General features: G+C 55.6%; 65 protein-coding genes, 1 pseudogene and 1 riboswitch (1 of these 67 cut by a window edge). Of the genes and pseudogenes, 24 read left to right on the top strand and 42 right to left on the bottom strand.

The genetic code is table 11. The annotated features are described in order from the left end of the window. The 20 genes from lpxC to leuO form a co-directional block, all read right to left on the bottom strand. Positions 1 to 553, bottom strand: partial view of a UDP-3-O-acyl-N-acetylglucosamine deacetylase gene (gene lpxC / locus ACOTZD_RS07415; protein WP_003856337.1) — the 5' portion only. 365 nt of this gene lie to the left of the window's left edge; only the first 553 of its 918 coding nucleotides appear in the window; it begins with the start codon at positions 551 to 553; its stop codon lies beyond the left edge, outside the window. Positions 554 to 654: 101 nt separating this feature from the next. Continuing rightward, the gene (ftsZ, locus tag ACOTZD_RS07420; protein WP_003856338.1) at positions 655 to 1806 is read right to left on the bottom strand and encodes a cell division protein FtsZ; all 1152 of its coding nucleotides are present in this window, start codon (positions 1804 to 1806) and stop codon (positions 655 to 657) included. A gap of 63 nt (positions 1807 to 1869) precedes the next feature. Then, positions 1870 to 3126 (bottom strand): cell division protein FtsA, encoded by a 1257-nt coding sequence (gene ftsA, locus ACOTZD_RS07425; RefSeq protein WP_003856340.1) that lies wholly within the window; start codon positions 3124 to 3126, stop codon positions 1870 to 1872. Then, entirely contained in the window at positions 3123 to 3965 is an 843-nt protein-coding gene (gene ftsQ, locus ACOTZD_RS07430; RefSeq protein ID WP_003856342.1) for a cell division protein FtsQ, read from the bottom strand. Before ftsQ ends, ftsA begins: the two co-directional genes overlap by 4 nt. Position 3966: 1 nt before the next feature. Then, complete coding sequence (locus ACOTZD_RS07435; RefSeq protein ID WP_003856344.1) at positions 3967 to 4887, bottom strand: D-alanine--D-alanine ligase; 921 nt, start codon at positions 4885 to 4887, stop codon at positions 3967 to 3969. Further along, entirely contained in the window at positions 4880 to 6355 is a 1476-nt protein-coding gene (murC, locus tag ACOTZD_RS07440) for a UDP-N-acetylmuramate--L-alanine ligase (protein WP_003856345.1), read from the bottom strand. The genes ACOTZD_RS07435 and murC overlap by 8 nt, the downstream gene beginning before the upstream one ends. Positions 6356 to 6414: 59 nt before the next feature. Continuing rightward, the gene (gene murG, locus ACOTZD_RS07445; protein ID WP_003856347.1) at positions 6415 to 7479 is read right to left on the bottom strand and encodes an undecaprenyldiphospho-muramoylpentapeptide beta-N-acetylglucosaminyltransferase; all 1065 of its coding nucleotides are present in this window, start codon (positions 7477 to 7479) and stop codon (positions 6415 to 6417) included. Continuing rightward, a complete protein-coding gene (gene ftsW / locus ACOTZD_RS07450; RefSeq protein WP_003856348.1) occupies positions 7476 to 8720 on the bottom strand; it encodes a cell division protein FtsW in 1245 nt (414 codons plus the stop codon). Before ftsW ends, murG begins: the two co-directional genes overlap by 4 nt. Continuing rightward, on the bottom strand, positions 8720 to 10036 hold the full coding sequence (gene murD / locus ACOTZD_RS07455) for a UDP-N-acetylmuramoyl-L-alanine--D-glutamate ligase (RefSeq protein WP_023315390.1): 1317 nt from the start codon (positions 10034 to 10036) through the stop codon (positions 8720 to 8722). The genes ftsW and murD overlap by 1 nt, the downstream gene beginning before the upstream one ends. A gap of 2 nt (positions 10037 to 10038) precedes the next feature. After that, positions 10039 to 11121, bottom strand: a complete 1083-nt coding sequence (mraY, locus tag ACOTZD_RS07460; protein ID WP_003856353.1) for a phospho-N-acetylmuramoyl-pentapeptide-transferase — start codon at positions 11119 to 11121, stop codon at positions 10039 to 10041. Beyond that, on the bottom strand, positions 11115 to 12473 hold the full coding sequence (gene murF, locus ACOTZD_RS07465) for a UDP-N-acetylmuramoyl-tripeptide--D-alanyl-D-alanine ligase (protein ID WP_022650393.1): 1359 nt from the start codon (positions 12471 to 12473) through the stop codon (positions 11115 to 11117). Before murF ends, mraY begins: the two co-directional genes overlap by 7 nt. Next, positions 12470 to 13957, bottom strand: coding sequence for a UDP-N-acetylmuramoyl-L-alanyl-D-glutamate--2,6-diaminopimelate ligase (gene murE / locus ACOTZD_RS07470; protein WP_022650392.1), 1488 nt, complete (start codon positions 13955 to 13957; stop codon positions 12470 to 12472). The genes murF and murE overlap by 4 nt, the downstream gene beginning before the upstream one ends. Further along, positions 13944 to 15710, bottom strand: a complete 1767-nt coding sequence (ftsI, locus tag ACOTZD_RS07475; RefSeq protein ID WP_003856361.1) for a peptidoglycan glycosyltransferase FtsI — start codon at positions 15708 to 15710, stop codon at positions 13944 to 13946. The genes murE and ftsI overlap by 14 nt, the downstream gene beginning before the upstream one ends. A gap of 15 nt (positions 15711 to 15725) precedes the next feature. After that, entirely contained in the window at positions 15726 to 16091 is a 366-nt protein-coding gene (ftsL, locus tag ACOTZD_RS07480) for a cell division protein FtsL (RefSeq protein ID WP_003856363.1), read from the bottom strand. After that, positions 16088 to 17029 carry a 16S rRNA (cytosine(1402)-N(4))-methyltransferase RsmH gene (rsmH, locus tag ACOTZD_RS07485; RefSeq protein WP_174402121.1) on the bottom strand — a complete coding sequence of 314 codons (942 nt, stop codon included), beginning with the start codon at positions 17027 to 17029 and terminating at the stop codon, positions 16088 to 16090. The genes ftsL and rsmH overlap by 4 nt, the downstream gene beginning before the upstream one ends. A 2-nt stretch (positions 17030 to 17031) precedes the next feature. Then, the gene (mraZ, locus tag ACOTZD_RS07490) at positions 17032 to 17490 is read right to left on the bottom strand and encodes a division/cell wall cluster transcriptional repressor MraZ (protein ID WP_003856368.1); all 459 of its coding nucleotides are present in this window, start codon (positions 17488 to 17490) and stop codon (positions 17032 to 17034) included. A gap of 591 nt (positions 17491 to 18081) precedes the next feature. Further along, positions 18082 to 19086: a catabolite repressor/activator gene (cra, locus tag ACOTZD_RS07495; protein ID WP_003856369.1), complete on the bottom strand. Its 1005-nt coding sequence runs from the start codon at positions 19084 to 19086 to the stop codon at positions 18082 to 18084. Positions 19087 to 19265: 179 nt separating this feature from the next. Next, the gene (ilvN, locus tag ACOTZD_RS07500) at positions 19266 to 19757 is read right to left on the bottom strand and encodes an acetolactate synthase small subunit (protein ID WP_003856371.1); all 492 of its coding nucleotides are present in this window, start codon (positions 19755 to 19757) and stop codon (positions 19266 to 19268) included. Position 19758: 1 nt separating this feature from the next. Beyond that, entirely contained in the window at positions 19759 to 21483 is a 1725-nt protein-coding gene (ilvI, locus tag ACOTZD_RS07505) for an acetolactate synthase 3 large subunit (RefSeq protein WP_003856373.1), read from the bottom strand. A gap of 376 nt (positions 21484 to 21859) precedes the next feature. Beyond that, complete coding sequence (gene leuO / locus ACOTZD_RS07510; protein WP_022650390.1) at positions 21860 to 22804, bottom strand: transcriptional regulator LeuO; 945 nt, start codon at positions 22802 to 22804, stop codon at positions 21860 to 21862. A gap of 628 nt (positions 22805 to 23432) precedes the next feature. On the opposite strand from leuO, the gene leuL reads away from it, so the two are divergent. The 5 genes from leuL (at position 23433) to leuD (ending at position 28292) form a co-directional block, all read left to right on the top strand. Beyond that, the gene (gene leuL / locus ACOTZD_RS07515) at positions 23433 to 23519 is read left to right on the top strand and encodes a leu operon leader peptide (RefSeq protein ID WP_057979999.1); all 87 of its coding nucleotides are present in this window, start codon (positions 23433 to 23435) and stop codon (positions 23517 to 23519) included. 91 nt (positions 23520 to 23610) lie between these two features. After that, complete coding sequence (gene leuA, locus ACOTZD_RS07520; protein ID WP_050871267.1) at positions 23611 to 25182, top strand: 2-isopropylmalate synthase; 1572 nt, start codon at positions 23611 to 23613, stop codon at positions 25180 to 25182. Then, entirely contained in the window at positions 25182 to 26273 is a 1092-nt protein-coding gene (gene leuB / locus ACOTZD_RS07525) for a 3-isopropylmalate dehydrogenase (protein WP_003856380.1), read from the top strand. Before leuA ends, leuB begins: the two co-directional genes overlap by 1 nt. A 2-nt stretch (positions 26274 to 26275) precedes the next feature. Then, on the top strand, positions 26276 to 27676 hold the full coding sequence (leuC, locus tag ACOTZD_RS07530) for a 3-isopropylmalate dehydratase large subunit (RefSeq protein ID WP_003856382.1): 1401 nt from the start codon (positions 26276 to 26278) through the stop codon (positions 27674 to 27676). A 10-nt stretch (positions 27677 to 27686) separates the two neighbouring features. Continuing rightward, positions 27687 to 28292: a 3-isopropylmalate dehydratase small subunit gene (leuD, locus tag ACOTZD_RS07535; protein WP_023315383.1), complete on the top strand. Its 606-nt coding sequence runs from the start codon at positions 27687 to 27689 to the stop codon at positions 28290 to 28292. A 58-nt stretch (positions 28293 to 28350) separates the two neighbouring features. On the opposite strand, the gene ACOTZD_RS07540 is transcribed toward leuD, so the two are convergent. Then, complete coding sequence (locus ACOTZD_RS07540) at positions 28351 to 29529, bottom strand: sugar efflux transporter (RefSeq protein WP_174402122.1); 1179 nt, start codon at positions 29527 to 29529, stop codon at positions 28351 to 28353. A 121-nt stretch (positions 29530 to 29650) separates the two neighbouring features. Beyond that, entirely contained in the window at positions 29651 to 29803 is a 153-nt protein-coding gene (sgrT, locus tag ACOTZD_RS07545; protein ID WP_003856388.1) for a glucose uptake inhibitor SgrT, read from the bottom strand. Between the two features lie 88 nt (positions 29804 to 29891). On the opposite strand from sgrT, the gene sgrR reads away from it, so the two are divergent. The 4 genes from sgrR (at position 29892) to thiQ (ending at position 34970) form a co-directional block, all read left to right on the top strand. Next, positions 29892 to 31547: an HTH-type transcriptional regulator SgrR gene (sgrR, locus tag ACOTZD_RS07550; protein WP_045335533.1), complete on the top strand. Its 1656-nt coding sequence runs from the start codon at positions 29892 to 29894 to the stop codon at positions 31545 to 31547. Between the two features lie 36 nt (positions 31548 to 31583). Continuing rightward, positions 31584 to 31684, top strand: a riboswitch (TPP riboswitch). Positions 31685 to 31715: 31 nt separating this feature from the next. Then, entirely contained in the window at positions 31716 to 32699 is a 984-nt protein-coding gene (gene thiB, locus ACOTZD_RS07555; RefSeq protein ID WP_003856391.1) for a thiamine ABC transporter substrate binding subunit, read from the top strand. Next, the gene (gene thiP / locus ACOTZD_RS07560; RefSeq protein ID WP_003856395.1) at positions 32675 to 34285 is read left to right on the top strand and encodes a thiamine/thiamine pyrophosphate ABC transporter permease ThiP; all 1611 of its coding nucleotides are present in this window, start codon (positions 32675 to 32677) and stop codon (positions 34283 to 34285) included. Before thiB ends, thiP begins: the two co-directional genes overlap by 25 nt. Continuing rightward, positions 34269 to 34970, top strand: coding sequence for a thiamine ABC transporter ATP-binding protein ThiQ (gene thiQ, locus ACOTZD_RS07565; RefSeq protein WP_032608486.1), 702 nt, complete (start codon positions 34269 to 34271; stop codon positions 34968 to 34970). Before thiP ends, thiQ begins: the two co-directional genes overlap by 17 nt. Positions 34971 to 35448: 478 nt before the next feature. Here thiQ and ACOTZD_RS07570 read toward each other — a convergent pair whose 3' ends face one another. Beyond that, a complete protein-coding gene (locus ACOTZD_RS07570) occupies positions 35449 to 36216 on the bottom strand; it encodes a DedA family protein (RefSeq protein WP_023324146.1) in 768 nt (255 codons plus the stop codon). Positions 36217 to 36334: 118 nt separating this feature from the next. Further along, positions 36335 to 37180 carry an arabinose operon transcriptional regulator AraC gene (araC, locus tag ACOTZD_RS07575; RefSeq protein ID WP_003856402.1) on the bottom strand — a complete coding sequence of 282 codons (846 nt, stop codon included), beginning with the start codon at positions 37178 to 37180 and terminating at the stop codon, positions 36335 to 36337. 337 nt (positions 37181 to 37517) lie between these two features. Here araC and araB point away from each other — a divergent pair, with 337 nt between their 5' ends. The 6 genes from araB to rluA all read left to right on the top strand — a co-directional run bounded on the left by araB (position 37518) and on the right by rluA (position 47742). Then, positions 37518 to 39227 (top strand): ribulokinase, encoded by a 1710-nt coding sequence (araB, locus tag ACOTZD_RS07580; RefSeq protein WP_099544128.1) that lies wholly within the window; start codon positions 37518 to 37520, stop codon positions 39225 to 39227. Between the two features lie 10 nt (positions 39228 to 39237). Beyond that, positions 39238 to 40740: an L-arabinose isomerase gene (araA, locus tag ACOTZD_RS07585; RefSeq protein WP_003856405.1), complete on the top strand. Its 1503-nt coding sequence runs from the start codon at positions 39238 to 39240 to the stop codon at positions 40738 to 40740. An 86-nt stretch (positions 40741 to 40826) separates the two neighbouring features. Further along, positions 40827 to 41522: an L-ribulose-5-phosphate 4-epimerase gene (gene araD, locus ACOTZD_RS07590; RefSeq protein WP_023324144.1), complete on the top strand. Its 696-nt coding sequence runs from the start codon at positions 40827 to 40829 to the stop codon at positions 41520 to 41522. A gap of 156 nt (positions 41523 to 41678) precedes the next feature. Then, complete coding sequence (gene polB / locus ACOTZD_RS07595) at positions 41679 to 44036, top strand: DNA polymerase II (RefSeq protein ID WP_023324143.1); 2358 nt, start codon at positions 41679 to 41681, stop codon at positions 44034 to 44036. Between the two features lie 127 nt (positions 44037 to 44163). Then, positions 44164 to 47070, top strand: a complete 2907-nt coding sequence (gene rapA, locus ACOTZD_RS07600; protein ID WP_174402123.1) for an RNA polymerase-associated protein RapA — start codon at positions 44164 to 44166, stop codon at positions 47068 to 47070. Positions 47071 to 47082: 12 nt separating this feature from the next. Further along, positions 47083 to 47742, top strand: coding sequence for a bifunctional tRNA pseudouridine(32) synthase/23S rRNA pseudouridine(746) synthase RluA (rluA, locus tag ACOTZD_RS07605; protein WP_003856412.1), 660 nt, complete (start codon positions 47083 to 47085; stop codon positions 47740 to 47742). 30 nt (positions 47743 to 47772) lie between these two features. Here rluA and djlA read toward each other — a convergent pair whose 3' ends face one another. Further along, positions 47773 to 48588 (bottom strand): co-chaperone DjlA, encoded by an 816-nt coding sequence (djlA, locus tag ACOTZD_RS07610; protein WP_023315375.1) that lies wholly within the window; start codon positions 48586 to 48588, stop codon positions 47773 to 47775. Between the two features lie 239 nt (positions 48589 to 48827). Between djlA and lptD the strand changes: the two genes are divergently transcribed. From lptD to apaH, 6 genes are read left to right on the top strand one after another with little or no spacing between them, the layout of a single operon-like run. Beyond that, the gene (gene lptD, locus ACOTZD_RS07615) at positions 48828 to 51179 is read left to right on the top strand and encodes an LPS assembly protein LptD (protein ID WP_174402124.1); all 2352 of its coding nucleotides are present in this window, start codon (positions 48828 to 48830) and stop codon (positions 51177 to 51179) included. A 53-nt stretch (positions 51180 to 51232) separates the two neighbouring features. Further along, positions 51233 to 52519, top strand: coding sequence for a peptidylprolyl isomerase SurA (gene surA, locus ACOTZD_RS07620; RefSeq protein ID WP_023324141.1), 1287 nt, complete (start codon positions 51233 to 51235; stop codon positions 52517 to 52519). Next, the gene (gene pdxA, locus ACOTZD_RS07625) at positions 52519 to 53505 is read left to right on the top strand and encodes a 4-hydroxythreonine-4-phosphate dehydrogenase PdxA (protein WP_023324140.1); all 987 of its coding nucleotides are present in this window, start codon (positions 52519 to 52521) and stop codon (positions 53503 to 53505) included. Before surA ends, pdxA begins: the two co-directional genes overlap by 1 nt. Further along, complete coding sequence (gene rsmA / locus ACOTZD_RS07630) at positions 53502 to 54323, top strand: 16S rRNA (adenine(1518)-N(6)/adenine(1519)-N(6))-dimethyltransferase RsmA (RefSeq protein ID WP_003856423.1); 822 nt, start codon at positions 53502 to 53504, stop codon at positions 54321 to 54323. Before pdxA ends, rsmA begins: the two co-directional genes overlap by 4 nt. Positions 54324 to 54326: 3 nt before the next feature. Beyond that, positions 54327 to 54704, top strand: a complete 378-nt coding sequence (gene apaG, locus ACOTZD_RS07635) for a Co2+/Mg2+ efflux protein ApaG (RefSeq protein ID WP_003856425.1) — start codon at positions 54327 to 54329, stop codon at positions 54702 to 54704. Between the two features lie 4 nt (positions 54705 to 54708). Then, positions 54709 to 55557 (top strand): bis(5'-nucleosyl)-tetraphosphatase (symmetrical) ApaH, encoded by an 849-nt coding sequence (gene apaH, locus ACOTZD_RS07640; protein ID WP_023324139.1) that lies wholly within the window; start codon positions 54709 to 54711, stop codon positions 55555 to 55557. Between the two features lie 39 nt (positions 55558 to 55596). On the opposite strand, the gene folA is transcribed toward apaH, so the two are convergent. From folA to kefF, 3 genes are all read right to left on the bottom strand, one after another. After that, positions 55597 to 56076, bottom strand: a complete 480-nt coding sequence (gene folA, locus ACOTZD_RS07645) for a type 3 dihydrofolate reductase (protein WP_003856431.1) — start codon at positions 56074 to 56076, stop codon at positions 55597 to 55599. Positions 56077 to 56190: 114 nt separating this feature from the next. Next, positions 56191 to 58056: a glutathione-regulated potassium-efflux system protein KefC gene (kefC, locus tag ACOTZD_RS07650; protein ID WP_003856433.1), complete on the bottom strand. Its 1866-nt coding sequence runs from the start codon at positions 58054 to 58056 to the stop codon at positions 56191 to 56193. Then, entirely contained in the window at positions 58049 to 58579 is a 531-nt protein-coding gene (gene kefF / locus ACOTZD_RS07655) for a glutathione-regulated potassium-efflux system oxidoreductase KefF (protein WP_003856435.1), read from the bottom strand. Before kefF ends, kefC begins: the two co-directional genes overlap by 8 nt. Before the next feature lie 373 nt (positions 58580 to 58952). On the opposite strand from kefF, the gene ACOTZD_RS07660 reads away from it, so the two are divergent. Continuing rightward, on the top strand, positions 58953 to 61928 hold the full coding sequence (locus ACOTZD_RS07660; protein ID WP_080361027.1) for an autotransporter outer membrane beta-barrel domain-containing protein: 2976 nt from the start codon (positions 58953 to 58955) through the stop codon (positions 61926 to 61928). A 47-nt stretch (positions 61929 to 61975) separates the two neighbouring features. Here ACOTZD_RS07660 and ACOTZD_RS07665 read toward each other — a convergent pair whose 3' ends face one another. The 10 genes and pseudogenes from ACOTZD_RS07665 to ACOTZD_RS07710 form a co-directional block, all read right to left on the bottom strand. Next, positions 61976 to 62209: a YgdI/YgdR family lipoprotein gene (locus tag ACOTZD_RS07665; RefSeq protein ID WP_003856439.1), complete on the bottom strand. Its 234-nt coding sequence runs from the start codon at positions 62207 to 62209 to the stop codon at positions 61976 to 61978. 140 nt (positions 62210 to 62349) lie between these two features. Further along, positions 62350 to 65574: a carbamoyl-phosphate synthase large subunit gene (gene carB, locus ACOTZD_RS07670; protein ID WP_023315370.1), complete on the bottom strand. Its 3225-nt coding sequence runs from the start codon at positions 65572 to 65574 to the stop codon at positions 62350 to 62352. Between the two features lie 18 nt (positions 65575 to 65592). Further along, entirely contained in the window at positions 65593 to 66741 is a 1149-nt protein-coding gene (carA, locus tag ACOTZD_RS07675; RefSeq protein ID WP_032608475.1) for a glutamine-hydrolyzing carbamoyl-phosphate synthase small subunit, read from the bottom strand. Between the two features lie 454 nt (positions 66742 to 67195). Continuing rightward, a complete protein-coding gene (dapB, locus tag ACOTZD_RS07680; protein ID WP_421636264.1) occupies positions 67196 to 68017 on the bottom strand; it encodes a 4-hydroxy-tetrahydrodipicolinate reductase in 822 nt (273 codons plus the stop codon). A 205-nt stretch (positions 68018 to 68222) separates the two neighbouring features. Beyond that, positions 68223 to 69173: a 4-hydroxy-3-methylbut-2-enyl diphosphate reductase gene (ispH, locus tag ACOTZD_RS07685; protein WP_003856448.1), complete on the bottom strand. Its 951-nt coding sequence runs from the start codon at positions 69171 to 69173 to the stop codon at positions 68223 to 68225. A gap of 1 nt (position 69174) precedes the next feature. Further along, a complete protein-coding gene (gene fkpB / locus ACOTZD_RS07690; protein WP_003856450.1) occupies positions 69175 to 69624 on the bottom strand; it encodes an FKBP-type peptidyl-prolyl cis-trans isomerase in 450 nt (149 codons plus the stop codon). A 116-nt stretch (positions 69625 to 69740) separates the two neighbouring features. After that, a complete protein-coding gene (lspA, locus tag ACOTZD_RS07695) occupies positions 69741 to 70241 on the bottom strand; it encodes a signal peptidase II (protein ID WP_003856452.1) in 501 nt (166 codons plus the stop codon). After that, on the bottom strand, positions 70241 to 73057 hold the full coding sequence (gene ileS, locus ACOTZD_RS07700; protein WP_032608473.1) for an isoleucine--tRNA ligase: 2817 nt from the start codon (positions 73055 to 73057) through the stop codon (positions 70241 to 70243). Before ileS ends, lspA begins: the two co-directional genes overlap by 1 nt. Before the next feature lie 45 nt (positions 73058 to 73102). After that, on the bottom strand, positions 73103 to 74029 hold the full coding sequence (gene ribF / locus ACOTZD_RS07705; RefSeq protein WP_003856456.1) for a bifunctional riboflavin kinase/FAD synthetase: 927 nt from the start codon (positions 74027 to 74029) through the stop codon (positions 73103 to 73105). Positions 74030 to 74036: 7 nt separating this feature from the next. Further along, positions 74037 to 74242: pseudogene (locus ACOTZD_RS07710) on the bottom strand (DUF2575 domain-containing protein); the annotation flags it as partial. Positions 74243 to 74357: 115 nt separating this feature from the next. Here ACOTZD_RS07710 and rpsT point away from each other — a divergent pair. Beyond that, entirely contained in the window at positions 74358 to 74621 is a 264-nt protein-coding gene (gene rpsT, locus ACOTZD_RS07715; protein ID WP_003856458.1) for a 30S ribosomal protein S20, read from the top strand. 58 nt (positions 74622 to 74679) lie between these two features. Here rpsT and nhaR read toward each other — a convergent pair whose 3' ends face one another. From nhaR to dnaK, 4 genes are all read right to left on the bottom strand, one after another. Further along, entirely contained in the window at positions 74680 to 75579 is a 900-nt protein-coding gene (nhaR, locus tag ACOTZD_RS07720) for a transcriptional activator NhaR (RefSeq protein WP_003856462.1), read from the bottom strand. A gap of 58 nt (positions 75580 to 75637) precedes the next feature. Next, the gene (nhaA, locus tag ACOTZD_RS07725; RefSeq protein ID WP_022650383.1) at positions 75638 to 76813 is read right to left on the bottom strand and encodes a Na+/H+ antiporter NhaA; all 1176 of its coding nucleotides are present in this window, start codon (positions 76811 to 76813) and stop codon (positions 75638 to 75640) included. Positions 76814 to 76986: 173 nt separating this feature from the next. Beyond that, entirely contained in the window at positions 76987 to 78132 is a 1146-nt protein-coding gene (dnaJ, locus tag ACOTZD_RS07730; protein WP_008502040.1) for a molecular chaperone DnaJ, read from the bottom strand. 87 nt (positions 78133 to 78219) lie between these two features. After that, on the bottom strand, positions 78220 to 80133 hold the full coding sequence (gene dnaK, locus ACOTZD_RS07735) for a molecular chaperone DnaK (protein ID WP_003856470.1): 1914 nt from the start codon (positions 80131 to 80133) through the stop codon (positions 78220 to 78222). A 295-nt stretch (positions 80134 to 80428) separates the two neighbouring features. Here dnaK and satP point away from each other — a divergent pair, with 295 nt between their 5' ends. Next, positions 80429 to 80995 (top strand): acetate uptake transporter, encoded by a 567-nt coding sequence (gene satP, locus ACOTZD_RS07740; protein WP_003856474.1) that lies wholly within the window; start codon positions 80429 to 80431, stop codon positions 80993 to 80995. Positions 80996 to 81021 lie beyond the last annotated feature (26 nt).

Below are 81021 nucleotides of genomic sequence, written 5' to 3' on the forward strand. Positions count from 1 at the left end.
GGCGCATGAACGCATCCGCAGAGAAGTTCATCGCATAGCGCTGGGTGCTGGAGTCAATCGCCGGATGGTTAAAATCGATGGTGAAGTCCAACGAAAAACCATTGTACGGTTTGAATTCAGCCCATTTGTCGCCATCTTCGACGCGAACGGTCTCTTTAATGCGAACAAATTTCTTCGCGCAGTTCAGTTCTTCGATGCCGGCATCCAGCAACAAATAAACGAACGGAGCAGCACTCCCGTCCATGATCGGGATTTCTGGCGCATCGACTTCAACCATAATGTTGTCGATACCCAGACCCGCCAGGGCGGCGTTCAGGTGCTCTACGGTAGAAATCCGCACGTCATGCTCGTTCACCAGACAAGTACAGAGCATAGTATCACGCACAGATTTGGCATCGGCCGGAAAATCTACCGGTGGATTCAAGTCGGTGCGACGATAGATGACCCCGGTATTGGCCGGCGCAGGGCGTAACGTCAGTGTGACTTTCTTGCCGGTATGTAAACCGACACCCGTCGCCTGAACGATACGTTTAAGTGTCCTTTGTTTGATCATCGTATAATCTCGCCAAATTAACTATCCAACCGAGAGTGTATATCACTAACGGTGGGCCAGTTTAGCACAAAGAGCGCAAATCCCCAAATTCCAGCCAATTCTTAGTCAGCTTGCTTACGCAGGAACGCCGGGATATCCAGATAATCTGGCTCTTTTGCCGTTTGTGGAGTCGGGTCGTTCACCACTTTCGCAGCGGGTTTTTGCTCCTGAGTCAGAGGCGCCATACCGTGCTGCTGGTAACGATCCATAACCGGCTGCTGAGTCTGTTTGTTAGTCACCAAGGTGATCTCAGGACGCTTGTCCATACCGATACCGGTGGCCACAACGGTCACACGCAGTTCGTCGTTCATTTCCGGATCAAGGGAGGTACCGATAACGACGGTCGCGTTGTCAGAGGCGAATGCACGGATGGTGTTACCCACGGTTTCGAACTCATCCAGACGCAGGTCAAAGCCAGCGGTAATGTTGACCAGCACGCCGCGCGCGCCAGACAGATCGATATCTTCCAGCAGTGGAGAGGAGATCGCCATTTCAGCAGCTTCTTCCGCACGGTCTTCGCCGCTCGCCACGCCAGAGCCCATCATCGCGTAGCCCATCTCGGACATCACGGTACGAACGTCTGCAAAGTCGACGTTCATCAGGCCAGGACGGGTAATCAGTTCAGCAATACCCTGAACCGCGCCTTTCAGCACGTCGTTTGCCGCGCCAAAGGCGTCCAGCAGAGAGATACCGCGACCCAGCACTTTCAGCAGCTTGTCGTTCGGAATGGTAATCAGAGAGTCCACGTGCTTGGACAGCTCGGTGATACCCTGCTCCGCGAAAGCCATACGCTTCTTACCTTCAAAGTTGAAAGGCTTGGTCACGACAGCAACGGTCAGAATACCTAAATCTTTAGCGACTTCCGCCACAACGGGTGCTGCACCGGTACCTGTACCGCCGCCCATACCCGCTGCGATGAAGACCATGTCTGCACCGTCCAGTGCAGCGCGCAGCGCTTCACGATCTTCTTCAGCCGCGTTGCGGCCCACTTCCGGGTTAGCCCCTGCTCCCAGACCTTTGGTGATGCCACCACCGATCTGAATCGTCTGGCCAACAGCCGTTTTACGCAGCGCCTGCGCATCGGTGTTCACCGCGAAGAATTCAACACCTTCGATGCGCTCGCGCACCATGTGCTCTACGGCGTTACCGCCGCCGCCACCGACGCCGATGACTTTAATCACCGCGTCGTTGGTTAATTCCATAGGTTCAAACATAATCTCTCTCTCCGTTGTGCCTGTCGCCCGAGACCGCTAATTCTCTCCGGTCTCTTAAAAAAATTAAAATTCTTTTCGCAGCCAGGTGTTAAGTCGTTTGACCCACGACCCCACCGAGACGCGTTTTTCCACCTCTGCCTCACCACTTAAATGGGACTCTTTCCCGTAGTGCAGCAGGCCCACCGCCGTTGAATAGTACGGCTCCTGGGCATAATCCGTTAAACCGGTGATATTCAGCGGCGCACCGATACGCACCTGCGTATGGAACACGCGCTGAGCGCAGGCCGCAAGACCTTCAATTTGCGCTGCCCCGCCGGTTAATACAATCCCCGCCGCGAGATGATGTTTCACACCCTGCTGGCGAAGCTGTTCCTGTAACTGCAAAATCTCTTCGTTGACCAGGTTGAGCAGCTCGGTATAACGCGGCTCAATTACCTCTGCCAGCGTCTGGCGTTGCAGGCTGCGCGGCGGTCGACCGCCTACGCTCGGCACTTCAACGCTCTCGTCTTTGCCGACGATAGAGCCCAGCGCGCAACCATGGCGCACTTTAATCGCCTCTGCATCGCTCGGTGGCGTACCAAAAGCGTAAGCAATATCGCTGGTCACGACGTTCCCTGCGTACGGGATCACTTTGGTGTGGCGTAACGCACCGCCGGTATAGACAGCCATGTCCATTGTACCACCACCAATATCGACCACACAGACGCCCAGTTCACGTTCGTCTTCGGTCAGCACGGAATAGCTCGCGGCAAGTCCGGCGAAAATGAGTTGGTCAACTTTCAGGCCACAACGTTCAACGGCTTTTACAATGTTCTTCGCCATATCGTTGTGACATGTGATCAGGTGCACTTTTGCCTGCATACGCACGCCCGACAGACCGACCGGATTCTTGATGCCTTCCTGGTAGTCGATCGCGTATTCCTGCGGGATCACATGCAGCACACGGTGCTCGTCGCGAACACGCACGGATTTCGCCGTGTGGACAACGTTCTCAACGTCTTCCTGCGTCACTTCTTCTTCGGAAATCGGCACCATACCGATTTCATTCTGGCAGCTGATATGCTTACCAGAAAGGGCCAGATAGACAGAGGAAATTTGGCAATCTGCCATCAATTCAGCCTGGTCGATGGCGCGCTGAACGCATTTCACCACCGACTCAAGGTCGTTTACCCCACCTTTATCCATACCACGGGAGGGGCAGCTGCCCACGCCAATGATATTGACCATACCGTCGGGCAGAACTTCCCCTACCAAAGCGGCAACCTTCGCGGTGCCAATCTCCAGTCCTACTACCAATTTTCTGTCCGTCGACTTGATCATTGTTGTTCTGCCTGTACCTGTGCCTGATTTTGTTGCTGATTAGGTTCCTCGACCGGAGCCGGCTCCCAACCGACTGCTGCGCCTGAGTCATAGCGCAAATCAACGTAGCTTATCCGTTTGCCATCCGTCTGCGCCTGCTGCTGTAAAACCGGGTAAAGTTCGACAAAACGCGCCAGACGTTTCATTGTATCGCCGCGGCCAAGGTTGAGCTTGATGCCATTCGTTAAGGTCAACTGCCAGGAACGGCGCGCCGTCATCGCAGCATCTTTTAACGTAAAGCGATCCTTAGCCAGCACCTGCCCCATCTCACGAAAACCCTGCAATACTTCGTTTTCGCTGCCTTCCGGCCCATACAACATCGGTAAATTCTGCTTGTTGACACGATCGCTCGGGACGCTGAACGAATTTCCGTCTACATCAACCATATGCTGATCATTCCAACGCGCAATCGGCACATATTCAACCAGATGAATCTTCAATTCATCAGGCCATTGCTTTCTGACACTTGCCTGTTTTATCCACGGCAGACGTTCAATCTGACTCTGAATAATGTTGACGTCCTGCGTCATAAAGGTGCCAGGCGACCCAAGCGCCAGAATCGACTGGCGAATATCATCGTTACGCGTGTAGTGTCGCTCCCCGGTCACCACCAGCTTTGAAAGCGGCAACCGCTGCGCATCTTCCATCCAGCCCAGCACCATCCAGCCGCTGATAAACACGGTGCACAGCACCCCGAGCAGGAAGATGATCCCTGCAAGACGCGTTCCATTACTCCGGCGCGAAGAGGAATATTCTTCTTCGTCATCGCGGTTGCGCGTGTTCAATGCAGCCTGAGACATATCAGCCCGCCTGGTCCAAAATACGTACAACTAATTGCGAGAAGCTCATTCCCGCCTGACGCGCCGCCATCGGCACAAGGCTATGGCTGGTCATACCCGGAGACGTGTTTGCTTCCAGCAGATAAAATTGCCCGTCACCGTCAAGCATGACGTCAATGCGTCCCCAGCCACGACATCCCAGAACATTCCACGCTTTAAGCACCAGAGACTGTAATTCGGCTTCACGCTCTGCTTCAAGACCCGCTGGGCAGAAATATTGCGTCTCATCAGAGAGATACTTCGCCTCATAATCATAGAAGACTCCGGCGGGTTGGATGCGAATTGACGGTAAAATTTCTTCGCCAAGCATCGCGACGGTAAATTCCGGCCCGCTAAGCCATTTTTCAATCAGAACTTCTTCATCATGTTGAAATGCCAGTGCTAAAGCGTCAGCCAAATCTACAGCTTTATCAACTTTGGACATTCCCACGCTCGACCCTTCACGGCTCGGCTTAACAATAACCGGTAAGCCCAGTGCCGCAATGCGTGTATTAACGCTGTCCGACAGACCCAATTCATATTCACGACGCGTCAGTGCAACCCATGGCGCAACGGGCAGGCCCGCGCCCTGCCACAGCAGTTTGCTGCGCAGTTTATCCATGGAGATGGCGGATGCCATCACGCCGCTGCCGGTGTACGGTATACCGATCAGCTCCAGCAGCCCCTGCAACGTGCCGTCTTCACCACCGCGGCCGTGCAACGCGATGAAGGCTTTATCGAAGCCCATCGCTTTCAGCTGCGTGACGTCCACCTCTTTCGGATCAACCGGATGCGCGTCCACGCCACCTTCACGCAGGCCCGCCAGCACGGCAGCGCCCGAATTCAGAGAAACCTCGCGTTCGGCGGAAGTGCCGCCAAACAGGACAGCAATCTTATCAGCCATGACGCTCGTCCTCCTGAGTTTGCGGCTTCAGTTTGATTTCAGCTAAGGTACGGGCGATTTTGCCGATATTTCCCGCGCCCTGAATCAGGATCAGATCGTTACCCGTCAGGACCGGGGCAAGCATTTCAGCCACCTGCGCCGGGTCGGGAACCAGAATAGGATCCACTTTACCGCGTCCACGGATGGTACGACATAAAGAACGACTGTCCGCACCCGGAATCGGCGTTTCACCCGCAGCATAAACATCCAGCATCAGCAGGGTATCAACCTGAGAAAGGACGTTGGCAAAATCGTCATACAGATCGCGGGTACGCGTGTAACGGTGCGGCTGGAAGATCATGACCAGATTCTTTTCCGGCCAACCCGCACGTGCCGCTTTGATGGTTGCGTCCACTTCCGTCGGATGGTGACCGTAGTCATCCACCAGCATCGCAGACCCTGGCTTACCGTTTACCGGCTCCAGTGGGAATTCACCGAGGAAGTCGAAACGACGGCCCGTCCCCTGGAAGCTCTCCAGTGCACGCAGGATCGCTTCATCGTCAATGCCTTCTTCTGTCGCAACAGCCACCGCCGCCGCCGCATTCAGGGCGTTGTGACGTCCCGGCGCGTTCAGGGTGACATGCAGCAGGTCTTTATCCTGACGCGCGAGGGTGAAATGCCCCTGCGCACCGATCTGTTTGTAATCTTCTACGCGTACATCCGCGTCTTCGCTGAAGCCGTAGGTCGTAATTTGACGCCCGACGCGCGGCAGCAGTTCGCGAATAACCGGATCGTCCACGCACATCACCGCACGGCCATAGAACGGCAGGTTGTGCAGGAAGTTAATAAAGGTCTGCTTTAAGTTCTCGAAGTCACCCTGGTAAGTGTCCATATGGTCAGCTTCGATGTTGGTGACGATCGCCACCATCGGCTGTAGATGCAGGAACGACGCGTCGCTCTCATCCGCTTCCGCAATCAGATAACGGCTATGGCCCAGACGCGCATGCACGCCAGCGGCTTTCACCAGACCACCGTTAACGAACGTCGGGTCGAGACCCGCTTCCGCATAAATGCTGGAGACCATCGCTGTTGTGGTGGTTTTACCGTGCGTGCCGGCCACCGCAATGCCGTGACGGAAACGCATCAGTTCCGCCAGCATTTCCGCGCGACGGATCACCGGAATGCGCGCCTCATGCGCCGCAACGATTTCCGGGTTATCCGCGGAGATAGCGCTGGACACCACAACCACGCTCGCATCGCTCACGTTTTCCGGGCGATGATTGAAATAGATAGTCGCCCCCAGCGACGCCAGCTGCTGCGTAACAGGGTTTGGCGCCAGGTCAGACCCGCTGATCTGATAGCCTTCGTTAGCTAACACTTCGGCAATACCGCCCATGCCAGCACCACCGATGCCGACAAAGTGAATGTGCCGGACGCGACGCATCTCGGGCACGATAGAACGCAGTTTTGCCAGTTGTTGTGTATTCATTCTCTAAACGCCATCGACTACTTCAAAAAAATCGTGCAGCGCAACACGCGCTGCGAGAATTATGCCTGGGCTGCCAGGCTCACTTCTTTTGCCACCCGTTCCGTTGCATCCGGGATAGCGGTCGCGCGTGCGCGTTGCGCCATCTCCAGTAATACATCCCGGTTCCAGCCCGCCAGGGTAGTGGCGACCGCATCAGCGGTAAATTGTGGCTGCTCAAAAATCTTCGCGGCACCCGCTTTTTCAAGCGGCAGCGCATTCCAGTACTGCTGTCGATCTTTGTGCTGGAACGGCACAAACAGCGCCGGTAAACCGGCGGCGGCGATTTCGCTCACCGTCAGCGCGCCCGAGCGACAGACCACGACATCGGCCCATGCATAGGCTGCGGCCATATCATCAATAAATTCAGTTACTTTATGCTGCGGCTGACCTTCCTGCGCGTAGGCCTGCTCAACGGTCTGCTGAGCGCCCTTCCCGCTCTGGTGCCAGATGGTCACTGCATCACCCAGTTTTGCCGCAACCTGCGGCATCGTCTGGTTTAAAATACGCGCGCCCTGGGAACCGCCGACGACCAGCACCCGCACCGGCCCTTCACGACCCGCCAGACGCGTATCTGGCAGCGCCAGCGCCAGCACGTCCACACGTACCGGATTCCCTACGACATCCGCTTTCGGGAATGCCCCGGGGAAGGCCTGCATAACTTTGGTGGCGATTTTTGCCAGCCATTTGTTGGTCAAACCGGCAATACCGTTCTGCTCATGCAGAACAACGGGGATCCCTAATGACCACGCCGCCAGTCCGCCAGGGCCGGAAACGTAACCGCCCATGCCCAGAACGACGTCAGGCTTAAAGCGCTTCATGATGGCGCGCGCCTGACGCCAGGCATTGAAAATGCGCACCGGCGCCAGCAGCAGCGCCTTGATCCCTTTGCCACGAAGGCCAGAAATACGAATAAAGTCGATCTCGATACCGTGCTTAGGTACCAGGTCGGCTTCCATGCGGTCTGCGGTTCCCAGCCAGCGTACCTGCCAGCCCTGTTCCATTAAATGGTGCGCAACCGCCAGCCCCGGGAACACGTGTCCACCGGTACCGCCTGCCATCACCATTAACCGCTTCGGTTGATTCATCGTGAACCTCGTGTAAACGCCTGAGCTTTCTCCAGACGCGTTTCATAATCTATGCGTAACAAAAACATGATGGCCGTCGACATGATCAACAGACTCGAACCACCATAACTGATCAACGGTAACGTCAGACCTTTAGTCGGCAACATACCCGCTGCCGCCCCAACGTTTACCAGTGCCTGGAAGCTAAACCAGATACCAATAGAGCAGGCCAGGAAACCGGAGAAGCGGTGATCGATCTCCAGCGCTTTCCGGCCAATCGACATGGCGCGGAAAGCGACGAAGAATACCATTAATAGCGCCAATACCACACCGATATAACCCAGTTCTTCCCCAATAATGGAGAAGATGAAGTCGGTGTGCGCCTCCGGTAAATACTCCAGTTTTTGCACCGAGTTGCCCAGGCCTTGGCCCCAGACTTCGCCGCGGCCAAACGCCATCAGCGACTGCGTCAGCTGGTAACCGCTGCCGAACGGATCTTCCCATGGGTTCCAGAACGAGGTCACACGGCGGATACGGTAGGGTTCGGCGAGGATCAGCAGCACCACCGCCGAAATCCCCATCCCGATGATGGCAATGAACTGCCACAGTTTTGCGCCCGCCAGGAACAGCATCGCCAGCGTAGTGACAAACAGTACGACTACCGTACCGAGGTCGGGCTGCGCCAGCAGCAGGATCGCGAGGACCAGAATCACGCCCATCGGTTTTAAGAAGCCGCGAAGGTTGTTACGGACTTCGTCAACTTTACGCACCAGGTAGTTAGCCAGGTAGCAGAACAACGACAGTTTGGTGAACTCCGCCGGCTGAATACGCAGTGGGCCAAAGGCAATCCAGCGTGATGCCCCGTTAACGGAGCTCCCGACAACCAGCACGATCAACAGCATGATGATTGAGGCGATGAGCATGGCCGTACTGTGCCGCTGCCAGAACGACATTGGCAGGCGTAAGGTGATCAGCGCCAGGCAGAACGCGAGAATGATGTAAAGCCCGTCACGCTTGGCAAACAGGAACGGGTCGTTTGCCAGACGCTGTCCGACAGGCATTGACGCCGAGGTGACCATAATAAAGCCGATCGCTGCCAGCCCCAGCGTGAGCCAGAACAGCGTGCGGTCGTACATGATCAGGCTGTCGGAATCTTTATCCCGTGAAGCCATCACCCAGCCTTTCAGCGCCGTAAACAGCCATACCAGGATACCAAATCCTGGCAGGCGCGGCATTTTCAGGCGAGGGAGAGATAAACGCATCAGCCTAACTCCTTCGCCAGGCGGGTAAAGACATCACCCCGCTGTTCGAAATTCTTGAATTGATCGAGGCTGGCACAGGCTGGTGAGAGCAGCACCATATCGCCGGGCTTCACGCGTGGGGCGATAAGACGCATCGCCTGCTCCATGGTCTCGGTTTGCTCGGCGACCTCAGGACGCAACGCCGCCAGCTCGCTACCATCGCGGCCAAAGCAATACAGGCGCACGTTATCACCGTTGAGGTACTGCTTCAGCGAGGAGAAGTCAGCCGATTTACCGTCGCCGCCCAGCAGCAGGTGCAGCGTGCCATCAACGTGCAGACCGTTCAATGCCGCCTCGGTGCTACCCACGTTGGTCGCTTTGGAATCGTTAATCCAGCGTACGCCGTTGTGCTCCAGCGCAAGCTGGAACCGGTGCGCCAGGCCGGTAAAGGTGGTCAGCGCCTTCAGGCTTGAAGATCGCGGCAGGCCAACGGCATCCGCCAGCGCCAGCGCCGCCAGGGCATTGGTGTAGTTATGCTGGCCGGAGAGCATCATCTCTTTCACGTTCAGCACCTTCTCACCTTTCACCCGCAGCCAGGTTTCGCCCTGCTGACGGTTAAGGTGATAGTCACCCATATTAATACCAAAGCTAATGCAGCGATCGTCTGCGCCGCGCACCGGCATGGTGAGTGCATCATCGGCATTCACCACGCAAACTTTGGCATTTTCATAAACGCGCAGTTTGGCCGCACGGTATTGCTGCAAGCCGAACGGGTATCTGTCCATATGATCTTCGGTGACGTTTAGGATCGTCGCCGCCGCCGCATGCAGGCTTGAAGTGGTTTCCAGCTGGAAGCTGGAAAGCTCAAGGACGAACAGCTCGCACCCTTTATCAAGCAGCATCAGAGCGGGCAGACCAATGTTACCGCCCACGCCGACATTTTTGCCCGCCGCCTTCGCCATTTCCCCCACCAGCGTGGTGACGGTGCTTTTACCGTTTGAACCGGTAATGGCGACGATCGGCGCCTGCGCCTCCCGGCAGAACAGTTCGATATCGCCGACAATCTCAACGCCTGCATCCGCGGCGGCGCTCAGGGAAGGATGCGCCAGCGCCATACCGGGGCTGGCAACAATCAGATCGGCGGCCAGCAGCCACTCATCATTCAGACCACCCAGGTGGCGTTCAACCTGCTCCGGCAGCTTGTCCAGACCCGGCGGAGAGACGCGCGTATCCATCACGCGCGGCGTCACGCCACGCGCAAGGAAAAAGTCCACGCAGGAGAGGCCGGTGAGGCCCAACCCGATGATAACGACTTTTTTGCCCTGGTAATCTGCCATGATTAACGTACCTTCAGCGTTGCCAGGCCAATCAGCACCAGCATCAGCGAAATAATCCAGAAGCGCACAATGACGCGCGGCTCCGGCCAGCCTTTCAGTTCATAGTGGTGGTGAATCGGTGCCATACGGAAGATGCGCTGACCGCGCAGCTTGAAGGAACCGACCTGCAAAATCACCGACAGCGTCTCAACCACAAACACACCGCCCATGATTACCAGCAGGAACTCCTGACGCAGCAGCACGGCGATAATACCCAGTGCGCCGCCCAGCGCCAGTGAACCGACGTCGCCCATAAAGACCTGCGCCGGATAGGTGTTGAACCAGAGGAAGCCCAGCCCCGCCCCGACAATCGCCGTACAGACGATAACCAGTTCCCCCGCGTGTCGCAGGTACGGAATGTGCAGGTAATTTGCAAAGTTCATGTTACCGGTCGCCCAGGCTACCAGCGCGAAACCGCCCGCGACAAACACGGTTGGCATGATGGCCAGGCCATCCAGACCATCGGTCAGGTTGACGGCGTTGCCGGTACCGACGATCACAAAGTAAGCCAGCAAAATGTAGAACAGCCCCAGCTGCGGCATCACGTCTTTGAAGAACGGCACCACCAGCTCGGTAGCCGGGGTGTCTTTTCCTGCCAGGTAAAGGGCAAAGGCCACGCCCAGCGCAATCACCGACATCCAGAAATACTTCCAGCGGGCGATCAAACCTTTGGTGTCTTTGCGTACGACTTTGCGGTAGTCATCAACAAAACCGATGATCCCGTAGCCAACCAGAACGGTCAGCACGCACCAGACGTAGGGGTTAGACGGATACGCCCACAGCAGCACGGACACCACAATCGCGGTCAGGATCATGATCCCGCCCATGGTCGGCGTACCCCGCTTGCTGAAGTGCGATTCCGGACCGTCGTTGCGCACAACCTGGCCGAAAGAGAGTTTTTGCAGACGGGCAATCATGCGCGGGCCCATCCACAGCGAGATGAACAGCGCAGTCAGCAGGCTGACGATGGCACGAAACGTCAGATAGGAAAAGACGTTAAAGCCTGAGTAATATTTGACCAAATGTTCGGCCAGCCAAACTAACATGTCCCGTTCTCCTGTAATGCGTGCACAACCTCTTCCATGGCGGCACTACGTGAACCTTTAACTAAAACAGTCACAATCTGTTTTTCTGTAATCAATGCCTTCAGGCGTTCGATCAGTGCAGATTTATCGGCAAAATGTTCGCCAACTTCACTGGCATCGGAAATGGCCTTGCTCAGCGGGCCTGCGCTCAATACGCGGTCAAGCCCGGCGGCTTTCGCCGCTTCACCCACCTGAACATGGCAGGCTTCGCTTTCATCACCCAGCTCGGCCATATCGCCCACAACCATCACGCGATAGCCCGGCATTTCAGACAAGACCTGCACGGCCGCCGTCATTGAGCCAACGTTAGCGTTGTAGGAGTCATCCAGCAGGAGTTTGTTTTCAGCCAGCTGGATCGGGAACAGACGCCCCGGCACGGCTTTTAAATTTGCCAGACCTGCTTTAATCGCCGCGTGTGAGGCACCTACCGCCATTGAGAGCGCTGCCGCAGCAAGCGCATTGGCGATGTTATGACGACCCGGCAGGGGCAGCAGCACGTCGATGTCGCCCGTTGGGGTTGTGAGGGTGAACTCGGTACCGTGTGACGTCACATGAATGTTGGTCGCCGAAAAATCACTGTTTGCCGCATTCGGTGAGAAGCGCCAGGTTTTACGTGAACCAATGATGCTCTGCCAGTTCAGCCAGTCGTTGTTATCGGCGTTCATAATGGCGATGCCGTCATCCGGCAGTCCGGTATAAATTTCACCTTTCGCTTTCGCCACACCGGCCAGCGAACCAAAACCTTCAAGATGTGCCGCCGCCAGGTTATTCACCAGCGCCGCTTCCGGACGGGTCAGGCTCACGGTCCAGGCGATTTCGCCCTGATGGTTAGCCCCTAACTCAATCACCGCATATTCATGCTCGTGGGTCAGGCGCAGCAGCGTCATCGGCACACCGATGTCATTATTAAGGTTGCCCGCCGTATAAAGCGTGTTACCGCACTGGCTAAGGATCGCCGCCGTCATCTCTTTAACGGAGGTTTTGCCCGACGAGCCCGTCAGTGCCACGACGCGTGTTGGCACCTGCTGGCGAACCCATGCCGCCAGCTCGCCAAACGCCAGGCGCGTATCTTTCACCACAATCTGCGGCAAATCGATATCGAGCTTACGACTGACCAGCAGCGCGCCCGCGCCGTTATCTTTAGCCTGTTGCGCAAAATCGTGGGCGTCAAAACGTTCACCCTTCAGCGCCACAAACAGGCAGCCCGCCGTCACCTTACGGGTGTCGGTGGTTACAGCCTCGATGGTCAGATCCTGACCATGCAGCATCCCCTGCAATACCGCAGCGGCCTGGCTTAACGTAATGCTTATCATGCCACCACTCCCAGCAGACGCGCTGCCGTCACGCGGTCGGAGTAATCCAGACGACGATTGCCGACAATCTGATAATCTTCATGACCTTTACCGGCCAGCAGAACCACATCGTTCTCCTGCGCCTGCATAATGGCGTTAGTCACGGCCTCCGCACGGCCTTCGACCACGCGCGCACGTCCCGCATCCAGCATGCCCGCCAGAATGTCGTTGATAATGGCCCGCGGCTCTTCGGTACGCGGGTTGTCATCGGTTACCACGGGAATATCCGCGAACTGCTCAGCGATGGCGCCCATCAGCGGACGTTTGCCCTTGTCGCGATCGCCACCGCAGCCAAACACGCACCAGAGCTTGCCAGCGCAGTGCAGACGCGCCGCTTCCAGCGCTTTTTCCAGCGCATCCGGCGTGTGGGCGTAATCCACAACCACCGTCGGCTTGCCCGGCGCGCTAAACACTTCCATGCGGCCACAGACCGGTTGCAAACGCTCAGCCGTTTTCAGCAGATCCGCCATCGGGTAACCCAGCGCCAGCAGCGTCGCCAGCGCCAGCAGCAGGTTACTGACGTTAAAGGCCCCCATCAGGCGGCTTTCAATTTCACCTTCGCCCCAGGTGGAAGCGAAGCGGATCGTCGCCCCACTATCGTGGTAGTTCACCTCGACCGCCTTCAGCCAGCGGCCGCGGCAGTTCGGATTAATGCGATCTTCCATCGACACCGCCACCGCATCTGGCAGTTTTTCCAGCCAGCGGCGACCGACTTCGTCGTCGGCGTTAATGATCGCCTGCCCGTGGTGGTGAGTGGAATAAAGCAGCCATTTCGCCGCTTCGTAGTGCTCCATATCACCATGATAATCAAGGTGATCGCGGCTCAGGTTAGTAAAGACAGAGGCAGCAAATTTCAGGGCCGCCACGCGATGTTGTACCAGACCATGGGAAGAGACTTCCATCGCAGCGAAGGTCGCCCCCTGCTCAGCGAGGCCCGCCAGCACACGCTGCACGTCAACCGCCGAGCCTGTAGTGTTTTCCGTCGGGCTTACTTTGCCCAGAAGACCGTTCCCCACCGTGCCCATGACGGCACCGGTTTCGCCCAGCAGCTGCGCCCACTGCGCCATCAGCTGAGTGGTGGTGGTTTTTCCGTTGGTTCCTGTCACGCCAACCAGCTGTAACTGGTCGGAAGGTTCGTTGTAAAAACGTCCTGCCAGCGCGGAGAGACGCTCATTCAGCTGGCTGAGATAGATGACCGGCACGCCGTGCATTTCACGGATCTCACCGTCTGTTGCCTCATCTTTGGCCTCAGCAATAATGGCAGCAACACCTTGCGCAATCGCCTGCGGGATATAACGACGCCCGTCCGCCTGATGACCCACCACTGCCACAAAAAGATCGCCAGAAGCCGCTACGCGGCTGTCCAGTACCATCTCTCGCAGTGCTCGCGCAGGTAGCATAGGCACCCACGGAGCAAGAAGGTCGCGCAAATTACGATCTGCCACCTGTTCCCTCGCCTTGATTAATTACAAATTCACTTTTTTCGCCCGTCGCCAGCGCATCCGGTTCAATGTTCATGGTGCGCAACACGCCGCCCATAATAGCCCCGAACACAGGCGCGGAGACGGCGCCGCCGTAGTATTTACCCGCCTGCGGATCGTTGATGACGACCACCAGTGCAAAACGCGGATTGCTTGCAGGCGCTACGCCTGCGGTATAGGCAATGTATTTGTTGATATAGCGGCCGTCCGGCCCCACTTTTTTCGCTGTACCAGTTTTAATGGCGATACGATAGCCCTTAATTGCGGCCTTCACGCCGCCACCGCCAGGTAACGCGACGCTTTCCATCATATGCACGACGGTACGAACGATAGATTCCGGGAAAACACGTTCCCCCGGAACCGGTGGATCAACTTTGGTGATCGACAGCGGACGATAAATGCCATAGCTGCCAATCGTTGCGTAGACTCGCGCTAACTGTAAGGGAGTTACCATTAGCCCGTAGCCGAAAGAGAAGGTGGCCCTCTCTATGTCAGACCACCGTTGTTTTTGAGGATATAAGCCACTGCGTTCTCCGACCAACCCCAAATTGGTCGCCTTTCCCAGCCCAAAACGTGAGTAAGTATCTACTAACGCTGAGGACGGCATCGCTAACGCCAGTTTTGACACACCGACGTTACTCGACTTCTGCAAGACCCCGGTCAGGGTCAGTTCGCTGTAACGTGCCACGTCTTTGATTTCGTGACCGTTAATTCGATAAGGGATCGTATTCAGAACGGTATTTTCGTTGACGATGCCTCGCTGTAGAGCCGTCATCACCACCATGGGTTTTACGGTCGAACCGGGTTCAAACACATCGGTGATGGAGCGGTTACGCATTGCATCTTTTGCTGTACCGGCAAAATTATTCGGGTTGTATGAGGGGCTACTGGCCATCGCCAGCACTTCACCTGTCGCCACATCCACCAGCACGGCGCTGCCCGATTCCGCCTTGTTAAACGCGACGGCGTTGTTCAGTTCACGATAGACCAGCGCCTGCAAGCGTTCATCAATACTCAGGGCCAGGTTGTGCGCGGCCTGGCTGTCTGTCGAGGAAATGTCTTCAATGACGCGACCATAGCGGTCTTTACGCACGATTCGCTCGCCAGGCTGGCCGGTAAGCCACTTGTCGAAGCTTTTTTCAACGCCCTCAATCCCCTGACTATCCACGTTGGTAAAGCCAATCAGGTGCGCGGTGACTTCGCCGGAAGGATAGTAACGGCGGGATTCTTCCCGCAGATGAATGCCCGGCAGCTTCAGTTTCTTAATGTAGTCAGCCATGTCAGGGTTCACCTGACGAGCAAGATAGATGAAGCGCCCTTTCGGGTTGGCGTTAACGCGCGACGCCAGCTGATCCAGCGGCATTTTCAACGCGTCTGAGAGCGCCTTCCAGCGGTTATCAAGGGTGATCCCGCCTGCGTCGTGCAGCTCTTTCGGATCGGCCCAGATCGCCTTCACCGGCACGCTCACCGCCAGCGGGCGGCCGGAGCGGTCGGTGATCATCCCACGAGAGGTAGAAACTTCCTGCACGCGCAGAGAACGCATATCCCCCTGACGCACCAGCATGTCAGGCGCGATGATTTGTAGCCACGCCACGCGTCCCAGCAGGAAACCCAGCGCCAGTAAAATGCAGCCGCAAAGCAACGCAAAACGCCAACTGACAAAGTTGGCCTGTTCTTCCTGGCGTTTTGGTTTTAGCGTTTTTGCCGCTGCTTTCATGCGTCGCGTTTTCCCTTATTTTTGTACTACGATATTTTCCTGCGAAGGATCAACATGCTGTAATTGCAGTTTTTCCGTTGCGATCCGTTCAACCCGGCTGTGATCGCCGAGCGCGTTTTCTTCAAGGATCAGATTTCGCCATTCAATATCCAGCGCATCGCGTTCCAGTACCATCTGTTCGCGCTGCGCAGTTAATAAACGGGTATGGTGAGCGGTGGTGACCACCATGACTGCCGTCACAATGATGCAAATGAACAAGCAGAGTGGCAGCTTCCCAAACCGCAAAAGATCGTCGCCGATCACGCCAGGCAAGGCATGGCGCTCGTTGCTTCCTAACGATCCCTTAACTTTGCTTAGGGTCTCTGTCACTCTGCTGATCATGCGTTCGTCCTCTCTGCAATACGCAGCACTGAACTACGGGCACGTGGATTCTCTGCCACCTCTTCTTCGCCCGGCATCAACTTGCCTAATGCTCGCAACTGACGGCCGCCCAGCTTTCTGAGTTGTTCTTCCGTCATCGGCAGCCCCGCCGGAACCTGAGGACCGCGGCTCTGTTCACGCATGAAGCGTTTTACGATGCGATCTTCCAGCGAATGGAAACTGATGATGGATAACCGCCCACACGGGGCCAGCACGTCGAGCGAGCTTTTTAGCGCCAGCTCTATTTCCTCCAGTTCACTGTTTACCCAGATACGAACCGCCTGGAAGGTACGGGTCGCAGGATGTTTGTGCTTGTCCTTCACCGGCGTTGCCGCCGCGATGACTTCTGCCAGTTCTTTGGTACGGGTCATTGGCTCAACGCGGTTGCGCTCCACGATGGCGCGGGCAATACGTTTGCCAAAGCGTTCTTCGCCGAAGGTTTTGATTACCCAGGCAATATCCGCTTCGTCAGCAGTTTGTAACCATTCAGCGGCAGATTGGCCGCGAGTAGGGTCCATACGCATATCCAGCGGTCCATCACGCATAAAGGAAAAACCGCGTTCTGCATCATCAAGCTGTGGTGAAGAGACGCCAAGATCGAGGAGAATCCCGTCGATCTTGCCGGTCAGGCCGCGCTCAGCGACATAATCCGCAAGCGCAGAGAAAGGTCCATGCACGATGGAAAAGCGAGGATCATCGATGGTTTGCGCAACGGCAATCGCCTGCGGATCGCGGTCAATTGCCAGCAGGCGTCCTTCCGCTCCAAGCTGAGAGAGGATCAAACGCGAGTGACCACCGCGACCAAAAGTGCCATCAATATAGATGCCGTCTGGACGAATATTCAGGCCGTTAACGGCTTCATCCAGCAGCACCGTTGTATGTTTATAATTTTCCATCATATTTATAGAGACAAGTCCCGCAGCCGTTCCGATAATGTTTCGGAATCAGACTGCTCAGCGTCGATATCTTCCTTGACCTGTTGATACCAGGTCGTTTCGTCCCACAGTTCAAACTTGTTGAACTGTCCGACCAGCATCACTTCTTTAGTCAGACCGGCATGTTGCCGCAACACAGGCGCAATCAATAATCGCCCGGCGCTATCCATCTGACATTCACTGGCATGTCCCAATAACAGCCGCTGTACGCGGCGTTCCTGCGGGTTCATGCTCGACAGTCGCGACAGCTTTTGCTCAATGATTTCCCATTCAGGCAAAGGGTAAAGCAGCAGGCAGGGGGAGTTGATGTCAATGGTGCAAACCAGTTGACCCGAAGCGTTCTCAATCAGCTGGTCGCGATATCGGGTTGGTACCGATAAACGCCCTTTGCTGTCGAGATTGACTAACGTTGCTCCACGGAACATGCCAGTCTCACCCCTCCTCACCACTTTAACCCACAAATTCCCACCTGAAGGAGTTTACGGAGCGAGGGAAAAGCTTGTCAAGCCAGGACTCTCTCTATACCGGCGCGAAAGCACCGTATTTACAGAGCAAGCGTGACCTGACTAATAACTACACAACTGGCGAGGCAAAATTAACGTTATGAATATTTGTAAGAAAAAAACAGAATATGCACACGAGCGTTAAGACTCACTCAATATCATCGCAGGGAAATATAAAGTGTCAGTTTGCGACGCGGGCAGCATTTTAAGGCATATCGCCGGGGGATAACAGCGCCAGATTAACCTCAAAGCCAGATGGATTCGTTCGTGTGCGTTGAGGTCTTAAGGGGGGAGTAAAAAATGGCTGAATATTCATCGGCTGGCACCTGTTTGTAACAAAACAATACAAAGCAATGCCCGTTAAAAATTATAATTGCGCTTTTTAACGTCAAAATGGATTCAGAATAATAGCAGGCTATGAATCTTAGAGATAAATCCTAATTTTTATCCGGGAATTATTTCCCGCAATAAATGCGCTTCAAAAGGGGCAGTTTTACCGCCCCTGTGGAAATATTAATGGCGGCTCAAAATTCCGCGCCGATAGAGATTACGTTTGATACGCGTAAGCCCGGGTTTCGGTTTGCGGGGTTCATCCAGGCTTGCCAGAACAATCTCAAGCACGCGCTCGGCGACGTCGCGGTGACGCTGGGCCACGGCCAGCACCGGACATTGCAGGAAGTCGAGCAGTTCGTTATCGCCGAAGGTCGCAATCGCCAGATCGGATGGCAGTTTGCCATCGCGACGTAACGTCACATCCATCACCCCCTGCAACAGGGCAAACGAGGTGGTAAACAACGCCTGCGGCATCGGGTGCGTTTCCAGCCATTTCTCGAACAGCTGGGCAGCCGCTTCACGCTCATAGCTGTTGGCATACAGATAATGAACGTCACGCGGATCGTCTTTCCATGCCGTACGGAACCCTTGTTCACGCAGGAAGCTTACGGAAAGTTCAGGCAAAGCGCCAAGATACAGCACCGTTTCAGCCGGGAAGGTACGCAGCTCGGCAGCCAGCATTTCTGCATCGTCCTGATCGGCACCTACGACACTGGTGAAATGTTCACGATCCAGCGCACGATCCAGCGCCACAATCGGGAACGGATCGTTTGCCCAGCGCTGATAGAAAGGATGCTCTGGTGGTAAAGAGGTCGACACGATGATGGCGTCAACCTGACGTTGCAGCAGATGCTCAATGCAGCGCATCTCGTTGTCAGGCTGATCCTCGGAGCAGGCAATCAACAGCTGATAGCCCCGCTGACGAGCCTGACGTTCCAGATAGTTGGCGATGCGGGTATAGCTGGTATTTTCCAGGTCCGGGATCACCAGGCCAATCGAGCGGGTGCGCCCGGCACGTAAACCTGCGGCGACAGCATTCGGATGGTAATTATGCTCACGAACGACTGCCATCACTTTCTCAACGGTCTTATCGCTGACACGATACTGCTTTGCTTTACCGTTAATCACATAGCTGGCCGTGGTTCTCGACACGCCGGCGAGCCGGGCGATTTCATCCAGTTTCACAATTGCCCCTCAAAAAAAGAAAAAAGTCCATGGCCCTGTCAAGGTTATGGTTAAATATTTTAACATCTAAACGCAGAATAGCTTTCACGGCAACCGCTTTTGTCCGCGTTGTCGGTGGATTACGCAAAAAAAAGCCCGGCTTTGGCTACCGGGCTGAAAGAGGCGAACCTTTTGCGCAACTAACGCATGATTTTATCGCCGCGCGAGAGGCCAACAACGCCAGAGCGCGCAACTTCAACAATTTTTGCTACATCCCTGACGGAGGCCAGGAACGCATCCAGCTTATCGCTCGTTCCGGCAAGCTGCACAGTATATATAGAAGGCGTGACGTCGATGATCTGCCCACGGAAGATATCCGTGTTGCGCTTGACCTCTTCACGACCGTAACCGCTGGCCTGAATTTTCACCAGCATCACTTCACGTTCGACGTAAGCCCCCTGCCCCAGCTCGCTGACGCGCAACACGTCCACCAGTTTGTGCAACTGTTTTTCGATCTGCTCAAGCACTTTCGCATCGCCGACAGTCTGGATCGTCATGCGGGAGAGCGTCGGGTCATCGGTCGGCGCAACGGTCAGGCTTTCAATGTTATAGCCGCGCTGCGCAAAAAGCCCAATGACGCGTGACAGTGCGCCCGACTCATTTTCCAGTAATACAGATAATATCCGGCGCATATCAGGTTCTCTCCGTTTTGCTTAACCACATTTCATCCATACCGCCGCCACGGATATGCATCGGATAAACATGCTCTGTGCCGTCGACGATGACGTCCATGAAGACGAGGCGATTGTTTTTAACGTGCTCAAGCGCTTCGCCGAGCTTCGCTTCCAGCTCTGACGGATCGGTTACCCGCATGCCAATATGACCATAGGCTTCAGCCAGGCGGACAAAGTCCGGAAGTGACTTCATATAAGACTGAGAGTGACGGCCAGAATAAATCATATCCTGCCACTGCTTTACCATACCGAGGTAACCGTTATTCAGGTTCAGCACCAGCACTGGCAACTCATATTGCAGCGCAGTAGAAAGCTCCTGAATATTCATCTGTATGCTGCCATCACCCGTCACGCAGATCACCGTTTCGTTTGGCAACGCCAGCTTCACCCCCAGCGCGGCGGGCAGACCAAAGCCCATCGTGCCGAGCCCGCCAGAGTTGATCCAGCGACGCGGTTTATCAAACGGGTAATACAGCGCAGCGAACATCTGATGTTGGCCCACGTCAGATGTGACATACGCATCGCCATTGGTCAGACGCCAGATCGTCTCGATCACCGCCTGCGGCTTGATGTTCTCACTTTGTGTGTCGTACTTAAGGCACTGACGGCCACGCCACTGTTCGATTTGCTGCCACCAGTCGCGGATCTCGTCCAGCGGTTGAGACGCGGTCTCCTGCGCCAGCAGATCCAACATTTGATCCAGCACCTGTCGTGCGTCCCCCACGATCGGCACATCCGCCGGCACCGTTTTAGAGATTGAAGTCGGATCGATATCAATGTGCAGCACCGTCGCATGCGGACAGTATTTCGCCAGATTATTGGTGGTGCGATCGTCAAAACGCACGCCGACGGCAAAAATCACATCAGAATGGTGCATCGTCATATTGGCTTCATAGGTGCCGTGCATACCCAGCATGCCCAGCGCCTGACGGTGGGTAGCCGGGAATGCCCCCAGCCCCATCAGCGATGACGCGACAGGAAGATTCAGCTTCTCAATCAGTTCGCGAAGTTGCGTTTCACAGGCTGCATTGACGGCGCCGCCCCCCACATAGACTACGGGCTTTTTCGCAGCCAGCAGCGTTTGCAGCGCACGCTTAATCTGGCCTTTGTGCCCCTGCGTCGTCGGATTATATGAACGCATGCTCACCGACTCAGGCCACAGGTAAGGCAGTTTATTCGCGGGATTGAGAATATCTTTTGGCAGATCGACAACCACTGGCCCAGGACGACCGCTGGCGGCCAGCCAGAAGGCTTTTTTCAGTACGCCCGGGATGTCTTCCGTTTGTTTAACCAGAAAGCTGTGCTTCACCACGGGGCGTGAGATCCCCACCATGTCGCATTCCTGAAACGCATCATAGCCAATCAGTGACGTCGCCACCTGTCCGGAGAGAATGACCAGGGGAATGGAGTCCATATACGCAGTCGCAATGCCGGTAATGGCATTGGTCGCCCCCGGTCCGGAAGTGACGAGCACAACACCCACCTCGCCCGTGGCGCGGGCCAGGCCGTCTGCCATATGCACAGCAGCCTGTTCATGACGAACCAGAACATGATCAATACCGCCTACCGTGTGCAGCGCGTCATAAATATCAAGAACCGCACCTCCAGGATAGCCGAACACTTGCTTCACGCCCTGATCGATAAGCGATCGGACGACCATTTCCGCGCCAGACAACATCTCCATGCTTTGCCTCCAGGCTTTTGTTATAGACGGTCAACAGAATTCATTTCCGCGCCGTCTTCTGACAGGGTAAACCCATCTTATAAAGTGCAGAGTGATGGATACCTTAACCGCTCGTTATGAGCCAGGCAATTAGCAAACGGAATGCGGGAATGGGCAATAAAAGCAGAAAAAACAGCTGTCAGACACGAATATGGTGAATTCATCTGCTATGAGGGGAGACGCTAATAATTCATCTCTTAAAAAGAGGATGGATCAGGAAATCATCTATTTTTAAGCCTCCCTGAGTGTCTGAAAAAATGCGCACAGAACAAAATATTGCTTGCATAAAAAAACACAGAATAAACCGCATGGCACCATGCGGTTTATTCACCCTGTCTTATCGACGACAAATATTGATCAGCAGCTCTTCCATCCATTGATGCCCTTTATCCCGCCCCGCCGCTTCATGCCAGGAAAGATAACAGGTACGGCTATTCAGCTTGAGCGGCAGAGGTAAAATTTGCAGGCTCAGCGAATCGGAGAACTCTTCAGCAAGCCAGCGCGGTGCAATAGCGACTAGCTGCGTCTGAGAAACGACATTCAATACGCTGACCATCGCCATTCCCTGATAGGCCACGCTGGCTTGTTTATCGGCAGTGTCATACCACGGCAGACTAAATGAGGCATATCTGTCCAGAGCAACCACGGCATGCTGCTCGCTGTAAACATCGCTTTCACGCAGCGGAGAATTCATACGGGGATGTTTTTTGCTGGCGACTAACACCATTTCATCTTTAAACAACGGAACACAGGCAAACTCTGGACGGCGAAACTCTTCATAGCCCAGAACGAACTCCGTTTCCTGATAACGAAGCTGGTGCTCAGTATTTTGATTTAATGATGATTTAAAAACGAGATGAATATTAGGAGCAATCTGTTCAACTTTATTATATATAACAGACGTCAAATAATTGTCTAACGGACTGCAAACACAGAGATGGAAAACCCGTTCACTGCTTAAGGGTTCAAAACCCGAGCCGGGAAGCTCATTTTGTACCAGCTGTAGCGCCTGACGAATCGAACCGAATAGCTGGAATGCACGCGCCGTGGGCTGGATACCTCTTCCATAGCGGACGAATAACTCGTCGTTAAACATCACCTTAAGTCTGGCTACGGCATTACTCACGGCAGGTTGAGACATTCCCAGAGATTGCGCTGCTCGCGTAATATTCTGCTCCTGCATAACTGCATCAAATACAGTTAACAGATTGAGATCCACTGTGCGCAACTGAGGCTTAACCCCATCATAAGTCTGTGGTTGGTTAATATTATTTTCTGGCATTTCTGACTCCACCGTCACGCTAAATTCCCTTTGCCAAGGTACAGTAATAACTTCGAAAAATATGATTTACCATGCATATACAACAAGCGAAAGGAAATTATTTAAAATTCGGAATATATAAAGAGACCCCATTCCACGAGCGACTTTACGCATCCCATAAATGAAGAGCTAAAAATCGTTCAAAAGATATCTCAAACTTTAATGTGGGCATGAAACCATAAATCAGACAAATGCACAATCAACGCACTCATTAATAATGACTTAAGTGTTATTAAACTATTAATGGCATACATCGCATTTTCATTAACAAAATGATATCAATTTTGATAACTTACTCACCCGCAAATCATTCATGTAATTTATAAATCAATGATATGAAACAGATTCCATTTCACAGCACATTGGTAAAAATAGTATGTTCAATTGCTACCAATTATATTCAAATTATTCCAGAGATGAATCGCCAGTCCAATAATAGACAATAAAATCGGTTAGACATGCAAAAACCAGCACAATTAGCTAATGTGTTTATCCTGTACTGAGTGGCCGTTTTGCCTGAGAGGGGTTGACATGAGTTGGCGTATCCAGTACCACTAAAAGCATATCGCATTCACCTGGAGCACGATTCATGATTCGCACCCTTCGTTTCACCGGTCTACTACTACTAAACGCATCCACTGTGCGCGGTAGACTGGCGGGCGAAATTCAGCGTTGAATCGTCTTCAGTAAAACTAAAAACCCGCGCCACTGCGCGGGTTTTTTTATGCTCGTAGCAAGGCGCCCTAAGACTGACAAGGACCTAACCCATGAGCCAGCAAGTCGTTATTTTCGATACTACTTTACGTGACGGTGAACAGGCATTACAGGCGAGCCTGAGTGTTAAAGAAAAACTGCAAATTGCTCTGGCCCTCGAACGCATGGGTGTAGACGTAATGGAAGTCGGCTTTCCCGTCTCCTCGCCAGGTGATTTCGAGTCAGTGCAGACCATCGCCCGCACCATCAAAAACAGCCGCGTGTGCGGTCTGGCTCGCTGCGTAGAGAAAGATATTGATGTGGCCGCGGAATCCCTGAAAGTTGCAGAAGCCTTCCGTATCCATACATTCATTGCCACCTCCCCCATGCACATTGCGACCAAGCTGCGCAGTACGCTGGATGAAGTGATTGAACGTGCGGTGTATATGGTCAAACGCGCGCGTAACTACACTGATGACGTCGAATTCTCCTGTGAAGATGCAGGCCGCACGCCGATTGACGATTTGGCCCGGGTAGTGGAAGCCGCGATTAATGCCGGAGCCAGAACTATCAACATCCCGGATACCGTCGGCTACACCATGCCGTTTGAGTTCGCCAATATCATCACCGGCCTGTATGACCGCGTACCGAATATTGATAAAGCGATTATCTCCGTCCACACCCACGATGATTTGGGTCTGGCCGTGGGCAATGCCATCGCAGCCGTCCACGCCGGCGCGCGTCAGGTAGAAGGCGCGATGAACGGTATCGGTGAACGCGCGGGCAACTGCTCGCTGGAAGAAGTGATCATGGCGATCAAAGTGCGCAAAGACATCATGGATGTGCACACCCGCATCAATCACAACGAGATCTGGCGCACCAGCCAGACCGTGAGCCAGATTTGCAACATGCCGATCCCGGCGAACAAGGCGATTGTTGGGGCTGGCGCGTTCGCCCACTCCTCCGGTATTCACCAGGATGGCGTGCTAAAGAACCGTGAAAACTACGAAATCATGACTCCGGAATCCATCGGTCTGAACCAGGTTCAGTTGAACCTGACCTCGCGCTCTGGCCGCGCGGCGGTAAAACACCGTATGGAAGAGATGGGTTATAAGGACAGCGATTACAACATGGATCAGCTGTACGACGCATTCCTGAAGCTGGCTGACAAGAAAGGCCAGGTCTTCGATTACGACCTGGAAGCACTGGCATTCATCAATAAACAGCAGGAAGAGCCAGAACACTTCCGTCTGGACTACTTCACCGTTCAGTCAGGCTCAAGCGATATCGCTACCGCCTCCGTCAAGCTGGCCTGCGGCGATGAAATTAAAGCGGAAGCCGCCAACGGTAACGGCCCTGTGGATGCCATTTACCAGGCGATTAACCGCGTCACTGAGTACGACGTAGAGCTGGTGAAATACGACCTGACGGCAAAAGGGCACGGTAAAGACGCCCTGGGCCAGGTTGATATCGTCGTCAACTACAACGGTCGCCGCTTCCACGGTGTGGGTCTGGCGACAGATATCGTCGAATCCTCCGCGAAAGCGATGGTGCATGTCCTGAACAACATCTGGCGCGCCGCCGAAGTCGAAAAAGAGTTGCAACGCAAAGCTCAGAATAAAGAGAACAACAAGGAAACCGTGTGATGTCGAAGAATTACCATATTGCTGTGTTGCCGGGTGACGGTATTGGCCCGGAAGTGATGGCACAGGCGCTGAAAGTACTGGAAGCTGTTCGTTCGCGTTTTGCGATGAAAATTACCACCAGCCACTACGACGTGGGCGGTATTGCGATTGATAATCACGGTACCCCCCTGCCGAAAGGGACTGTAGAAGGCTGCGAAAATGCCGATGCCGTTCTTTTTGGCTCCGTGGGCGGCCCAAAATGGGAACACCTGCCGCCAGCAGAGCAGCCAGAGCGCGGTGCGCTGCTGCCGTTGCGTAAGCACTTCAAACTGTTCAGCAACCTGCGTCCGGCGAAACTGTACCCGGGGCTGGAAGAGTTTTGCCCGCTGCGCGCGGATATCGCGGCCAACGGTTTCGACATCCTGTGCGTGCGTGAGTTGACCGGCGGCATCTACTTCGGTCAGCCAAAAGGTCGCGAAGGCAGCGGTCAGCATGAGAAAGCGTTTGATACCGAGGTCTATCACCGTTTTGAAATCGAACGTATCGCCCATATCGCGTTTGAGTCAGCGCGCAAACGCCGCCGTAAAGTGACCTCTATTGATAAAGCAAACGTGCTCCAGTCGTCTATTTTGTGGCGCGAAATCGTCAGTGAAGTCGCTAAGCAGTACCCGGACGTTGCGCTGTCGCATATGTATATCGACAACGCAACGATGCAGCTGATCAAAGATCCGTCTCAGTTTGACGTGCTGCTGTGCTCCAACCTGTTCGGCGATATTCTCTCGGATGAATGCGCCATGATCACCGGCTCCATGGGTATGCTGCCCTCGGCCAGCCTGAACGAAGAAGGCTTTGGCCTGTACGAACCGGCGGGCGGCTCCGCGCCGGATATCGCAGGCAAAAACATCGCCAACCCGATTGCGCAGATCCTCTCCCTGGCTCTGCTGCTGCGCTATAGCCTGGATGCAGGCGATGCAGCAACCGCAATTGAAAACGCCATTAACCGGGCGTTAGAAGAAGGCGTCCGTACCGGTGATTTAGCACGCGGCACGGCGGCAGTCAGTACCGATGAAATGGGCGACATCATTGCCCGCTATGTCGCTGAAGGGGTGTAATCATGGCTAAGACGTTATATGAGAAGTTGTTTGATGCGCACGTGGTCTACGAAGCACCAAACGAAACCCCACTGTTGTACATCGACCGTCATCTGGTACATGAAGTGACCTCTCCTCAGGCATTTGACGGCCTGCGCGCGCACAAGCGCCCGGTGCGTCAGCCGGGTAAAACCTTTGCCACGATGGATCACAACGTTTCCACCCAGACCAAAGACATCAATGCATCTGGCGAGATGGCGCGTATCCAGATGCAGGAGCTGATTAAGAACTGTAACGAGTTTGGCGTGGAGCTGTACGATCTGAACCACCCCTATCAGGGTATCGTCCACGTAATGGGGCCTGAGCAGGGGATTACCCTGCCGGGCATGACCATCGTCTGCGGCGACTCCCATACCGCAACCCACGGCGCATTTGGCGCGCTGGCGTTCGGGATTGGGACCTCTGAAGTTGAACACGTTCTGGCGACGCAGACCCTGAAGCAGGGCCGCGCCAAAACCATGAAGATTGAAGTGAAGGGGAAAGCCGCGCCGGGTATCACCGCGAAAGATATCGTGCTGGCGATTATCGGCAAAACCGGCAGTGCAGGCGGCACCGGTCACGTCGTTGAGTTCTGCGGAGATGCTATCCAGGCGCTGAGCATGGAAGGTCGTATGACCCTGTGCAACATGGCCATTGAGATGGGCGCCAAAGCAGGACTGGTGGCCCCAGACGAAACCACCTTCAACTATGTGAAGGGGCGTCTGCATGCGCCGAAAGGTCAGAATTTTGACGACGCGGTAGCGTACTGGAAAACCCTGAAAACGGACGAGGGGGCAATTTTTGATACCGTTGTGACGTTACAGGCGGAAGAGATCGCCCCGCAGGTCACCTGGGGCACCAACCCGGGCCAGGTGATTTCTGTCAACGACAGCATTCCTGACCCGGCTTCCTTCGCCGATCCGGTCGAGCGCGCCAGTGCGGAAAAGGCGCTGGCCTATATGGGGCTGAAACCCGGCGTACCGCTGACCGACGTGAGCATTGATAAAGTGTTCATCGGCTCCTGTACCAACTCCCGTATTGAAGATTTACGCGCTGCGGCAGAAATTGCTAAAGGCCGCAAAGTGGCGCCGGGCGTGCAGGCGCTGGTTGTGCCGGGCTCCGGTCCGGTGAAAGCCCAGGCGGAAGCGGAGGGTCTGGATAAGATCTTTATCGAAGCAGGCTTCGAATGGCGCCTGCCCGGCTGCTCCATGTGTCTGGCGATGAACAACGACCGCCTGAATCCGGGCGAGCGATGTGCCTCCACCAGCAACCGTAACTTTGAAGGCCGTCAGGGCCGCGGTGGGCGCACCCACCTGGTCAGCCCGGCAATGGCCGCCGCTGCGGCAGTCACTGGTCATTTCGCCGATATTCGCAGCCTGAAATAAGGAGACAATCATGGCAGAGAAATTTACCCAACATACGGGCCGTGTTGTCCCGCTGGATGCCGCTAACGTCGATACTGACGCTATCATTCCTAAGCAGTTTTTGCAGAAAGTGACGCGCACGGGTTTTGGTGCGCATCTGTTCAACGACTGGCGCTTCCTCGACGATAAAGGCGAAGTGCCAAACCCGGAATTCGTCCTGAACTTTCCGGAATACAAAGGCGCCTCCATTTTGCTGGCGCGGGAAAACTTTGGCTGTGGATCGTCGCGTGAACATGCGCCATGGGCATTGACCGACTACGGCTTTAAGGTGGTTATCGCCCCAAGCTTCGCGGATATCTTCTACGGCAACAGCTTTAACAACCAGCTGCTGCCGGTGACGCTGAGTGACGAACAGGTCGATGAACTGTTTGCGCTGGTGCAGGCAAATCCGGGGATTTCGTTTGAAGTGGATCTGGAAGCGGAAGTGGTGAAGGCCGGTGACAAGACCTACAGCTTCAGCATTGATGCGTTCCGTCGCCACTGCATGCTGAACGGTCTGGACAGCATTGGCCTGACGCTGCAACACGAAGAGGCTATAGCCGCCTACGAGAAAAAACAGCCTGCGTTTATGGGTTAAAGGCAATGGCCCGCAAAAAGCGGGCCATTGATTTGTTTCGTGAAGCCGCCTTCCAGAATCAGACATCCTTAACCCGGCAAGTCAGCCCAAGCGTAACCACCGAAATCGCGGCAATCATCCAGTAAACTGAGCCATGCCCGTAACTTTGCGCCAGCGCCCCCTGAATCACCCCCGCCAGGATCACTCCGGTCGAAATGCTGTTGGTAAACAGCGTGGTCGCAGAGCCTGCGCGTCCGGGCATAAGATCCTGGAACCAGAGCATGCCGATCCCGGCAACGATGCCGATAAATACCGCGTTAAACAGCTGTAACGTCAGCAAAGCTTCACGCGAATGGAACAGGATCAGCCCCGCGTAGAACACCACCCCAGCCGCCACGGCGACGACCATCATCCGACGCTTTCCGAAACGTTTGACGTAGTAACCCGCCAGAATCATCGCCGGGATCTCCAGCCCGGCAGCGGTGCCCATCAGGATCCCCGCGAGCTTGTCGGGCAGTCCCAGATCGCTGCTGATCCACAGCGGCATATCGATAATGTACATGGTGTTGCAGGTCCACATCAGCGTGGAGGCGATAAACAACATGCGGACGTTTTTATCCTGCCAGCCGCTCACCTGCGTGATGGGCTTGTCCGTCACCTGCTCTACGCGCGCCACCGATGGCAGCGCAAAGGCTATCAGCGCCAGGCTGATGACAAAAATCCCCGCCGCGATGGAAAACATGGTGGTGAAGCCGTAGTTCAGCGCCAGCATGAACGCCAGCGGGGGACCAATGACCCACGCGAGAGAGAGCTGCGCACGCATCACCGAGCTGAACATCACCACTTCCCTCGCCGAGTTGTCGGCGTACTCCCGTGCCAGGGCGAAGAGCTGCGGCATGGCGGTGTTCGCCAGAGAGGCCAGCAGCACGCCGCAGGTAATGAGCGTCAGGTAATGGCGGTTGAAGGCAAACAGCAGCGCGTTGCCCACGGCCATTGCGCAACAAAAGAGGATCAGCTTTCGGCGATCGCCCTGGCTGTCGGATCGTTTCGCCAGCCACAGGCTGACGAGGATCCCGGCAATGGCGTTGACGGTGTAGAACAGGCCCACCCAAAACGGCTGCGCCCCCACCTCGCGGCTGAGAAACAGGCTCAGCGTCGGCGCCTGTAGCGCGCCGGCTACGCCCATCATGAAGGCCACCAGCATAAAAGCGGCGTACACGCCATTCAGGCGTCGCCCCATCGTCATCAACCAGAGCATGCGCAAGTCCTTATGAAAGCGAATCGAAATTGGGTGAAATAGTAAACGAAAAAAGCCAGCAAAAAACATTTTGCTGGCGGGTGATTAGCACCAATACTCAGTCACACATGATCGAGGCGAGTTAGCGAGAAGAGGTCGGTTTCGTAACGTCCCACTGCATCAGATCTTCCAGTATTCTCAGCCGCTGCTCTGCGCACTGGCGGGCCAGCCAGGACACTCCCTTTGTCGCTGAAAAATAGTGCTGATAAAACTGACGTGCGGTAGACCTCTTCATAATTTACCTCCTCGCTTCATCGATAAGGATTATTGGCTTAATATAGGGATTAATAAATTGCTGATTTTTTGTCAGGAGTTCCCCTTTTATGCCTTCTGGTCGTCTGCAACAACAATTTATCCGCCTCTGGCAGTGCTGTGAGGGGCAATCGCAGGAGACCACGCTGAACGAGCTGGCTGAACTCCTCAACTGCTCCCGGCGTCATATGCGTACCCTCCTCAACACCATGCAGCAGCAGGGCTGGCTAAACTGGGAGGCTGAAGCCGGACGCGGCAAGCGCTCGCGCCTGACTTTCCTTTATACCGGCCTGGCGCTACAGCAACAGCGGGCGGAGGATCTGCTGGAGCAGGACCGCATCGATCAGCTGGTCCAGCTGGTGGGCGACAAAGCCGCCGTGCGCCAGATGCTGGTCTCGCATCTGGGACGCAGCTTTCGTCAGGGACGCCACATTCTGCGGGTGCTTTACTACCGCCCAATGAAAAATCTGTTGCCCGGTACGGCGTTACGTCGCTCTGAAACCCACATGGCCCGGCAGATATTCAGCGGCCTGACGCGGATAAATGAGGAAAACGGGGAACTGGAGGCGGATATCGCGCACCACTGGCAACAGCTTTCCCCGCGCCACTGGCGCTTTTTCTTACGCCCCGGCATTCATTTCCACCATGGACGCGAGCTGGAGATGCGCGACGTTATCGATTCCTTAGAGCGAGCCCGCACGCTGCCGCTCTATTCGCATATCTCGCGGATCCACTCCCCAACGGCCTGGACGCTGGATATTGAGCTATCGCAGCCGGACAAATGGCTTCCGTGGCTTCTGGGCTACGTCCCCTCAATGATCCTGCCTGCCGAGTGGCGCTCCCTGAACAATTTTTCCAGCCAGCCGATTGGTACGGGCCCCTACTCCGTTACACGAAACAACAGTAATCAGCTGAAGATCCGCGCCTTTGATGATTACTTTGGCTACAGGGCGTTGATCGACGAAGTGAACGTCTGGGTGTTACCGGATCTCAACGAAGAGCTGAGCGCAGGCCTGACCCTGGAAGGGCCAACAGCCGGTGAAAAGGCGTTCGAAAGCCGCCTGGAGGAGGGATGCTACTACCTGCTCTTTGATAGCCGCAGCCATCGCGGGGCAAACCACGACGTACGCAGGTGGATCAGCCATATTCTTGCCCCTGCTAACCTGATTTATCACGCAGAGGAGCAATACCAGACCTGGTGGTTCCCGGCCTATGGCCTGCTTCCGCGCTGGCACCATGCGCAGCCAGTGCGCAGTGAAAAACCTGCCGGACTGGAGACCATCACCCTCAGCTACTATCGCGATCACATTGAGCACAGGTTTATCGCAAGGATCATGAGCACGCTGCTGGCAGCCGAAGGCGTGACGCTGGCGATACAGGAAGTCGATTATGATGAATGGCATCGCGGAGACGTCATCAGCGATATCTGGCTCAACAGCGCAAACTTTACGCTGCCGCTTGATTTCTCGCTCTTTTCTCACCTGTACGAAGTGCCCCTGATTCAGCACTGTATCAACCGGGACTGGCAGCAGGACGCCGCACGGTGGCGGGCAGGAGAAATGGATCTGGCCGCCTGGTGTCAGGAATTACTGGCCGGGCAGACGATCGTACCGTTGATTCACCACTGGCTGCTGATCCAGGGCCAGCGCAGCATGCGCGGCCTGCGGATGAACACCCTGGGCTGGTTTGATTTTAAATCCGCCTGGTTTGCGCCGCCGGAGCCATAACGCTTTCGTAATATTCACCAAATCATTACAATAGCGCCGTTCTCAACGGGGTGCTGCATCACTGATGTGCGCTGAGATAATACCCGTCGAACCTGATCCGGATAACGCCGGCGAAGGGATTTGAGGCTGTCTCTCAAAATCCTTTGCCACTCAACCCTGAGGTGCAAAGTGTTAAAAAACGTTCTTCCTCTGCTGGCGCTGTTTGCGCTGCCTGTTTTTGCTAAGCCTGTTCTGACGGTCTACACCTACGACTCCTTCTCCGCCGACTGGGGCCCTGGCCCGGTGGTAAAAAAAGCCTTTGAAGCGGACTGCAACTGCGAGCTGAAATTCGTGGCGCTGGAAGATGGCGTCTCGCTGCTTAACCGGCTGCGCATGGAAGGCAAAAACAGCAAAGCCGATGTGGTGCTCGGGCTGGATAACAACCTGCTGGAAGCCGCCACCCAAACCAGACTGTTCGCCAAAAGCGGCGTGGCGGCAGATGCCGTTAACGTACCGGGCGGCTGGAAAAACGACACCTTCGTTCCCTTTGATTACGGTTACTTTGCGTTTGTCTACGATAAAAACAAGCTGAAGAATCCGCCCAAAAGCCTGAAAGAGCTGGTCGAAAGTGACCAGAAATGGCGCGTGATTTACGAAGATCCGCGTACCAGCACGCCGGGTCTGGGGCTGCTGCTGTGGATGCAAAAAGTTTACGGGGATAAAACGCCGGAAGCGTGGCAGAAGCTGGCCGCGAAAACCGTTACCGTCACCAAAGGCTGGAGCGAAGCCTATGGCCTGTTCCTGAAAGGCGAAAGCGACCTGGTGCTGAGCTACACTACCTCTCCGGCCTACCACATTATCGCCGAGAAGAAAGACAACTACGCCGCCGCGAACTTTGCTGAAGGGCATTATTTGCAGGTGGAAGTGGCCGCCCGCACCGCCGCGAGCAAACAGCCGGAGCTTGCCGAAAAATTCCTGAAATTTATGATCTCCCCGGCATTTCAGAACGCTATTCCGACCGGCAACTGGATGTACCCGGTCACTGACGTTGCGCTGCCGGCAGGCTTTGAGCAGCTAAACAAGCCGCAAACCTCACTGGAATTTACGCCGCAGCAGGTTGCCGCCCAGCGCGCCGCATGGATTAGTGAATGGCAACGCGCCGTCAGCCGCTGATCCCCGGCTGGTTAGTTCCCGGGCTGCTCGCCGCCGTACTGATGGTCGTCGTCAGCCTGGGTGCATTCCTTGCGCTGTGGTTTAACGCGCCAGAGAGCGATCTGCTCGCCCTCTGGCACGACAGCTATCTCTGGCACGTCATCCGCTTCTCCTTCTGGCAGGCGTTTCTCTCCGCGCTGCTGTCGGCGATCCCGGCCATTTTCCTTGCACGCGCCCTCTATCGCAGACGTTTCCCCGGCAGGCTTGCCCTGCTGCGGCTGTGCGCGATGACGCTGATCCTGCCCGTGCTGGTGGCGGTGTTCGGCATTCTGAGCGTCTACGGTCGGCAGGGCTGGCTGGCATCCCTCTTCAACCTGCTTGGTCTGGAATGGACCTTCTCCCCTTACGGCCTGAAAGGCATTCTGCTGGCGCATATTTTTTTCAATATGCCGATGGCGACGCGCCTCTTTTTACAGGCGCTGGAAAACATTCCCGGTGAGCAGCGTCAGATTGCCGCCCAGCTTGGCATGCGCGGCTGGTCGTTCTTCCGCTTTGTCGAATGGCCGTGGCTGCGACGCCAGATTGCTCCGGTTGCCGCGCTAATCTTTATGCTCTGCTTCGCCAGCTTCGCGACCGTACTTTCTCTCGGCGGCGGGCCGCAGGCCACCACCATTGAGCTGGCGATCTATCAGGCCTTAAGTTACGACTACGATCCGGGCCGCGCCGCGCTGCTGGCGATCGTGCAGATGGTCTGCTGCCTGGCGCTGGTGTTACTCAGCCAGCGGCTAAGTAAAGCGATCCCCACAGGTAGCAATAACCTGACAGGCTGGCGCGATCCGCAGGACAGCCTGCACAGCCGCGTCGCGGATTTTATGCTAATCGCATTGGCACTCCTGCTTCTGCTGCCCCCGCTGCTGGCCGTTATTGTTGATGGCCTGAATCGCAATGTGTTGTCGGTACTGCAACAGCCTGTCCTGTGGCAAGCAACGTGGACCTCATTGCGCATCGCGCTGGCTGCCGGGCTACTGTGCGTGATCCTGACCATGATGCTGCTCTGGAGCAGCCGCGAACTGCACGCGCGTCATGCCCGTAAAGCCGGACACGCGCTGGAACTGACGGGTATGCTGATCCTGGCGATGCCGGGCATTGTGCTGGCGACCGGATTCTTTTTACTGTTCAACAGCACCATCGGCCTGCCGGAAAGCGCCGACGGCATCGTCATTTTTACCAACGCACTGATGGCCATCCCTTACGCGCTCAAGGTGCTGGAAAACCCGATGCGCGACGTCAATAGCCGCTACAGTTTGCTGTGTCAGTCGCTGGGCATGCAGGGCTGGCAGCGTCTGAAGGTGGTCGAACTGCGCGCGCTAAAGCGTCCGCTGGCCCAGGCGCTGGCGTTTGCCTGCGTGCTGTCGATTGGCGATTTTGGCGTTGTGGCCCTCTTCGGCAACGAGGATTTCCGCACGCTGCCGTTCTGGCTTTATCAGCAAATTGGCTCCTATCGTAGCCAGGACGGCGCCGTCACGGCGCTACTCCTGTTGCTGCTGTGCTTTGCGTTATTTACCGTTATCGAAAAACTTCCGGGGCGTGATGTTAAAACTGACTGATGTAACCTGGCTTTATGAGCACCTGCCAATGCGTTTTACCCTCTCCGTTCGTCAGGGAGAGCGAATCGCAGTGCTTGGCCCCAGCGGGGCCGGAAAAAGTACCCTGCTCAATCTGATTGCCGGTTTTTTACAGCCTGCCAGCGGGTCGATCGTCATTGATAATGGCGAGTATACCTACGCTCCGCCGGCTAAGCGCCCGGTGTCGATGCTGTTCCAGGAAAACAATCTGTTCAATCATCTTACGGTGTGGCAGAACATCGCGCTGGGTATGGATCCGGGGTTGAAGCTCAATGTTGCGCAGCGTCAGACGCTGGAGGCGATCGCCGAACAAATGGGCCTGGCTGCGTTTATCAACAGACTACCGGGTGAGCTTTCCGGCGGCCAGCGCCAGCGCGTGGCGCTGGCGCGCTGCCTGGTGCGCAAGCAGCCGCTGCTGCTGCTCGATGAACCCTTTTCGGCGCTCGACCCCGCTCTGCGTCAGGAAATGCTCTCGCTGGTTGAGGAGGTTTGCGAGCGCGAACAACTGACGATGCTGATGGTTTCGCATAGCATCGAAGATGCCGCACGCATCGCGCCGCGATCGGTGGTGATCGCGGAGGGACGTATTTTGTGGGATGGGGAAACAGAAGAACTTCTGAGTGGTAAGGCGGGGGCATCTTCACTTTTAGGTATTCGTGAGGTCTGATGCCCTCACCCTTTCCCTCTCCCACAGGGGAGAGGGATCCCCAGTAATTTGAAAGCAAAAGCGATAACGTTGCCTTCAGAATAACTGAGGGCTTTCAGCGATGCCCAGGTCCGGCTGTAAATCGCTGAGGCGTTTCCTGTAGGCCGGGGCGAGGCGCAGGGATGCGCCGAGAGGGCGTGGCCTGCATGGATGCAGGCTCATGCCCGACCCGATAGCCTGAAGGAATAAGCCGAAGGTACCGCGAAGCGGCGATTTTCCGCCGGGAGCTCGGGTCGCCAAGGGTGGTGGCGACTGAGCCACCCTGGCACGTTCACCGGCCATGTCGTGACAGAGTAGCAAGGAACATATAGTGAACGGAATGACCACCAGAGCCGTATGTTCCCCCTCACCCCAGCCCTCTCCCTCAAGGGAGAGGGGGCCGTCTGTGCAGGCATTATTTTGTGGGGAACCCTCAGCCCACAGGGAGAGGGAAAACACCTTAACGGCTCACCACCTTTAACAGGATCTCGCCGTACACCGGCATCAGCGGGTGGCGGATCAGCGCGATCAGCGCCACCACGGCCACCCCCAACGTCAGCGGGGCCAGCCAGAGCAGGCGAGTGCGCGGAAGATAGCGCGTCAGACGATCAACACTGGCTTTCGCGCTGCGCCACAGGCGCCAGCAGAGCCAGACCGCCAGCCACAGCAGCACCGCCGTGCCCAGCAGCAGCCATTTAAACTCACCGCTTTGCATACCGTCAGGAATATCAATCGCCGCGCCCGCCAGGATACCCGGCAGGAAGTAGAACGGCGGCCAGAAGACGCAGCCGATGATATTCGGCACCACAAACTTCGCGACGGGCAGATCCAGCATCCCGGCCACCATCGGCACCAGCGGACGCGTTGGGCCAACGAAGCGCCCCACGAGGATGGTGAACATGCTGTGCTGGTGCAGCGCATGCTCGGTTTTATCCAGCAGCGCTTTGTTTTTTTTCATGAACGACCAGCGGTGCAGCGGCTTCTTAAAGCGCCAGCCCAGCCAGAAGGAGATCCAGTCCCCCAGCAAACAGCCGATAATACCGGCCATCCACGCCTGCCAGAAATTGACCTCGCCGCTGCCGATAAGCGCCCCAAGCCCCGCCATCATCACGGTGCCGGGCAGGATCAGCCCGACCAGCGCCAGCGACTCCAGAAACGCCACCAGCGCCACGGCGATGAGCGAATACATAACGGACTGGGTAATAAAATGTTCCAGCAATGCCTGCATAACTATTCCGGTCAGAAAACGAATCAGCGATTCTGCTTAGCGCCCTGCACCGCGTCAAGGCATCAATTGTCTGAATAGTTTACAAGATGCGCCTGAAGTTCACCTGAATGTTTACCGATTATTCACATCCCGCACGGAATTCGCTCGGGCTGGCACCGGTGCACTTCTTAAACACGCGAGAGAAATAGAGCTGATCTTCAAAGCCGACGTTACGCCCGACGGTGGCGATAGGCATTCGGGTGGTGCTGAGCAGCAGTTTCGCCTGGCTGATGCGCTGATCCTCGCGCCAGCTGAGTACGCTCACGCCAAGCTGCTGGCGGAACAGATGCGACAGCCGTGACGGCGACAGGCACACATGCTGGGCGACGCTGGCAATATCAAACTGGCTGTCGGCAAGGTGGTCGCTGATGTACTGGCAGGCGTCGCGGACGCGGTTGTCCAGCGGCGGATTAAGCGACTCGTTGATGGCCTCCATGCGGCGCAGCAGCACCTGTTCAAGCAGGTTGATGGCCAGCAGTTCGGCGTAGCGCCCGCCCGCCTGCCCTGCCTCAATAATCTGTGCGAACAGCTCACGGAACTGCGCCAGATGCGCCTCATCCGGGCGATATAAACCGGTATGGGCGAAAATGGCCGGCCACGAGAGCCACTCCTGCCAGTAGGCGCGCGGACGGAAATAGACCCACTGGTGATACCACTCTTTGGCATCCGGGTGGCGCCCGTAGTGATGGATCTCCCCCGGCGGGAACAGCAGCATATCACCGGGGCGGCAGATAAACTGTTGATCCCCATTTTTGACGACGCCTTCTCCGCGTACGGTCAGGTTCAGGATATATCCCTTCATGCCAAGAGGGCGATCGACGTAAAAATCGAGATATCCCTCGGCCTCAATTGGCGTCAGTCCCGCCACCAGATGGGCGTTAAATGAGTAGCCCGGCAGTAAGGGATCGTTTTGCGGTTCGGCCATAGATTCAGTTCTCCCAAGGGTCCTGAAGGAAACCAATTGTCCATATCGATAAAAGCAGTATAAAAATGGCCCGCGAAAAGATCCAAAAAGCATCACGCCTCTTTTACGTCCGCCATGTTTCAGCCTTTCCCCCTGATTTCTCCGCCAGCACGGGCGGATAAGCAGTAACAAAAGTGTCTATAAGTGCGGCAGAAATGTCCACATAGAATATTTGCACGGCGTCACACTTTGCGTGGCTACAGCAATTTAGTCCATAAGATTAGCGGATCCTGCCTGACGATTTTTGTCCCTAGTCTCTAATGTTCTTCCATACCTGTTTTTTGGATGGAGCAACACCATGGCAATTGCAATTGGCCTCGATTTTGGCAGCGACTCAGTTCGCGCGCTGGCAGTGGACTGTACGACTGGCCAGGAGATAGCAACCAGCGTTGAGTGGTATCCGCGCTGGCAAGAGGGGCGCTACTGCGATGCGCCAAACAACCAGTTCCGTCACCACCCGCGGGACTACATCGAGTCGATGGAAGCGGCGATCAAAACCGTTCTGGCGGAGTTGACCGACGCCCAGCGGGCCGATGTCGTGGGGATTGGCGTCGACAGCACCGGCTCAACGCCTGCCCCTGTCGATGCCGAAGGCCGCGTACTGGCGCTGCGACCGGAGTTTGCCGACAATCCGAACGCCATGTTTGTGCTGTGGAAAGACCATACCGCCGTGGAAGAGGCGGAAGCCATCACCCGCTTATGCCATCAGCCGGGCAAAACTGACTACTCCCGCTACATCGGCGGGATTTACTCCAGCGAGTGGTTCTGGGCCAAGATCCTGCACGTTACCCGCGCGGACGCGTCGGTCGCACAGGCAGCGGCGTCATGGATTGAGCTGTGCGACTGGGTTCCCGCCCTGCTCTCCGGCACCACGCGTCCGCAGGATATTCGCCGCGGCCGTTGCAGCGCCGGGCATAAATCGCTGTGGCATGAAAGCTGGGGTGGTCTGCCTCCGGCAGCGTTCTTCGATGAACTCGACCCGATCATCAACAAAAACCTGACATACCCGCTGTTTACCGACACCTTCACCGCCGATATCCCGGTCGGCACGCTCTGCGAAGAGTGGGCGAAACGCCTCGGTTTGCCGCAAAACGTGACCATTTCCGGCGGCGCGTTCGACTGCCATATGGGGGCCGTGGGCGCGGGTGCGCAGCCCAACACGCTGGTAAAAGTTATCGGCACCTCCACCTGTGACATTCTGACGGCAGATAAAGCCAGCGTCGGCGACCGCGCGGTGAAAGGCATCTGCGGTCAGGTTGACGGCAGCGTGGTACCCGATTTTATCGGCCTCGAAGCGGGCCAGTCTGCCTTCGGCGATATCTACGCCTGGTTTGGCCGCGTGCTCGGCTGGCCGCTGGATCAGCTGGCTGCCGCGCATCCTGAACTGAAAACGCAGATTACGGCGAGCAAAAAACAGCTCCTGCCGCAGCTCACCGACGCCTGGGCAAAAAATCCGTCTCTCGACCACCTGCCGGTGGTGCTGGACTGGTTCAACGGCCGTCGTACGCCGTTTGCCAACCAGCGTCTGAAAGGAGTGATTACCGATCTCAACCTCGCGACCGACGCGCCCGCGCTGTTTGGCGGCCTGATCGCCGCCACCGCGTTCGGCGCGCGCGCCATCATGGAGTGCTTCATCGACCAGGGCATTGACGTGATCAACGTGATGGCGCTGGGCGGGATCGCCCGTAAAAATCCGGTGATTATGCAGGCCTGCTGCGACGTGCTGAACCGGCCGCTGCAAATTGTGGCCTCCGATCAGTGCTGTGCGCTGGGTGCCGCGATTTTCGCTGCCGTGGCCGCAGGCGTCCATGCGGATATCCCGACCGCGCAACAGCATATGGCGAGCGCCGTCGAAAATACGCTCCATCCGCAGACTCAGCAGGCACAACGCTTTGAACAGCTTTATCAGCGCTACCAGCAATGGGCAAAAAGCGCCGAACTTCACTATCTCCCTGTCGCCGCCCCGGCCAAAAGCACCGCGGACACTACGGCAACCCTGACACATTAAGGACACGATAATGACCATTTTTAATAATTATGAAGTGTGGTTTGTGATTGGCAGCCAGCATTTGTACGGACCGGAAGCGTTGCAGCAGGTGACGAAACACGCGGAGCACGTTGTGAATGCGCTGAACGCGGAAGCCAAACTGCCGTGCAAACTGGTGCTGAAGCCGCTGGGGACTACCCCGGACGAAATCACCAACATTTGCCGCGATGCCAATTACGATGACAAATGCGCTGGCCTGGTGGTGTGGCTGCACACCTTCTCACCAGCCAAAATGTGGATCAACGGCCTGGCTATCCTCAACAAACCGCTGTTGCAATTCCACACGCAGTTCAACGCCTCCCTGCCGTGGGACAGCATCGACATGGACTTCATGAACCTGAACCAGACCGCGCACGGCGGCCGCGAGTTCGGCTTCATCGGCGCGCGCATGCGTCAACAGCATGCCGTGGTGACCGGCCACTGGCAGGATGGCCAGGCACAAAAACGCATCGGCTCCTGGATGCGTCAGGCGGTATCTAAGCAGGATACCCGTCACCTGAAAGTGGTGCGTTTCGGCGACAACATGCGCGAAGTGGCGGTCACCGACGGTGATAAAGTGGCCGCGCAGATTAAATTTGGCTTTTCCGTCAACACCTGGGCGGTGGGCGACCTGGTGCAGGTGGTGAATGACATCAGCGATGGCGACGTTAACGCGCTGGTGGACGAGTACGAAAGCAGCTACCGTCTGACGCCTGCGGCACAAATCAACGGCGACAAGCGCCAGAATGTGCTGGACGCGGCGCGCATTGAGCTGGGCATGAAGCGCTTCCTGGAACAGGGCGGCTTCCACGCTTTTACCACCACCTTTGAAGATCTCCACGGCCTGAAACAGCTCCCGGGTCTGGCGGTACAACGTCTGATGCAGCAGGGCTACGGCTTTGCGGGCGAAGGCGACTGGAAAACTGCCGCTCTGCTTCGCATCATGAAGGTGATGTCAACCGGTCTACAGGGCGGCACCTCTTTTATGGAGGACTACACCTACCACTTCGAGAACGGCAACGATCTGGTGCTCGGCTCGCACATGCTGGAAGTGTGTCCATCCATCGCGGTTGAAGAGAAACCGATCCTCGACGTGCAGTACCTCGGCATTGGCGGCAAAGCGGATCCGGCCCGTCTGATCTTCAACACCCGTACCGGCCCGGCCATTAACGCCAGCCTGATCGACCTCGGCGACCGTTTCCGCCTGCTGGTGAACTGCGTCGATGCGGTGGAAACTCCGCATTCTCTGCCGAAACTGCCGGTCGCCAACGCCTTGTGGAAAGCGCAGCCTGACCTGCCAACCGCGTCGGAAGCCTGGATCCTGGCCGGCGGCGCGCACCACACCGTATTCAGCCACGCGCTTGACCTGAACGATATGCGTCAGTTTGCCGAGCTGCACGACATCGAACTGACCGTGATTGATAACGATACCCGTCTGCCAGCCTTTAAAGACGCGCTGCGCTGGAACGAAGTCTATTACGGTTCAAAACGCTAAGCCCTGAATGCCCGGTGGCACTTCGTTTACCGGGCCTACGGTTCTGTAGGCCGGATAAGCGAAGCGCCATCCGGCAGGAGACGACAATGTTAGAAGATCTCAAACGTCAGGTACTCGAAGCCAACCTGGCGCTGCCAAAACATAACCTGGTGACCCTGACCTGGGGCAACGTCAGCGCCGTTGACCGGGAAAAAGGGGTGTTCGTGATCAAGCCTTCCGGCGTGGATTACACGGTAATGACCGCAGAAGACATGGTGGTGGTCAGCATCGAAACGGGTGAAGTGGTTGAAGGCAAAAAAAAGCCCTCCTCCGATACGCCGACTCACCGCCTGCTGTATCAGGCCTTCCCGACCATCGGTGGGATTGTGCATACCCATTCGCGTCACGCGACCATCTGGGCGCAGGCGGGCCAGCCTATTCCGGCGACCGGCACCACCCACGCGGACTACTTTTACGGCACCATTCCCTGCACGCGTCTGATGACCGATGCGGAGATCAACGGTGAGTACGAATGGGAAACCGGGAACGTGATCGTCGAAACCTTCGAAAAACAGGGAATCGACGCGGCGCAAATGCCCGGCGTGCTGGTGCACTCCCACGGCCCGTTTGCCTGGGGTAAAAACGCGGAGGACGCGGTGCACAACGCGATCGTGCTGGAGGAAGTCGCCTATATGGGGATCTTCTGCCGCCAGCTGGCACCGCAGCTGCCGGATATGCAGCAAACCCTGCTGGATAAGCATTACCTGCGTAAGCACGGTGCGAAAGCCTACTACGGGCAGTAAACCTTTGCCCGGTGTCGCTGCGCTTACCGTGACTGCGGAACCTGTAGGCCGGATAAGCGCAGCGCCATCCGACTGAACAGGCACTGTATAAAACCACAGCAAACACCCCTCAACCAGGCTATAATCAGGCCTGGTTTTGTTTTATGGGATAACGCCGTGACGCAGGCGCAAGAAGGCTTTTTACTGACCAGACACTGGCGGGATACCCCTCAGGGTACTGAGGTTGAATTCTGGCTGGCAACGGACAACGGCCCGCTAAACGTTACGCTCCCGCCGCAGGAGTCCGTGGCCTTTATTCCTGAAGCTCACGTCGAAAAAGTGAAACAGCTGCTGCGCGGAGAAAACGGTTGGCGCATAACCCCGCTTGAACTGAAAGATTTCCACCGCCAGCCGGTTTACGGCCTCTATTGCCGCGCCCATCGCCAGTTAATGCGCTATGAAAAACTGCTCCGTGAAGCGGGCGTGACGCTTTACGAGGCCGACATTCGCCCGCCTGAACGCTTTCTGATGGAGCGGTTTATCACCGCCCCCGTCTGGGTAGATGGCACCGCGCAAAATGGCAGGATCGTTAATGCGCGCCTCAAGCCTAGCCCGAATTATCGCCCCCCGCTCAAATGGGTCTCGCTGGATATCGAAACCACCCGCCACGGCGAACTGTACTGCATTGGTCTGGAAGGCTGTGGGCAGCGAGTTGTCTATATGCTCGGGCCGCCAAACGGCGATGCGTCCGCGCTGGACTTTAATCTGGAGTACGTCAACAGCCGCCCGCAACTGCTGGAGAAGCTTAACCAGTGGTTTGCCGAGCACGATCCGGATGTTCTGATCGGCTGGAACGTAGTGCAGTTTGACCTGCGCGTGCTGCAAAAACATGCCGAGCGTTACCGTATCCCGCTGATGCTGGGGCGCGGAAACAGCGAGCTGGAGTGGCGTGAGCATGGTTTTAAGAACGGTGTTTTCTTCGCGCAGGCTAACGGTCGCCTGATTATCGACGGCATCGAGGCGCTGAAATCCGCCTTCTGGAACTTCTCTTCCTTCTCGCTGGAAGCGGTCGCCCAGGAACTGCTCGGCGAAGGTAAATCCATCGACAATCCCTGGGACCGAATGGACGAGATCGACCGGCGCTTTAATGAAGATAAACCCGCGCTCGCCACCTATAACCTGAAAGATTGCGAGCTGGTGACGCAGATCTTCCACAAAACCGAGATCATGCCCTTCCTGCTGGAGCGGGCGACGGTGAACGGCCTTGCGGTCGACAGGCACGGCGGCTCGGTAGCGGCCTTCAGCCACCTCTATTTCCCGCGGATGCACCGGGCGGGCTATGTCGCCCCTAACCTCGGCGACGTGCCGCCGCAGGCCAGCCCCGGCGGTTACGTGATGGATTCACGGCCCGGGCTGTATGACTCGGTGCTGGTGCTGGATTATAAAAGCCTGTATCCATCCATTATCCGCACGTTTCTGATTGATCCGGTGGGGCTGGTGGAGGGGATGGCGCAGCCAGACGATGCGCACAGCACCGAAGGTTTTCTTGGAGCACGCTTCTCGCGGGAAAAACACTGCCTGCCCGAAATTGTGGGAAACATCTGGCACGGCCGCGATGAGGCCAAGCGCCACGGCAACAAGCCGCTCTCACAGGCGCTGAAAATCATTATGAACGCCTTTTACGGCGTGCTGGGTACCAGTGCCTGCCGCTTCTTTGATCCCCGTCTGGCGTCGTCCATCACCATGCGCGGGCACGAGATTATGCGCCAGACCAAAGCGCTGATTGAATCCCGGGGCTATGATGTGATTTATGGCGATACAGACTCCACCTTTGTCTGGCTGAAAGCCGCCCATTCGGAAGACGACGCCGCACAAATCGGCAAAGATCTGGTCGCCTTTGTGAACGACTGGTGGCGCGAAAGTTTGCAAAAAGAGCGGTTAACCAGCGCGTTAGAGCTGGAGTTTGAAACCCATTTTGCCCGCTTTTTAATGCCGACCATTCGCGGAACCGACCAGGGCAGCAAGAAGCGCTACGCCGGGCTGATTCAGGAAGGTGACACGCAGCGGATGGTGTTTAAAGGGCTGGAGACAGTGCGCACCGACTGGACGCCGCTGGCACAGCAGTTCCAGCAGACGCTCTACCTGCGGGTGTTCCGCAATGAGCCTTATCAGGATTATGTGCGCGACACCATCGCCAGCCTGATGGCGGGTGAACTGGATGACCAGCTGGTGTATCGCAAGCGCCTGCGCCGCCCGCTGGCCGAATATCAACGTAACGTTCCTCCCCACGTACGCGCCGCGCGGCTGGCGGATGAAGAGAACGTTCGCCGGGGCCGTGCGCCGCAGTATCAGAACCGGGGAACGATCAAATACGTCTGGACCACTAACGGCCCGGAACCCGTTGATTACCAGCAGTCTCCGCTTGATTACGATCACTACCTGACCCGCCAGCTTCAGCCGGTTGCGGAGGGAATTTTACCGTTCATCAATGACGACTTTGCTACACTAGTGACAGGACAACTTGGGCTATTTTGACGCGTGACGAAACCGTTGCCATCCAGTACCATAGCGCCCTTTCCATTCCCGGACCCATTTTTCGATGACCGTCTTTTTTGACGGGGTCGAACTATTGCCTGCAATTAAAGATTAGAGCCGAACAACTATGCCTTTTACACTTGGTCAACGCTGGATCAGCGATACAGAAAGCGAACTTGGATTAGGAACCGTCGTTGCCGTCGATGCGCGCATGGTTACCCTCCTTTTCCCTGCTACCGGTGAAAACCGCCTGTACGCTCGCAATGACTCCCCTGTTACCCGCGTAATGTTCAATCCGGGCGACACCGTGACCAGCCACGAAGGCTGGCAGCTGAAGGTTGAAGACGTAAAAGAAGAGAATGGACTGCTCGCCTACATCGGTACGCGTCTTGATACCGACGAGACGAATGTTATCCTGCGTGAAGTGCTGCTCGACAGCAAACTGGTTTTCAGCAAGCCGCAGGACCGTCTGTTTGCCGGGCAAATCGACCGAATGGATCGCTTCTCTCTGCGCTACCGCGCGCGTAAGTTCCAGAGTGAACAGTACCGCATGCCGTGGAGCGGCCTGCGCGGCCAGCGTACCAGCCTTATTCCCCATCAGCTGAATATCGCCCATGACGTGGGCCGTCGCCATGCGCCTCGCGTGCTGCTGGCTGACGAAGTGGGCCTGGGTAAAACCATCGAAGCAGGCATGATCCTGCACCAGCAGCTGCTCTCTGGCGCTGCCGAGCGCGTGCTGATTGTGGTGCCGGAAACGCTGCAACACCAGTGGCTGGTCGAGATGCTGCGCCGCTTTAACCTGCGCTTCTCCCTGTTCGACGACGAGCGCTATGCCGAAGCCCAGCACGACGCGGACAACCCGTTTGAAACCGAACAGTTGGTCATTTGTTCCCTGGACTTCGTGCGCCGCAGCAAGCAACGCCTGGAGCATCTGTGCGACGCTGAATGGGATCTGATGGTCGTCGACGAAGCACACCACCTCGTCTGGAGCGAGGACGCGCCAAGCCGCGAATACATGGCGATTGAGCAGCTTGCCGAGCGCGTACCAGGCGTTCTGCTTCTGACCGCCACCCCGGAGCAGCTGGGTCTTGAGAGCCACTTCGCCCGTCTGCGCCTGCTCGATCCGAACCGTTTCCACGATTTTGAGCAGTTTGTTGAAGAGCAGAAAAACTATCGTCCGGTGGCGGACGCCGTCGCGCTGCTGCTGGCCGGTAATCGTCTCTCTAATGATGAACTTAACATCCTCAGCGATCTTATCGGCGAGCAGGATATTGAGCCGCTGCTTCAGGCCGCGAACAGCGACAGCGATAATGCGGGATCTGCGCGTAAAGAGCTGATCGACATGCTGATGGACCGCCACGGCACCAGCCGCGTGCTGTTCCGTAACACCCGTAACGGTGTAAAAGGCTTCCCGAAACGCGAACTGCACACCATCAAATTGCCGCTGCCGACCCAGTACCAGACGGCGATCAAAGTCTCCGGCATTATGGGCACCCGTAAATCTGCGGAAGATCGCGCGCGCGACATGCTCTATCCGGAGCAGATTTATCAGGAATTTGAAGGCGACACTGGCACCTGGTGGAACTTCGATCCGCGCGTGGAGTGGTTGATGGGTTATCTGACCGCGCACCGTTCCCGGAAGGTGCTGGTGATCTGCGCCAAGGCAGCCACCGCCCTGCAACTTGAACAAGTGCTGCGCGAGCGCGAAGGTATTCGCGCCGCCGTGTTCCATGAAGGCATGTCTATTATCGAGCGCGACCGCGCTGCGGCGTGGTTTAGTGAAGAGGACAGCGGCGCGCAGGTTCTGCTGTGCTCCGAAATCGGTTCTGAAGGCCGTAACTTCCAGTTCGCCAGCAATCTGGTGATGTTCGATCTGCCGTTTAATCCGGATCTGCTTGAGCAGCGTATCGGCCGTCTGGATCGTATCGGTCAGGCGCACGATATCCAGATCCACGTTCCGTATCTGGAGAAAACCGCCCAGTCCGTTCTGGTTCGCTGGTACCACGAAGGCCTGGATGCGTTTGAACATACCTGCCCGACCGGCCGCACCATTTACGATCAGGTGCATGCAGACCTGATCGGTTACCTTGCGGCGCCGGAAAACACCGAGGGCTTTGATGAGCTGATCAAATCCTGTCGAGAGAAGCACGACGCGCTGAAAGCTCAGCTGGAGCAGGGTCGCGATCGCCTGCTGGAGATCCACTCCAACGGCGGTGAAAAAGCGCAGCAGCTGGCCGAAAGTATCGAAGAACAGGACGATGACACCAGCCTGATCAGCTTCTCCATGAACCTGTTCGACATCGTCGGCATTAACCAGGACGATCGCGGCGAGAACATGATCGTGCTGACCCCGTCCGATCATATGCTGGTGCCGGATTTCCCGGGCCTGCCGGAAGACGGCTGCACCATCACCTTTGAGCGTGATGTGGCGCTTTCCCGCGAAGATGCACAGTTCATCACCTGGGAGCACCCGCTGATCCGCAACGGTCTGGATCTGATCCTCTCCGGCGATACCGGCAGCAGCACCATCTCCCTGTTGAAGAACAAAGCCTTGCCTGTGGGCACGCTGCTGGTGGAGCTGATCTACGTTGTGGAAGCGCAGGCGCCGAAACAGCTTCAGCTTAACCGCTTCCTGCCGCCAACTCCGGTGCGTCTGCTGCTGGATAAAAACGGTACGAACCTGGCCGGACAGGTGGAGTTTGAAAGCTTCAACCGTCAGCTGAGCGCGGTGAACCGCCATACCGGCAGTAAGCTGGTGAATGCGGTGCAGCAGGACGTGCATGCCATTCTGCAACTGGGTGAAGCCCAGGCCGAAAAAGCGGCCAGAGTGCTGATCGATGCGGCGCGTAGCGAAGCCGATGAGAAGCTTTCTGCCGAGCTGTCGCGCCTGGAAGCGTTGAAAGCGGTGAACCCGAACATTCGTGACGATGAGCTGGCCGCTATTGAGAGCAATCGCCAGCAGGTGCTAGAAAGCCTGAATCAGGCGGGGTGGCGTCTCGACGCCCTGCGTCTTATCGTTGTGACGCATCAGTAAGCGGAGCGCAAGATGGTAATGGAGCCCTACAATCCCCCGATGGATCCGTGGCTGGTCATTCTGTATCAGGATGAGCACATTATGGTGGTTAACAAGCCGAGCGGCTTGTTATCCGTGCCGGGGCGTCTGGAAGAGCATAAAGACAGCGTGATGACGCGTATCCAGCGTGATTATCCCCAGGCCGAGTCTGTCCATCGTCTGGATATGGCGACCAGCGGCGTGATTGTGGTGGCTCTGAATAAAGCGGCAGAACGCGAGCTGAAGCGTCAGTTCCGCGAGCGCGAGCCGAAGAAGCAGTATGTCGCGCGCGTCTGGGGTCATCCGGCGCAGGCGGAAGGGCTGGTGGATTTACCGCTGATTTGCGACTGGCCGAACCGGCCAAAGCAGAAGGTGTGTTATGAAACCGGCAAGGCCGCGCAAACCGAGTATGAAGTGCTGGAGTACGCGCCGGATAACACCGCGCGCGTCCTGCTAAAGCCGATTACCGGGCGCTCCCACCAGCTGCGTGTGCATATGCTTGCGATGGGTCACCCGATTCTGGGGGACAGATTCTATGCGCCGCCAGAAGCGCTGGCCTTAGCCCCGCGCCTGCAACTGCATGCGCAGACGCTCACCATTACCCACCCTGCTTTCGGCAACGCCATGACGTTCAAAGCCCCGGTGGACTTCTGAAAAAATGGCCCGACAGTGTCGGGCCATTTTTTATTTAAAACCTTTCTGCTCTTTAATCAGCTCGTAGGCTTTCTGAATTTCCTGCGCTTTTTGCTTCGCCATCTCCATCATCTCTGGCGGCAGGCCTTTCGCCACCAGCTTATCCGGATGGTGCTCGCTCATCAGCTTACGATAGGCGCGTTTGATGGTCGTGACATCGTCAGACGGCTTCACGCCGAGGACGTTGCAGGCATCTTCAAGCGTAGGGCCACGCTGCGCCTGCTGCCAGCCGCCGGAGGAGTGCTGTTGCTGATAACCACCGCCAAACTGCGCGCCGCCCTGCATCATACGCAGGAACTGGTCGAACTGCATGCGGGAAATGCCCAGCTCTTCGGCAATCACATATAAAACGTCCCGTTCATTCGGATGCAGAGAACCATCCGCGAAGGCGGCCTGGATTTGAATTTCCAGAAACATCCGAATTAAATCAAAACGCCCGAAACAGATGCTACGGAACTGCCGCATTTTTTCACGCAGCGGGTAGTTATCTGATTTACCAATCCGGAACGCATTCTGCGCCGCGATACGGGATTCGCCGTGCAGATTCATGCGATCCATAAAGACGCTGGCCACCTGAATATCGGCTTCCGTTACGCGCCCTTTTGATTTGGTTAAGTGCCCCATCACCTCGAAGGTGGTGGAGAAGAAGAGTGACTGGCGCTCGCGCTGGTTGGCAAACCAGGCCATTTTGCGGCTGCGTGCTTTATCAAACATATGGCCGATAATGAGGCCAAGAACGACACCCCAGAATCCGGCACCCATAATAATTGCGAACGCAACGCCGATTATTTTACCCCAATACTGCATATACTCCCCGAATGGTCATGTTCCTGGCCGACGCAACGCCATCATTACAGTGGTCGCGCCACGGTCAATTGAGGGACATCGCCTATAATTTGCATTATCATACTCGTCATTCGATAGCGAGCCTAACACTCTGGCGCGCAAACGGGCAGGATTAACGCTGGTACTGCGCTGATGAGTAAGATAGTCTCTGAGCGTTTGTAAGCCGTAGCCACTGATGACGGAACAATAAAATACAACGTATGAAAAAACGTATCCCCACCCTTCTGGCCACAATGATTGGCACCGCCCTGTATAGCCAACAGGGGCTCGCAGCCGATCTCGCCTCGCAGTGTATGCTTGGCGTCCCAAGTTACAATCGCCCACTGGTGAAAGGCGATACGAATGACTTACCCGTCACCATTAATGCCGACAGCGCAAAAGGTAATTATCCTGACAATGCAACCTTTACGGGCAATGTCGATATTAACCAGGGCAACAGTCGCCTGCTTGCTGACGAAGTGCAATTGCACCAGAAGCAACCGGAAGGTGCTCAGGCGCCTGTCCGTACGGTGGATGCGCTGGGTAATGTGCACTATGACGACAATCAGGTCATCCTGAAAGGTCCGAAAGCCTGGTCGAATCTGAATACCAAAGACACCAACGTCTGGGAAGGTGATTACCAGATGGTCGGTCGTCAGGGGCGCGGTACCGCGGACCTGATGAAGCAGCGCGGCGAAAACCGCTACACCATTCTCGAAAACGGCACGTTTACCTCCTGTTTGCCAGGGTCAAATACCTGGAGCGTTGTGGGCAGTGAAGTGATCCACGACCGTGAAGAACAGGTTGCAGAGATCTGGAACGCTCGTTTTAAACTCGGCCCGGTGCCCATTTTCTATAGTCCTTACCTGCAACTGCCCGTGGGTGACAAACGTCGTTCAGGTTTCCTGATCCCGAACGCCAAGTACAGCACATCGAACTACTTTGAGTTCTACCTGCCGTACTACTGGAACATTGCGCCTAACATGGACGCCACGATCACGCCGCACTATATCCATAAGCGCGGCAACATCATGTGGGAGAACGAATTCCGCTATCTGACCAAGGCGGGCGCGGGTCTGATGGAATTTGATTATCTGCCATCAGATAAGGTCTTCCAGGACGAGCATCCGAGCGAAGGTGATAAGCACCGCTGGATGTACTACTGGAAGCACGCCGGGGTATTGGATCAGGTGTGGCGCTTCAACATCGACTACACCAAAGTCAGCGATCCGTATTACTTCAACGACTTTGATTCTAAATACGGCTCCAGTACCGACGGTTACGCCACGCAGAAATTCAGCGTGGGCTACGCCATTGAGAACTTTGACGCGACGGTGTCGACCAAACAGTTCCAGGTGTTTGATACGCAATCGCGTAGTACCTATGGTGCCGAGCCGCAGCTGGACGTGAACTGGTATCAGAACGATGTTGGTCCTTTCGACACGCGCGTTTACGCTCAGGCGGTCCATTTCGTCAACACCAACTCGGATATGCCGGAATCAACGCGTCTGCATATCGAGCCGACGATCAACCTGCCGTGGTCAAACGACTGGGCGAGTCTGAATACCGAAGCCAAAGTGATGGCCACCCACTACCAACAGAAGAATCTGGACTGGTATAACAAACGTTATGGCACCGATCTTGAAGAATCGGTAAACCGTACGCTTCCGCAATTCAAAATGGACGGGAAGCTGATTTTCGAACGTGATATGGCTCTTCTCGCGGATGGATACACCCAGACGCTTGAGCCACGTATGCAGTATCTTTATGTGCCTTATCGCGATCAGAGCAAAATTCAAAACTATGACTCGTCCTTCCTGCAATCAGACTACAGCGGCCTGTTCCGTGACCGTACCTACGGCGGCCTTGACCGTATTGCGTCTGCTAACCAGTTAACGACCGGCGTCACAACGCGCGTATATGATGATGCTGCCGTTGAACGTTTTAACGTTTCTGTTGGTCAAATCTACTATTTCACCGAGTCTCGCACCGGTGATGACGACATTAACTGGGAGAAAGACAACAAAACGGGCTCACTGGTATGGGCAGGCGACACCTACTGGCGCATGACGGATCATTGGGGTCTGCGCGGTGGTGTTCAATACGATACACGACTGGACAATATCGCGACGGGCAGCGCTGCCATCGAATATCGTCGTGATGAAGACCGCATGTTGCAGTTAACGTACCGTTACGCCAGCCCGGAGTATATCCAGGCGACACTGCCAAACTATGCGAATACAGACCAATACAAAGACGGTATTTCACAGGTGGGTACCGCCGCGAGCTGGCCGATTGCCGATCGTTGGTCAGTCGTCGGGGCCTACTACTATGACACGAATGCCCAAAAACCTGCTGACCAGATGCTGGGTCTGCAATATAACTCCTGCTGTTACGCAATACGTGTCGGTTACGAACGCAAACTTAACGGTTGGGATACGCAAAACAGTCAGGGCAAATACGATAACGTGATTGGCTTTAATATCGAGTTGCGCGGCCTGAGTTCTAACTACGGTCTGGGCACGCAGCAGATGCTGCGCTCGAACATTCTGCCGTATCGTAGTTCATTGTAATATGCTTGATTTACAACGTAATCCGCTTTGCGGTTAATTGAAATGGAAAAAGTATGAAGAACTGGAAAACGCTGCTACTCGGTGTCGCTATGGTTGCGAATACCAGCTTCGCGGCCCCACAGGTTGTCGATAAAGTCGCGGCTGTGGTTAACAACGGCGTCGTGCTTGAAAGTGACGTTGACGGTTTGATGAAATCTGTAAAGCTCAACTCGGGCCAGGCAGGTCAACAACTTCCGGATGACGCTACGCTGCGCCACCAGATCCTGGAACGTCTGATCATGGATCAGATTATCCTGCAAATGGGCCAGAAAATGGGTGTGAAGATCTCTGACGAGCAGCTCGATCAGGCGATCGCCAACATTGCAAAGCAGAACAACATTACCCCGGACCAGATGCGTAGCCGCCTCGCCTATGACGGCATCAGCTACGCCACCTACCGCAATCAGATCCGTAAAGAGATGCTGATTTCAGAAGTGCGTAATAATGAAGTCCGTCGCCGCGTCACCATCCTGCCGCAGGAAGTGGATGCCCTGGCAAAACAGGTGGGGAATCAGAATGATGCCAGCACAGAGCTTAACCTGAGCCACATCCTGATCCCACTGCCGGAAAACCCAACCTCCGATCAGGCGGCAGAGGCGGAAAGCCAGGCGCGCGCTATCGTTGAGCAGGCGCGTAATGGCGATGACTTCGGCAAGCTGGCGATCACCTATTCCGCTGACCAGCAGGCGCTGAAAGGCGGCCAGATGGGCTGGGGGCGTATTCAGGAGCTGCCATCCCTGTTTGCCCAGGCGCTGAGCACCGCGAAGAAAGGCGATATCGTCGGTCCAATCCGTTCCGGTGTGGGCTTCCACATTCTGAAAGTGAACGACCTGCGCGGCCAGAGCCAGAACATTTCGGTTACTGAAGTGCATGCGCGTCATATCCTGCTTAAGCCGTCTCCGATCATGACTGACGATCAGGCCCGTGCGAAGCTGGAACAGATCGCCGCAGACATCAAGAGCGGTAAAACCACCTTCGATAAAGCAGCAAAAGAGTTCTCTCAGGATCCTGGCTCTGCAAACCAGGGCGGTGACCTGGGTTGGGCGGCCGCTGATATTTACGATCCGGCTTTCCGCGATGCGTTAATGAAGCTGAATAAAGGCCAGATGAGCGCGCCGGTACACTCTTCCTTCGGCTGGCATCTGATCCAGCTGATGGACACGCGCAACGTGGATAAAACCGACGCGGCGCAGAAAGACCGCGCGTATCGCATGCTGTTTAACCGTAAGTTCTCTGAAGAAGCCGCAACCTGGATGCAGGAACAACGCGCCAGCGCTTACGTGAAAGTGTTGAGCAACTGATGAAACCGCATCGTGTTGTGATCACCCCCGGCGAACCCGCCGGGATTGGGCCTGACCTGGTGGTTCAGCTCGCCCAGTGCAGCTGGCCGGTAGAGTTGGTTGTCTGTGCAGATGCAACACTGTTACAAGACCGGGCAGCTTTGCTCGGTCTGCCTTTAACGCTCCTCCCTTACGTTGAAGGCCAACAGCCCGCACCGCAGCAGTCTGGTACTCTCACCCTGCTTTCTGTTCCGCTTCGTGCGCCTGTTGTCCCCGGCGAGTTACACACCGAAAACGGCCACTACGTTGTCGAGACGCTGGCGCGCGCCTGTGACGGTTGCCTTCAGGGCGAATTTGCCGCCCTGATCACCGGTCCGGTGCATAAAGGCGTGATCAATGACGCGGGCATTCCGTTTACCGGGCATACCGAATTTTTCGAAGAGCGTTCGCACAGCCCGAAAGTGGTGATGATGCTGGCAACCGAAGCAATGCGCGTTGCGCTGGTGACAACGCACCTGCCGATCAAAGCCATTCCGGATGCCATTACGCCTGAACTCCTGCGTGAGATCATTGGCATTTTGCATCACGATCTGCAAACCAAATTCGGCATTCCGCAGCCGCATGTGCTGGTTTGCGGCCTGAATCCGCACGCGGGTGAGGGCGGACATATGGGCACCGAAGAGATCGACACCATCATTCCGGTGCTTGAGGAGATGCGGGCGAAGGGGATGAACCTCAGCGGGCCTCTGCCTGCCGACACCCTTTTCCAGCCCAAATACCTGGATAATGCCGACGCCGTACTCGCGATGTACCACGATCAGGGTCTGCCCGTGCTAAAATACCAGGGCTTTGGCCGCGGGGTGAATATCACCCTCGGTTTACCCTTTATTCGAACGTCCGTTGACCACGGTACTGCGCTGGATCTGGCAGGCCAGGGAAAAGCGGATGTCGGCAGTTTTATTACGGCGCTTAATCTCGCCATCAAAATGATTGTTAATACTCAATGACTAATCGAGTCCATCAGGGCCACTTAGCCCGTAAACGCTTCGGGCAAAACTTCCTCAACGATCAGTTTGTGATCGACAGTATCGTTTCTGCCATTAATCCGCAGAAAGGTCAGGCCATGGTCGAAATCGGCCCGGGACTTGCCGCGCTGACCGAGCCGGTAGGCGAACGCCTCGACGAACTGACCGTTATCGAACTCGACCGCGATCTGGCCGCGCGTCTGCAAACGCACCCGTTCCTCGGGCCGAAGCTGACGATTTATCAGCAGGATGCGATGACCATGAACTTTGGCGAACTGTCAGAAAAAATGGGACAGCCGCTGCGCGTGTTCGGTAACCTGCCGTACAACATCTCCACCCCGCTGATGTTCCATCTGTTTAGCTATACTGATGCCATTGCCGACATGCACTTCATGTTGCAAAAAGAGGTCGTTAACCGTCTGGTTGCAGGGCCGAACAGTAAAGCGTATGGTCGTTTAAGCGTGATGGCGCAATATTACTGCAACGTGATCCCGGTATTAGAAGTACCGCCTTCCGCATTCACGCCACCGCCAAAGGTAGATTCTGCGGTTGTGCGCCTGGTGCCACATAAAACGATGCCGTACCCGGTCAAAGACCTGCGCGTGCTGAGCCGTATCACGACAGAAGCCTTTAACCAGCGCCGTAAAACGATTCGTAACAGCCTTGGCAATCTGTTTACCGTTGACGTATTAGCTGAGTTGGGCATCGACCCGGCAATGCGTGCGGAAAATATTTCCGTAGAGCAGTACTGCAAGCTGGCTAATTACATCAGCGACAATGCGCCGCCGAAGGAGAGCTAAGCCATGATTGATTCGCCCCGCGTCTGTGTTCAGGTTCAAAGCGTCTACATTGAGTCCCAATCCACACCGGATGAAGAACGTTTTGTCTTTGCTTATACCGTAACCATTCGCAATCTGGGGCGGATGCCTGTGCAACTGCTCGGGCGCTACTGGCTTATCACCAACGGCAATGGCCGTGAAATTGAAGTCCAGGGCGAAGGTGTGGTCGGTGAACAACCCCATATCGCCCCTGGCGAAGAGTATCAGTACACCAGCGGCGCGGTAATTGAAACGCCGCTGGGTACCATGCAGGGCCATTACGAAATGGTCGATGCCGACGGTAATGCTTTCCGCATTGCTATTCCCGTATTCCGTCTCGCCGTACCTACACTTATTCATTAATCTAATGTCTACATATCTGATTGGCGACGTTCACGGTTGCTACGATGAACTGATCGCATTATTAAAACAGGTCGACTTCACCCCCGGGCAGGATACGCTCTGGCTGACGGGCGACTTAGTGGCGCGCGGTCCCGGTTCCCTGGACGTCCTCCGCTATGTCAAATCGCTGGGCGACAGCGTGCGCATGGTGCTGGGCAACCACGATCTGCATCTGCTGGCCGTATACGCCGGGATCAGCCGTAATAAGCCGAAAGATCGCATTACCCCCCTGCTGGAAGCGCCGGATGCCGATGAGTTGCTCAACTGGCTGCGTCGCCAGCCACTGCTACAGATTGACGAAGAGAAAAAACTGGTGATGGCGCATGCCGGCATCACGCCTCAGTGGGATCTTGAGACGGCAAAAACCTGCGCGCGCGACACCGAAGCGGTGCTGGCGAGCGACTCCTACCCGTTCTTCCTCGATGCGATGTACGGCGACATGCCAAATAACTGGAGTGATGATCTCAGCGGCCTGGCGCGACTGCGTTTTATCACCAATGCCTTTACGCGCATGCGCTACTGCTTCCCGAACGGACAGCTGGATATGTATTGCAAAGATACGCCGGAAAATGCGCCTGCGCCGCTTAAGCCGTGGTTTGCCATTCCGGGCCCCGTGACAAACGAATATAGCGTGGTATTTGGGCACTGGGCATCGCTGGAAGGAAAAGGCACCCCGGAAAATATCTACGCGCTGGATACCGGATGCTGCTGGGGCGGGGATTTAACCTGCTTACGCTGGGAAGATAAGACCTACTTTGTGCAGCCATCCAACCGACAGCTGGACTTAGGCGAAGGTGAGGCGGTCGCCTCCTGAAGATGTTTATCCTCTCCCTTCGAGGAGAGGATAAAACCGTTAACGACGTTCCAGAATTTCGAAGCAGTAGCTGTGCGAGTTTTGCGCATCCGCATCGTGAAACTCACTGAATACAGACTCCCACTCGTCCGGATCGTAATCCGGGAAATGGGTATCCCCTTCCACTTCCGCATCAATGTGCGTCAGATACAGTTTCTGCGCTTTTGGCAGGAACTGCTCATACACACGCCCGCCGCCGATCACCATGATCTCTTCGGCATCGCCGCAGGCGGCAATGGCTTCATCAACGGACTTAACCCACTGCACGCGATCGTCAGTGCCCGGCTGGCTACTGATCACAATATTCTTACGACCCGGCAATGGACGACCAATCGACTCCCAGGTCAGGCGGCCCATCACTACCGGCTTGTTTAACGTAGTACGTTTAAACCATGCGAGATCGGCAGGCAGGTTCCACGGCATGGCGTTTTCCATGCCGATAACGCGGTCTACCGCCAGCGCTGCAATCAGACTGATCATTGAAAATTTCCCGGATGCAAAAAATTGCCGCCACTATACGGAAAGCTTAATCTTTCGTCGACTGGCGGCAGGGTAAAGAATTAGAAATTTTTTAATATTGCTGGCAACTCCACTTCACGCAGAGGGTTTACTCTCCGGTTCATCCTCAGGATCACCGGTATGCTTGCCCTCTTCCGTTCCTTGCCAGCCGTGGCGCTGAACCAGCGACAGGTGATTACGATCCTCGTTGATGATCTCCGTCAGCATGGTGCTGGTGCGTTTAAACACCGCAGCGCGTTCGGTTGCCGTACTGCTCGCCATCGCCACCATCTCTTCCACCATCTCATGGTTAAAACGGCGGAATAAATCGGCACGCTCACGCGCTTCATACGCGCCAAGTCCCAGGCTTTCAAGCGCCATGCGGCCAGATTTGAGCGCCCCTTCGAAGGTTTCACGTTCAGGGGCTGCCACACCCGCCTGACGGAGCTGGATGTAATGATCCACATCGCGCGCACGAGAGATAATGGTCAGATGCGGAAAATGCTCTTTGACCAGCTCAACCATCTGCATACTGGTCTCTGGATCGTCGATGGCGTTAATCAGCACCTCGGCCTTCGCCGCGCCGGCGGATTCCAGCAGATCAACCCGGGTCGCATCACCGTAAAATACTTTCATATCGAATTTACGCAGCGTATCCACATGGTCAGGATCGTGATCGAGGATAACCATTTTGACTCCGCTGGAGAGCAGTAAACGGCCGGTAATCTGCCCGAAGCGGCCAAATCCGGCGATGATCACCCGCGGCTGCTCCTCGTCGATCTCATCGGCTTCTCGTTCCTGTTCGCTTCCCGTTTTTTCCAGACGCGTCAGCAACACCAGCAGGATCGGCGTTGCGGCCATCGACAGCGCAACCGCCAGCGTCAGCGCTTTTGCCCATTCCGGATCGAGTACATTTGCCATCTGCGCTGCGCCAAAGACCACGAAAGCAAACTCACTCCCCTGCCCCAGCAGCACGGCAAACCAGCGGCGCTGCGGTTTTGGAACGTTTAACGGGCGGGCGATCAGCCACAGCATCGCCATTTTAATGACCAGGAAACCTACCAGCAGAATGATGATGCGCAGCGGATGGGTCACCAGCGTCCCGAAGTCGATAGACATCCCGACGCCGATGAAAAACAGCCCCAGCAGCAATCCTTTAAACGGCTCGATATCGCTTTCCAGCGCGTGACGGTATTCGGAGCTAGCCAGTAAGACCCCCGCGAGGAAGGCGCCCATTGCCATCGACAGCCCGGCCTCTTCAAGCAGCAATCCAAAACCAAACACCAGGAATAACGCAACGGCGCTGAAGACTTCGCGCAGGCCAGAGCGAGCAACAAAGCGCAGCAGCGGACGCGTTACGTAGCGACCAAGCAGAACAACCAGCGCCAGCGCACCAACAACCTTCAGCGCTGATAAGGCAAATGCCCCCAGCGTCGTTGATGCGCCGCTGGTTGCCAGCAGCGGGATCATCGCCACCAGCGGGATGGCAGCAATATCCTGGAACAACAGTACGGAGAAGGTGCTGCGCCCCATTTGCGACACCGTCAGGTTACGCTCGTTCATAGCCTGCATGGCAATAGCCGTCGAGGAGAGCGCCAGCGTCATGCCGATCAACTCCGCGACTTTCCACTCCATCCCGAGCAGAATGCAGAACCCGCCCAACAGCAGACCGCAGGCCAGCATTTGCAGAGCGCCTCCGCCAAACACCGAGGCGCGCAGTTTCCACAGCCGCTGCGGATCCAGCTCCAGGCCAATCACGAACAGCATAAGCACCACGCCGATCTCCGCAAAATGCAGGATCGACTCGGCATCCGTCACCAGCCGAAAACCCCAGGGGCCAATTACACACCCGGCAATCAGATAGCCGAGCACCGAGCCCAGCCCCAGACGAACCGCCACGGGCACAATTAATGCCGCCGCGCCAAGATAAATCAGCGCCTGTATCAGCGTATGGCTATCCATTGTGCGTCTCCTGCCACTCAAGTAAGCGTTGTTTGTAGTGACGAGCCTGCGCCTGCAAGGTTTCATCGTCGCAGACAAAGGTACAGTGCATCGCAAAAGGCGGAAGCCAGTTCAGACCGCAGTAAAGGGCAGTAGCCTGGAGCGGCTGCGCCAGCACGTCAAATCCGGGGAAGGCGCCAATCTCAAAATGGCTTTCCCCCCCGCCGGTGGTAACAGCCCACATCAGGCTTTTGCCATGAAGCGCGTTGCCGTTGTGTCCGTATGCCCAACCGTGGGAGAAAACTTTGTCGATCCACAATTTCAGCAGCGGAGGGGTGCTGTACCACTGCATCGGATGCTGCCAGACGATCAAATCGGCACGAGAGAGCGCCTCCTGTTCGGCGGCGACATCGATATTAAAATCAGGATAGAGTTGATAGAGGGAACGTATCTCTACGTTTTCGAGCGTCCTTGCCTGCTCAAGCATCCGCTTATTCGCATGCGAATGCTGCGGATAGGGGTGCGCATAAATTATCAGAACCATGAATATGCCTGTCTTCTGCTTTTCTTGTAGCAATGAGTGTAGACAGTTCCCCCCCAACTGAAAGAGGCTAACGACCGCTTCAAAGCAAATCGCAAGGATTGGCAACCTTTGTCGCCATACAAACGCGACTGACGCGAAAGAAGGAGCACCACGCTAGCGACGAATTAACCCTGCAAAATGATTATGCAGACTCATATTTTTAACGAATATTTTTAGATTATCTTAAGTCATATTTTAATAAATCAACCTGTACATAACTCATTGAAAAAATAATAATTTTATGCTTTTTTGTTTTGAGCTCAACCTTAAAGATAGTCAATATACGTTTTACACACGTTATCTGATGTTCCTTCTCACTCAAATGGATGTGTACATGAGCAAAAAATTCTTCAAATTAAATAATACAACCAAAACTCTAGGGAAGATATTTCCTGCTTTGTTGATATGCACCCCCGCGGTTGCATTTTCTGCAATCATTGATCAATCAACCTCAGTCCCTCAAGATTTTTCAGCCGATGCTGAATATGTTATTAATAAAGACGTGACGATATCCTCTGCGGGTAGTGAAGCGGCGGTGTCTGTCACTGGGTTTACTACCACTACTACCACTAATTATGGCAATATTTCTGGCACGGGAAATGGCCTGGATATTAATACTGGTGAACAGCGCATTTTAATTAATAACGACATCGGTGCAACCATTTCCTCCACCACCGCGAATGCTGTTAATATTCAGTCAATGCTCGGTGATTTTAATAACAGTGGAAATATTATCGGTGCGGAAAATGGCATGTTTGTCGGCGAAAACTCTTCCGCAGTAAACATTATCAATACCAGCACCGGAATGATAAAAGGAAAAACGGGTCTAAGTACTCGGTATGGTATTGGCATTAATAACAGTGGCGCAATTATCGGTACAAATGGTGATGCTATTACGGCAACTAATGGCAACACCAAGCTTACTAACAGTGCCCTTGTGCAGGGAACCGAGAACGGTATCAATGTAAAAGATACTGCAAAATTGGATATCAAGAATAGCGGAACGATTAGTGGTAATACAGCCGCTATTATTTTTGCCAGCAATAAAAATAACACGCTGGTGCTTGATACGGGTTCCGTCCTTGTCGGTGACGTTATTTCCACCAATTCCACGGGAAACACCCTCACTCTGATCGGCACCGGTACAGAAGACAGCAATTTTGTGGGTCTGAATGAAGGGGACGGTTTTGCCAGCGTCACAATGAACGGCGAAAACTGGGCGCTGTCGGGCGATATTGACATTATTGGCTCTGGCGACTCCTTGATGATAGACAAGGGCGCGTTAACCCTGGCGGGCGAAGTATCCAACACCGGTAATACGCGGGTGGCCAAAGACGCCTCGCTGCAACTGGGCGATGGCGAAAAAACTGCGACGCTCAGCGGTGGGATCACCAACAACGGTACCGTCATTTTCAATCAGGGTAGCGATTTCACTTTCGCCACCGACATGACCGGTAGCGGTAACGTCGAAAAAGTAGACTCCAACACCCTGACCCTGACGGGCAAAAATAGCTACACAGGGGATACGGTTCTGCACGGCGGCACCACGCTGGTCTCCACCGGCGCAACGCTCGGCGTCAAGGACAGTAACGCCACTGTTACCGTTGAAAATGGCGCGACCTTTGCCACCGCAGGCGAAGTGAACAACAACATCGCGGTTCTTAGCGGCGGTACGCTGGCGGCATGGAATGCCGTCCAGGGTAACTCCACGCTCAGCGCTTCCGGCGTCGATACCATCAACGGCAACGTGACTAATGGTGGTACGCTGTTACTCAGTGCGGCTGATAATAGCGTTGGCAATAATTTTACGATTAATGGCGACTACACCGGCTCTGACGGTAGCCAGATTGTGATGAACAGCACCCTGGGTGAAGATAATTCACCAACTGACCACCTCACTATTACGGGCAGCAGCTTCGGTCAGTCCGGCGTCAGCATTACCAACATTGGCGGCGCAGGCGCGCAAACCATTAACGGTATGGAAATTGTCAGCATCGGCGGCAGTTCCGAAGCCCAACTGACGCTGGCAAAACCGGTCGTCGCAGGCGCCTGGGAATATAACCTCTACCAGCACAGTGACGGCAACTGGTATCTGGAATCAAAGGCGACGCCTTCTGATGATCCTTCTGACGACACCGATGACGGTGGAAATACCGATGATGGCGGCAACACCGATAACGGCGGCAACACCGATAACGGCGGTAACACCGATAACGGCGGTAACACCGACAACGGCGGCAACACCGATAACGGCGGTAACACTGACAACGGCGGCAACACCGACAACGGCGGTAACACCGACAACGGCGGTAACACTGACAACGGCGGCAACACCGACAACGGCGGTAGCACTGACAACGGCGGTAACAATGCGCCGGAAGTCATGGCGCCTGAAGTGGGTGCTTACTTAGGCAACTACCTTGCCGCACAGGGCATGTTCCTGCATAAACGTGACGATCGCGACCAGATCACCTTCCGCAATGAAGACGACCTGAACACCTGGATGTACGTTAAGGGTCGCTATCACGAGAACGATGCGGGTGGCGATAAAGTCAGCTATGACACCACCACGACCGTACTGCAAGTCGGCAGCGATTTCATGAGCAAGCCAATGGATAACGGTATCCTGCGTGCTGGCGGGATGTTCGGTGCAGGCCAGGCGAAGACCCACTCTGATGCGAAGCACAACGTGCGTGACGCTCAGGGTAAGGTTGATGGTTTCAATGTTGGGCTTTACGCCACCTGGCAGGAAGATCAGAAATTACGTCTGGGCAGCTACGTTGATACCTGGGCCGCATACAGCTGGTATAACAACAAAGTCACCAGCAACCGCAACGACGAAGACTACGATAGCGAAGGTTTCGCCGCGTCTGTTGAAGTCGGCCACGCGTGGGTTATCCAGTCTGAAAATGAACGTACCTGGAAGATCGAGCCGCAGGCGCAGGTGATCTACAGCTATCTCGATCAGGAAAATCATACCGATCGCGACGGCGTACGCGTCACTACCCTGGACAACGACAGCGTCTTTGGTCGTCTCGGCGTTAAAGCAAGCTACTTCCAGCAGAAGGACGTCAAGGCCTGGCAGCCGTACGTCGCGGTTAACTGGTTGAAAGGTGCTGGTCAAAACGATCTGGCATTCAACGACGAGACCGTCAGCAACGATACGCCGGAAGATCGTGGTCAGTTAGAGCTGGGCGTAACCGGCAACCTGAACGAAACCACGACAATCTCCCTGCGAGCCAGCGGCGAATGGGGTGAAAACAGCTATGCCGCATACGGCGGTCATATTTTGTTAAACCATCGGTGGTAATCGATCATTCTGAAGCAAAAAAGCAGTGGCATGTGCCACTGCTTTTTTTAGTTATCCAGCTCACCCATTGATTTAACCTGGTCACGGTTAATCTGTTCAGTTTGACCGGTTTCGGCGTTTTTGTACGATACGAGACCGGTATCGTCATCCACCTGCGGTTTCCCGTCAGTAACAATCGTTTTGCCATCGGTGGTTTTTACGGCCTGATTGGACGAACAGCCCGCCACGGTGAACATTGCGGTGGCAGCCAGAACGGAAGCGATCAGTAGTTTATTTTGCATGGTGTTTTCCCCTGCTCTCAGTTGAATTTTCGTTATCGACCTAACTATTTTAGGCTAACTGACTGAAAGCGGATGAAAAACCAGAAGGTTCTTAAGATGGGAAAATTGCCCGGTAACCGAACGGTACCGGGCAATGGGGGTTACTTGCTAATCTGCGCGTGCATTTCCTGCACCGAAATCACCTTCTCGGTGGCATCCGCATTCAGCGCCATCGCTGTTGCGAAACCGCCGTTCAGGGTGGTGTCGTAGTGCACTTTGTATTGCAGCGCGCTGCGGCGAATCAGCTTGGAGTCTTCAATCGCCTGGCGTCCTGCGGTGGTGTTGATGATGTAGGTATATTCGCCATTCTTGATACGATCCTGAATGTGCGGACGACCTTCATGCACTTTGTTCACCAGACGCGGGTTGATACCCGCTTCACCCAACACAATCGCCGTACCGTGAGTGGCGTCCAGCTCGAAGCCCTGTTTCAGCAGCTTGGCGGCCAGGTCAACCACGCGCTCTTTATCGCCTTCGCGAACGGAGAGCAGCGCACGGCCAGATTTTCTCATGGTGGAGCTACTGCCCAGCTGCGCTTTCGCAAACGCTTCTGCGAAGGTGCGGCCCACGCCCATTACTTCCCCGGTAGAGCGCATCTCTGGCCCTAACAGCGGGTCAACGCCCGGGAATTTGTTGAACGGCAGCACCACCTCTTTCACCGAGTAGTACGGCGGGATGATTTCTTTCGTGACGCCCTGCTGAGCCAGCGTCTGGCCAGCCATCACGCGCGCCGCCACTTTCGCCAGCGGAATACCGGTCGCTTTAGAGACAAACGGTACGGTACGCGCCGCACGCGGGTTGACTTCAATCAGATAGACTTCGTTGTCTTTTACCGCGAACTGAACGTTCATCAGGCCGCGAACCTGAAGCTCGAAGGCCAGCTTCTGCACCTGCTGGCGCATCACGTCCTGAATCTCCTGGCTCAGGGTATACGCTGGCAGAGAACAGGCGGAGTCACCCGAGTGCACGCCCGCCTGCTCGATGTGCTCCATGATGCCGCCAATCAGCACCATTTCGCCGTCGCAGATGGCATCCACGTCGACTTCAACCGCGTCGTCGAGGAAGCGGTCGAGCAGCACTGGCGCATCGTTGGAAACGCTCACCGCCGTCTGGAAGTAGCGACGCAGGTCCGCTTCGTCGTAGACGATTTCCATCGCGCGGCCGCCCAGTACGTAGGATGGACGCACCACCAGCGGGTAGCCGATCTCTTTCGCTTTCTCAACGGCCATTTCAATCGCGGTCACGGTGGCGTTCGCCGGCTGTTTCAGCTTGAGACGGTCAACCGCCTGCTGGAAACGCTCGCGGTCTTCCGCACGGTCAATCGCATCCGGGCTGGTGCCGATAACCGGTACACCTGCTGCTTCCAGCGCGCGCGCCAGCTTCAGCGGAGTCTGGCCGCCGTACTGCACGATCACGCCTTTTGGCTTCTCGATGCGCACGATTTCCAGCACGTCTTCCAGGGTAACCGGCTCGAAGTAGAGGCGGTCGGAGGTATCGTAGTCGGTCGAGACGGTTTCCGGGTTACAGTTGACCATGATGGTCTCGTAACCGTCTTCGCGCAGCGCCAGAGAGGCGTGTACGCAGCAGTAGTCAAACTCGATGCCCTGGCCGATACGGTTTGGGCCGCCGCCCAGCACCATAATCTTGTCGCGGTCGACGGACGGGTTCGCTTCGCACTCGTCTTCATAGGTGGAGTACATGTACGCGGTATCGGTCGAGAACTCTGCCGCACAGGTGTCCACGCGCTTGTAAACCGGATGCAGGTCATACTGGTCGCGCAGCTTGCGGATCTCCGCTTCGCGCACGCCCGCCAGTTTAGCCAGACGCGCATCGGCGAAGCCTTTACGCTTCAGCATACGCAGGAAGTCAGCGTCCAGGCCGTTGATGCCCAGCTCCGCCACTTTCTCTTCCAGACGCACCAGCTCTTCAATCTGCACCAGGAACCAGCGGTCAATGTTAGTCAGGTTAAATACACCGTCGACGGACAGGCCCGCGCGGAAGGCATCGGCGATGTACCAGATACGCTCTGCGCCCGCGTCTTTCAGCTCACGGCGGATTTTGGTCAGCGCTTCCGGGTCGTCCAGGCTGACTTTCGGGTCAAAGCCGGTCGCGCCCACTTCCAGGCCACGCAGCGCTTTTTGCAGGGATTCCTGCTGCGTGCGGCCAATCGCCATGACTTCACCAACAGATTTCATCTGGGTGGTCAGACGGTCGTTGGCGCCGGCGAATTTCTCGAAGTTAAAGCGAGGAATTTTAGTCACAACGTAGTCGATGGACGGTTCGAAGGACGCAGGGGTGCGGCCACCGGTGATGTCGTTCATCAGCTCGTCAAGGGTGTAACCCACCGCCAGTTTCGCCGCCACCTTCGCAATCGGGAAGCCGGTGGCTTTGGAGGCCAGCGCGGAGGAACGGGACACGCGCGGGTTCATTTCGATAACAATCAGACGGCCGGTTTTCGGGTTCACCGAGAACTGCACGTTAGAGCCGCCGGTTTCCACGCCGATTTCACGCAGTACCGCCATCGAGGCGTTACGCATGATTTGGTACTCTTTGTCGGTCAGCGTCTGAGCTGGCGCAACGGTGATAGAGTCGCCGGTGTGGATCCCCATCGCGTCAAAGTTTTCGATGGAGCAGACGATGATGCAGTTGTCGTTTTTATCACGCACCACTTCCATCTCGTACTCTTTCCAGCCAATCAGCGATTCATCAATCAGCAGCTCTTTGGTTGGGGAGAGATCCAGGCCGCGCTCACAAATCTCTTCAAACTCTTCGCGGTTGTAGGCAATGCCGCCGCCGGTGCCGCCCATGGTGAACGATGGACGGATGATGCACGGATAGCCCACTTCAGCCGCAACGGCCAGCGCTTCTTCCATATTGTGCGCGATACCGGAACGCGCGGTATCAAGGCCAATTTTTTTCATTGCCACGTCGAAGCGGCGACGGTCTTCTGCTTTATCAATCGCGTCGGCGGTCGCACCGATCATGGTCACGCCGAACTCTTCCAGCACGCCCTGACGCTCCAGCTCCAGCGCACAGTTCAGCGCCGTCTGGCCGCCCATGGTCGGCAGCACCGCGTCCGGACGCTCTTTCTCGATAATTTTGCGTACCACTTCCCAGTGAATTGGCTCGATGTAGGTCGCATCCGCCATTTCCGGGTCGGTCATGATGGTGGCCGGGTTAGAGTTCACCAGAATGACGCGGTAACCCTCTTCACGCAGGGCTTTACACGCCTGCGCGCCAGAGTAGTCAAATTCACAGGCCTGGCCGATGACAATCGGGCCAGCGCCAAGGATCAGGATGCTTTTTATGTCTGTACGTTTTGGCATGGTCTTCTCAGCTCCTGATTATTTAGCGATCTTACGGTATTGCTCAATAAGTTCGATGAAGTGATCGAACAGCGGTGCGGCATCGTGTGGGCCCGGGCTGGCTTCAGGGTGGCCCTGGAAGCTGAACGCAGGCTTATCGGTACGATGGATACCCTGCAAGGTACCATCGAACAGTGATTTGTGCGTCACGCGCAGGTTAGCCGGCATCGTCGCTTCATCCACAGCGAAGCCGTGGTTCTGCGCGGTGATCATCACCGTGTTGTTGTCGATATCTTTCACCGGGTGGTTACCACCGTGGTGGCCGAACTTCATCTTGACGGTGTTCGCTCCGCTCGCCAGTGCCAGCAGCTGATGGCCGAGACAGATGCCGAATACCGGGATATCGGTTTCAAGGAAGGACTTGATGGCGTCGATAGCGTAGTCGCACGGCGCCGGGTCGCCAGGACCGTTAGAGAGGAAGATGCCGTCCGGGTTCATCTTCAGAACATCTTCCGCAGACGTTTGTGCCGGGACGACCGTCAGGCGGCAGCCACGGTCAACCAGCATACGCAGGATGTTGCGCTTGGCGCCAAAATCGTAGGCCACCACGTGGAACGGCAGCTCGCTTTCCGGTTTCGCTTCCGGCAGGTCGCCTTCCAGCGTCCAGCTACCCTGCGTCCAGCTGTAGGCTTCCGCCGTGGTCACTTCTTTCGCCAGGTCCATACCGTTCAGACCCGGGAAGGCTTTCGCTTTTTCCAGCGCCAGCGTCGCATCGAGGTTATCCCCTGCGATGATACAACCGTTTTGTGCGCCCTTCTCGCGCAGCAGACGCGTCAGCTTACGGGTATCGATATCAGCAATCGCCACAATGTTATGGCGCTTCAGGTAAGAAGAGAGGTCTTCGGTGTTGCGGAAGTTGCTGGCAATCAGCGGCAGGTCGCGAATGACCAGGCCTTGCGCATGTACCTGAGAGGATTCTTCGTCAGCCGCATTGGTGCCGACATTGCCGATATGAGGATAAGTAAGAGTAACGATTTGGCGAGAATAGGAAGGATCAGTGAGGATTTCTTGATAACCGGTCATTGAAGTATTGAAAACGACTTCCCCAACCGCCGAACCCGTTGCCCCTATGGCCCGACCGATAAACTGGGTTCCGTCTTCCAGAACCAATAGCGCTGACTTAATCAAAACACCCTCCAGAGAATATTCACTCACTTTATTTGCATATTAATTCATAACCATGTCATGGATCAATGCAAATGTGTTGCCAGCGGATTTTTGGCAAACGGCGGCATTCTGGGGATTTGCCATGTAAAAGTCAACTTAAAACGGGAGTTTTGTTTATTCTTTTGCAAGTCTGGCATCTGGAATGGGATTTAATGGGCAAAAAGATCAGGTAAATCATTCCGGAAAACGCTTGCGCGACAGGTTTGTTAGAATTTTAAGGAGGTGGATGACAAAAAGTGGACCAGATGGTCAAAATTTACATATATTTCACAGAAAAATGGCATATCAATAAGATTTATACCTCCTAAGCGTTATTTTTAATCTAAAACGGATAAAATAAGAGGGCAATAAATTATTGCCCCATGCAATCAAGTAATTACGACTGCAATAACCACATCACGATGGGTAATATCGCTTACAAATTATTGAGATCAAGCACATCTCGCATATCAAAAAGACCCTTTTCCTTCGCGTTAAGCCACAAAGCGGCGCGAACTGCACCATTCGCAAACGTCATGCGGCTTGACGCTTTGTGGGTAATCTCAACACGTTCGCCAATATCGGCGAACATCGCCGTATGTTCACCGACGATATCGCCTGCACGAACGGTTGCGAAACCAATTGTCCCGGGCACGCGTTCGCCGGTATGTCCTTCACGGGTATAGACCGCGCACTCTTTTAAATCTTTATCAAGTGCATGAGCAATCGCTTCGCCCATCGCCAGCGCCGTGCCTGATGGAGCATCAACTTTATAGCGGTGGTGTGCTTCAACAATCTCAATGTCGGTATAATTTCCCATCACCTTCGCTGCCTTTTCCAGCAGTTTCAGCATGACGTTAACGCCGACGCTAAAGTTCGCAGCGAAGACAATCGCAATGTCGGTGGCTGCGTCCTGAATGGCCTGTTTACCGGCATCATCGAAACCAGTGGTACCAATCACCATCCCTTTACCGTGCTGACGGCAAAACGCCAGATGAGCCAGCGTGCCTTCCGGACGGGTAAAGTCGATGAACACATCAAAGTCTTCTTTCACTGCCTCAAGGCTGCTCTGTACGGTTACGCCTGTCTTGCCCGCGCCCGCCAGTTCGCCTGCATCGGCTCCCTGCAGGGATGAACCCTCACGCTCCAGCGCCGCGCCGAGTGCCACGCCATCCATCTGTAGTGCCGCCTGAATCAGCTGGCGACCCATACGTCCACCCGCGCCCGCAATAGCAACGCGGATCTGTGCATCATGCATAGTTATTCTCTTACGTTAAAATGATGTAAACCGTTTTCAGATTAACCAGCCTTGGCAAAGCCTGCCAACTGAAAACACCGATAATTAGAATTTAACGTGAAACCGACTTAAATATCAGTAAAAGACATGATTTTGTCGTCACGATAAAGTTTGGGGCAAAAAAAAGGCCAGCACAGGAGGTGCTGGCCTTTCATCAGATAAAGAACTATTCCACTTCTCGCGCGTCAATACGCAACTCTTTCGGCACTTCAAAAACAATGTTCTCTTCGCGGCCTTCCAGCGGCACCGCTTCGCCACCGCCCAGCTCTTGCAGGCGGGCAATGACGTTCTGCACCAGAATATCCGGCGCTGAAGCGCCTGCGGTAACACCGACGCAGACCGCGTTTTTCACCCACGCTTCCTGAATGTCCGTTGCGTCGTCGATTAAAAACGCCGCTTTCCCCATACGCTGCGCCAGTTCGGCCAGACGGTTAGAGTTAGAGGAGTTTTTCGAGCCGACCACTAGCACCACGTCCGCCTGTTCAGCCAGCGCGCGCACGGCTTCCTGACGGTTGGTGGTTGCGTAGCAGATATCATCTTTGCGCGGCCCGACGATTTTCGGGAAGCGCTGGCGCAGGGCGTCAATCACGTCTGAGGTGTCGTCCACGGAAAGCGTCGTCTGGGTCATAAACGACAGTCGGGCTTCGTTTTTCACATTCAGCGTAAAGACGTCTTCCGGTGACTCAACCAGATACATGCCCCCTTCCGGGTTGCTGTACTGGCCCATGGTGCCTTCCACTTCCGGGTGACCGGCGTGACCAATCAGAATTGACTCTTCACCGCGACGGCTGGCGCGCGCCACTTCCATATGCACTTTGGTCACCAGCGGACAGGTGGCATCGAAAACGGTCAGATCGCGGTTTTTCGCCTCGTTGCGTACCGCCTGCGAGACGCCGTGCGCGGAGAAGATGAGAATTGCGCCGTCCGGCACTTCGCTGATCTGCTCGATAAAAATCGCACCGCGCTCGCGCAGGCTGTCGACCACGTAGCGGTTGTGCACCACTTCGTGACGCACGTAAATCGGCGCGCCGTAAATCTCCAGCGCGTTTTCAACAATGCTGATAGCGCGGTCTACACCGGCGCAAAAACCGCGCGGGTTAGCCAACAGGATCTGCATTTCAGGCCTCCAGTGCCGGATCGATCTCCAGCACTTCTACATCAAAATGGACAGTGCGCCCGGCAAGCGGATGGTTGAAGTCAACGGTAATCGAGTCGCCGTTGATTTCGCGGATCACGCCAGGCATTTCGCTGCCGTCCATAGCGGTAAAGAGCATAATTGCCCCGATCTCCGGTTCACCCGCGTCCATAAACTCACGACGGGAGAAGTACTGGATCAGATCCGGGCTTGGCACGCCAAACGCGGCATCCGGCTCCAGCGAAAAGGCTTTTTTCTCACCCTCTTTCAGACCGAGAAGCTGCTGCTCAAGACCTTCAGACAGGGAGGTATCGCCAAGACGAAACAGGGCTGGTTTGCCGTTGTTGCGGGTGGATTCGGCCGTAGAGCCGTCATCCAGCTTCAGCGTAAAGTGAACGAGAACCGCGCTGTTGCTCTGTACGGATTTAGACATGCAAATTGCTCGCTTGTTTTGGGTCACCTGTTGCCCGGTGGCGCTACGCTTACCGGGCCTACGGGGGCCACAAATTCTGTAGGCCGGGATCGCTACGCGTCACCCGGCTGGTTTTGTTACGCCTGCTCTTTCGCTGCCGGTTTAGGCAAGAAGCCTTCCAGCACGATTAACGCCGCACCAACGCATATTGCGCTATCGGCGAGGTTAAAGGTCGCGAAGTGCCAGTCGCCGACGTAGAAGTCGATCATATCGACCACAAAGCCGTGCCACAGGCGGTCAAACAGGTTACCCAGCGCGCCGCCAATGATCAGCGCGTAGGCGATGTTATTCAGCTTTTGCGTGGCCTTCGAGCGGTACATCAGCACCGCCAGCACGACGCAGATACCGATAGCGATACCCGCGAAGAACCAGCGCTGCCAGCCACCGCTGTCGGCAAGGAAACTAAACGCCGCACCGTAGTTGCGGGCGTAGTGCAGGTTAAGCGACGGAAACAGCGGGACCGTATCCCCCAGAGCGAAATTCTGGAGGATCAGGAACTTGCTGCCCAAATCAATAATCAGCACCACCACCACCAGCCACAGCCAGCGCAGTCCTGTTGAACAGAGAGTTTTACTCATCAGGCAAACTTACGTTTTTCGCCGTCACCGGCGACGTTGCTTACACAGCGTCCGCAGATGTCTGCGTGTTCCGCCACCTGACCGACATCAGTGGTGTAATGCCAGCAACGCGGGCATTTTTCACCGTCGGCTTTGCTCAGCGCGACCTTCAGTCCTTTGAGCAGTTCGCTCTGCTGAGCATCAGCAGACGCCTCGGCATAATCCGCAACTTTCGCACCAGAGGTCAACAGGACAAATCGTAATTCATCGCCCAGCGCGGTCAGCTTCGCGGCCAGCTCAGGCTCTGCGTACACGGTCACCGTCGCTTCCAGAGAGCCACCGACTTTCTTGTCAGCGCGCGCCTGCTCGATAACCTTGTTCACTTCGCCACGCACTTTCAGCAGCTCGTCCCAATAGGCATCGTTCATCGCTTCGGTGCTGGAGAGATCGAACAGACCTTCATACCACTCGCCGGTGAAGACATACTTCTCACGGTCGCCCGGCAGGTAACCCCAGATTTCATCCGCGGTGAAGGACATGATCGGCGCCATCCAGCGCACCAGCGCTTCTGCGATGTGGTACAGCGCAGACTGACAGCTGCGGCGCGCCACGCTGTCCGCTTTCGCGGTGTACTGACGGTCTTTAATGATGTCGAGGTAGAACGAGCCCATCTCGATGGAGCAGAAGCGCATCAGGCGCTGCACCACTTCGTGGAAATCGTAAGACTCATACGCTTTCAGGATATCTTCCTGCGCCGCTTTCGCGCAGCCTACCGCCCAGCGATCGAGCACGACCATCTCTTCCGGCTTCACCATATCTTTTACCGGATCGAACCCGTTCAGGTTCGCCAGCAGGAAGCGCGCGGTGTTACGAATACGACGATAGCTGTCGGCAGCACGCTTCAGGATCTCGTCAGACACCGCCATTTCGCCGGTGTAGTCGGTAGAGGCTACCCACAGACGCAGGATGTCCGCGCCCAGCTTGTTCATTACGTCCTGCGGCGAAACGGTGTTACCGATGGACTTGGACATCTTACGGCCCTGACCATCCACGGTGAAGCCGTGAGTCAGTACCTGACGGTAAGGTGCTTTGCCCTTCATGGCGGTGGAGATCATCAGGGATGACATGAACCAGCCGCGGTGTTGGTCGGAGCCTTCGAGATACATGTCGGCAGCGTGACCGGCGAACTCAGGGCGCACGTCAACCACAGAGGCATGGGTTGAACCGGAGTCGAACCACACGTCCAGGGTATCCGGCACTTTCTCGTAGTTGTCCGCGTCCGCGCCCAGGATGTCGCGGGCGTCGAGATCCCACCACGCCTGAATGCCGTCAACTTCAACGCGTTTCGCCACTTCTTCCATCAGTTCCAGGGTGTTCGGATGCAGTTCCTGCGTCTCTTTGTGCACGAACAGCGACATCGGCACGCCCCAGGTGCGCTGACGGGAGATACACCAGTCAGGACGGTTAGCCACCATGGATTCGATACGCGCCTGGCCCCAGTCCGGGATCCACTGCACGCCTTTGATCTCTTTCAGAGACTGCTCGCGCAGGCCCTTCTGATCCATGCTGACGAACCACTGCGGGGTCGCACGGAAGATGATTGGCGTCTTGTGACGCCAGCAGCACGGATAGCTGTGCTGCATTTTTTCAACGTGCAGCAGCGCGCCGCTGGTGCGCAGCATGTCGACAATAATGTCGTTCGCTTTGAAGACGTTGATGCCGTCCAGCGCCGGGTAGGTGCCAGGCAGGTAAGAGCCGTCCGGCCCAACCGGGTTGGCGATTTCCAGACCGTACTTCAGGCTGATGTTGTAGTCGTCAGGGCCGTGGCCACCGGCGGTATGTACCGCACCGGTACCCGCGTCCAGCGTTACGTGGTCGCCCAGAATCGCCGGAACGTCGAAGTCCAGGAACGGGTGTTTGAAGCGCATCAGTTCCAGCGCGTCGCCTTTTACGGTGCCCAGCACGGTGTAATCGGTGATGTTCGCGCGTTTCAGTACGCTTTCGACCAGGTCTTTCGCCAGGATAACCGCACGGCCATCAATCTGCACCAGCGCATACTCAAACTCGCCAGAGAGGGAGATCGCGCGGTTAGCAGGCAGCGTCCACGGGGTGGTTGTCCAGATAACCAGCGAGACTGGACCGCTTACCCCAGGCAGACCAAATTTAGCTTTGATCGCATCCTGATCGACCGCTTCGAACGCCACGTCGATAGAAGGCGAGGTTTTGTCGTAATACTCTACTTCCGCTTCGGCCAGCGCAGAACGGCAGTCCACGCACCAGTGCACCGGCTTCGCGCCTTTGTGCAGGTGGCCGTTACCGATGATTTTGCCCAGCGCACGGATGATGTTGGCTTCGGTTTTGAAATCCATGGTCAGGTACGGATGCGACCAGTCGCCCAGCACGCCCAGACGGATAAAGTCAGCGCGCTGACCGTCAACCTGGGTGGCTGCGTATTCGCGGCACTTCGCGCGGAATTCTGCGGCGGTGAACTTCTCACCCGGCTTACCGTACTCTTGCTCTACTTTCAGCTCGATTGGCAGACCATGGCAGTCCCAGCCCGGAACGTAAGGCGAGTCATATCCCGCGAGTCCTTTGGACTTCACGATAATGTCTTTCAGAATCTTGTTTACAGAGTGACCAATATGAATGCTGCCATTCGCATATGGAGGGCCATCATGCAGAATGAAGGTTTTTTTGCCTTTTTTGGCTGCACGAATGATGCCGTACAGGTCATCATCGGTCCAACGCGCCAGCATTCCCGGTTCACGCTTGGCGAGATCGCCGCGCATCGGGAACCCTGTTTCCGGCAAATTCAGGGTTGATTTATAGTCACTCATCAGATTCTCGGTTCCGTATTTATCACGTAGGCAGTTAAGCCGGTTCTAAAGCCCAAAAAACTCGCGGGCCGTTAATTCATCTCGCGCGATTTGCGCCTTAAGTTCATCCAGCGAAGCGAATCGCTGTTCATTGCGTATTTTTTTACGCAGTATCACATCTATATGGCGACCATACAGGTCCATTACAACGTCCAGCAGGTGTACTTCTAACTGTTGACGCACACCGGCAACCGTTGGACGTGTGCCAATGTTGGCGACGCCGTAGAAAGGCTTCTCGCCCAGTCCTGCCACTTCCACCGCATAGACCCCTTTAACCGGGGAGACCTGACGACGCAGCGGTATATTCGCCGTCGGGAAACCTATCGTGCGGCCCAGCGCATCGCCATGGACCACGCGACCTGAAATCGTGAACGGGTGACCCAGCAGCGTTTCTGCCGTGTCCAGTTCATCGTTCGCCAGCGCCTGACGTACCGCCGTGCTGCTGACGCGCACGCCGCCCTCGCAGAAGGTCATTGTACTGGTGACGTCAAACCCGTACTCCAGGCCAGCCTTCTGTAATAACAAGAAATCGCCCTGACGACCAGCGCCAAAGCGGAAATCATCGCCCACGGCGAGAAACTGCACGCCAAGCTGCCTGACCAACAGGTCGCTGACAAAATTTTGTGCGGTCAGCGCGGCAAAACGACGGTCGAACCGTACACACAGGACGTAGTCCACCCCTGACTCCGCCAGGTAGCGTAACTTCTCACGCAGACGCGTCAGCCGCGCGGGGGATTTCTCGCCTGCAAACAGCTCCAGCGGCTGAGGCTCGAAAATCATCACCACGACGGGCAGGCCTCGCGCCTCGCCTTCTTTACGCAATCCCTGCAACAGCGCCTGATGCCCACGATGCACGCCGTCGAAATTACCAATGGTCAGCACGCACCCGTGCGGGGCTTGACTGAGATTATGTATGCCGCGTATCAGCTTCATGACTGGCTCAAAACAGTGAAAATCGCCAAAGTATACCTTGTACAGCGGTTAAGGTTAACCGGCGATTGTTCACGCTAAACAGAAAGCCGTATGATTTCATCACGCTGACCTTTCACAGCAAAAAAATCTGCCCGCGAACTGCGATTTTTACGCCGAAAAGCTGTATTCACGAACGACAAGCTGGTAGAATCCTGCGCCATCACTACGTAACGTAGCGTCGCCACATTAACGGCGCTTATTTGCACAAATCCATTGACAAAAGAAGGTATAGAGGGCATATTCCTCGGCCTTTGAATTGTCCACATAGATCATATTTGGGAGTTGGACCTTGGCTAATATCAAATCAGCTAAGAAACGTGCCGTTCAGTCTGAAAAGGCTCGTAAGCACAATGCAAGCCGTCGCTCTATGATGCGTACTTTCATCAAGAAAGTATACGCAGCAATCGAAGCTGGCGACAAAGCTGCAGCGCAGAACGCATTTAACGAAATGCAACCAATCGTGGATCGTCAGGCTGCTAAAGGTCTGATCCACAAAAACAAAGCAGCGCGTCATAAAGCAAACCTGACCGCGCAGATCAACAAACTGGCTTAATCGCCACTTGTTGTTGCTTGTTTGAAAGAACCCGCTTAACGCGGGTTTTTTTATGCCTTCAGATTGCCGGCGGCGTAAACAGCGCCGAGTAGTCCCGGTTGCAGATTCGCTGCACCGCCGGATGCTGAATCATCCTTTCGGCGAATATGGCGTGATACTCTTCCATCACGTTATCCACCCTGCCAATCTCGGTAATCTTGTCGTCTGAATAGAGATCGTGCGCATACAGCGTCGGGGCAACGAAGATAGCGTTGTGCGCCTCGCCAAAGGCTTTCATCAGCGCCGCATCGTCGAACTCACCGAGAATTTCTACGTTTAGCCCCTGCGAGTTAAACCAGTTCAGCAGCTTACGTCCGAGCATGGACCGCCTCCCCGGAACCAGCAAGCGGCGCTCTTCCAGGCAAGCCGGAAACGGTTTTTCCGGCGGTGGATTGATGCACCAGAAACTGACACCGCATTCGCCAATTTTCACCGAGAACAAGCCTTCCTGCTGCGTGGAATCGATAGGACAATCCGAAATAATCATATCCAGCTTATGCTGGCTCAGCTGTTCCAGCAGCATCTCGTGAGTGGACTCAAAGCAGCGTAAATGTATCTGTTCATCTTCCACCACCGCCGCATCCAGCACACCGCTTACCAGCCGTTTGGACAACGCATCCGCCACGCCCACGTCAAAGAGCAGGTTCGACTCTTTGCGATAGTTAACGATATCCAGCATCTCCTGGCTCAGGGTGAACATCTTGTCCGCATAGCGGAATACCAGTTCACCCAGCTCGCTCGGCTCAATGCCACGCCCTTTCCGCTTAAAAAGCTTTCCCTGCAAGCGCTCTTCCAGGGCTTTGATTTGCCCGGTGATAGTCTGTGGCGTCAGGTAGAGCGCCTCTGCGGCACCCACGACCGAGCCCTGCTTGTAGACATGCCAGAAGTAATAGAGATGGTTATAGTTCAAATGAGACATCACGTTTTCACTCCCTGATAGTTTATCGGGAGAAGGCTTCCCTTCTCCCGGTTTCCTGTTATGCCTGGACAGCCTGTCCGGACAACTTCACCTTCAACAAGGTGTAACCCATAACCGCGGCCAGGAACGACCCGATAAGAATGCCGAGTTTCGCCCAGACGATAAGCTCAGGCGCGCTTGCGCCAAACGCCAGCGTCGAGATAAAGATCGACATGGTGAATCCAATACCGCACAGCACGCCAACGGCCATAATCTGGCTAAAGGTGGTTCCGTTTGGCAATGACGCCAGCTTCAGCTTCAGCGCCAGCCAGCAGAACAGGCTGATGCCCAGCGGCTTACCAATAAACAGACCGGCGATGATACCCAGCGGCAGCACAGAGGTGAGTCCGTCCAGGGTAACCCCGGCCAGGGAAACACCCGCGTTGGCAAACGCAAACAGCGGCAGGATCATAAAACCCACCCACGGATGAAGCACATGCTCCAGCTGTCTGGCAGGCGATTTGCCGTCCTGTTCCTTCAGCGGAATAAAGAAGCCAACGATGACGCCCGCCAGCGTGGCATGCACGCCAGACTTCAGCACCGCCGTCCACAGCACCATCCCCACCAGAATATAAATCCCCGTGCGTCGGACGTTGAAGACGTTCAGCAACGCCAGCACCGCAATAGCCACGGCCGCCACGCTCAGAGACAGAACGGACAGATCGCTGGTGTAGAACAGCGCGATAATCACGATAGCGCCCAGATCATCGATAATCGCCAGCGCCATCAGGAAAATTTTCAGTGCTACCGGGACGCGGCTACCGAGCAAGGCTAAGACCCCGAGCGCAAACGCGATATCCGTTGCGGCCGGGATCGCCCAGCCGTCACGAGCAACCGGATCCTGCCACGCAAATGCGAGAAAGAGCAACGCCGGAACGATCATCCCGCCAATCGCCGCGATCACCGGAAACGCCGCACGCTGACGGCTGGCAAGCGAACCGCTCACCAGCTCACGTTTAACCTCCAGGCCCACCAGCAGGAAGAACACCGCCATCAGCGCATCGTTGATCCACAGCAGCATGTTCTTATTAATTTCCAGCGCCCCGACCTTCAGCTCGACGGGCGTTTCCAGAAATGCGTGATAGAGATCGCGTGTCATGCCCATATTGGCGAGCAGCATGGCAGCCGCAGCAGCAATAATCAGGATGACGCCGCCGGATGCCTCACTGCTAAAGAAACGGTGTAGTAATTTCACGTTTAAACTCTCTTTTACAACAATACCTCGGTAAAACCATAATATCAGCGCAAACAGATCGGTAAAAACAGATTAATATTGGTTATAGATTCAGTTTAACCGAGGTATAACGCTATAAAGCAAAAAGCCCGGAATCGCTTCCGGGCTTTAAATGATAGTAACCAGCTGGCGGGTTAGCGGGTTAAATCGTCGAAGAATTTTTTGACGCCATCGAAGAAGCTTTTGGAGCGCGGGCTGTTTTTCTCACCTGTCGGGCCACCAAAGCTTTCCTGAAGCTCTTTCAGCAGCTGTTTCTGCTTATCGTTCAGGCCGACCGGCGTTTCCACGACCACGCGGCATAACAGGTCACCCTGCGCGCCACCGCGAACGGATTTAACGCCTTTGCCGCGCATGCGGAACAGTTTCCCGGTCTGGGTTTCGCCAGGGATTTTCAGGTTAACGCGACCGTCCAGCGTCGGCACTTCGATTTCGCCGCCCAGCGCCGCCATCGCAAAGTTGATCGGCACTTCACAGTACAGGTTGTTACCTTCACGCTCGAAGATGGCGTGCTGCTTCACCTGAACCTGAACGTACAGATCGCCTGCCGGTGCGCCGTGCTCGCCGGCTTCACCCTCACCTGCCAGACGGATGCGGTCGCCCGTATCGACGCCTGCCGGGATCTTAACGGACAGCGTTTTGGTTTTCTCCACGCGACCGTGACCATGACATTTGGTGCACGGATCTTTAATCAGCGTACCGCGACCATGACAGTGCGGACAGGCCTGCTGCACCGCGAAGAAGCCCTGGCGCATCTGCACCTGACCGGAACCGTGACAGGTTGGGCAGGTCTGTGGCTGAGTCCCCGCTTTCGCACCGCTGCCGTGGCAAACGTCACACTCTTCCAGCGTCGGAATACGGATCTCTTTGGTGACGCCGCGAACCGCTTCTTCCAGCGTCAGGTCCATGTTGTAGCGCAGGTCTGCGCCGCGCGCCGCGCGCTGACGGCCACGCCCGCCACCGAAGATATCGCCAAATACATCACCAAAGATATCGCTGAAATCAGCGCCGCCGCCGAAGCCGCCGCCGCCAAATCCACCGCCGCCCATGCCGCCCTGTTCAAAGGCCGCGTGTCCGTACTGATCATAGGCCGCACGTTTTTGTGCATCGGTCAGGACTTCGTAGGCTTCTTTAATCTCTTTAAATTTGGCTTCAGCCTCTTTGTCACCCTGATTACGGTCAGGGTGGAATTTCATGGCCAGGCGCTTATACGCCTTTTTGATTTCACGCTCTTCCGCAGTTTTCGGAACGCCTAAAATCTCGTAATAGTCTTGCTTTGCCATTGGTTTTTTTAAGCCCCTTAACATGCGAGCACGGGCGTGGAGAATTCTCCTACGCCCGTGCCGATTACTTACCCTGCATCAGGGCGATTATTTTTTGTCTTTCACTTCTTCGAACTCAGCGTCGACAACATCGTCGTCTTTCGCGTTGTTCGCCGAAGCATCAGCGCCCGCCTGCTGCTGTGCGTGCTGCTGCTGAGCGATTTCCATCAGCTTCTGAGAAACCTGTGCCAGCTCCTGCATCTTCGCTTCGATGTCCGCTTTGTCTTCGCCTTTCAGAGACGTTTCCAGCGCGCTCAGTGCAGTTTCGATTGCAGTTTTGTCTTCCGCTGGCAGTTTATCGCCCGCTTCTTCAACCTGCTTACGGGTGCTGTGCAGCAGATGGTCACCCTGGTTACGGGTCTGAACCAGCTCTTCAAACTTACGGTCGGATTCCGCGTTAGCTTCGGCATCACGAACCATTTTTTCGATTTCCGCTTCGTTCAGGCCAGAAGATGCCTTGATGGTAATCTTCTGCTCTTTACCGCTGTTTTTGTCTTTCGCAGACACGTGCAGGATACCGTCAGCATCGATGTCGAAGGTGACTTCGATCTGTGGCATGCCGCGTGGTGCCGGGTTAATACCGTCCAGGTTGAACTGACCCAGAGATTTGTTATCCGCCGCGCGCTTACGCTCACCCTGAATCACATGGATGGTTACCGCAGACTGGTTGTCTTCAGCGGTAGAGAACACCTGGCTGTGTTTCGTCGGGATAGTGGTGTTTTTGTTGATGAGCGGAGTCATCACGCCACCCATGGTTTCGATACCCAGAGACAGCGGGGTAACGTCCAGCAGCAGTACGTCTTTCACTTCACCGGTCAGTACACCACCCTGAACCGCAGCACCGATAGCAACCGCTTCGTCCGGGTTCACGTCTTTACGTGGCTCTTTACCAAAGAATTCAGCCACTTTCTTCTGAACCATTGGCATACGAGTCTGACCACCTACCAGGATAACGTCCTGAATGTCAGACACGGACAGGCCAGCGTCCTGCAATGCAACTTTCAGTGGCTCGATAGAACGGTTCACGAGGTCTTCTACCAGGCTTTCCAGTTTCGCACGGGTCACTTTGATGTTCATGTGTTTTGGACCGGTCGCGTCTGCGGTGATGTACGGCAGGTTCACGTCGGTCTGCTGAGCGGAAGACAGCTCGATCTTCGCTTTCTCAGCGGCTTCTTTCAGGCGCTGCATAGCCAGCGGGTCGTTACGCAGGTCAATGCCCTGATCTTTCTTGAACTCGTCAACGAGGTAGTTGATCAGACGGGTATCGAAGTCTTCACCACCCAGGTGGGTATCACCGTTGGTTGCCAGAACTTCGAAGGTTTTTTCGCCGTCAACATCGTCGATTTCGATAATAGAAATATCGAAGGTACCACCACCCAGGTCGTAAACCGCGATAGTACGGTTGCCAACTTCTTTATCCAGACCGTAAGCCAGTGCTGCTGCGGTTGGTTCGTTGATGATACGTTTTACTTCCAGGCCTGCGATACGGCCAGCATCTTTGGTTGCCTGACGCTGAGCATCGTTGAAGTAAGCAGGTACGGTGATAACAGCTTCAGTTACCGGTTCACCCAGGTAATCTTCCGCAGTTTTCTTCATTTTCTTCAGCACTTCAGCAGAGATCTGCGGAGGTGCAGTTTTGGTGCCTTTCACATCAAGCCATGCATCGCCGTTATCGGCTGCGATGATTTTGTAAGGCATGATGGAAACGTCACGCTGAACTTCTTCGTCCTGGAAGCGGCGGCCAATCAGGCGTTTGATCGCAAACAGGGTGTTTTGCGGGTTTGTCACTGCCTGACGTTTAGCCGGCTGACCAACCAGAGTTTCACCATCCTGGGTATAAGCAATGATAGAAGGCGTGGTGCGATCGCCCTCGGCGTTCTCCAGCACACGTGCAGTAGTGCCATCCATAATCGCTACACAAGAGTTGGTAGTACCCAGGTCGATACCAATAATTTTACCCATCTAAACGTCTCCACTAAAAATTCAGTCAACATGTGGTTGTGTACCTGTAATAAGGGCAGAACGTGCTTTTTCAACTGCCCAGATTTGATTTTTTTCAGGTCCACACACTGCGGTTGCTTACAAGATGGGGTCACAACGGCATCCATCAAGGGGGAAGGATAAAAAATTTTTTAATTTCACCCCGGTGAGATCATAGACGGCGTCGATGCCGCCCATTATGATGCCGCGCCCCGTCAGGGAGAACTGGCGCGGGTTTAACCATTTCACCATATTAATGATGATTTTTTGAGGACTTATGGGCAACACTAAGTTGGCTAATCCGGCTCCGCTGGGCCTGATGGGTTTTGGCATGACCACCATTCTGCTGAACCTGCACAATATCGGGATGTTCCCGATGGACGGCATTATCCTGGCGATGGGCATTTTTTACGGCGGTATCGCACAAATCTTTGCGGGCCTGCTGGAATATAAGAAAGGCAACACCTTCGGCTTAACCGCCTTTACCTCTTACGGTTCTTTCTGGCTGACTCTGGTCGCGATTCTGCTGATGCCTAAAATGGGCCTGGCGGAGGCGGCAAACGCCCATTTCCTGGGCGTGTACCTGGGACTGTGGGGCGTGTTCACCCTGTTCATGTTCTTTGGCACCCTCAAGGCGAACCGCGCGCTGCAATTCGTCTTCCTGAGCCTGACCGTCCTGTTCGCCCTGCTGGCCATCGGTCACCTGGCGGATAACGAAGGCATCGTTCACGTTGCCGGCTGGGTCGGTCTGGTTTGCGGCGCAAGCGCAATCTACCTGGCCATGGGTGAAGTGCTGAACGAGCAGTTCGACCGCACCATTCTACCGATTGGTGAAAAACACTGATCCCTCTGTCGTGGCCCCGGCGCCGG

Source organism: Enterobacter cloacae complex sp. SHL022 (assembly GCF_049237785.1).
Taxonomy (GTDB): Bacteria; Pseudomonadota; Gammaproteobacteria; order Enterobacterales; family Enterobacteriaceae; genus Enterobacter; species Enterobacter hormaechei_C.

Excerpts from the sequence above, each read along its gene's own strand:
- lspA (WP_003856452.1), bottom strand. The coding sequence starts at position 70,241 with ATGAGTAAAACTCTCTGTTCAACAGGACTGCGCTGGCTGTGGCTGGTG.
- djlA (WP_023315375.1), bottom strand. The coding sequence starts at position 48,588 with ATGCAGTATTGGGGTAAAATAATCGGCGTTGCGTTCGCAATTATTATG.
- araA (WP_003856405.1), top strand. The coding sequence starts at position 39,238 with ATGACCATTTTTAATAATTATGAAGTGTGGTTTGTGATTGGCAGCCAG.
- ilvI (WP_003856373.1), bottom strand. The coding sequence starts at position 21,483 with ATGGAGATGTTGTCTGGCGCGGAAATGGTCGTCCGATCGCTTATCGAT.
- rluA (WP_003856412.1), top strand. The coding sequence starts at position 47,083 with ATGGTAATGGAGCCCTACAATCCCCCGATGGATCCGTGGCTGGTCATT.
- araC (WP_003856402.1), bottom strand. The coding sequence starts at position 37,180 with ATGGCCGAACCGCAAAACGATCCCTTACTGCCGGGCTACTCATTTAAC.
- ACOTZD_RS07660 (WP_080361027.1), top strand. The coding sequence starts at position 58,953 with ATGAGCAAAAAATTCTTCAAATTAAATAATACAACCAAAACTCTAGGG.
- rsmA (WP_003856423.1), top strand. The coding sequence starts at position 53,502 with ATGACTAATCGAGTCCATCAGGGCCACTTAGCCCGTAAACGCTTCGGG.
- ftsL (WP_003856363.1), bottom strand. The coding sequence starts at position 16,091 with ATGATCAGCAGAGTGACAGAGACCCTAAGCAAAGTTAAGGGATCGTTA.
- apaG (WP_003856425.1), top strand. The coding sequence starts at position 54,327 with ATGATTGATTCGCCCCGCGTCTGTGTTCAGGTTCAAAGCGTCTACATT.
- kefF (WP_003856435.1), bottom strand. The coding sequence starts at position 58,579 with ATGGTTCTGATAATTTATGCGCACCCCTATCCGCAGCATTCGCATGCG.
- mraZ (WP_003856368.1), bottom strand. The coding sequence starts at position 17,490 with ATGTTCCGTGGAGCAACGTTAGTCAATCTCGACAGCAAAGGGCGTTTA.
- ribF (WP_003856456.1), bottom strand. The coding sequence starts at position 74,029 with ATGAAGCTGATACGCGGCATACATAATCTCAGTCAAGCCCCGCACGGG.
- leuA (WP_050871267.1), top strand. The coding sequence starts at position 23,611 with ATGAGCCAGCAAGTCGTTATTTTCGATACTACTTTACGTGACGGTGAA.
- rsmH (WP_174402121.1), bottom strand. The coding sequence starts at position 17,029 with ATGATGGAAAATTATAAACATACAACGGTGCTGCTGGATGAAGCCGTT.
- mraY (WP_003856353.1), bottom strand. The coding sequence starts at position 11,121 with ATGTTAGTTTGGCTGGCCGAACATTTGGTCAAATATTACTCAGGCTTT.
- ilvN (WP_003856371.1), bottom strand. The coding sequence starts at position 19,757 with ATGCGCCGGATATTATCTGTATTACTGGAAAATGAGTCGGGCGCACTG.
- leuD (WP_023315383.1), top strand. The coding sequence starts at position 27,687 with ATGGCAGAGAAATTTACCCAACATACGGGCCGTGTTGTCCCGCTGGAT.
- murC (WP_003856345.1), bottom strand. The coding sequence starts at position 6,355 with ATGAATACACAACAACTGGCAAAACTGCGTTCTATCGTGCCCGAGATG.
- ACOTZD_RS07665 (WP_003856439.1), bottom strand. The coding sequence starts at position 62,209 with ATGCAAAATAAACTACTGATCGCTTCCGTTCTGGCTGCCACCGCAATG.
- leuL (WP_057979999.1), top strand. The coding sequence starts at position 23,433 with ATGATTCGCACCCTTCGTTTCACCGGTCTACTACTACTAAACGCATCC.
- murG (WP_003856347.1), bottom strand. The coding sequence starts at position 7,479 with ATGAATCAACCGAAGCGGTTAATGGTGATGGCAGGCGGTACCGGTGGA.
- ileS (WP_032608473.1), bottom strand. The coding sequence starts at position 73,057 with ATGAGTGACTATAAATCAACCCTGAATTTGCCGGAAACAGGGTTCCCG.
- ACOTZD_RS07435 (WP_003856344.1), bottom strand. The coding sequence starts at position 4,887 with ATGGCTGATAAGATTGCTGTCCTGTTTGGCGGCACTTCCGCCGAACGC.
- dapB (WP_421636264.1), bottom strand. The coding sequence starts at position 68,017 with ATGCATGATGCACAGATCCGCGTTGCTATTGCGGGCGCGGGTGGACGT.
- ACOTZD_RS07540 (WP_174402122.1), bottom strand. The coding sequence starts at position 29,529 with ATGCTCTGGTTGATGACGATGGGGCGACGCCTGAATGGCGTGTACGCC.
- dnaJ (WP_008502040.1), bottom strand. The coding sequence starts at position 78,132 with ATGGCAAAGCAAGACTATTACGAGATTTTAGGCGTTCCGAAAACTGCG.
- nhaR (WP_003856462.1), bottom strand. The coding sequence starts at position 75,579 with ATGTCTCATTTGAACTATAACCATCTCTATTACTTCTGGCATGTCTAC.
- araB (WP_099544128.1), top strand. The coding sequence starts at position 37,518 with ATGGCAATTGCAATTGGCCTCGATTTTGGCAGCGACTCAGTTCGCGCG.
- surA (WP_023324141.1), top strand. The coding sequence starts at position 51,233 with ATGAAGAACTGGAAAACGCTGCTACTCGGTGTCGCTATGGTTGCGAAT.
- sgrR (WP_045335533.1), top strand. The coding sequence starts at position 29,892 with ATGCCTTCTGGTCGTCTGCAACAACAATTTATCCGCCTCTGGCAGTGC.
- murF (WP_022650393.1), bottom strand. The coding sequence starts at position 12,473 with ATGATAAGCATTACGTTAAGCCAGGCCGCTGCGGTATTGCAGGGGATG.
- leuB (WP_003856380.1), top strand. The coding sequence starts at position 25,182 with ATGTCGAAGAATTACCATATTGCTGTGTTGCCGGGTGACGGTATTGGC.
- ftsI (WP_003856361.1), bottom strand. The coding sequence starts at position 15,710 with ATGAAAGCAGCGGCAAAAACGCTAAAACCAAAACGCCAGGAAGAACAG.
- thiQ (WP_032608486.1), top strand. The coding sequence starts at position 34,269 with ATGTTAAAACTGACTGATGTAACCTGGCTTTATGAGCACCTGCCAATG.
- ispH (WP_003856448.1), bottom strand. The coding sequence starts at position 69,173 with ATGCAGATCCTGTTGGCTAACCCGCGCGGTTTTTGCGCCGGTGTAGAC.
- apaH (WP_023324139.1), top strand. The coding sequence starts at position 54,709 with ATGTCTACATATCTGATTGGCGACGTTCACGGTTGCTACGATGAACTG.
- leuC (WP_003856382.1), top strand. The coding sequence starts at position 26,276 with ATGGCTAAGACGTTATATGAGAAGTTGTTTGATGCGCACGTGGTCTAC.
- pdxA (WP_023324140.1), top strand. The coding sequence starts at position 52,519 with ATGAAACCGCATCGTGTTGTGATCACCCCCGGCGAACCCGCCGGGATT.
- ACOTZD_RS07570 (WP_023324146.1), bottom strand. The coding sequence starts at position 36,216 with ATGCAGGCATTGCTGGAACATTTTATTACCCAGTCCGTTATGTATTCG.
- ftsZ (WP_003856338.1), bottom strand. The coding sequence starts at position 1,806 with ATGTTTGAACCTATGGAATTAACCAACGACGCGGTGATTAAAGTCATC.
- ftsW (WP_003856348.1), bottom strand. The coding sequence starts at position 8,720 with ATGCGTTTATCTCTCCCTCGCCTGAAAATGCCGCGCCTGCCAGGATTT.
- dnaK (WP_003856470.1), bottom strand. The coding sequence starts at position 80,133 with ATGGGTAAAATTATTGGTATCGACCTGGGTACTACCAACTCTTGTGTA.
- araD (WP_023324144.1), top strand. The coding sequence starts at position 40,827 with ATGTTAGAAGATCTCAAACGTCAGGTACTCGAAGCCAACCTGGCGCTG.
- folA (WP_003856431.1), bottom strand. The coding sequence starts at position 56,076 with ATGATCAGTCTGATTGCAGCGCTGGCGGTAGACCGCGTTATCGGCATG.
- carB (WP_023315370.1), bottom strand. The coding sequence starts at position 65,574 with ATGCCAAAACGTACAGACATAAAAAGCATCCTGATCCTTGGCGCTGGC.
- fkpB (WP_003856450.1), bottom strand. The coding sequence starts at position 69,624 with ATGTCTAAATCCGTACAGAGCAACAGCGCGGTTCTCGTTCACTTTACG.
- rapA (WP_174402123.1), top strand. The coding sequence starts at position 44,164 with ATGCCTTTTACACTTGGTCAACGCTGGATCAGCGATACAGAAAGCGAA.
- lptD (WP_174402124.1), top strand. The coding sequence starts at position 48,828 with ATGAAAAAACGTATCCCCACCCTTCTGGCCACAATGATTGGCACCGCC.
- murD (WP_023315390.1), bottom strand. The coding sequence starts at position 10,036 with ATGGCAGATTACCAGGGCAAAAAAGTCGTTATCATCGGGTTGGGCCTC.
- satP (WP_003856474.1), top strand. The coding sequence starts at position 80,429 with ATGGGCAACACTAAGTTGGCTAATCCGGCTCCGCTGGGCCTGATGGGT.
- ftsQ (WP_003856342.1), bottom strand. The coding sequence starts at position 3,965 with ATGTCTCAGGCTGCATTGAACACGCGCAACCGCGATGACGAAGAAGAA.
- leuO (WP_022650390.1), bottom strand. The coding sequence starts at position 22,804 with ATGCCAGAAAATAATATTAACCAACCACAGACTTATGATGGGGTTAAG.
- ftsA (WP_003856340.1), bottom strand. The coding sequence starts at position 3,126 with ATGATCAAGTCGACGGACAGAAAATTGGTAGTAGGACTGGAGATTGGC.
- sgrT (WP_003856388.1), bottom strand. The coding sequence starts at position 29,803 with ATGAAGAGGTCTACCGCACGTCAGTTTTATCAGCACTATTTTTCAGCG.
- kefC (WP_003856433.1), bottom strand. The coding sequence starts at position 58,056 with ATGGATAGCCATACGCTGATACAGGCGCTGATTTATCTTGGCGCGGCG.
- thiP (WP_003856395.1), top strand. The coding sequence starts at position 32,675 with ATGGCAACGCGCCGTCAGCCGCTGATCCCCGGCTGGTTAGTTCCCGGG.